The sequence below is a fragment of the Vibrio chagasii genome (assembly GCF_024347355.1).
Classification (GTDB): Bacteria; Pseudomonadota; Gammaproteobacteria; order Enterobacterales; family Vibrionaceae; genus Vibrio; species Vibrio chagasii.
On sequence record NZ_AP025466.1, the window covers coordinates 57672 to 173014 of the forward strand.

Below are 115343 nucleotides of genomic sequence, written 5' to 3' on the forward strand. Positions count from 1 at the left end.
CTGCGATTGCAAACCCGAAAGGCTGGGCGTTTATGATTTCTCTACTGCCTCCTTTTATCAACAGCAGTAAAGACTTAGCACCGCAGTTGTTCATTCTCGTGTCGATTATTCTTGTTTCTGAGTTTGTTTGTATGACTCTGTACGCGACAGGCGGTAAGAGCCTTAAGCACATGCTCGGTAAGGCTGATAACGTGAAGTTGATGAATCGTATTGCTGGCACATTAATGATGGGTGTTGGTGTGTGGTTGTTTGTGAGTTAATTCTACTGCAACGACAACGAGCAGAGAGATTCTACTACTCAATCGCTCCACCTTTTCGAGGATGACGAGAGCTTGGGGGGATGATGAGTTTTGAGGCTCGGATTCTTACGTAAACCGAAGATTGAACACAATAGAAAAGAGCGATAGGGCATTTGGCCTTATCGCTCTTTTTGTATTACCTAGATAACTAACGCTGCATTGCGTTGTTTGCTAAACCGCGATCTCACCACCGTCTTCACGGCGAATAACGACAGTAGATGCTCGTGGACGGACGTTACCTTGAGTTTGAGCCGTTGCATCGTCTGATGATGGCCAGTTCGCAGGGTGTTGAATGTTCACAAACAGTGATTTGAAGTCAGGGCTGATGGTAAAGCCTGTTACTTCACAACCGTTTGGCCCCACAAAGAAGCGCTTTAGCTGTGCTTGATTTTTTGCATCAATTACCGCGCTGTTGCCTTGGTCATCCGTTAACTGAGATGGAACTACTGCAAGCATTTGGTCATTGGTATAGCCCGTTACTTCGTCTGCACCGTTATCCGTTTGAATCCATAGGATGCCACGCGCATCAAACGCTAAGCCATCAGGGCTCGCAAATTGGTTCATGTCTGTTAGACCTGAGCGGTTGATAGACTTATCTTCCACAGCAGGAGAACCGAATACAAAGATATCCCAATCGAATTCGCCCGCCGTTTTACCTTCATCCCAGCGGATAACATGACCAAACTTGTTGTTTACACGAGGGTTCGCTGAGTTCGCTTCTTTACGCTTGTTGTTGTTTGTTAGCGTTAGGTAAGCGGTACCTGTCATTGGGTCAACAGAGCACCATTCAGGGCGATCCATTGGTGTTGCACCTACAAGGTCGGCAGCGCCTGCTGTATTGACGATAAGTGCCGCTTGTGAATCAAACGTATCACCTAGCTTGCCACCGTTTGTTGTTTTGCTGTTTAGTGTTAATGGTAACCACGTACCTGAACCATCGTCGTTGAACTTAGCTACGTAAAGCGTGCCTTTGTCCATGTACTTGTCGCCGGCGTTTAGGCGGTTGCTTGGCTCAGCGTCACGTGGGTCCCATTTCGCTTCAGAAACAAATTTGTATAGGTATTCGAAACGAGAGTCGTGACCCGAGTAGAATACGATTGGTTCGCCTTCGGTTAACTTACCAAACGTACAACCTTCATGACGGAAGCTACCTAGAGCGGTACGCTTCTTCGCTCGTGAGTTTGCAGTGTACGGGTCGATCTCAACAATGTAACCGTGACCGTGTGCTTCGTTACGGTAATCGTCCATTGGAGAATCAGCTGTTGGAGTTACATCAAAGCGTGCAAACTCATCTAAACGCTCTTGTTTGTCACCAGAAAGCGTGTCCCAACCGTAACGTGTTTTATCTGTCGCGATACCGATACGCTCTTGAGCAGGTGTAGTTGTCCCTTTATTGACGAAGTAACCCGGCCAGTTTTCTTCACAAGTGAGGTAAGTGCCCCAAGGTGTGTAGCCGTTACCACAGTTGTTCAATGTACCACGAGCTTGGCTGCCGTCTTGTGAGAATTTCGTTTTGGTAAACTCACTGTGAGCGACAGGGCCAGATAGGTCCATTACAGTGGCGCCAGTATAGCGGCGGTTAAGTGGGTCGTTATCGACCATTACCCACTGGTTGCCCTCAAGCTTAACGCGAACAACACTCACGCCGTGCGCATTGATCTCTTTGCGTACTTCATCAATGTTAGGGCGAGCGCCTTCATTGTATGTCGGGCCATTAGCGTGAAGTGCTTTTTGGTCAATGTATTCGTGGTTGATCACCAACAAACCATCATTGCTGTTGCCATCCAACGGGAAGAAGTGCATGCCATCGTGGTGCATTCCCAGTGCGTTAGCTTGGTCTTGTGCATTGTTGGTGCCGTCTTTTAGCCAAGGATTGCCTTGCTTATTGAGTGGAGTACCCCAAGGAACTAATACTTGTGCAGTGTATCCTTTAGGCACAACCACGCTGTTTGTTAATGAGCCTTTAACGGATTCAAATGCTAGCGTCGCAGTACTTTTTTGTGCGCCCGTAGCTTGCATAGTTGCCGCGTTAGCTGTGCTGTGACCACCTAAACCGAATGCACCAAAGGCGGTCATTGCACTGATGCCTAAGCCGCCTTTTAATACGTTTCTTCTTGAAAGGTTTGCTTCTAGAACCTCTTCAAAGGGTTTGTTGTTACTCTTGTTAAAACGAGTGCTATCAAATGTTTCCTTGCTCATCGCAACTGCTTCCTATTGGTTGACTTTATTATTTGTTATTTATGACTTACAAAATTACTAACTAATTGGTTAATAAGTTGGGTAAATTTGTGACCAATCGTGAAGCAGTTAAGTGACAGATTTTTTTGGTTTTTATTAAGCTTTTGTTTCTGTAGCACGATTTTTGTCTCAAGGCTTTTTATGCAAGACAAAACACTTGGGGATTGGGTTAGAACTGTGTATAAATGCTTAATCAAATGAAAAGAGAGACAGTTATGAAATTAGATAAAATCGAAAACAAAAATCGTCGCCTACGCAAAAAGCTATACCTAGGTGAATTCGCGATTCTGGGTTTTGAAGTAAGCTGCAAGACATCGATTGCTGATTTTGACCAATACGATGTGTTCATTGACGAGTTCATCGATTTCATCGACAGCATCGGCTTATGCTTTGGTGGCGGTGGCCTTGAGCTGTTTGAAGGTTTCTTATGTTCTATCGAGCGTTACCGTTCTGTAACTGAAGCAGAGCAACTGCAAGTTGCACAATGGCTTGAAGCGCGTGCTGAAGTAACAAAAGTTGAAATTAGCGAGCTTATTGACGCAAACTACGCGTTCTAAATTGATGTTTTACTGTTAGCTTCACTTAGAGGCCTACACGGCTTTTAGAACGAGCAACAATACACTCAAACAGAGGCCGAATCGGTAAATCGATTCGGCCTTTTTGCGTTTTGACTTAGAACCGGATTCGAAGCGGGTGAGGGTCGTGATTCAAAATGAGGTGGAGCAGGAAGCGCCGAATGGTTAATTGGGAATAGGAACCAAGATCGCGCAGTCTATACTGATGTTGCATCACAGTGTGTTAGAAACAACAAAGGCAGAGAACTCATTTCAGCAAAGCTTTTACTTGCCGTCGATATAGTTCTTTCTGCCTTTGGTATTCGCTAGGCTGCTTTTGAATTGCAGCCTGCTAAAGATTAAGCGAGGTTACGCGTCTTTGTTCTCTTCGTTGCCTTCATTTACTTTTGCGTAGAAGTGAAGCAACTCAGTTAATTCTTTAACCCAACCAAAGGCATCTTTTGGTGCGTTCTTTAAGATCTTCTCTACTTTCTCGCAGTGTACTTCAATCGCAATAGCTTCTTCTAAGTTGAAAGATATTGAGTAGAAGTGCCAAAGCAGTAGGCGAGTCATGCGTTCGATGTTTTGCTGTGAGTTATCTGATTCAGAGAACGCTAGGTTTACTTCACCAAGTGCAATTGCTGTCATTCGTAGCATTGCATCGAACTTCGCTGATTGCATGCGTTCTTCGCTAGTCACTTCTTCTTGTTCGAATGTGAATAGCTCTGTCATTGCGTCTTCAGGAACAAGGCGATGGATCATTCTTAAACTAAATTCTTCTAGTTCATGACGAGGCATGGTGATTAAACAATTTAAGGTGTAGTCGCGTTGCATGGTGTTCTCTTGATTCAGCAAAAAGGTCGGACAGTTTAATGGAGAAGCGAGCTTAGAAAAAGCAGATTTTAGATAAGCCTACCTTTGTAGGCTTATCTAGATGCCGCATACCTGAAAACTAGCGGAAATGGTGAATATAAACAGCGCTACGCTTTACTATGACTGGGCGGCTGATATTGCATGGATTGGTCGTTTCTCATAAAGATATTGCTCGCGACCAAGCTACCAATACAAATAGAACCAAGGGCAAGCCAGGTCATCGCATCTGGGATCTCGTTGAACAATGGAATCGCCAATAGTGTCGCAACGGCAGGTGTCGCACTGCCAAACGCAGCAGAACGCTCAGCCCCTAAGGTATTAACCGCATATAGGTAAGTGAATGCGGCAATTAAACCCGCTCCGACACCTTGTACTGCTGAATGAATGGCAAGCTCTGCAAAAGGCCATTGAGCGAAAGGTACATCCATTAAGTGACTAGGGAGTGTTCCTGTCAGGATAAGAAGGGCTAATAACAAAGTAGAGCAGAGAGAGATAAAGCCCGCACTGACCAAAGCATTTAAGTTGGCAACGCGAGCTGAGATAGTGAAGGTTGCCCACATTAAGCTCCCGCACAGGAACAGTAAGTGGCCTTTGGTGTGCTCAAAATTGAAGCTACTCAAACTGCTCCCCAAGAACAACACAATACCAAGTAACACCAAAGCTAGGCCAACGATTCGGTGGCGGCTAAGTGGTTGCTTGAAAAAGAGCACCGCAATCCCGGTTACAAACAGAGGTAGCGTGCCGGGCACTAAAGCACTTCCGTGAGAAACTGGAACGAATTGCATCGCTGTGCCAGCAACCAGCAAATAAGGCAGGCCACTGCCGATGAACATACCTGCTAAGTAACGGTTAGGCACTGCTGTAATGGTATTACGCGCTTTCCACACCAAAGGTAATAAGACCAAGGCAGGAATAAGAAAGCGTGTGATTGCTATGTCTGCGGGCGTTAAAGCTGAATTCGCACCGCCTTTAAGAGAAAGGAAAAAGCTTGCCCAGATGAGCAGAGTGACGGTAATTGATAGATAGCCAAGATTCATAATAAACAATGAAAGTGAATGATGATTCATTATGAGGGAGAGCACCTGCCTTAAGTTGGCAAGTTTGGTTCTAACTTGATCTATCATTGAGGATTTCTGCTAACATTCCTTGGATTATTAACAAATTTAACTAATGGGTGGCTTTTGCTATGGACAGGATTGATAGGCATCTTCTCGAGTTGCTACAAAAGGACGGTAGATTGACCACGGCTGAGTTAGCGGATGAAGTCGGCTTATCCCCTTCACCTTGCGCGAGACGCATCAAAAGGCTAGAAGAAAAGGGCATTATCGACGGATATCGCGTGAGTTTATCGCGAGAGAAAGTTGGTGTGGCGATGAGTGTGTTTGTTGAGGTGAGCCTGAACAACCACCAAGAAGTGTCGATTGATAAGTTCGAAGGCGCGATTGTCGAGATGGAGGAGGTCATCAGCTGCCATGTTGTGTCTGGCGCTTATGATTATTTACTAGAGGTGGTTAGCCCGAACTTAATGGCTTATGAAGCATTTACTAGAAAACTTCAGCGGCTATCTAACGTCAAAGACATCCATACTCACCTAGCGATAAGGCAAGTAAAAGGTAATGCGCCGCTTCCGGTGTATACCGACTAACCCGATGGAAAGCTAGGTTGTTATTGGGAAGAGTGAGCTGAAAACGAAATGATTTGCTCCTTGGTTAACAAAGCGAAGATGACTGAAGATCTTTCACAAGATGCCAAACTCAAGGCAATAAAAAACGGAGCACCTAGTGAAAGGTACTCCGTATATGATAGGTGCAAAACTTAGTGATACTTAAAGTTAGAGATTGAACAATCTCCAGTTTGTGCATTAATTCTGAATGAAAAAGCATGTGAATGATAATCCACACCGTCATTCCAGATTGTTTCTCCAAATATCTTACATAGCTCTAATTCACTTACTGAACCGAACTCTTCCATGTGTTTAGCTACAGATAAAAGCTTAGCTCTTATCTCTGCAGTCCATTCCGTGTTACTCAAGCAGTTGAAAGCCATAGTTTTTTGCATATTACCTAGCCAAAATGTTTCTTGTTATTAAGTTATATGAAGATTCATGATAACAATTTTTTTGCGTTTGTAAATCTATTTTGTGATGAATCTCTCACATAATTACTTGCATTGGTTGGAAATTGAACTTTGTTGTTGATAGTTAACACATTATATTTACAATTTATTGATAAAGCTTTGATTAAGGCTGGGTTGAATACATTTTCATCAGACGCAGCTGATTTTGCAGGTAAATCTAGCGAAGCGGTTCGTTTGACTGAACGCTTTCGCGTTCATTTAATTGGCGTGCAGCATCGATCATTGTGGCTTCCTGACGATACCTAAACGATAGTTGCCTGAACTTTTCACCCAGCACGCTAATGTCTTGCGAGAGAGACTGTGAGCTCTTCACATGTGACAGTGCGCTTGCTGATTGACGAGCAAGTTTTGCTTTATCGCATTGTTGAGCCATTGCTTCCCATAGTTGAGCAAGAGAACGAGCGCCTTCTAGCTCGGTCGATACTACATAGGACTGTTTAAGAAGAACTTCGGATATATCGTAAGCGGTATTCATGTGGCTGTTGAGCTGTGTATTAAATCTTTGTTCATACTTTGCCCAAAGTTCAATGATTTGCTCTCCTGTGAAATGTTTAGACAGTAGGGTCTGTGACTCATAGGTTGAGAGAACTTGATTGAACTCTTTTGTGTATTGGTTATAACGGGTTTCAAAGGCGAGCTGACGAGCTAGCAGCGTTTGCCAACTCTCACTGTTACATTCACTGGCTATTACCACACTGGCACTCAAAGAGACGTTTGTGATCAGAACCTTAACCCAAAAACTCATGACCTTCCTCTACTTACGATGTTCTCAACATAGAGTATAGATGAGCTGATGCATGAGTTGATGTACACTGCAAATTCACTTCAAACGGATAAGCTGGTGGATTGAATGAAAAAAGCGCTGATCGCTTTACTTGTATTGTTAATTTTGGGTGGAGGAGGCGCAGCGTACTACTTCTTCATTATGAAGAAAGATCCTACGCCACCAGAAAAAGTTGAAGAGCCCGTTGCTGAAACTATTGAGCAACCTATATCTGAATTAAAGCCTGTTATGGAACTACAACCTGAGCCAGAGCAGACAGAGTTTTATGTGTTAGATAGAAAGCTCGAAGTGGTAGAACAGCCTGAGATTGATGGCTTGATAACGGACTACCTCTACAAAGGGGAAAAGGTAGAAGTACTTGAGAAACAGGGCGATTGGGCACGTATTTCCGATTACATTGTTCTGAAAGAAGGTGGCCCGCAAACAGCAGAGTGGGTTTCCATGTCTGGCTTATCGAATGATGAAGTGGTCGTTTCTGATAAGGAAAACAAAGAGATATTAGACTCTTACTTAGTTAAGTCCGACGATCTTAAGCTGTACCAAGAGAAATTTCGCAACTCAGTTGCTAAGTTGATGTCTGAAGGTGAGTGCGAACCCAGTGACTTTGAAGAGTTAGGCGGTTGGGTAAAATCGGTTCGGTATAGCGATCGCGATGTTTACTTTATCTACTGCGGTGGCTTGTCTCTTGAAAACAAAATTTATCTTGATGTAAATACCAATGAAATATTTACAGATTAAGAGAAAATCAAGTATTACTATTGAGAATGTAACCGTCGCTAGACTATAAGTTATCAATTAATTATTAAAGCCCACTCTGTAATGGAGTGGGCTTTTTCTTATTTATGAAATGAAGATTCAATCATTTTACCCTTAAAATCATATTGCTCGCTTTATAGAATAAATAAGATAGATTTATTAATAACAAATAATACTTTTACTAATATTTTGGTCTTCAATAGATTCTGTTTTTAATATTGCATTCTTATTGAAACAAGATTCGGATTAGGGTTTTCTCTTTTATTTACAGTGATTTATCATTTTTCCTGATATAAGTGAAATTAAAAATATTATTTAAAATCATATGCTTGTGTAGGTTTTACATGTATTTAACATTTCACGGTTTTTGTGAAGCTAGTCAGATTTTTAGACATCAGTAGGAATTATTTTCTGTTTGTAATAATAATTTTTGATTTTGATATGTAGTGTTTAATTAAAGCAACGCGAAAGTTTAATTATCGAATAATACATTATTTTATTAACATTATTGTTATTTAATTGCTTATAAGGGATGGAACCATTAATGAAAAAACTTGCTTTAATTACAGGGTCAAAGGGCGGTATCGGATCGGCTATATCATCTAAGTTGGTCGCTGACGGATATCGTGTGATTGCGACTTATTTTACTGGAAATTATCAGTGTGCACTGGAGTGGTTCAACGAGAAACAGTTTACTGAAGATCAAGTGAGATTGTTTGAATTGGATGTCACCAACACAGAAGAGTGCGCATTGAGCTTGAGCAAGTTGTTAGAGGAAGAGGGAACCGTTGATGTTCTCGTTAATAACGCTGGCATCACCCGTGATAGCGTATTTAAAAAGATGAACGCCGAAGCGTGGAAAGAGGTTATCGAAACGAACTTAAACAGCCTGTTCAACGTGACTCAACCGCTGTTCGCACCTATGTGTGAGAAAGGAAACTGCCGCGTTATCAATATCTCGTCAGTGAATGGCCTTAAAGGGCAATTTGGACAAACTAACTACTCGGCAGCTAAAGCGGGAATGATTGGTTTCTCGAAAGCCTTGGCTGCAGAAGGCGCTCGCAGTGGCGTAACAGTGAACGTGATTGCCCCTGGCTACACTGCAACGCCAATGGTTGAGCAAATGAAGCCTGAAGTATTGGATTCAATCAAGAACCAAATCCCAATGAAACGTTTAGCAACGCCTGTGGAAATTGCCGAAGCGGTTGGTTTCCTAGCCAGTGAATCTGGTGCATACATTACAGGCGAGACTTTGTCTGTAAATGGCGGTTTGTACATGCACTAATGGCGAAACTGACAGGAATTGAATAATGGAAAAAGTATTTATTGTTGCAGCGAAACGAACACCAATCGGTTCATTTACGGGTTCATTGAAAAACGTTAGCGCGGGTGAATTAGCTGGCGTCGCAATTAAAGGGGCTCTGGATTCAGTAGATCTTCCCCTAGATGTCATTGATGAAGTGATCGTCGGTAATGTGATTTCAGCAGGGCAAGGCATGGGTGTTGCACGTCAGGCTTCTATCTACGCAGGGCTGCCTGAAGAGACTCCAGCCTATGGTGTCAACATGATCTGCGGTAGTGGTATGAAATCAGTCATGGACGCTGCAGCTCATATTAAAGCTCAAGATGCAGAAATCGTGGTTGCTGCGGGTGTGGAAGTGATGTCTCAAATCCCTTTCGTGGTTCCGCCAAGTATTCGTAACGGACACAAGATGGGCGACATTTCGATGAAAGATCTGCTTGTTGGCGATGGTCTGACGGATGCGTTCAATCATTACCACATGGGTGTGACAGCAGAGAACATTGCGAATGCATTGAATATCTCGCGTCTTGCTCAAGACAACTACGCGCTAGAAAGCCAACAAAAAACGGTAGCTGCAATTGAAGCAGGTAAGTTTGCTGAGCAAATTGTGCCTGTTGAAGTGAAACAGCGCAGACAGACCGTCACCTTTGATACCGATGAATATCCGAAAGCGGATGCAACGTTCGAAGGTTTGCAAAAGCTTCGTCCTGCATTCGACCGTGAAGGTACTGTAACGGCGGGCAACGCTTCAGGTATCAATGACGGTGCGAGTGCAATCATCTTGGCATCAGAGAGTGCTGTATCTAAATACGGCCTGACACCACTGGTCGAGCTAACAAGCTACGCACAGTCTGGATTAGACCCAAAGATCATGGGCTTAGGTCCAGTAGAGGCCGTGTCTAAAGCGCTGGATAAAGCGGATTTAACACTCGAACAAGTTGATCTGTTTGAATTAAACGAAGCGTTTGCGGCGCAAGCGCTTGGCGTGATGTATCAGCTTTCTGAGCAGCACGATCTGCCATTAGACGCTTTTAAACCAAAAGTGAATGTTAACGGCGGCGCGATTGCCCTAGGTCATCCTCTAGGAGCGTCAGGCAACCGAATCATTGTTTCACTCATCCACGAAATGCTTGAGCAAAAGACCAGTTTTGGCGTTGCTTCACTCTGCGTCGGTGGGGGAATGGGAACCGCTATTCTGCTTAAGGGTATTGAAGGTTAACGCCGGATGTATCGTTGGCAAGCTAAACAATTTATCGCTGCAGTCTACAAGGTGCGTTAGCAAACCATCGCACCTTAACTGAAACGATATCAGTACCAATTTACTACACTATGTATTTATCAGGAGTTACTTATGTACACGGATATTTTTAAAACAATTACTGACCAAACTGAAAAGCAATTTGAACCGTACTTTAAGTTCAACAAGTTAGTTGCGAAGAACGTTCAAACAATGACAGAATTGCAAATGAATGCGATGAAGACTTATACGGACATGGGTCTTGCTCAAATGAAAGCGGTAAGTGAGATTAAAGATGTGAACAGCCTTACTGCATTCAACAGCCAACAGCTAGCAGCATTGACTCAACTGTCTCAACAGATGATGAGTGATAGCGCAAAGCTGCAAGCGGTAGCGAAAGAATTCAAAGAAGACGTTGAAACACTAACAACTGAAAACTTGAAAACAGTTACACCAGCATAAATTCAATCGCTATCGAGTTAGCGCAGTGTTTACTGTGAGGCTCGGTGGCGATTTTCCGATTATTGGAGTCATGTTATGTTTCAACACTTCTTTTCGGACTACCTTGTTAAACTTCAACAAACAAACCAGCAATGGTGGGACAACTTTGAACAAAACAAGGAAGCCGCGCAATCTCCCTTAAACCAAGCGATGCAAGAATTGAATTTTGATGATGCATCGAAAATCTTTGAGCAAGCCGCTAACCAACCCGCTGCACTCCTCCAGTTACAATCCCAATGGTGGGAGCAACAACTTAAGATCTGGCAAAATGCTGCATTGATGGGTAACACAGAGAGTGTAATCACTGAAGATCGCAGTGATAAACGCTTTATTGATGAAGCGTGGAAAAACGACCCATTTTATAGCTTTATCAAACAATCCTATTTGTTGTTTAGCAAAAGCTATATCGACACAATAAACTCAATTGACGGCATTGATGAGAAAACCAAAGAGCGTGTTGCGTTCTTCTCACGTCAAGCGATCAACGCACTTTCTCCAAGCAACTTTATTGCGACAAACCCAGAGTTGATGAAATTAACGCTTGAGCGAAATGGCGAAAACCTGATCGATGGGCTTGAGCAATTGCAGGCTGATGTTGAAGCAAGCGCTGATATCCTCAAGATCCGTATGACCAACAATAATGCATTCCGGTTGGGAGGCGATGTTGCCAATACAGAGGGGGATGTTGTTTTTCAAAGTGAATTGTTTGAACTGATTCAATACTACCCGAAAACACCTAAGGTCAATGCTACGCCATTGCTGATCGTACCGCCGTTTATTAATAAGTATTACATTCTCGATCTTCGTGAGAAGAACTCGATGGTTCGCTGGTTGCTTGAACAAGGGCACAGTGTGTTCATGATGTCTTGGCGCAATCCCGGTGAAGCACAGAAAGAGTTAGAGTTTGGTGACTATGTGACTGAAGGTGTCGCGAAAGCTGTGACCGCAATCGAAGACATTACTGGGAAAGAGCAGATCAACGCTGCAGGTTACTGTATTGGCGGTACTGTATTGGCTTCAACAGTCGCTTACTATGCCGCTAAAAGAATGAAGAAACGCATTAAAACCGCTACCTTTTTTACGACTTTATTAGACTTCTCTCAGCCGGGTGAAGTGGGCGCTTATATCAATGAAACGATCATCAACGCCATAGAAAAACAGAACGAAGCCAAAGGCTTTATGGATGGTAGGTCATTGAGTGTGACGTTCAGTCTGCTTCGTGAAAACAGCTTATATTGGAACTACTACATTGATAATTACCTAAAAGGCAGCAGTCCAATGGAGTTTGACCTGCTCTATTGGAACAGTGATAGCACCAATGTAGCTTCTAAGTGTCATAACTTCCTGCTACGAGATCTGTACCTTGAAAACAAACTGGTGCAAGACAAAGGCGTGAAAGTGGGCGGTGTCTGGATTGACCTGAATAAGATAAAAATACCTAGTTACTTCATCTCTACTAAGGAAGACCACATTGCACTTTGGCAAGGGACTTACCGCGGCGCACTGAACACGGGTGGCAACAAGACGTTTGTGCTGGGCGAGTCTGGACATATCGCAGGTATTGTTAACCATCCAGACAAACAAAAGTATGGATTTTGGCTTAACGACAACTTGGATGATTCTGCTGATGAGTGGCTATCAAATGCAACTCACAATGAAGGTTCTTGGTGGACACACTGGAATCAATGGTTACAGGGCTTTGAAGCGGGTGAAAGGGTTGAACCGTTCAATCAAGGTTCAGAGTTGTATCCTGTGATTGGTAAGGCGCCAGGTAATTACGTAAAACAGGTCCTTCCAATTGTTAATAAAGCTAAGAGCGATACAGAAGTCACTGAGAAAGGCGCCCAACCACGCGACGCTTAGTGTTCGTATGGATACTTTACAACAATAAAACAGAACCGCAGGTAATAAAAAAGCCACTGAATTCAGTGGCTTTTTAACTTTAACTCTTCTCTAAGGTATCAAAAGTAGGAGAAAAGATGATTCGATTCTTAATCGATTTCTTTGTCTTTACCCATAGATAAAATCCAAAGAGATACGGCTGCAACACCTACGAAGCCGGTAAGAATGATAAATGGCATAGCACTGTAACCTAGGATATGCCAAATCACGCTTTCTAAAGTACTCATTCAATTGCTCCTTATTGCCAGCCTTCAACACCGTGCATGTCTGGTAGTTTATGTGCGATACCTTTGTGGCAGTCTACACATGTCTTCTCACCAGAAGCCAGCGCTGTTGAGTGTTGTTTCGCACTACGAGGGCTCTGTTCAGAGAAATCCATGTAATCGAACTGGTGACAGTTACGGCACTCAAGCGAATCGTTCTTCTTCAATCGAGCCCATTCTCGTTCCGCTAAGTGATGACGGCGCTCTTTGAATTTCTCAGGCGTGTCAATCGTCTTAGCAATAAAGTGAGCGTACAGCTCTTTTGATGCTTGAACCTTACGAACAATTTTATCAGTCCATTCATGTGGTACGTGACAGTCTGAACAGATTGCACGAACACCAGAACGGTTTGAGTAGTGAATTGTCTCTTGGATCTCTTCAACGATAGGTGCGTGACAGCCAGAACAGAATTCTTCTGTGTTGGTTGCTTCCATACCTGTGTTAAATGCACCCCAGAACAAAAGACCGCCAGAGAACCCCAAGAAAAGTACAAGGCCAACGGCTGCTTTACTGGGAGTTGTCAGTCTTTCCCAAAACGCTTTTAGTAATTTCATATAATCGCCTCTCTACAATACGGCTAAGATTAGCGTAGTGAGTCAACAGGTTTGAATTCGTTCTCTACTAATGGTTTCGCACTAGCTTGTGGAACGTGACACTGCAGACAGAAGTAACGACGAGGTGAAACGTCAGCAAGTACTGCATCTTCACGGTTCATGTAGTGGGTAACACTAATTTTTGTTGCACCCATCTCTTTCGCATTTTTCCAGCTATGGCAAGACAGACATTTGTTCGCGTTTAGAGACACTTCGTAGCTACGGATATTGTGTGGTATCAATGGTGGTTGGTATACGTAATCGCTTTCAAGTACTTGGTCGCGAGGGTACTTTTTGAAGTCGTCTGCTGCACGCGTTGCTTCAAGCTCACTTGCACCACGTAAAGACTCTACGCCACCAATGCCGCCAGGGTTATCCAGCTCAGCTTGAGCCACGCCAGCTAACAAAAGACCGGCTGATAGTAGGGCAGTAATCAGTTTTTTCATGTTAATTTCTCCGCCTAAAGGCTAATTCTTTGAGAGGACTACTTTCTCTAAATGGTGAAAAAGTAGCCGCAACATTAATGCTTAAGATCGTTTCTCTAAGCCTAGGGCTTAAGCAACTTTAGTGATCTTAACTGGACACTTCTTGTAGTCCGTCTGTTTAGACAGAGGATCCGTTGCATCCAAGATCAACTTGTTGATCAGAATTCTTGCATCAAAGAACGGTACGAATACCAAGCCTTGTGGTGGACGGTTACGGCCGCGAGTTTCAACACGTACACGAACTTCACCACGTTTGTTTTCGATAAGAACTTCATCACCACGGCGTAGGCCACGAGCTTTAGCATCAGCAGGGTGCATGTAACACAGTGCATCTGGCACAGCTTTGTAAAGTTCTGGCACACGACGAGTCATAGTACCGGTGTGCCAGTGCTCAAGAACACGGCCTGTACATAGCCACATATCGTACTCTTCGTTTGGCACTTCTGGGGGCGCTTCGTACGGAGCATTGATGATCAGTGCTTTACCGTCTGGTTTACCGTAGAAGTCCCAGCCAGAGCCTGCTTTCGCATATGGATCTGAACCTTCTTTAAAGCGCCATTGAGTTTCTTTTCCATCAACAACAGGCCAGCGTAGACCACGTACTTGGTGGTAGCGATCGTACGGCGCTAAATCATGACCGTGGCCGCGACCGAAGGTTGCGTATTCTTCGAATAAGCCTTTCTGTACGTAGAAACCTTGTGCTTGTGCGTCGTCGTTGAGCTCTTGAGCTTCAGAGAGAGGGAAAGCATCAACATTGCCGTTTTTGTAAAGCACGTCGTACATGGTTTTGCCACGTAGTTCAGGTACTTTAGCTAGAAGCTCTTCGCCCCAAACTTCTTCGATAGTGAAGCGCTTAGAGAACTCCATGATTTGCCACAGGTCAGACTTAGCTTCACCTACAGTTTTCACTTGTTGGTACCAAGCTTGTGTTCGACGCTCTGCGTTACCGTAAGCACCTTCTTTCTCAATCCACATTGCTGTTGGAAGGATAAGGTCAGCGGCTTGCGCTGTTGCTGTTGGGTACGGGTCAGAACATACGATGAAGTTGTCTGGGTGACGGTAACCAGGTAGACGTTCAGTGTTGATGTTTGGACCTGCTTGCATGTTGTTGTTACACATTACCCAGTAAGCGTTGATAGTACCGTCTTTCAGTGCGCGGTCTTGAGCAACAGCGTGTTTGCCTGGCTTAGGTGGGATAGTACCTTCCGGAAGTTTCCAGATTTCCTCTGCAATCTTACGGTGTTTAGGATTCGCAACTACCATATCTGCCGGTAGACGGTGAGAGAACGTACCTACTTCTCGAGCTGTTCCACAAGCAGATGGTTGGCCAGTTAGTGAGAATGGGCTGTTACCTGGAGTAGAAATCTTACCTGTTAGAAGGTGGATGTTGTACACAAGGCTGTTCATCCATACACCACGAGTATGTTGGTTCATACCCATTGTCCATAGAGACATTACTTTGATGTTTGGATCCGCGTATTGCTTAGCAAGCTTAATCAGGTTCTCTTCAGATACGCCTGACATTTCAGATGCTTTCTCTACTGTGTACTCTGCAACTGCTGCTTTGTATTCTTCGAAAGTGATTGTAGTCATTGCACCTGAGTTAGGGTTTGCTGCTGCTTTCTGCAGTGGATCGTCATCACGAAGGCCGTAACCGATGTCAGTTGTTGCCTGTTTGAAGTGCGTGTGCTTGTTCACGAAGTCCCAGTTAACCGCATCGTTTTGAATGATGTAGTTTGCAATGAAGTTTGCAATCGCAAGGTCAGACTGAGGGTTGAAGATGTAACCAGTGTCTGCAAGCTCAAAAGAACGGTGGTAGTAAGTAGACAGTACGTTTACTTGAACGTGTGGGTGGCTTAGACGACGGTCTGTAATACGAGTCCATAGTACTGGGTGCATTTCTGCCATGTTTGAACCCCACAGTACAAATGCGTCTGCGTGTTCGAAGTCATCGTAACAACCCATTGGCTCATCGATACCGAAGGTACGCATGAATGCACCTACCGCAGAAGCCATACAGTGACGAGCGTTTGGATCGATGTTGTTTGAACGGAAACCCGCTTTCATCATCTTAACGGCTGCGTAGCCTTCCATTACTGTCCACTGACCAGAACCGAATATACCAACACCTGTTGGACCGTTCTTCTTAAGAGATGCTTTCCATTTCTCAGCCATCACGTCGAACGCTTTGTCCCAAGATACTGGCGCGAAATCACCATCTTTATGGAACTCACCATCTTTCATACGAAGAAGAGGTTGCTCAAGACGGTCTTTACCGTACATAATTTTCGAAAGGAAGTAGCCTTTGATACAATTAAGGCCTTTGTTTACAGGTGCTTCTGGGTCGCCTTGAGTCGCAACCACTTTGCCGTTTTGAGTACCTACTAGTACCGAACAGCCCGTACCACAAAAACGACAAGGCGCTTTATCCCACGTGATTTTTGTTTGATCTGAGCTAGCAATCAGGTTGGTTGCTGTTGCTGGTAGTGTTACACCTGCAACGGCTGCCGCTGATGCAGCTGCGTTTGCTTTCACAAACGCACGTCTTGTCATTTTCATACTTCACCCTCGAGTTGAGAATTGTTGCTTCCAGTTTCTAAATCCGTTTCGTCTAGTCCAGTCTCGATTTGGTGATAAACCAAAGCTGTACCTAAAACGTTCTTAATGTTGTTTATTGCTTCGATGGTGTCCGTTACAAAACCTTGGTTTTCGGTTTCTAGGACCACGATGATTTTGCCTTCAGGGCTATCTCCGTAGATTTCAGCGTTATCGAATTGCTCGATCTCTGCTTTGATCTCATTGAGATGCTCTGGGCTCACATGCACGACTAAACTTGATATATGCACTTCATTTAGTGCCATAAATTGCTCTCGTTATTTTTATTTATGCATTACTCACAAAAATAGCTGAGGTAGGGCAAACTGCTACGCAGGCTCCACAACCGCTACACTCATCTAACTCGATTTTTGGTAGAGCAACACTGCCTGCTCTGAGTTGAAATTGAATGGCCATAGGTTCACACATGTCACCACAGCTTCGGCATTCAACATTTTGCTGTGCTAAACACTTATCAGAGATTTGTGCTTTAGCTTGCCAAGGCTCTCCTTGCTTTGGCTTAAAAATGGGTTCGGGACAAACATCTGCACATTGATAGCAGAACGTACATTCATCAATTGAAAAATCGACAGTAGGAAATCCACCGTCGCCTACAATGATTACCTTAGTCTCACAACTCTCGATGCATTTTCCGCATCGAGTGCAATCATCTACAAAGCTCTCTAGGTTATGAATCCAAGGCAAACGAATTTGGCTTGAATCGACTTTATGCCTAGAAAACAGACGACGTTTTGACAGGTCTACCACTAAAAACCCCTAGATGTTGCTACGATGTTGTAATTGTCGGTCATTATTTCATTAATATCTTGTAATTTGTCATCACAAGTAGTGTAGATTTAGAAACAATTGTATAAATACCCCCTAAGGGCTAATTGGGGGTATATATTGTCATAGATCAATAAATTACGAGGCGAGTGATCACATATTGAATGGAGCTATGATTTTTGATGTGTGACAATACGAGCCTAATAGCAAGTCATTTATCAATAGGAAGTCACCTTTGCTTATAAAACCAGTCTCATCTGTTACGAGTACAATAGCTAAGTCATTACTCTCTATACTGCTGTTGTCGGTTGCTACTACTGGCTTTGCTATCTTTACTCTAGCTTCAAGCTTGAACGATGCTGAGGCCGTCAACGTAGCCGGCTCGATGCGTATGCAAAGCTATCGTTTAGCCCATGATATTCAAATAGAATCTGTTGATTTCGATTCTCATATCCGTGAGTTTGAAAGTTCACTTTATTCGCCTTCGATGACTAAATTGGTGAGTTGGGATGTACCGACGGATATCACAGAAGACTACTATCTAATTATTGGCCGTTGGCATGAATTGAAACGCGTTCTGAATAGTGAAGACCGTAAACACTATCTCGTGTTGGTTGAAAATTTCGTAACTGAGATCGATGGATTTGTTTTTAAACTGCAAGAATTCTCAGAAGACAAATTGATTAAACTGGCGTGGGCTGGTGGTATCGGTTTGGGCGGGATCCTCGTCATATCTCTTTTGGTTGTTCATTTCGTACGTAAACAAGTTGTTAAACCACTGCATGCGCTTGTTGGTGCAAGCCAAAGGATCAAAAACAGTGACTTCGAGGTCGAACTCAAGGTAACGAGTAACAACGAGATGGGTATTTTGACCAAAACCTTCAACTCGATGGCGAAAGACTTGGGTGTGCTTTATCGAAACCTAGAAGATGTGGTCGATGCGAAAACAATAGAACTACAGAATGCAAACCAATCGCTACAGGCGCTGTATTACTCTTCACAAGAGCTGACAGTCACGCGTATCGCACCTGAAAACTTTAGAGCGATATTGCAGCACCTCGTAAGCTTAGAGGGCATCGAATCTTTGCGATTAGAGATCGTCGACAATTCAGGCCGACCATTGATTATGGATGAAGGCTACGATCCATACCGAGATTATGAAAAATTTGAAATGAAGTTGGACGATAACGAGCTCATTCTCGGTTATCTATATTGCTCGTATCACCATGGTCACTCGACAAAAGCGTTGATTGAGAGCTTTATTCAACTACTCTCAAGAGCCATCTATTATAATCGTGCTCAAAAGAAGGCTGAGCAGCTTATTATTATGGAAGAGCGTGCAACCATTGCCCGAGAGCTCCATGATTCGTTAGCTCAATCACTGTCGTATTTAAAAATCCAAGTGACGTTGCTTAAACGTGTCATCGGTAAACTGCCTGAACAGCAGCATCGTGAGCAATCTGAACAAATTGCATCGGAAATCGGCAATGGCTTAGCAGAAGCCTATACTCAATTAAGAGAACTTCTCACTACATTTAGGTTATCCATCAAAGAGGGTAACTTTGGAGATGCTTTAAGCACTATGCTTGAAGAGCTCAGCGAAAGAACGGATGCAAAGATTAAACTTAATAATAATCTTTCATCTATTGAACTTGATGCACATAGTCAGGTTCACTTGCTTCAATTGATTCGTGAAGCAACAATAAATGCAATAAAACACGCCAATGCCGACTTGATAGATGTATGCTGTATCGATGAGGACGGTGAAGTATTAGTCGTGGTTAAAGATAACGGAGATGGCTTTGACTTAAGTAGTTCGAAAATGAACCACTATGGGATGAGCATTATGCAGGAGCGTGCGGCAAGACTGAATGGCGACTTAACGATTGAAGCGGCGCAAGGTGAAGGCTGTACAGTCATATTGAAATATAAAAGTTTGAAGGAAGTTAAAGTTGACGGTTTGTAAAGTAATGCTGGTTGATGATCATCCATTAATGCGTAGAGGCATAAGCCAATTACTGAGCTTTGAAGACGAATTTGAAGTGATTGCTGAAGCAAATAATGGTATAGAAGCTGTTGCGCTTGCTCATGAAGAAGAACCTGATTTGATCTTGCTTGATCTGAACATGAAGGGTATGTCTGGCTTAGATACATTGAAAGCGCTTCGTACTGACGGTTCTAGTGCTAACATCGTTATTCTAACAGTATCTGATAGCCCAGCAGACATTGAAGCGATCGTAAAAGCGGGTGCTGATGGCTACTTATTGAAAGACACTGAGCCTGATGAGCTTATTGAGTTGCTTAAGCAAGCACACGGTGGCGACAAGGCATACAGCAGCGTGGTTGCTCGTTACCTAAACGACGCGGGTAGCCGCAACGACATCTTCGACCAGTTAACCGAACGTGAAATGCAGATCTTGCAAGAAGTTGCTAAAGGTTACCGTAATAAGCAAATCGCCGATCATCTGTTTATTTCTGAATCGACAGTTAAGGTACATATGAAGAGCTTGCTGAAAAAGCTGCAAGTACCTTCTCGTACAGCAGCAACCGTTCTTTACCTAGAACGTTACGGAGAAATGAAGTAGGGCTTGTTCCTTTGAAATAACACTATTTCAAGCCGTACTGTTCAAGTCAACTCTCAATAGCTTTGAAAGTGTTGCAGAGGAATATTAAAAAAGGCGCTGAACTTATTAAGTTCAGCGCCTTTTGTTTGGGCATTATATAGCTGTATAACTATTAAAGACTTAAGCAGCCATTGGTACTAGAACAAGTGTACCGAAGATAACAGTGATAAGGCCGCAGATGACTGGTACAGATGTACGTTTTACTACTTCAAATGGGCTGATTTTACCCATGCCTGAAGTTGCTACCACTACGCCAGATACTGGAGAGATCGTACGACCTAGGTTTGATGCTTGAAGCATTGGGATAATAAGGAAAGCTGGGTTTAGGCCCATCTTCGCAGCCAGTGAAGGCGCAAGCTCAACGAATGCATAGAAAGGTGCGTTACCGGAACCTGTCGCAATGGCCGCAGCAACCGTTAGGCCTGTAAGGATCAGCATTAGTGCGATGCCGCCAGCACCTGCTGCTTCAGCAAGACCGATTAGGTTATCAATCGCACCGATAGACATTAGGCCTTGAGCAAATACACCAGCCGCAACTAACAGCATTACAACGCCTTTAAATGCGTCCGCCATACCTTGGTAACAAGAATCTAGATCTTTTAGCGTCTTTTCACCGTCGAATTTCTTCACAACGTAATCAACAAGTGCACCAACAAAAATTGAACCCACTACGATAGTGTAGATGTCTAACTTAAGACCCGGAATAGTACGGCCATTGAATAGGAAAACACCGATAATAGGTAGGAACGGAAGCGCCGCATAGAAAGCAGGCGCTGTTGTTTCAATCTCAGAAACATCAACTTTTTCCATTGGCGTGTTTTCTTTCTTATCTAGGTACTTGTTCCAGAAAAAAGCTGCAGCTGCCATTACGATAATTGCGCAGATTGACACCGGTAGCACCGTTTGAACCGCAAACACATCTAAGTCTAGCCCTGATTTTTCTGCAGCGATGACCACGTCACCAGATGTTGGAGAAAGAATGATTGCTGCTGGAGATGCACATACTGCAACCGCTGCAGGGCGAGAAATACCCATCGCTGTCATCATTGGGAATAGGGTAGCCATCAACAACACGCCAAGGCCAGTAGCAGAGCTCACCGCCAAAGACATCAGACACGCCACGATGTAAGCAGCAACAAGAAGCGCGTATGGAGATTTGATAACAGATAGTGGTTTAGAAAACTGTTTCACAACAACATTGTTTGCGCCAATGTGAGTCATGTAAGAAGCGAAACCACATAGAAGCATGATCTGCATACCTAGGCCGCCGCCACGGTATTGAAGCATGTACTTAACGAATTCTAATGAGTCGGTAATCATGTTACCTGTTGAAGCGATCTTAGCTGGTAAGACTGTGTGACCAATAAGGCCGGTAATAAGAAGAAGAGCAAGGCCGGCAGTTAACAAAACTCCGGCTGCTTTATAGCCTTTTACAATAAAGTAACCTACAGCGATGGTAACCACTAATCCGATCAAGAGTTCTAACATCGAAATCTCCACAAAGTTTAAAAAATACAAGAAACTGTTTCAGAATATGACAATGAATGTACCGAAAACTGTACTTTGGCACGAGGCATAGTTGAGGTTGATATGATCTAAGACAAACATTTTCTTCGATGTTAATTCTGGTTATAAATCATGAATAACTGCTGTTGTTTAGATGTTAATAAACAAATATTATCGATCGCTAAAATATTACTTGGATCACCTTTGTGTAGTTTTGCTGCATATGGTGACTTCCATTTATAAATAATTTGGATTCACAAGTTGTGCTGGGTAATTAATGAGAAGGTGTATTTTGACATTGAGTAGATTGAAGAAAGCTCGACGTCAGAAATGAGGCTACAAGGATTGTTTAGTTAGAGAGTGATGATATCTAATGATGTACAACTCAGGTTCCGAATTAGAATAGGCTGGCAGATCAACACACATTACTTTCTTGCAGAAATGTATCATGCCACGCTGAGTTACTTAAATTCGCTATGGAAGCTCAAAGGTTTTCCTGAATTATCGATGATGAACTTGCGTCCCTTATATTCGTAATGCGTTACGTTATAAAGTTTTTAAATGTGAACTCGTCGGTTTCTTTTTTACAAGAGGTAAAGTGCTTCCCTGTTAGTCTTTCAGCTAAGATATTTCGATCTAAGTAAGAAAATAGATACTGGGATAACAAGGCTACAACAATAAATACCCCAACCAACGTCAGCATGTTACTGTTCTTTTTCGTAGGAGTTGTGGTTTCTCGTGTTGCTTCTTCTATCGGAACCGCTTCTAGTGTTTGTTGGACCCTGTAAATAATTCTGTGTAACTGCTCTTGGTTACAAGTATTCAGTTAATCGATCTTCGAACATAATCATAAAACGGTTTAGCGCTTGCTTCCAGTGATGAATTGGCATTGTCCACCTCTTGGAAGCATCCATAATCGCCAGGTACACCACCTTTTTGGCGGATTCATCTGTCGGGAACAGCTTACGTTTCTTGGTCGCTTTCCTGATGACGCTATTTAGTGATTCTATCGCATTGGTCGTGTAGATAGCTCTGCGGATATCTTGAGGATAGCTGAACAGAGTGTTGAGGTTATCCCAATGAGCCGTCCACGAGCGGCTGATTTGAGGGTACTTTTCATCCCATTTATCACCAAAGTGCTCTAGCGCCAACAGAGCTTCATCTTCAGTCGTAGCTTGATAGATTTCCTTTAAGTCTGCGGTAATAGTCTTGTAATCTTTCCACGGAACGTATTTCATTGAGTTTCGTACCATGTGTACGATACAGAGCTGGATTTGAGTTTTTGGATAAACGGCATTGATGGCATCAGGAAAGCCCTTGAGGCCATCAACACAAGCGATGAGGATATCATTTACACCACGATTTTGAAGTTCGGTAAGTACACTGAGCCAGAACTTCGCCCCTTCAGTTTCGGACATCCACATCCCAAGAAGTTCTTTCTGACCTTCCATATTGACACCGAGAGCAAGGTAAATGGCTTTGTTGATGACTTGCTTATTTTGGCGCACCTTCACAACAATGCAGTCTAGGTAAACGACGGGATAAACCGAATCAAGAGGGCGGGCTTGCCACTCAACAACTTGTTCTAAAACAGCATCAGTGACTTTAGATATTAGACTGGCGGAGATATCAGCATCGTACATTTCTTTGAAGGTTGCGACGATTTCTCGGGTAGTCATTCCTTTGGCATACAAGCTTAAGATCTTGTCGTCCATCGATTGGAATCGAGTTTGATGCTTACGAACGAGCTTGGGTTCAAAGGACGCGTCACGGTCACGAGGGATTTCTAGTTGGATCTCACCATCGTCAGTAATTAGGCGTTTAGATGAGTAGCCATTTCGACTGTTACTATCGTTGGTCGGTGAGTGTTTTTCGTAGCCAAGGTGATCATCAAGTTCAGCATTTAAAGCTGTCTCAACCGTCACCTTGGTTAACATTTTCCTGAAGTCATCAAGATCCGAAGGAGTCTTAATTGACTTAGCGGCTTCGCGAGCGAAGGCTTCTAAAGCTTTCTTATCCATATTGCTTATCCTTAGCCATGACTGGCTTAATTATAAGCAGATACACAATTTAAATTACAGGCTCGGTTGCCCCGCAGAAACCTGTTCAACATTGATTACGACACTCGACTCAGGCAATACATTGAAAGAGTCCTGAGCACATTTAAGAACACAGCTACACACATATTCTCGATATAGGATATTACTCTCAGGTATGGGTAGGTTTTCTAGTTTTACCTCACCTTGGCACAGAACCTTTCTCTCTTTAGGGATGACATTATCCTTATTCACCTGAATATTGATCTCTAACAGGTGACCATTTTTATAAGTATTAAAGTTATGGTTGATCAGCTTTGTGTCGACTACAGAGGCGTTGATAGGATTCTGTTGTGCTTCTGAAAGAGCGGTCAGTTTGGCTTCGCTATCGTTATTCAGAACACCCTTTGAAAGCTGGTTCTTCTTTGCCCAGTAACTGTAATTCTGTACCCAATGCACGAACTCAGTCTTGTAATCTTCAATATCTTGTTCTGCTGCACGTTCAACGTTCTTAGTGAGAGCATGCAGCTTTGATTTATTCCCCAATAACATATCCAACCAATTAGGTTTGTAATCATCGAGCGCTTCCATGGCTTTGACTTTATGGTCGAAGCGAACCGTTGGCATTGCAGGTGCGGGCTCCATAGCCATCGACTCCCAATTCACTTTTGGCGTCGGAATGGTATGAACAGATTGGATTAAGTGCAGGTGTTGATTGAACATGGCCACTTCACTGACCGCGTCCTCAAGTTGTTTGGTATTCATCTACATTCCTGTCGACGGTTATTTTTGTCATTTGCCGATCATTTTATGGTCAAAGGTCGCGAACAGTATTTAAATGAATGTGATTGATCTTTCGTGAGGTTGCTTGATATCGGTTTAGGAATATTTGTCTGTAGTGAGGTTTGTTTTTGAAGACGACAGGTGAAAACAGTACAGAGAGGAAGGTGCTGAATCCACTCGGAAAAGCGAAACTCAACAGAAAGAACGAAGCCCTGCTTTAGTAGCAGGGCTTGTTGATGAATCAGTAGTAAACCGCGTATCAGGCTATATGTGTCATTCGATTGATAACAAATGACTCGATACATCCCTCAGTCGCCGTAACGTAGTCTGCGATATGCTGACTTTCTAGATGCTTTTCAAGCAGAGCCTCTGACTCCCAATTCTCATGAAACACAAAGTGCGCCGGGTTGCTGTTGTCTTGATGGAGGTCGTAGTTGATACAGCCTTCTTCAGCGCGGGTTTTATCGATCAGTTTGATCATCTCTGATTTTACAAACTCAATCTTCTCTTCTTTACAGACGATTGTCGCAATAATAGTTAGCGTAGTCATTGTGAATTCCTAGGGCAATAAATCTGTTGGTCCGGATAATATAAGTACTTATGAATCAGAGACAAAGGATCGAGGCATGCAATGACTATGGTTATTGGTGTCCATAATTCTTTTGGCGATGACTAGACTATTGGTGAGTTACGCCGATAAAAATGCCCGACAATAAGCCGGGCATCTTAAAGTAAAAGAATTAGTTACTGAAATCAGCCTTTACCCAGATCATTCGGTGATCAGAGGATACGTCCTTGCCGTTACCATAGTCACCAATTCGTGAGTCATTGAATAGCTTACGCCCTTCTTCATAAGAAGCTGACCAGTAAACACCAGAGTCAACGATGTTAAGTGTTGCTGAAGGCAGTGCGTAATCGACCGCAAGACCAAATGTCGAAGTGATACGGTTTGGCTGTGGGTGAGGCAATGAATTATCGACCGCATGTTCAGCTGCACCATAACTAGTAGGGTATAGACTGCCGTTGGTGACTTTTTGATTAACTAATGAGTCGTTGTGTAAGCTTTGCATAACAGAGCTTATGCCATCGCCATCTGCTGGATCTAGGTTTTGGTCACCCATCATAACAAAGTGTTTGCCTTGCTCTAATCCACCAGTTTTTCCAGAATCATCATAGATGTACGATTTGTTTTGGATGTATTGGTGCCAGAAATCGACTTCTGCTGCGTTTTGCTCGATGTTCTTACCCACATCAAAAGCCGGAGGAGTAGGGTGAGACATCAGTAAGTGAATGGTTTCAGTCCCGTTTTTAGTTGGAATTAGGATTGGCGCATCAACGTGGTTTTTTGATGATAAACGAACTTTTTCCCACTCTTCAGCTGAATACCATTCATCGCCGCAAACCATACCTGTTGGAAATTCACTCGGGTCATCACATGCAGTGATGGTAGGGATCGTTGAGCCTTCTAAGTCCTTCCATTTGAATTTTTGGAATGTGCGAGTGTTTGCCGTGTCGATTTCATATTTAGACATTAAAGCAAAAGCGTATTGGCCGTGATATAAGCCAAAGCCCCACGCATCTCCTGGCAATGTGCCCGGGTTGCCGTCGTTGTCTAAGTCAAAGCCAAATTCATTCAATAAGCCCGTGTTGGTAGCGTAACTTTCAAAGTAAGGGTATGAAATTGGCTCTAGGTTCGCATCACTGCCCGCACCGTCAAGGCTTTGTGCAACCGAAAGGTAGTTTTTTTGGAAGCCTTCTAGTGCTGACTTGTCCGTTCCAGTACCGTCATGGTTAAATTCGGCCATCATCAGAACATCAGGTCGATTCTTTTGAATCACGGCTGCTACGTTGCGGATTTGAATCACTTTTGCTGCCGTCTCTTTGTCAGCAGCACTAATTGTATTGTTCAGATAGTCAGATACAAGTACTGCTTGAGCGCTTGGTTCAATCTGCATTTCCGTTACAAGATCTTGGAACGTGGCACGATCAAAAGACAGGTTATAAGTAGCGATCTTTACTTCTTCAGGTTGAACGTAATCGGTATCGCTGCTGCAACCAATCAAAAGCGCAGAAGAGATGGCAAACGCGATAGATGTTTTTAACAATTTCATAAAATGGATCCGCTAGTTGCTTGAAAGGTTTTTTTGGACGCGCATGGTATGAGACGAGGGTTAAGTTGTAAGTGATAATGATCACGCTAAGCGGCGCGATAATACATGGTATTGCATCAAAAATGTGACAAATGGAACCAGTGTTTATGATTTTAAGAAAAGCTTTAAATTCAGATATTTAATTAGACCTGTAAATTAAAAAAGCCCTCATGCTTTGCATGAGGGCCTTCGAATAAGAACCAAACAGTATTGTTACAGGTGTGTTAAGCGCGCTCCTTTAATTTAAGCGTACTGCTCCACCGTCATCGCCCAATTTTTCTTTTGCTGTTCGAAGTTCATTTTGATCTGCTGGTAACGGACTTTAAGAAGTGAGTGTTCGTACTTTTTAACGACATCGTCACGCTTGCTTTCTAGCAGTTGCTTTTTAACGGCGTAGTACTCGTTCATATTGGAGACGAGAGAGTCAAACTCTGCCTGCAGTTTTTCTGCAATCTGAATGTTATCTGCACGATGCATGATCTTCTGCTGCGTGCGTTTTAATAGCATTGCCGCTTCGGCTTTTTCAATGCGTGCTTGTGGTGTTTTCTTAAGTTTACTCGCCAGCCCCATCAACGAAGCACTTTTAATCAGCCATTTCGTTGGATCATATTGCCACCAGTAAATGCCGTTACGGTAGTCGTTCTCAAAGATATGGTGGAAGTTGTGGTAGCCTTCGCCAAAAGTAAGTAAGGCAAGTACACCATTATCGCGTGCTGTGTTCTTGTCGGTAAAAGGTTGGCTGCCCCAGATGTGCGCAAGAGAGTTAATGAAGAATGTGGTGTGGTGGTTAAGTACCAAACGAACCGCACCTACGATTAACAGCATGCCAATCACATCGCCATAAATCAGGCCCAATGCGATAGGCACGCCAAAGTTCATGATGAGCGCAAGGAGAATGTAGTGTTTGTGCTGCCACATTACGATCTTGTCTTTCTTCAAGTCGCGACAGTTCTCGTGATCTTTATAGATAGACGTGTTGTAGTTGCGAATCATCCAGCCTATATGTGAGTACCAAAAGCCACGTTTTGCAGAGTAGGGGTCTTTGTCGTTGTTATCGACATGCTTGTGATGAATACGGTGGTCAGAAGACCAATGAAGAGCACTGTTTTGTAAGGCAAAGGCACCGCCCAAAGCAAACAGGAATCTGAGGCTCGAATGCGCTTCAAAGGCTTTGTGTGACCATAAGCGGTGGTAGCCAGTCGTGATTGAAAGGTTACAGAAGCTAAAACAGATCGCTAGCCATACCCAATGTTCCATTCCATAGCCAAAAAAGTAGCCGTAAACGGGAGCCGCAACAACAGCAAGCAGCATACTAAACGAGAATACAAAGATATTGAGCCAGATTAACGGTGGCTTTTTTGTTGATGGTTTGTCGGCACTATTCATTAGCAATTTTCCATTGAGCTTACATCTGTGCGCTAGAATATCAGCGTACACGTGTAAGTCAATATTGAAAGTGTAAACGTGTATTAGTATGTTTTACTTAAATATTGTATAAAGGTAGTGTGAAATGTAGTAGCAAGTCATAAATGGAAGTACTAAGGGCTAATAAATGGAAATTAAGGTAGCTGAATATAAAGATTATGAGCGGATTGCCCAATTACACGCGGATAGCTGGAAGCTATATTACCGTGGCATTCTTGCTGATGATTACCTAGAACATGAGGTTTTGGAGGACAGGTCTGTTATTTGGCAGACACGTTTGATTAATCCTCCTTTTAATCAACATGTTCTATTACTTGAGGAAGGCGGTTTACTGGTTGGTTTTGTCTGCGCATTTGGCAATCATAACTTTGAACGCGGGACGTTCATCGATGCATTGCATGTAGACAGTAACTACCGAGGCCGTGGCTTAGGCAAGCGTTTGTTGTCTGAACTGTCTCAACGATTACAACAATACTATTCTGATTCAGGGCTTTACCTAGAGGTGATGTCTGAAAATCATCAAGCTATTGCATTTTATGAAGCGATTGGTGGAAAACAAGAATTGGAGCAGGTGTGGAACGCGCCATGCGGAAGTCAAGTTAACGAGAAAGTAATCTCTTGGGCTTCTCCCGTTGACCTCGAGCAGAGAACCAAAAGCGCTGCGTTTTCGTAATTGTCACGCTCTGATGCGTTTTTGTTCATCATGACGTAATTTTGTGACTGAGAATACAATTAATGCCCCAAGCATGCAGATGTTTGGGGCTTTTTCGTTTCGCTTGCAATAGAAAAGGGCGTCGGTAAAAAGTTAATTAGACCAAGATGTACGGTTTCGGCCGTTTTTCTTTGAAATATAGAGTGCTTGATCGGCGTCATCGATGAGTTGCTCTACCGAGCCTAGTGCTTGAGGTGAATGTTTAACGCCAATTGAAATTGTGACTTCTAAACGAAGGCGAGAGGGACACTCTAGCAGCGAATCTACGAGTGATTGAATTGAATCTTCAGTCCCGTTTTGTACCAAAATCAGAAACTCTTCTCCTCCATATCGAAAACAGTTACTGCCCAGTGGTAGTTTTTTCTGAATTTCGATGGCCAATTCTTTAATGACCAGATCGCCCATCTGGTGCCCGTAGGTATCATTAATGGTTTTGAAATGGTCAATGTCGATCATAATCGATGTGATGGATAAGTCGCGATCAATGCTCGGTTCGATGACTTGATGTAAGTAGAGTCGATTATAGCAGCCGGTGAGCGCGTCTTTATAGGAAAGCGCTTCAAACATATTCGACTGTTTACGTAATTGTATCGCTTGTTTTCGAAGTTGCTCCGATTGTGCAAAGCGTTTGTGAACTTCTAAATCACGTCTAATACAGGCCGCTGAAATCAAAATATAAGCGGACACATAAATAGAAATGGTTTCGACTTCATGAGTAGGTTCTGCAGCATACAGCAAAGGAGATAATCCGATTAGGTAGGCGGCAAAAATAAATGAAAGTGTTGTGATGCTGTATTTGGCCGATAATCTAGAAAACGTACCTATGTAGATCATCACGAGGACGATACCACCTTGGTAATCGAAATTTCCTAGGTCAATCGCGAGCCGCCCAACGTAGACTAGAAACAGCGAGCTAATGACAAGAAAGGTACTTTCAACGAACTCTAAAACGTTAGGCTTGTGCTTGATGCAATACCGAGCAACAACCATCATCATCAAGAACAGTACGATGCGAAAGGCTATTGGTGTAATGCACTCTGTACCGAAGTGAACATAGTCCGAGACAATAAAAGCACAGAATATTGAGATCGGGATGTAGATGAAATTTATGTACGGCAGATAAATTTCATTGTCGAAATAGGTTTTAAATCGTTGATTTTTGAACCCGATGTAAGAGCGCATTGAGAAACTAGCCGAAATTGATACACAATAATTTGCGTAGTATGTCACAGTCTTGATGATTGTAAACGAGCATTTCTATAGATTTGTCAGTATGTTAGCTAGATCAACAAAGGAGGGGCACGATATTCACGTCCTACATGAAATAGAACGTGAATATGTTTAGAGGGATATATGAGAGTGATTAATCGCTATTAACGCTTGTTCTTCAAGTAACGCTTACGACGTTCTTCTTTTTTCTTAGCTTGTTGCTCGGCTTTTAGTGCTGCGGCTTCTTCAACTTCGATCAGCTCTTTTGTGATCATTTCTGGTAGCTCTAGAGTTACCTTACCTAAAGTGCCGTTACGCAGCTCGTGAAGTAAGATTTCAGAACACTTATGAAGGTCGATATGACCACCAGCACGAAGAGCTCCACGCTTACGACCGATCGCTTCCATCAACTCGATGTCAGAATCTGGCAGCTCTTCAATTTGGTAACGCTCTTGCAGTAGGTGAGGGTACTGCTTCGCAAGATACTCCACGGTGTAGAATGCTACTTCATCGTATTCCATAGCTGTGTCTTTTACTGCACCTGTAGCCGCTAGACGGAAACCACTGTGTGGGTTTTCTACTTTAGGCCAAAGGATTCCAGGGGTATCTGAAAGGATCACGCCGTTTTGTAGGTTAATACGCTGTTGACGACGAGTTACCGCGGGTTGGTTACCTGTCACTGCGATTGTACGTCCTGCTAGGCAGTTGATGATGGTTGATTTACCCACATTTGGGATACCCATGATCATAGTACGAATGTTCTTACCAATCTCTTCACGGTGTGGCGCAAGCTTACGAACCAGTTCCATGATGTGATTTACTTCTTCTTTAACGCTGGTGGTAATTGCAATAGCCTTTACACCTTGCTCTTTTTCGAAATGCTCAATCCAACGTTCAGTTAACTCAGGATCGGCAAGGTCACGCTTGTTCAGTACTTTTACACAAGGCTTATCGCCGCGCAGTGAGGAGATCATTGGGTTTTCACTACTGAACGGAATACGCGCATCCAGTACTTCGATGATCACATCAACTTGTGGGATAACTTCTTCGATTTCTTTGCGGGCTTTATGCATGTGACCCGGAAACCATTGAATAGACATAGAGATAAACCTTGATAAATATAGTTGCTGCACATTGTAAGGGTTCGATAGGGCGTGTAAAGCCATATCTATAAAGGGACGATAAAGATCGGTCTTTAATGGTCCTCTAACATGATTTTAGCTGAAGTTTAGGGAGTATAGAGAAGGACTAAGGTGGGTAGTTGAGAGCATTTTAACCAATGACTTGTTAGCTATAGCTTTTTTGCGTCGGGATTGATGACTTAACAGTATTGGTATTGGCAAACAGAATAAGCGTGGCGACCTGTTAAATTTTGCTTGGACTGATAGCAGTTCTAAGGCTCAGATAATTATTAGAGCACATGTGTTCATTTTAATAGCACGTGATGTATCAAGCACAACAGTTGTTAGAAGGTGGGGAAGTGCCGAATCCGAAGGTCTTATCCTAAAGACACTACCCCAATTTTATTACTCAATGAACCTTTCGTTAACCTTCTGCTTACAGCTTGAGGTTGCTTTACTTTCAATCATTTATCTTAATATGTAAATACATAAATATATTTTTACTATTAATAGGGTGATTGCCGTTCCTTTTATAAGTTTTTGATGGTTTTATCACTAAATTTAAGTGATATTTTTATTGGCATTTTTATTATTAGCGGCGAAACATAAAATCTCAGCGAGAATAAAAATACATGAAAATATCTAAGGCTTTGCCGTTCGTATTAATGAGCGCGCTTTTGTCGAATACTTCTTTTGCACAAGACGTTAATCACTCGTCGGTTGTTCAAACGGTGTTTTATGACCAAGTGGATCCTCAATACCATGACTCCCTATACCTATTTCAGTTGGTTCTTTCGAAGAATTGCTTAACTTACCGTTCGGAAGAGAGTCCTTGTAAGGATTATCTGAAAGAAAAATACGATTCGGTTTCTTCGGATTGGTATCAAGAGCAAGAGCCAATTAAGAAACAATATCTTAATGTCAAGCTCGAGATGATTAGTAATACTAATATCGTTCTTGCCGATGTTCATCATGGAGATCAGGGTTATGTTAGCCCTATTATCGCAGACACGCAGTCCATTATGGACGCTCGTATTAACCCTGAACTACAAACAATCATTCGCCGAGAGCTGGATGAAAACAGCAGTAAAACAGGGCTAGATTTTGTCGGTGCAAAACAACAATTGTTCGTTCAGTATGATAATGAAGCAAAGCGCTTTCATGATGCTGAAATTGAGCAAATAGATTTCTCGTCACCAAAGCCAACAAAAGCAGAGAAAATCCATTATCAAGAGCTACTGTTTATACAAAAATATCTTTCAGAAAAGTTATCGATGACTACTGCTGAAAGGGAGTTAGACAAGCTTTTAAAGGATGTAATTCGAGACATAGTTAGGTGTGCGGAGTGTACCACTACCCCGATAGTTAAAACTTGGAACAACTCGTACGTAGCCTACAAAGAGGTAAGTCTTTCGGAGGTGATGTTGTTTGGGCTTGAGACGGTTCCTACGGGTAACTCAGAGGTTCTATATCCAACTGAGTATTTTTCACCGGGTGAACAGGGTGTTTCAGTTATTGAATTTCTTTCCAACCTCCGCTCTTTTATTATGCAGAATGAATCTAATTTGTTTGTTTCAAAAGACCAAGTAAATAATGATTTAAAACCAGCGGGTATCGATCCAATCTCTTGGGAAGTGATGAAGAAGAGCGTGTCGGATGTTAATTTGAACTCTGAAATTTGGAAAAAGGCGATGGTTCCTAACATTCGTCGTTTGTTTAACTCATTAGTCAAAATTACTACAGGGCCTACAGGGGCGACTTTTGTAAACTCTGCCTCTCAGGCAATGAATAAGGCTGTTACAACGAACTTTAAGCTGGCCAATATTGGGAAAACATTCAATTTAGCGAGTGCTGTGAATGCGGTTGTAAAACACATACCTAAAGTGGTCGAGGGGGAGTCAGAGCGTCATTTATGTAATAGTGACGAGATTGAAGGTAGTGGTTTTACCAATGGCATTACGCTTGAAGAGCTGTGTGTGTATGTTCCTAATTTCCGTAGTCAATCCTTCCCTATTACAGTAGGTTCGTTACTTGATCAAAGTGAAGGTTCTGCGATTGTTGAAGACCCAAGTGGCGGGAATACTGCGATGACGACGCTTTATCAAATCCTTCCGTCTATTATTAACCCTTGGGAGTGGATTTTTAATGGCTTACAAGCGATAAGTGGTGTGGACTTAAGGGTGTATGGCCAAGACATCATGGGCTATCGTGTGACTCTAGTGCACGATAGTGGTGCTATCGTGTATAGAAATATTATGTTTGCAAAGCAAGAATTAGTCCTCTCAAAAGACCAGCTATTTGATGCCGATGTTAGTCATTACACAATGAAAGTGTACAGCAACTTGAATAATAACGAAGTTGCGAGCTTCGCTCTAAGTCAAAGTATGTTTGACCGCGGTTATGGTGGCGTAGTCAAAGGCAATAAATTCTATTTTGTTGAAGAGATTTTTGATAACCAAAAGCAAGAATATGTCAATAATGGTCGCGCAATTAAAGTATGTGGTTTACCGCCGCAAAACAGAAATGATGACGAGTTCCTTTATGAGTGTTTAGAGGATAGATTTTACCCTCGTATTATTCCTGATTACTATATGGACAACATGCGTGTAGTACCTAAACCGGAATAAGTATTAACTGACTGATGGTAAAAAAATGCCACACGATATTGCGTGGCATTTTACGATTCGTTAAGGGTTGATTATGGTATTAGACTGTCAGCGCTTTTTGTAATTCATTTAAGAGTCGAGAAATGTCTTCAGAACTAATGTCACGGTGAGTAACAAAGCGCACAGGGTTACCTGGTGACACAGTAATGCCTTTTTCACCTAACTCCCGTGCGATGCGGTTGATATCAACAGTCTCGTCTAACTTAGCGAACACGATGTTCGTTTGAATGAAATCAGGGTTAACCGAGAAGCCCTCAAGCTTACTTAGGCCAATCGCTAGGTTTTTCGCGTTCTCGTGGTCAGCTTTAAGTTGAGTAACGTTCTCAGTCAGCGCCATTTTACCTGCAGCAGCAAGGATGCCTGCTTGACGCATGCCGCCACCGACCATTTTACGTAGTCGACGCGCTTTAGCTATGTACTCTTTACTACCCAGTAGCAGAGAGCCAATCGGCGCACCTAAGCCTTTTGATAAACAAATCGTCATCGAATCGAAGTGTTGTGCGATCTCTTTAATGTGAACGTCTAACGCGACTGCCGCATTGTATACGCGTGCGCCGTCTAAGTGCATTTGCAAACCGTGTTGGTTTACGAACTCGCGAGCTTCCGCTAGGTAAGACATTGGCAGTACTTTGCCATTAATCGTGTTTTCTAGACTCAAAAGCTTAGTGCGGGCGAAGTGGCTGTCATCAGGCTTAATAGCAGCAGCAAGCTTTTTGAAATCAAGAGTGCCATCTGGGTTGTTTTCGATTGGTTGAGGTTGAATCGAACCCAGTACCGCAGCGCCGCCAGCTTCGTATTTGTAGTTGTGCGCTTGTTGGCCACAAAGGTATTCATCACCACGTTCACAGTGTGCCATTAGGCCGAGTAGGTTGGCTTGCGTGCCTGAAGAGGTGAACATAGCGGCTTCAAAGCCTGTTTCGTTGGCTGCCCACTGCTCAAGTTCATTTACTGTTGGGTCGTCACCATATACATCATCACCGACTTCTGCGTTTGCCATTACATCGCGCATTGCTTGTGAGGGTTTAGTTACGGTATCAGAACGAAAGTCCATGTTTCTCTCCTAGAGTATTATAGGTAGCCGCAGAGTTGGGCTTTACTTAAACAAGCGATAGTTTTTGTATCGGTGATTTGATCGTGTCGTATTTTGTCGTGCAGTTCTTCTAAGCTCAGCTCGATCACTTCTATGACTTCATCTTCGTCACATTCAAAACGGGTAGTGAGGCTAAGGTCTTTTGCGACGAATAGGTGCTGTATCTCATCACAGAAGCCAGCGAGTGGGGTAACTTGCCCCAGACTTTGGAATGACTCTGCGCTATAACCGGTTTCTTCTTCTAGTTCACGTTGAGCACACTCAAGTGGTGTTTCATTGACTTCCATCGTGCCTGCGGGCAGTTCTAAAAGCCACTTTTTGAGTGAAGGGCGAAACTGGTTGATCAGAATGACTTTTCCAGAAGACGTAATAGGAAGAATAACGGCGGCACCTGGGTGGTTAATTGTTGTATGTTTTACCACGACGTTTGTTGGGAGCGTCACGTTCTCTTCTATGAGAGATATACTTTTCCATTGATGGATAACTTTATTCATGCAGTCTGGCCACATTCCTTGCCAATTTTTCGTATTCGAAAGACGTGCTCCACCATAACGCCTATGGTGTCGAAAATAAAAGAAAATTTAGGCATAGTTTTGAATTAAATTTCACTCCATTCGTGACTCTACTCTCAAATTTGCAATCTATGATTACACCGAAATTACGGACGTAACCATCTGATATAAATGCAACTCAATAATAAAATACACTTGTAACAAAGTGCTAACAAATGTATAAAAACAAATCTACACTCTTTATTGTCCAAAGATTTTCGGAGTAATGCATGACCCCTTCTATTTCTTCACATGCTGACAAGGCGCTACTCTCTGAAAGAATTAACAAATTAGCGCATGCTCTGTCTGATGGTGTCTATGAAAGAGAAGATACCATTAAGCTCTGTTTACTGGCTGCTTTGGCTGGTGAAAGTGTTTTCCTACTGGGCCCTCCAGGCATTGCAAAAAGTCTTATCGCTAAACGGCTAATCCAAGCTTTCGATAACAGCAGTTATTTTGAATATTTGATGACACGCTTTTCTACGCCTGAAGAGGTGTTTGGTCCTTTAAGTATCCAAGAATTAAAAGACAATGGTCGCTACGTAAGGCTGACTGAAGGTTATTTACCAACGGCTCAAGTGGTTTTCCTTGATGAAATCTGGAAAGCTGGCCCTGCGATCCTTAATACACTCCTTACCGTTGTGAACGAAAAAACGTTCAAGAATGGTAGCGATATTGAACGCGTACCAATGCGCTTATTGGTGTCAGCATCTAATGAACTTCCAGATGAAGACAGCGGCCTAGAAGCTCTTTATGACCGCATGCTTGTGCGCGTGTTTGTAAACCGAATCCAGAACAAACAAAACTTCAAATCGATGCTAACTGCGGGTACTTCTCAAGAAGCTGAGATCCCGAAGGGTTTGGCGATTACTGATATTGAATATCACCAGTGGCAAAAAGAACTCGATAAGCTTGAACTGACGGACAACGCGTTCAACAAGCTGTATCAGTTGAAAACCATGCTAGAAGAGACGGTTAAGCAGCAGGGTTCAACTTCTGAGTCTGATTTGTATGTTTCAGATAGACGTTGGAAGAAAGCTGTGAAACTGCTGAAGGCGAGTGCGTTCTTCAGTGGTCGTGACAGCGTCAACCCGCTCGATATTCTTTTACTGCAAGATTGCTTGTGGCACAGCCCTGAATCACGAGATGTGGTTCGTAGTGTAGTTAAAGACTTTGCGTTGAACCGAGCTTTCGATCAACAAGAGTCTAAAGCTCAAATTGAAATGTCACGTGAAGAGCTTGAAGATATCCAAGACGAAGTTGAAGCAACACTTTCTGTTTCGCTCTCTATGGAAACAACCAGCGGCCTTCTACGTAAAGACGTTTACCACAACGATATTAAAAATGCGAAGACGTACAGCGTCGGCAGTGCTTACAACTTAGTGAAGTTAGTTCTGCTGCAAAGCAACATGTCAGTGTCAGAATCAGAGAAAGGTGATAGCCGCTGGGTTTACGTAGCGAAAGATGACTTCGACCGTGTGCTTAAAGAAGGGCACGGAGATATTTACGGTTACGTAAACGAAAATAAGAATCTGTGTCGATTGAAGTTGGATCTTGATGCATCGAACCAACTAGTGATTAAAGACATCGCGAATCGCTCGGTATTAGTGAGTGTGGTGACAACTGATGGTTTGGACCAAGAGCTTTACAGTAAATGGTTGAGTGGTGCTGAACGAGCACTTGAGCAATTAAACGAAGCTGAATTCAAGCTGAAACGCGTGCGCACCGATTTCCACGATGCGCTTCCTCATAACTATATTGACCCAGAGCTACCAAAAGCGATGGAGTCAAGTTTGCAAGCGGTAACACAAGAGCTTGAGACTGCGAAAGTGAAGAGCAGCAAGATTGCTCAGCGTCTTAAATTTATGAGTCAGTACTTTGAGTAGAGGGGGCAAGTATGTTAGGAGCAGACGGTTTAAACCTTGCTTTAATGGTTGCTGACTCAGGCATCATTGATACGGCGATGAATGATCTCATCGCCCGTTCTCAAGTGATGATGGCTGCCGAGAATAAAGGGGTTAAAACGTCGGTTAAAAACCACTTAGTGAAATGGCGCGGCAAAGTAAAAAAACGTGTCACTAAGGTGTGTGAGACCGACCGATTCCAAGAAGAAATCGCACTTTACCAAGAAGTAATTCACTGGGATGAGCCCCAGTTTTTTGATGAGATTGATAGTGTCATCAAAAAATTGGAGTGGCACTCAGCGTTTTACCTACAAGCTAGACGCCTGATGGAAAACAACAAGGGTGTTTACAATGCGATGTTCCCGCACTACTTCTGTGATCAGTGGTATCAGTCGTTGTCAGATGCCATCAAGCAAGCTCAAGTAACAGAGTTGGAAACCAGCAAAGAGAAAGTTTTAGCGGATCTCTACCAACGCATGGAAACCATGAAAAACATGGATAAAGTGACGGAATCTGGTGATGAGGGAAGCGTAGGACGTTTGTGGGATATGGCTTCTGCTAAGTTGAGTAAAACAGACTTAACGGTAATGAAGCGTCACGCAGAGTTTTTAAATAAACACAAAGGTCTGCAAGAGATAGCAGAGAAGCTAGGCCGCATGGCGGGCATGGAAGACGATCCCTCGTTACATAAGGCTCCTGTAGAAGAACTACAGATGGTAGAAGAGAAAAGCGATGAAGCCGTTGATGATATCGTCGGGATTCATGAAAGCGATGATCTCAACAAGATGCTGCCAAACGAGACTATGTTCTTGGCGTACCCAGAGCTCGAAGTTATCTTCTACAAGCACTTGGCGGATAAACGCTTACTGAGCTATCGCTCCAAAGGTAAGTCTCGTACGTTGCGTAAAGTTAAGGCACAAAAGCCAGATAGTAAACACGTTGATATCGAGAAGGGGCCGTTTATTGTTTGTGTCGACGCCTCTGGCTCTATGAGCGGCTTTCCTGAGCAATCCGCTAAAGCAATGGCCTATGCGCTAATGCAAATCGCTTTGGCGGAAGAAAGGGACTGTTACGTGATCCTTTTCTCTTCAGAACAGATTACTTACGAGCTAACAAGGCAAGATGGCTTACGTGAAGCGAGCGACTTCTTGAGTTACTCATTCCACGGAGGCACAGATTTGGAACCTGTATTGATGAAGTCGATCGACTTAATGACAGGTGACAAATACAAGAATGCCGATTTAATCGTGCTGTCTGACTTTATTGCTCCTAAGCAGTCTGATGAGATGATCGCTCAGGTTGAAAAGCTGAAGGAACATAAAAACCGTTTCCACGCAGTGAGCCTTTCTAAGTACGGCAACCCTCAATTGATGAGCATGTTTGATCATTGTTGGGCATATCACCCGAGCTTGGTTGGCCGCTTTATGAAGAAGTGGTAGATCGCGAATCATTAATGTAAACCATTTTGCTGTGTGTTTTTTAGCTGAAAAGATCGAACAAGCAGCAATTTGATTTAAATGTCAGCAAACAGAATTTAAATTCACTTTTTTGTTTGACTATCTCTCCTTAATCCGTAAAGTAGGCACCCGAACACAGCGGAGTGGCTTACTTAGTCCCTAACGTGTTGAAATAAAAAGGCGCCTTGGCAGAGTGGCTATGCAGCGGATTGCAAATCCGTGGACCTCGGTTCGACTCCGGGAGGCGCCTCCATTCTTTCTCTTAGTTTGATAATTTAAGAGATAATAGGAATGAAAATGCGATACTAGCTCAGTTGGTAGAGCGCAACCTTGCCAAGGTTGAGGTCATCGGTTCGAACCCGATGTATCGCTCCAAATTTTATAATGTTGATTCATATTGACATTAAGATGGTGTTTTACTTTTCAGTAATCGGCATCGCAATAAAGAATTGCGTGCCCTGGTGGTGGAATTGGTAGACACAAGGGATTTAAAATCCCTCGACGTTCGCGTTGTGCCGGTTCAAGTCCGGCCCGGGGCACCATCTATTTGGTTGTAACCTTTTGGGGTAGCAATCAAAAGAGTTGTTCTCTTAAAACACTATTGAAGGCGCCTTGGCAGAGTGGCTATGCAGCGGATTGCAAATCCGTGGACCTCGGTTCGACTCCGGGAGGCGCCTCCATTATTCAGAAAAACCAGTCCTAGTGGCTGGTTTTTTCGTATCTGGCGTCTTATTTTTTATCTGCTTATCTGCTTATCTGCTTATCTGCTTATCTGCTTATCTGCTTATCTGCTCTGTTTGAGCACTCTGCTTTTACTTTTCCTTTGTTTTCTACAACTCGCTTTTGTTTGCGGCTAAATAATCTTTATCGTTGATAAACCAGTAAATAAATCAAAGTCACAATTAAACATAATGCTCAATTTGTTTCATGGTTTTTTGGGATAACCCTAATAAAAACATGAGTATGGGTGATAGGATTTCTCTTTATATTTCTTTAATTGTTCTATAAGAGGTTCTTAATATGCAATTTAGTCTAAAGAGGAAAATGGTTTTCTCTGTAGTTTTGGCGATTGCTTTTACATCCGCAATTCTTCTTTTTATGGGTTATAAGACGTTTCAAAGTAACAGCTGGCAGGCTATAGAGAGTGAAAGTCGTAACACGCTGAACGCCCATGCAAAAGGGATCAGTGATTGGTTTTACGACAAGAAACAAGCCGTACATGGTCTTCAACAACAAGTTCAACTTAACCCTTCATTAGATATTGTCCCGCACTTACGTCAAACCCTTGTATCTGGTGGCTTTGGATTGAGTTATTACGGCAATAAAGACGGGGAGATGTTCCGTCATGATCCTTCTCTCAATAAAGCAGGGTACGACCCAAGAGTTCGTGGTTGGTATAAAGAGACGTTAGCGCAAAACAAAGCCGTCACAACCAAGCCGTATGTAAGCGTTACGATGCAGGCGCTCGTGGTTACACTGACCGATCCGGTCACCGAGAACGGATCCATTATTGGTGTCGTTGCTTCGAACCTCGCCTTGGACAAGCTGATTAAAGACGTATTAGCTATCCAGGTTCCAGGAAATGGTCGAGCGACCCTTATAGACAAACAAGGCACGGTTGTCGCTCACCAAAACGAAGACTTTATTCTTAAGCAGGTGAATGACATCGCTCCAGAGCTGAGTGTTGCTGGTTTAAACAGTGCAGCGCAGAATCTAACGACGATCTTTACCCAAGTTGATGGTCACGAACGAGTGATCATGGCGGAGCCAATCAGTGGTACAGATTGGTTACTTGTGATTGAGATGGATAAAGATGTCTTGGAACAACCTCTGTTCGACATGTTGGTCAGTCAGATCACTACAGGCTTGATTGTTTTGATTGTGATGGCTGCAGCGACGTCTTGGTTTGTTGCTCGCCAGCTGGTGGAGCTAGGACGAGTGAGCGAAGCTCTCGCAGATATCGCAGAGGGTGAAGGTGACTTAACGCAACGCCTTCAAGTATCCAGCAAAGATGAAGTTGGTCAGTTGGCCGATAAGTTCAATGTGTTTGTCGATCGACTGCATGGAATGATGACCAACGTTACTCAAGTATCCACAGCAATGAACAATGGTGCTGAGCATGCTAATGAGAGTGCCCTTAAGCGCAGTGATAGCGTAAGCCGACAGCAAGATGAAATTACGATGGTAGCTACTGCGGTAACTGAAATGGCGACTGCGACGGCTGAGATCGCTTCTAACGCAGACAATACAGCGAAAAGTGCTAGTCATTCGGTTGAATTAAGCGAACAAGGCTTTCAGCAGATGGCCAAAAGCCAATCATCAATCAATGAGCTTGCTACTGAACTGACGAGTGCTGTATCTATTATCAGCGAGCTAGAAGAGCATGGGCAACAAATTGCGTCTATCTTAGCGACGATACGTGAGATCGCTGAACAAACTAACCTACTGGCACTAAATGCTGCGATTGAAGCGGCGAGGGCTGGTGAACAAGGTCGTGGCTTTGCCGTTGTAGCGGATGAGGTTCGAGTATTGTCTCAGCGTACTCACGCATCAACTGAAGAAATTGAAGACAAGATCAAGCGTTTGCAGCAGGCAACGAATAGTGCGGTTAAAGTGATGACTCAAAGTCACGATATGGCAGAGACAAGTGTGCATGATGTTGATATGGCGGGAGAGAGCTTGGCTCAAATCCGAGAAGCGATTCAAGTGATCAGTGATATGGCGACTCAAATTGCTTCTGCTGCGGAAGAGCAGTCACTGGTTACTGCTGAAATTAATGCTAATACTGAATCTGTTCGTGAATTGAGTGACGTTATGGCACTTGATGCAACGGATGCGGTTTCTCAGGCGGATCAGCTCAGCAATTTAGCAAGTGATTTGAAACAAGAGTTGTCTCGATTCAAGCTTTAACAATCAAAGCGCAATACAGATAGATTAGTAAATACCAGAGCACAGACTGCTAGCAGTTTGTGCTCTTTCTTTGTGGTGCTAAGGCGAGTTTCAATGCTGATCAAAGAAGTCTTTATTACGTATGTATTTACTCATCAAGTGGTAAGAGAAAGGCCTAATCAACCAGCTAAAAATAGAACGTCCAAGGCGAATAAACGTTGGGGTGTTCTCATAGATTCTGCCGTTGTAGAGCCAAAGTACCTTTCCGACATGCCAATAAAGTAAAGGTACGGGCGGCATGAAGGTCACAATGTCGATGTCACAACAGATACGATAGGTTTTTTTGCGAAGGCGATAGCGCTTCTTAAAGCTCCAATCACCAATCGCTGGTTGTCCAAAGGTCACGATTCGCTTAATGCAGCCTGGGTATTTCTTGTCAAAATAATCCGCAAAGACACAACCAATGGCGCCGCCGGAGGAGTGCCCAGTAATCGCAATCCTTTTCCCTTGCTCCAATAACGGTACAAGAACCATTTCTAATCGCTCAACCACGCTTAAACCTAACTTGTCTTCGTTGCGGCTTGGCTGGCTCTCTTGAAACATCAGGTGATAAAATCCCGCGTGAACACGATAGTTGAGTCCAATCCTTTTGCAGCTTCTTGTCCAAAGAGCAAAGTTAAGCAGCCAGTCTGATACACTGTGTGACCCTTTAATAACCACAACCACTTCATCTTTGTCACTACTCCAAAGCACCCGAATCATCGTTTTACCAAACTGGTTCTTTATGACGCGCTGTCCATTAGGATCGAAACCATAGCGAGTTTGCTTAAAAACTCTAGGGTAGGCGAGGTTACAAAGAACGGCATAGCGCTCGTACTGGTATCGTTTTAGTGGTTTCACGGATTTAAACTTTAATAAGAGTTACTTAAAACTCTAGTCGTTGAATGTGAAAAGCACATGAAAACGCGAATTGAACGCTGTAATAAGACTAAAAGAGCAGGAGATAGCTGTAGCTCGAACTGCTCATTCAGAGTTGAACACACTATTGAACTTTATAGGTAAGTATAAGAACCATACAAGCTGGGCTAAATTTATTCTTTGGAGAGCGATAATTAATCACTTGAATTAAAAGATAAAATTTATTGTTGACGAATTTTTTCCATCCGTTAAAGTACACCTCGTTCTCACGGCTTAGGTCGCTGAGAGATGGTGTTTTACTTTTCAGTAATCAGCATCGCAAGATTGCGTTGCCCTGGTGGTGGAATTGGTAGACACAAGGGATTTAAAATCCCTCGGCGTTCGCGCTGTGCCGGTTCAAGTCCGGCCCGGGGCACCATCTATCTTGCTTCTACTTTTGAGTAGAGTGATGAACAAAGAGTTGTTCTCTTAAATCACTATAAAGGCGCCTTGGCAGAGTGGCTATGCAGCGGATTGCAAATCCGTGGACCTCGGTTCGACTCCGGGAGGCGCCTCCATTCTCTCTTTCATTTTAGAAAGCTGATGAATGAAAATGCGATACTAGCTCAGTTGGTAGAGCGCAACCTTGCCAAGGTTGAGGTCATCGGTTCGAACCCGATGTATCGCTCCAAATTTTGTAATGTTGATTCATTTCGACATTAAGATGGTGTTTTACTTTTCAGTAATCGGCATCGCAATAAAGAATTGCGTGCCCTGGTGGTGGAATTGGTAGACACAAGGGATTTAAAATCCCTCGGCGTTCGCGCTGTGCCGGTTCAAGTCCGGCCCGGGGCACCATCTATCTTGCTTCTACTTTTGAGTAGAGTGATGAACAAAGAGTTGTTCTCTTAAATCACTATAAAGGCGCCTTGGCAGAGTGGCTATGCAGCGGATTGCAAATCCGTGGACCTCGGTTCGACTCCGGGAGGCGCCTCCACTATTCAAAGTAAAAAGGCCAGCAGATATGCTGGCCTTTTTACTATCTGAAATTCCATTTCTTCCCGATTTACTAATTTCTAACGCCGTCCATTTATTGAACTTCACTTCTGGGTAGATGACTCTATGCTGTTCGCTCTGTTTTACGGATTTCTACGTTATCAAGGCACTTTGTTATACAGGTTGAATAAGTTGAACTAAACGTATTTCTGAGAAAGTTGTTTGAAGAAAACTGCTAGTAGCTCTGCAAGACAACCCAAATTAATCGAGTGTGCGATTTGTAAATGGAATTGATGGGTAGGGGAGTGGGACGACTGTGTTTGTGGTTATCCAGTTCTTCACATTTATACACAGTTGCTCATGAACCTGTAACGCTTTCATGAGTTATTACACTTCTCATGACTGCAAATGAAAATGATTGTCATTTACTTGCGTTGTTGCTAGTCTATTGTGAAATATTACAACAAGCATGCTTGTGTGTGAAATTGCCTATAAAACGCCTCTAAATTTTATCAAACCTATGGTTATTCGTTTGCTATGGCTTAAAGTTAGCCACTTCTACCTCTTTTGTTCTACCCCTTTTGGGTAGTTCGATTTCGTAATTGATTTACATCATATTTTCATTTTCTTTCATAATTCATTATTCGCTTAGTTAAGAAATATACAACCTTCAGGAATTCTTATGAGCAAGATGAAGCTAGTCGTAATCGGTAACGGGATGGTAGGCCATCGCTATATCGAAGATTTAGTCGAGAAGACAGACGTTGCTAACATGGACATCACAGTCTTCTCTGAAGAGCCTCGCGTAGCCTATGATCGTGTACACCTTTCTTCTTATTTTTCACACCATACTGCGGACGAACTTTCTTTAGTTAAAGAAGGTTTCTACGAGAAACACGGCATCAACATGCTGATCGGTGAGCGTGCTATTAACGTTAACCGTGAAAAGAAAACAGTTTACTCAAGCACTGGTCGTGAAATTCAATACGACAAGCTAATCCTTGCTACAGGTTCATACCCATTCGTTCCGCCAATCAAAGGTAACGAAGGTAAAGACTGTTTCGTTTACCGCACAATCGAAGATTTGAAAGCTATCGAAGCAACCGCTAAGAATTCTAAATCTGGTGTGGTTGTTGGTGGTGGTTTGCTTGGTCTTGAAGCAGCAGGCGCACTAAAAGCTCTTGGCGTAACTACGCACGTTGTTGAGTTTGCTCCAAAGCTAATGGCTGAGCAGCTTGACCAAGCGGGTGGTAACCAACTTCGTCAAAAAATCGAACGTATGGGCGTAAACGTACATACAAGCAAGAACACGCTTGAGATTGCTCCTGAAGGCACTGAAGCTCGTAACGTGATGCGCTTTGCAGACGGTACTGAGTTAGAAACAGATTTCATCGTATTCTCTGCAGGTATCCGCCCTCAAGACAAACTTGCTCGTCAAATGGGGCTGGGTATTGCGCCTCGTGGCGGTATCGAGATTAACGATCACTGTCAAACAACAGATAAAGACATCTACGCGATCGGTGAGTGTGCGTCATGGAACCAAACGTTCTACGGCCTAGTTGCTCCTGGTTACAAGATGGCGACAGTTGCAGTTGACCACATTGTTGGTAACGAAAGCACGTTCGAAGGTGCTGACATGTCTGCGAAGCTTAAGCTTCTAGGTGTGAAAGTAGGTTCTATCGGTGATGCAAACGGTCGTACTCCTGGTTGTAAGAGCTACGTTTACCAAAACGAAGAGCAAGAAGTTTACAAGCGTCTAATCGTTTCTGAAGATAACAAGAAGCTGCTTGGTGCAGTAATGGTTGGTGACACGTCTGATTACGGCGATCTTCTACAGCTTATGCTTAACGAAATCGATCTGCCAGAACACCCAGATGCGTTGATTCTTCCTGCACACGCTGGGGCTGAAAAGCCAACACTTGGCGCAGACTCTCTTCCTGAATCTGCAGTTATCTGTTCTTGTTTCGATGTAACGAAAGGCAAGATCGCTCAAGCGGTTGCTGAAGGTCATCACACCATCGGTGATATCAAAGCAGTAACGGGGGCTGGCACTGGTTGTGGTGGTTGTATTCCACTAGTGACTTCAGTACTTAATGCTGAACTTGCTAAAGCAGGGGTAGAAGTTAAGAACGATGTGTGTGAGCACTTTGCTTACTCTCGCCAAGAGCTTTTCCACCTAATTCGCATCGAAGAAATCAAAACGTTCGATGAGCTACTAGAGAAATACGGTAAAGGCTACGGCTGTGAAGTATGTAAGCCTCTAGCGGGTTCTATCCTTGCTTCATGCTGGGGTGAACACATCCTTAAGCCTGAGCTAGTGAAACTGCACGATACCAACGATAACTTCCTAGGTAACATGCAAAAAGACGGTACTTACTCTGTTATCCCTCGTATGGCGGGTGGTGAAGTAACGCCTCAAGCGCTAAGCGTTCTGGCTGATGTTGCCGCTGAATATAACCTTTACACTAAGATCACTGGTGCACAACGTATCGGCCTGTTCGGTGCTCAAAAAGATGACTTACCAGCAATCTGGAAAAAGTTAATCGCTGCAGGTTACGAAACGGGTCAAGCTTACGCAAAAGCACTTCGTATGGCTAAGACATGTGTTGGTTCTACTTGGTGTCGTTACGGCGTTCAAGATTCAGTTGGCTTAGGCGTGATGATCGAGAACCGCTACAAAGGCATCCGTACTCCTCATAAGATGAAGTTTGGTGTGTCTGGCTGTACTCGTGAGTGTGCTGAAGCTCAAGGTAAAGATTTAGGTATCATCGCAACTGATGCAGGTTGGAATATGTACGTGTGTGGTAACGGTGGTATGAAGCCTCGTCACGCAGACCTACTAGCAAGCGACCTAGATCAAGAAACGCTGATCAAGTACATCGACCGCTTCATGATGTTCTACATCCGTACGGCTGCTCCGCTACAACGTACTTCGGTATGGATGGATAACCTAGAAGGTGGTGTGGATTACCTACGTGAAGTCATCATCGACAATAAGCTTGGTATTAACGACCAACTTGAAGCTGACATCGCTGGCCTTGTTGACAACTTTGCTTGTGAGTGGACAGACACTATCAACGATGAAGCTCAACTTAAGCGCTTCGCTCACTTCATCAACGCTGATGACCGTGATGAAAACGTTGTGTTTGTTGATGACGGTCGTGAACAACACCGTCCAGCGACATTCACAGAGAAACACCCTGAAGCGAAGGGCGATATCCTTCATGTTGAACTGGTTTAATTGGGAGACGACATCATGGCATTTACCAAAGTTTGTAAGATCGAAGACATTATCCCAGGTACAGGTGTTTGTGCATTGGTTGCTGGTGAGCAAGTGGCTGTCTTCCGCCCAACTAAGGCTGAAGAAGTATTCGCGATTAGTAATACAGACCCTTACTTTCAATCCAACGTGTTATCACGTGGCTTGATTGTTGAGCACAAAGAAGAGCTTTGGGTGGCAAGCCCACTTAAAAAGCAACGCTTTAACCTAGCAACAGGTGTGTGCATGGAAGACGAGAACTTCAACGTGAAAGCGTACAAAGCTCGTGTTACCAAAGGTGCTGTAGAAATCTCTGCTTAATATTTGGATAAGTAAGATTTGATAGTTCAAGGGTTCTAGTTCTCGATATTGCCTTAACTCGGCAACTAGAGCCTTTTCCTATCCAATTTTAACTTTTAATTTTACTTTTTTAAGGACAACATTATGTCTCCTGATTACAAACCAGCTGAATTCGTTCAAACGATGATCGATGTGGGTGAAGCGAAAACTAAAACAAGTACTCGCGATCTTCTGATTCGAAGCACAATGGCTGGTATCATCCTTTCTCTAGCGGTTGTTGTTGCTATTACAGCAATGGTACAAACAGGCATTGGCCTTGTTGGCGCACTCGTGTTCCCAGTTGGTTTCGTTATTCTAAGTGTTATGGGTTACGACCTAGTAACTGGCGTTTTCGGCCTTGCTCCTTTAGCTAAATTCGACAACCGCCCAGGCATTACTTGGGGCCGTATCCTACGTTGTTGGGGTATTGTTGGTCTTGGTAACCTTATCGGTTCTCTGATTGTAGCTTTCCTAGTTGCCGTGTCATTAACAGGTAATTTCTCTCTAGAGCCAAACGCTGTTGCTCAAAAATTCATTGCTGTTTCTACAGGCCGTAGCTTAGGTTTTGAAAACATGGGCATGGACGGATGGATCACGTGTTTCGTACGCGGTATCTTCTGTAACCTAATGGTATGTCTAGGTGTGATTGGTAACATGACAGCGCGTACTGTGTCTGGCCGTGTAGCAATGATGTGGTTCCCAATCTTCATCTTCTTCGCACTAGTATTTGAGCACACAGTAGTCAACATGTTCCTATTCCCACTGGGTATGATTCTTGGCGCTGACTTCGGTATTGCGACATGGTTGAACTTCAACCTTATCCCAACAATCCTAGGTAACATCGTTGGTGGTCTACTACTGACGTGTGTTCCTCTATATCTAACTCACGCTAAAACAGCTCCTTCTCTAGGCGCTAAGTAATTCTGAATACGGTGAAACGTAATTTAGTATGAGATTGAAAGCCCCAACGAAATGTTTGGGGCTTTTTTAGTTCGAATGCCTTAAGCATCATCAGTTGATTATTATTGGTATCAAATACCTGCAATAGATCGTTTTGTTATAATTACTTCTATCTTCGTTAGTATTTAAACTGAATATTTATATCAACACCTGATAGTCTAAGGGTTAAGGATTTGGATAAGTCATCATGAATACAGTGACTTATCACATAGATTGAAGCTTGAGATAAAACAAGCAAACCTTCGGAGCACAGCATGTCAGAAGTATCGTCATCGAATGTTAAAGAAGTAAACAAAGGATTTGTTTCATTGGTAGGTGCAGGTCCAGGCGACCCAGGCTTACTTACACTAAAAGCAGCACGAGTGATTCAACAAGCAGACGTGTTGGTATATGACCGCTTGGTATCAAAAGATATCTTAGCGATGGCTAACCCAGAAGCAGAAATGCTGTATGTGGGTAAAAAGCTTGATCATCACTGCGTACCGCAAGATCAGATCAACCAATTATTGGTCACCAAAGCGCAGGAGAATAAGCATGTAGTACGCCTAAAAGGTGGTGACTCGTTTATCTTTGGTCGCGGTGGTGAAGAGTGTGAAACTCTGGCTGAGAATGCTGTGAGATTTGAAGTCATTCCTGGTATTACATCAGCCGCTGGTGCTACGGCTTATGCGGGGATACCACTGACTCACCGTGACCACGCGCAAAGCGTCCAGTTTATTACCGGTCACTTAAAGAAAGATGGCGAAGATATCGATTGGCAATCTCTTGCTCAACATAATCACACGATCGTGTTTTACATGGGCTTAAAAGAGAGCCCAAATATTCAGAAAAACTTGCTTGATAATGGTATGCGAGCAGACATGCCTGTAGCGATTATCGAAAACGGTACGCGCCAAGAACAGAAGGTGTATCGTGGTGGATTGAGTGACTTAGCGAGCCTTGCAAGCGTTGCGAAAAGCCCAGCTTTGATTGTTGTCGGTAGTGTGGCTCAACTGCATGAGAAACTTGATTGGTTTAACAAGTAATCAAGTCACGTTTTATCGATTTGTATAGAGTTAAATACTGCAGCGGCTACTTTGTCGCTGCATTTCTTGTTGGCGCATTGGCATTTCATCGATGATGTTGGTGATTTTCTGCCAGTCCGTCTTACCATTCCATCTGTGCTTCTCTTTTCCGTCTTTACCAATTAATACTGCAGTGTGAGAGCCTTTGGGAATCTCATAAATGCTAGTTACTGCTTCTAAGTTAAACTCTTCCTCAAGCCAAGTAGGGACGGTGTATCCGCTTTCTGCTATCACCATGATGACAACATCTCTTTCGTCTAGCTGGCAGTTATTGATCAACACTTCATTAAGAAACTCTTTTACCACCGAGTCTTCCTCTGGTGCGAAGTAAATGACGCTGCGATGAGGCAGTGGTTGAGAATGGGAGTAAGCTGGATAAGCAAACACCGAATGAGTGGAGAGGCTAAAAATCAACACGATGCTAACAGTTATTAGCTTGAGCAAAGTTAACCAACAACTGGAAGAAGCTAAAGCGACCATTGCGGTGTTGTCGAAGCTTACGTGCGATTTGTGTTTTTGTCGGTGTAGCATAGCCAACCTCCCTTAAGTAGCCTGTTAGCTTTACTTGTATCTCTAATCGATAGCCCTTGTGTGGTGGTCACCAACGTCAAAGACGATCGTCCAGTTTGATAGACACCTATTAAGCATAGTTAGGATTACGTTAAACATGCTTAGATTTACGTTAACCATAACCAACAGGTTCATTTTTATTGGATAAAGCGACTCGCATTTTAGGGTTGAATAGAATAGGGTATACCGAAAATCTAAAGGTATGAATTTATGGAAAACATAGCTATTTTGGTCGATGTCCAAAACGTTTACTACACAACACGAGACAAATATCGTTCTAACTTTGATTACAACCAATTTTGGTATGTTGCTACGGAAGGTCGTCATGTTGTCGCAGCTCATGCGTACGCCATTTCTAGTCAAGATCCCAAGCAGCGTCAGTTCCACCATATTCTTCGCGGTGTGGGCTTTGATGTGAAATTGAAGCCATTTATTCAGCGTCGTGATGGCAGTGCAAAAGGAGACTGGGATGTGGGTATTGCCCTAGATGCCATTGAACTAGCAGAGAACGTTGATACGATCGTTCTAGTCTCTGGAGACGGGGACTTTGAGATTCTTGTGGAAAGAATAAAACAGCGCTTTGGCAAAAAAGTGGAAGTGTATGGTGTACCTGGGCTTACTGCTCAAAACCTTATCGATTCTGCCTCAAAATTTGTACCGATTGAAAAAGATTTCCTTCTATAACGGGAAACGCGCACTTTATAATTGAAAACAATAATAACGATAATTAGAATGAAAACTATTATTATTTATTGGTTTGTATGATGTCGCGCGTTTTAGTTGTTGATGATGATATTCAGTTGTGTGAATTATTGGGTGAAGTTTTAGAAAATGAGGGGTATCACGTTGATACCGTTCATTGTGGCGAGGCTGCACTAGAGTTTATCCAATCCAATCCTGTTGATTTAGTGTTGCTTGATGTGATGCTGCCTAACCTCAGCGGCATCCAAGTCGCAAGGCGCATCTGTCAGCGCTTCGCTACGCCTATCTTGATGTTAACGGCACTCAATGATGATGCATCGATGCTCGATGGTTATCAAGCAGGGGCCGATCAATACATCGCTAAACCTTTCAATGTTCCTGAGCTACTGACTCGTATCAAGGTTATCTTACGTCGAGTTGGATTTGAGCGTCAGAGGCAGTCTCTAGCTTCATCTAACCACGGTTTGTGTGAACAGATTTCCCGTTTACCCCTCACGGGCACAGAAAAAGATCTGCTTGATTATCTGATCAAGAACGACGGCATTGTTGTTTCCAAGTCAGATCTGCAAATACATGTGTTAAAGAAAGAGTTGTGTCCCTTTGATCGCAATCTAGACATGCACATCAGCAATATCCGCCGAAAATTGGTGCAGGCGGGTCTGTCGAAACAGCACATTAAAACCGTTCGTGGTAAAGGCTATAGTTACCTAGAGTCGGTTGGAGCATGAGTTCCACACTAATACGTTGCCCGGATTTCATCGCTAAGCGTAAAGACGGGTTAACCTTTCAGCTGTTCAGCTATCTGACAGTGATTCTTGTGAGTATTTTGATCTTACAAGGTGTGGCGGAAAGAGCGTTGATGAAGGCGCTCCTTAAGGTGCCAGAATCCGTCAAAGAAGAGATGCTCGACCTCGCTTATCAAGCCAATGTGTTGATCGAGGAAGGTGACATGGATGAACTCGCTGATTGGGGTAACGCCCAACGGTATTATTTGTTCGTTATTGACGAGAATAACCGCCCAATTACACACCGACACATGCATCCACACTTCGAATTTAAATTGAAGTTTCTGCGTACCTTAGATCACCAACTGAGTGACCGTGTGAGTAAGCCTATTTTTGGTTTGCCATTGGATAACGGCAGTACGTTGGTTATTCAACTTCCTCATCAGTTTCACCCTGCAAAATCCTTTGCGCCGTATTCCTACATGTTGAAAGCCGTGATCGCTTTAGTCGTATTGTCGCTGTTCTCAATCATTATGGCTAAAAGTCTGCAACAACCCCTCGACCGTTTAAGAGAGGCCAGCAGAAGATTAGCAGAAGGCGACTTCACGGTGAGTGTTGTCTCTGAATTAGATTCAACGACACGTGAATTTAACGAGCTTGCTCATGATTTTGATCACATGACATTTGAGATTAAATCTTTAGCCGAAAAGCAGCGCCGCTTGATACGAGATGTCTCTCACGAGCTCAGAACACCTTTAGCAAGGCAAAACCTCGCTCTGCATTTATTGCGTAGCAAGGTAGATGATAAGGGCGCTGGGCTGCTCGATCGTATGGAAAGTGAAACCGAAGAGATGAATAAGCTAGTGGGCGAGATCCTCGAGTTTAGCCGCTTAGAAACCTCTCGTTACGATTCCAAGCTTAGCTTGATGCAGTTAGAACAATATTGCTCAATGCTTATTGCGCAAATGCAAAACGATTTGAAACCTAATCAAACCTTAGTTGGAGATTTAGAAACACCAACGTCTATGGTCAATATAGATGAGCGGTTGCTTTTGAGAGTGATAGGGAATTTGGTTGGCAATGCAATTAAGTATGCAGGTGAGCATGCTCATATTTCGGTAACGACGTATGAAATGACTATTGACCAACGTTACAGTGTCATTTCTGTAGAAGATGATGGAGAAGGCATCCCTGATAACAAAATTGCAGGTATCTTTGACCCGTTTACTCGTATTGAATCAGCAAGAGACAAGCAGTCTGGTGGCTACGGTCTGGGCCTTGCCATCGTGAAAGAGGCAATGGTTGTGATGAATGGTCATGTCACGGCGGAGAATAGAGAAAGTGGGGGACTCAGAGTGAATCTTATGTTCCCAATTAGTGAGTCAGTTAATTAATTTTACCGCTCTGGTTATATTCCGCGGATGGTACTTCTTTAAATCCATAAAAAACGCCACAGCAAATGCTGTGGCGTTTTTTGTGTTTATAGCTAAAGCGTAGCCATTAATTACGCTTTAGCTTGAAGCAAGGCTGTTAGGTTACGCTTCTTGGCGTGATAGCTTAACTTCTTCTTCTTTCTCACCTGCTGCAGGGTCGTTGAAGCGAGACTCATCAAGAGCGCCTTCAGACTTAGCAACGATGATAGATACGGCACTATCACCTGTGATGTTTACAGCGGTACGGATCATGTCTAGAAGACGGTCAACACCCATGATTAGAGCGATACCTTCAAGCGGTAGACCGACTTGGTTCAATACCATCGCTAGCATAACCAGACCAACACCAGGAACACCTGCAGTACCTACAGACGCCAATGTCGCTGTTAGGATAACCATTAGGTAATCGCCCATAGTAAGGTCGATGTTGTATGCTTGTGCGATAAACGCAGTCGCAACACCTTGCATGATTGCAGTACCGTCCATGTTCACTGTTGCACCTAGTGGTACAGTGAATGAAGCAACTTTGTTGTCTACACCCATACGGTTCTTAGCTGTTTCCATTGTTACAGGAATCGTTGCGTTCGAAGATGCTGTTGAGAATGCAAACATGATTGCATCTTCCATTTTGCGTAGGAACGTAATAGGGCTAAGGCCAGTGAATCCTTTAAGCATCGCGCTGTAAGTCACCAAACCGTGTAGTAGTAGAGTTCCTGCAAGCACTAAGAAGTATTCTGCTAGGTTCCAAATTGCCCCCAAGCCTAAACCAGAGAACAGTTTCGCCATCAAGAAGAACACGCCGTAAGGAGCAAGGTTCATCAGTAGAGCAACAAGCTTCATGATAACTTCGTTTAGGTCTGCAAATACAGTAGCAATGCGCTCACCCGGTTTACCAGCAGCACTAATTGCGATACCAAATAACACAGCAAACACGATTACTTGTAGTGTCTTGCCCTCAGCCATCGCCTGAATAGGGTTGGTTGGGAACATATCGATGATTACTTGACCAAGAGAAGGGGCATCCGCTGATTTAAAAGAGCTCGCAGCAGTCAGATCCGCACCAGCACCAGGTTGGAACAGGTTACCGATCGTCAATGCTAGAGTGATAGCAACGGCTGTAGTACCGATATAAAGTGCAAGCGTTTTTCCACCCATACGGCCAAGAGTTGATAAGTCTTTCAGGGAACTTGTACCGCACACTAGTGAAACGAAGACTAGAGGGACAACAAGCATTTTTAAACTGGCGACAAAAATTTGTCCACCTACTTCAAAGAGTCCGTTAACGATGTAGTTGTTAACAAATCCACTTTCTGCAAAAAGGGATTGAATGGCAAATCCCGTTAATATACCTACGACCATACCAAGAATTACACGGCCAGTCAGAGACATAGGTTTTTTGGTATTCATTTAGAACACTCCTTATTATTTATAACTTTGATACCTTTTCAAAGTGAGCAGGAGATTAGCAGTCGGTTGATCAAATCGAAAAACAAAAAATGAGTTTGGAATTATAGATGTGATCAAAATCACTGATAATTGTGTAAATTAAACAAATTCAAATAAAATAATTCACCGTTGTTTAACATTTATCGAGGCTTTTATACATAAAAATGCGGAATCAAAGCTAATAAATAAGAGAAGATAAATTTTTTATCGTTTTTGGATTGTTAGATTGAGTGAGTAAATAACGCTGTTTCAAAATTTTTGATTGTCGAGATAAGGACAAGACAAGAATCACTTCTAAGTATCTGTATTAAAGCAGGTTCTGTTACATCTAATGAATAACGCTTACCAAGGCCTTTACAAAACTTTACGAATGCAAAGAATGTAAATTTAATGCAAATGGTAATAGTTATCACTTATATTCTCTCGCGAAAAGATTCAATGGTACCGGCAACGGTTCAGCGAGCACATCAAATAATTAACCATAGTGCTCGTACAAAAAGAATAAAAGCGGAGTAAAGGACATGTTTTCAAAGAGCCCATTGGCTTTAGTGATCGGCGCAGTATTAGCTTCACCAGCAGTATTGGCAGAAACAGCAAAAACAGACGAGCACATGGTTGTTGAAGGTCGTGACAAAGGTTACAAAGCCGATACGAACACAACAGCAATGCGTATGGAGGCGACTCAATTAGAGACTCCGGGACAAGTTTCAGTCATCGATGAGCAAATCATCGATGAACAACGTGCAACAACCCTAGGTGACGTTCTTAAGAATGACGCGAGTGTAAGTGCAGGTGGTACAAGCCGTAACCGTGAGCGTTTCTCATTACGTGGTTTCTCGGTAGAAAGCTCTTCGGGCTTCCTTAAAAATGGCCAGCAACATTGGTCTCACTACCGCCAACCAATCGAACTGCTAGAGCGAGTTGAAGTACTAAAGGGACCTTCTGGTCTTCTTTACGGTATTTCTGCACCAGGTGGCTTGATTAACATGGTAAGCAAGAAGCCTACTTATGATACACAAGTAAGCTTAAGCCAAGACATCGGCTCGAATGATCACTCTCGTACGACTGTTGACGTACGTGGCGCATTGAACGATGCGGAAACGCTACGTGGTCGCGCGATTCTATCCAAAGAAAGCTACGGCTCTTGGAGAACTTACGGTGACGGTACTGAACCACAGACTGAGCGTTTTGTTGGTGGTGTATTCGTTGATTACGATGTCACTGAAGACGTTACGGTTTCTGTTCATTACGACAAAACTAACGACGAAGGTAGCGTAGATTCTGGCGCTTTATACACACTAGACGGCAACCGAGTGGGTAGCGACAAGCACATCTGGGATGCACAGTGGTCACAGATCGAGAATGATGTTGAGAACGTTGGTTTTGATATTGCTGCTAACCTGACTGAAACATGGTCTTTAAAAACAGGTTTCAACTACCAAGATTTCGAACGTATCGATATGGAAAGCTACCCAAGCTTTTCAAACATGAACCCCGACGGTACGGGTACCGTGACTCAAGGTGGCAACTACCGTCATGACAAATGGCGTTTCAGAACAGCTTACGTCGATCTAACAACAACCGCTGATCTTGCTGGCACAGAGCACCAACTATTGTTTGGCGCTAACTGGCTAGGCTACAGCTATTACCGTGGTATGGATCGCTTCAGCAGCGGTGAGTACGCACCAGATGCAACAGTACCAGCACCGTCAGTGGGTCCTACATCGCTAGGTAAGATGAGTACTTACGATACTTGGGGTTTCTACATTCAAGATCTGATTACTATTAATGACGAATGGCAAGTTCTTGCGGGTGCTCGTTTCGACCGTAAAGTAAGTGATGGCGTTGCAGAAGAAAACGTTGCACCTAAGCTTGGCGTGATTTATCACCCAGCATCAAACGGTAGTATCTACGCTTCTTACTCAGAAAGTTTCGAACCACAAGGTGTTGTTTCTAGCGGAAGCCGTAACTACACCAACGATGGCGAACTTCTTGACGCAGCAACGGGTGTTTCTTATGAAGTCGGTACTAAGTGGGAACTGATGGACGAACGTCTATTCGTTTCTGGTGCGGTATTCGATATCACCCAAGAAAACATCTCAATGGATGTAGAAGACACTTCATCAGGCGATTGGACGAAGACACAAGGTGGCGAACAAGTTCACCGTGGTGCTGAGCTAGCCGCACAAGGCTTTATTTCAGAGCGCTTCTCAATGTCTGGTTCTGCGATGTACCTAGATGCGGAAATCACTAACCATGAAACATACGCAGGTAACCGCCCAGTAGACGTTCCTGAGTTCGCAGCAAGCGTTTGGTCTACTTACGCAGCAACAAATGAAGTTGATGTGAATCTAGGTCTTATCTATGAAGGTTCTCGTTACGGCGACAGTGCTAACACATTCAAAAAAGACGGCTACGCTCGTGTCGATATGGGCGCAGCATACACCCTTAAGTATGATGACTCACTCGACTTTGTTGCTCGTCTAACAGTAGAAAACGTATTTGATAAAGAATACCTAGCGGGTGGCGGTTCAACTTCTTCAAAACATCAATTTGCAGAAGATGTAGTAATCGGCGAAGGCCGCAACTACATGGCGACTTTACAGGTAAAATACTAATTTGTTAGTAGGGTACTATTGGTAGCTTAAATGCTAAGGGGGAAGTTTCGGCTTTCCCCTTTCGTGATTCTACTATTTAGTAAAAATATCCCTAGTAATGCGAGTGACTTTTAATGATAATGAGACTGCTTATCAATAAAATTCATTTAAACTTCTTCTATAGTAAATGACTACAATTATGAATCTTTTAAAATCTAGCCTAGCGCTTGCCATCAGTTTGGTTGCAACGTCTTCTATGGCCAATAGCTTGGATCAAGCTCAATCAATTCAAAACAAGACCAATAACGCATCGGCTTCAAGCCAAAAAGTTATTGATAAAAGCTCCCAAGCAACTCTAATGCTGCAAGCTGAAATTGAGCGTCTTCAAGAAGAAGTTAAAAACCTAGAAATCTATCATGATCACCTAGCTGCTCTGGTTGAAAGCCAAAATCAAGAAGCTGATAGTATTGAAGGGCAGATCGAAGAAATTAAATACACGCGCCAAGGTGTGGTGCCTTTGATGTATCAAATGATCGATGGCCTGCAACAGCTGGTAGAAAAAGACGTACCGATTAAGAAAGAGCAGCGTCTAGAGAGAGTTGAAAAGCTTCAAGCAATGATGACTCGTGCAGACGTAAGTGATGCTGAGAAATATCGTCGTATTCTAGAGGCGTACCAAATTGAGATGGACTACGGCATTAAGCTTGGTTCATACCAAGGTCGCGTAGAACTGGCGAGCGATAAAACGATTGAAGCAGATGTACTTCACTTAGGACGTATCTCTTTAGTTGCTCGTAACTTAAATGGCAGCCAGTACTGGGCTTGGAATCAAACAGCTGCTCAATGGCAAGAAGTTGATTCTTCGTTGAAGTCTGAGCTCGATAAAGCGTACGATATTGCTAGCCAACAAGCGGCTCCAAGCTTGATTACTTTACCTGTTTCTTTAACTGTTGCGGAGGTTAAGTAATGAACTTAAAGCCATTAGCAGCATTGCTTTGCATCACGTCTATTTCCTTTTCTGCTTTCTCTGCTTCTGATTCAACGGCTCAGTTAGTGAACAAAGCGAAGTCAGAAAATCGCACTCAAGCTTCTCACAATGTAGTTCGTGAAGCTGGCTTTAAAAAGACTGAACAAGAACTGAAAGCAATCAAAGCACAACTTGAAGCGAAACGTACATCGGTTCAAAACGCAACAGACGTTCTTACTAAAACGTTTAGCGATAACGAAAATAAGCTGGCTCGTTTAGAAGAGAAGCTGCGCTTAGAAACAGGTAGCCTTGGTGAGCTGTTTGGTGTGGTTCGTCAAAACGCGAAAGAACTGGGCGCAGAGCTTAGCTCAACAGTAAACAGCGTTGATCGCGCTGAGCACACAGCGACCGTTGAACAAATTATCGATGCGAAATCATTACCATCAATGCCTCAGCTTTCTGGCTTGTGGATGAGTATGGTAGAGCAGATTCAAGCGAGCTCTGAGCTTAGCAAATCTCAAATTGCTTTCATTAATGGTGAAGGTAATACACAAAATGTTGATGCTTATCGCTTAGGCTCGATTGGCCTAGTGACAGATCAAGGTTACGTTAGCTGGAACACTCAGCGTGAAGACGCAATCGCATACCGTAAACAGCCAGATAATGGTCCAACGCTAACATCACTTTCTTCACTGGCAAATGGTGAAGTAGCAAATGTTGTTGTCGATCCTTCACGTGGATTCATGTTGGAGCAGTTGGCGCTAACACCTAACCTATCTGATCGCCTTCAAGCGGGTGGTGTAGTTGGTAAAGTGATTCTTGGCCTACTGGCTATTGGTTTAATTATCGCCTTAGTGCGTGGCGTGTCTCTATCGATTGCTCGTCAGAAAATTCGTGCGCAGCTTAAGAACCCTGAGCAAGCGGGTGACAACCCATTAGGTCGCGTTCTTGTCGTGTACAACAAAGAGCAAAACCAAACGGTTGAAGCGTTAGAGTTACGTCTTTTAGAAGCGGTTGTTGATGAGCAGACTCACCTAGAGAAAGGTCTATCAATGCTTAAGCTATTGGCAGCGCTAGCACCAATGTTAGGTCTTCTAGGTACAGTAACGGGTATGATCGAAACGTTCCAAGTGATCACACAGTTTGGCAATGGCGATCCGAAAGTGATGGCGGGCGGTATTTCGATGGCGCTTGTAACAACCGTACTTGGTCTTGTTGCTGCAATGCCTCTTCTATTGGCACACAACATTCTTAGCACTCAAGCAGAAAACATTCGTAATATTCTTGAGAAGCAAGGTATTGGTCTTGTTGCGGAGCAGGCGGAAAAAACGGTTGAATCAAAAGCTGTGGTTTCACCAGTTGGGACTGCTGCGTAATGGATATTTTGTCGGGTTCTCTATTACCAGCGAGTTGGTTAACGAGTGACTGGCTGCTGTCTTTATCAAGCTTTATGGAGCAGGGCGGTTTCGTCTTGTGGTGGCTAGCGGCTGTTGTCCTAGTGTATTGGGTGCTTGTGGTAGAGCGCGTGTTATATCTCGCGTTCTACTTTCCAAAGCAGCGCCAAGCTTGGATTACTAAGTGGCATGAAAGAGAAGAGCACTCTTCTTGGCATGCCAAAGCCATTCGTGAAGGTTGGTTAGGGCAAGCTAGTATTTTACTTAACCAGAACTTGAATTTTATTAAGCTGTTAGTCGCTATTTGTCCGATGTTGGGTTTGTTAGGTACTGTCACCGGTATGATCTCTGTTTTTGATGTGATGGCGACTCAAGGTAGCAGTGACCCTAAATTGATGGCTTCAGGTATATCGTTGGCAACACTGCCAACCATGGCGGGTATGGTTGCTGCATTAGCGGGCATGTTTGTTCATGCTCGTTTAGCGAAAGTGTGTAACCGCTTAGAATTGAAATTAGAAAAATCTTTAAGGAGTCAACGATGAGACTCGGTCGACGTCATTCTAAAAACGAAGAGGCTCAAATAGACCTTACTTCGATGCTTGATATTGTATTTATCATGCTTATTTTCTTTATTGTGACCAGTTCATTTGTTCGTGAATCAGGGGTGGAAGTTAATCGCCCACAAGCGTCTAACGTAGTCAGCCAAAAGGATGCGGGCATCTTTGTTGCGATTACTTCTGCGAATGACATCTTCATCGATAAACGCGTTGTTGATGTTGAACGTGTCCAAGCGACGTTAGAGCACTTGTTGCTAGAACAACCTGATGCTTCTTTGGTTATTCAAGCGGATGAACACGCTTACAACGGTACGGTTGTTAAAGTGATGGACGCTGCGAAAGGTGCGGGTGTTAAAAACATTGCGCTTGCTGCTGAAAAGCGATGATCTTGGAGGATCTTCATAAATGATTCGCCTATTTCTTGCTTTACCGCTAGCGGGCGCATTGGGCTTAGCTCTGTTTTCTTTTATGGCTTGGATGGTCGATAATGGTCACCAACGTTCACCTGATGATAGCGAGACGTTGAGTTTCAACATGGTAATGGTGGAACAAGAACAAGAAGTCCAAAGAAGACAACGTGCAGTCCCTGAAAAACCAGAAATGCCAGAGCCGCCACCGGAAGCGCAAACGTCTCAGTCACAAGCTGAAGTTACGCCTCTGAACTCGATGTCTTCACTGCCGTCGTTAGATTTGAATACATCGATTGATGGCCTAGCGATTAACGCTCCGACATTTTCTGATTTTGGGTCAAACCAACAGGCAATGCCTCTGTATCGAGTTGAACCTCGTTACCCAGCGAAAGCGCTTAAGCGCGGGGCTGAAGGCTTTGTTACATTGAGTTTTACTATCGATGAAACAGGCCGACCGATGGATATTCAAGTCACGGATGCAAACCCGCGTCGTATGTTCGAGCGTGAAGCGATACGTGCTATGAAAAAATACAAGTATCAGCCTAAGGTTGTTGATGGTAAAGCGACCCCTCAATTTGGACAAACATTTACCTTTGAATTCAAGTTGGCAAAATGATGAAACAGATATGGATATTAGTGGGCTTGTTGTTAATGCCCCTTACAACACAGGCACAAGAGCTAACCCAATATACTGCTATTCGTGTTCAAAAGGCTCATAAGCTTGCTCAAGATGAACAGGTTAAACAGGCCATTGACCTACTTGCAGGCTTGGAGCTATCTAAAGGCTATGACAAAGCGTACGTAGCTCGTATGCTGGGTGTGTTTTACTGGCAAGATGGCAAAACCGATAAGGCAATTAAGCAGCTTACTTACGCCGTAGACACTAATTTGCTGGTCGATGAACAAGCTTGGGTTACGAAGCGTATGCTTGCTGATCTCTTATTAAACGATCAGCAGTTCAAAAACGCGCTTCCACATTACTATGAGTTAGTTAAAACAGCGCCAGAGGCAGAAAAGAAAGACGTGCTTTGGATGCGAATTGCACAAGCGGAATACCAAATCGAAAACTGGTCAAAAGTACTGGTTGCTATTGGTAATCGTAACAAGTTCAATGCAAAACCAGAACTGTCGCCTCTATCGCTAAAACTGGGTGCGCAACTACAGTTAAAGCAGTGGAAGCAATCTATTCCAACACTGGAAAGCCTAATTGAACTTCAACCAGAAAAAGACAACTGGTGGCGTCAGCTTGTGGGCATTCAGTTAAGACTAGAGCGCAACCGTGATGCATTGAACACGTTAGCGTTGGCAGATCTTCAAGGTGTGGAGCTGAAAAACTCAGACCGCAGACTATTGGCTCAGCTTTATGCTAAACGAGGCATTCCAGAGCGCGCTGCTCAAGAGATCGCAAAGCTAGATGATGCGAACAGCGATGTTCAACTTCTGGCTGAGCAAGCAACTTACTGGCAGTTGGCGAAAGAGTGGGACAGTGCTATTGAAGTGTGGACGTTAGCGTCTAAAAAAGACACGCAATATCATTGGAACGTGGCTCAGTTACTGGTGCAGCAAGGTTACTACGATCGTGCTCTGGTTGTTTTGGATAAAGTGAAAGACAAGAACAAGCAAGCTGATGTTGCTTTAGCGAAAGTACGTTCATGGTACAAGCTAAAGAATCTTGATAATGCTCTTGCTCAAGCGAAACGCGCGAACAACATTGAGCCTTCTTCTGAAGCAAAAGGTTGGATTAAATATCTGACTCAGCTAAGAACAGTGAGTGATAACGGCAACGTTTAACTGCTAATAGCACAACAGAAGACAAGAGAAAGTTATATTGAGAAAAGGGTGTCATTTGATGGGTCAAATGACACCCTTTTTAATTTTTGGCGGCTATAGTTCTTTAATCTTTGGCGGCTATAGTTCTTTAATCTTTGTCTTTCCAGTGTGTCGATTAAGGCTCGCACATCGTGCCGCTGGACGTAGCACTTTGAATTACGCCACTGGTATCAGCGACCCAATTAATGGTGCAGTCACGATAAGGGTTTTTGAAGGCGTGTACTGTATAACCATTATCTAACGGCTTCTTGGTTTCAATCCAAGCATAGTTTCGAGACGCCCAAAAACTGATAGGGCGTGACCGTTCGGTGAGATAACGTTCTTGTACATCGGTTATGTCTGAACCGATGTATTGTTGAATATGTTCTTCCGTGCTGGTTATTTGGCTGGTACACGCCGTTGCTAGCACAGCTAAAGCCAAAACAATAATACGCATTTCAAATCCTTTTAAGCTTCATTAGCTATCATCAAACCAGTGATCAAATAGTCCCAACTTTCAATCCTTAAAGCCACAACTGTTACCTTAAATCCATCTCAATCAAGCATGTTGAGATTGAGGTTTTTTGAGCTTTGACCTGTTATCGATAAGCTCTGATAGAACGAATCAAATCTCTTAAGTACACGTTAGTAAGAATATGCATATAGTTCGATGACTTCCCATGTAATGTTATGTAAATTTCCTTACGCCGCTCAGCAAACGTAAACAATGTAAATTGAATGCCAATACGAATGATTATCAACTAAATTGTCGCCATAAAATTTATAGGTATTGGTTTGTATGTCGTTAAAAAGTAGGGCGGTTCAGTCATGGGCTCGTCGACTGCATGTTTATATTTCTATGGCGCTTCTGTTCGTGGTTCTTTTTTTCTCAGTGACAGGTATAACCCTGAACCGACCTGAGTTATTTGAATCAAGCCAACCCAATATCCAACGCTCTACGCTAACGCTTCCTACAAGTTTATTTACGGTCCAAGACGGACGTTTAAAAGCTGACGAGACAGCCTTTGAAACGTTTCTGTTTGAAGAAGCCAATCTGTCTGGTGTTCCTTCAGGCTTGGACATCTACGCAGAGATTGAAGACGGTGAGTTGCTCATCGGTGAAGTGTCTATGGACTTCAAAGGACCAGGCTACAACGCTTCCGTGTTTGTTGACGTCACGTCTGAATTTGTAGAAGTCGAAACTACGAATTACGGCGTTATCGCATTGTTGAACGATCTACATAAAGGTCGTAACAGCGGTGAAGTATGGAAATGGTTTATCGATATCACTGCGCTACTGATGATCTTCTTTGTGCTTACCGGCGTGTGCTTACTGTTACCTAAGAAAAAGACGCTTAATACCTCCATCAAATGGACGATGTTTGGGTCTGCAATCTCACTTGTTATCTATTTTGTCGCCGTGCCTTAACGCTTGATTCGATTGATGAATCGGATTGAAGAACGAACTTAAGGTTAAACGGATTTAAAAGGTTGTTAAACATGAAAAAAATGAACTGGAGCAAGGCGCTTCTTGCTTTATCTCTTTTGCCAAGCCTAGGTATGGCACAAGCGATTCCTGATACGGCAAAACTTGATGTCAGCTTTGAGCTTCCAAAGATTGATACGTCTATGTATGCACGTCCTTATGTGGCGGTGTGGGTAGAGAACAGCGAACGAAAGTCAGTGAAAACCATCGAGCTTTGGGTCGGTAAAGATGAATGGCTTAAAGATCTGCGTAGCTGGTGGAGAAAGGTTGGCCGTTACGATCGTGAACTGGTTGATGCTGTAACGTCTGCAACGCGTCCTGCTGGTCAGTACCGTTTCGTTTGGGATGGCAAGAGCGACAGCGGTGAAACGTTAGAACAAGGTGAGTACACGGTTCATATCGAAGTGGTTCGCGAACACGGTGGCCGTAACTACCTTCGTCAAAAAGTATCACTCACAGATTCAAACGCATCTTACGAATTAAAAGCAACGGAAGAGACGGGTGAAATCACCCTGAACTACATCGCTAAATAGTAACTGCGAACAGCAACTAGTAAGTACGAACTAAAACCAAGCTGAACAGAATAGACAGTGGTCATCGTAGGCTCAGATAGAGCGACACGGCTAACAATTATAAATAATGGAATTGAACATGATGAAACAAACAAAAATTAAAGCACTTGCTCTAGCAGGTGTGATGGCATTTGGCTTAGCAGCAACGACAACAGCACAAGCTCACCCACGTTGGATTCTGCCATCTCACTTCACTGTATCTAAAGAAGGTGGTGATTGGCTAACGTTCGACGTTACTGCGTCTCACGGTACGTTTGTTTTTGATAAGCCTGCAGGCAGCGAAAATGCTCATGTCATCATGCCTGATGGCCGCAGCGAGCGTCCTAACTTTGTGATTCGTGGCAAGCGTCGTTCAATCTTCGACTTCTATTTTGAAGAAGAAGGTACACACAAAGTGGCAATCAACAACTATCCGTCTTACTACACACAGTACAAAGCGGGCCGTCGCGACACCATGAAGTGGATTAAAGCAAACAAAGCAGAGCGTGATTCAGTACTACCAGAAAAAGCACGTGACGTGGTAACACAAATCAGCTTCACTCGTGCAGAAAGCTACATCACGGTAGGTAAGCCAACGGATTCAGTGTTCAAAATTGAAGGCAAGCTACTTGAGATGAAGCCAGTGACTCACCCTTCAGACATCGTTGAAGGAGAACCAGTAACATTCCAATTCTTCTACAACGGTGAGATCCAGAAAGACGTGAAAGCGGAGATTACTCGTGAAGGTACGCTTTACCGCAACCACCAAGAGCAGATTGATGTGGTGAGTGATGAGAACGGTGAAATCACGTTTACTCCAGACGTAGCGGGTCGTTACGTAATGAAAGCGAACTACAAAGGTGAGTTGATTGACAACCCACTGGCAGACAAAGCAAGCGCGAACGTTCACCTAACGTTCGAAGCACTGCTTCAATAGTCTGTGATATCGGGCCTTAATCCCTGATTAAGAACCAAAAAACTTAAGGGCTCATTTGAGCCCTTTATCGCTCAGTTTACTTCTGAGTATTTGCACTGTGGCTAGGGTACGAACCATGACAATAAAAACAAAACTTAACGCTTTAATGACTCCTTGCTTAGCACTGGGACTTGGTTTCGCTGCATTACCTGCGCAAGCACACTTTCCACTGATGAGCTGCTGGCTTGAAGGCAAAACCGTTGCTTGTGAAGCGGGTTATTCGGATGGCAGCAAAGCGATTGATTACGCGGTTGAGATGTACGATTACGAAGACAACTTGATCGCAAAAGAGATGACAGATAAGCGCTCTATTGTTGAGTTTTCACACCCAGACACCGAGTTCTACCTTGTGTTTGATTCGGGCCACGAGTTTCCTGTCGAAGTTGATGTTGTAGAGATCAGCGAAAAATGATGATTCAAAGCGTACGTGCTGACACGGGCGGCAGAGAGGGCAAATGGGTAGGGCTGATCATTGTGTTCATCCTTTGCTTTGCAACCGTCGCGATCCCATTTCATCAGGCAGAATCCCACGTTAAAGCAGTGCTTGATCATCAAATTCTTGTGACTGATGTTGAACAAGAAAACTTGGCGATGCTATCAGAGTTGCGTTTGGCTCACGAAGAAATTCGTGATCTGCGCATGGACTCAGACGGTGAATGGCCGAGTGTTGCATCACTTAAAGATGAATGGGTTGCCCCGTTTGTAGAAGATCAGAGTTGGAAGCGCAAAGGCTCTCATGCTTGGGTGCTGGACGAGCGTGGTTATTATTTTTCCACACCAAATGAACTTGGCTTTGCGGATTCTTTTATTCTGAACGCGAACAGCGTTTCTCCTGAAATCTGGATTTTCTTTGGTGGTATAGCAAAACAGCCTAGTGCTTTTGACGAGCACACACTTGAATCTGAAGGCTGGAAAATGGTTGTGAATGAATCAGAAGTTGAACAGCATCATGCAAGCGATGCTCACTAATAATAAGAGATTTACTATGCGAATTATGACCCTGTTCATGTCGTTATTATCGGTGTTCATGGCACCTCATGCATTAGCAAAAGAATACACGCTCGACAGTAACAAACTGACGATTGGTATCACGCTTCAACCTTACTACAGCTATGTGAAAGCCGTAGTCGGCGACAAAGTGAACATTCTTCCTTTGGTTGATGCTGGTTTTAACCCCCATAACTACTTACCACAACCGAACGACCTGAAGCGATTGAGTCAGATGGATGCAATCGTTGTAAACGGAATTGGACATGACGACTTCGCGCTTAAAGTCATTGCAGCAGCGCAACGTGATGATTTGGTTGTGATCGAGGCAAATAAAGAAGTGCCTTTACTTCCGGCTCTTGGTCAATCTGTTGGTCAAGGTGCTGTTAACCCGCACACCTTTGTTGGGCTTTCGACAACAATTCAAAAGGTTTACACCATTGCCAGTGAAGTTTCTAAACTCGACCGAGACAACGCTGCGTTTTATCGCAAGAATGCGCGTAAGTACGCAAAGCAATTTCGTTTCATGAAGCGTGATGCGATGTTGTCATTAGGTGAGTTAGATACATCAGGCATGAAAGTGGCGACGACACACAATGCTTACGGTTACATTCTTCAAGAGTTTGGTGTTGATGTTGCGGCGGTAATCGAGCCAGCACACGGTGTTGAGCCAAGTGCTAGCCAGCTGCAAGAGACGATCGAGAAGATCCGCGCGTCGGGTATTGATGTTCTGTTCTACGAATTAAACATGCCAAACCGTTTTGTTGACACGATTGAAGCGGAAACAGGCGTTCAGCTTTACCGTTTTTCTCACATGACGCATGGTGAATATGAGGACGATAAAGTAGAAGTTGAGATGAAGAAGAACCTAGAAACGTTAATCGAAGCAATGAAATTTGCAGCGGCGAACCAAGCTAAAAGCGGGAACGCATAATGCTAGGTCCATCAATCTCAATCAATAAACTGGGTCTACAGTACGATAATAATGTGATTCTTGATGATATCTCGCTAGAACTTAAAGCGGGCGAGTGTCATGTAATCATGGGACCAAACGGTGGCGGCAAGACTTCTTTACTGCGATCTGTACTTAGACTGACGCCTTTCTCTGGAGCGATCAACATTCATTGGCCAGAAAAGCCAAGTATTGGTTACGTGCCTCAAAAAGCGACCTTCGAGTCGAGCTTACCTTTGACGGTCATGGACTTTGTTCTGCTAAATAAGACGCGAATCCCTCTGTTTTGGCGTCGTAAATCAAAGCAGTTAGATCTTGCTCTCGCGCAGTTAGATCGCGTAGGTATGGCGACTCGTAGCGACCGCCGTATGGGACAGTTGTCTGGTGGTGAGCAGCAACGTGTTTTGTTTGCTCAAGCGTTATTGGATAACCCGAGCTTACTGGTATTAGATGAACCTACGACGGGTATGGACGAGCAGGGCGTTCGCTATTTGGAATCGCTGATTCGTGAATGTGTTGATGAAGGCCGAACGATTCTAGCGGTTCACCACGATGTTACTGCGGTACGTCGACTTGAAGCGAACGTGCATGTCGTTAACCGATTCTTAGTAGATAGTGGCCCACATGAGCAAGTACTCCATCCAACGAAGATCGAAAGCCTATTCCAACACTACAGTAGTGGCTCAGTAGTGACTGAATCGAAGGAGGTTGCGTAATGGATTGGTTACGACAACTTGCCATTAGTGGGGTGGAAGCGGGCTTGTTATCTGAAAGCTTCATGTATGCCTTCATGGTCAACGCTTTGGTGGCAGCCTTATTGCTTGGCCCTCTGCTAGGTGGTCTTGGTACTTTGGTGATTGCAAAGCGTCTAGCTTTCTTTTCTGAAGCTGTCGGACACGCCGCGTTAACCGGTATCGCAATCGGTGTTCTACTTGGTGAACCACCAGAAAACCCAATTATTGGACTGTTTAGCTTTTGTATGATCTTCGCGTTGCTTCTGCACTTTGTAAGAAACAGAACCAACGTTCCATACGATACCTTGGTTGGTGTGTTCCTTGCGCTGGCGTTGGCAGTGGGTGCAGCGTTACTGATGTACGTAGCTCGTAAGATCAATATTCACATGCTTGAGAACGTATTATTTGGTTCGATTCTTACGGTAACGGATCAGGACTTAGCGATTCTCGCAGGCAGTTGCGCGATCATCATTTTGCTTTTGATACCGACATTCAACCGTATCCTGCTTACCTGTATCAGCCCTGATATTGCGAAGGTTCGCGGTTACAACACTAGTTTCTACGACTACCTGTTTGTCATGATGATCACCTTAGTCACGATTGCTGCCGTGAAGATCGTAGGTGCAGTTCTAGTGGGTGCGTTATTGCTGATTCCAGGTGCGACAGCTCGACTACTAACTAAACGCATGGGTAGCTTTGTGTTGTTATCAGCTCTGCTCGCGACCATTGCTTGTCTGGTTGGTACGGTGTTACCAATGGAACTTAAGTTGCCAGTTCCGTCAGGTGCTTCAATCATCATTGTTTCTGCAACGTTTTTCCTTGCAGCAACGCTATACCGAATTGTAAGAAAGGCGTAATCATGACTTCTTTAATGAATCGTATCGCTAGCTCAGTAAAAGCAGCGGCTCAAGTGAGTGTGCTGGGTAGTGTGTTAACGGCTGGTTCAGTGATGTCACTGAACGTGAATGCAGAGGATATCCTGACCAGTACACCTGTGACTTATGCATTAGCGACAGAGCTAACTAAAGGCACTGACATCACGACCGAGTATCTGCCACCAAAGCGCTATGGTATTGATCGTCTGCCGAATTGGTTTGGTACCAAGGGGGCAAGCAAAGTGCTTAAGTCTGGCGAAAAGGCGACCGTTGCTCTAACACTGTCATCGATCTGGCAAGCCGATCCTACATTCGTATACGCAAGGCAAGGTAATATCCGCTTGGTTGAGGTCGATGCGGCTCAAGCGATTACGCCTCGAGCACAAGGTGTTGCAGCACTTACGTTATCGAATGGCGAAGTGTCTAAGTATGCTTGGTTAAATCCAACCAACTTAACGCGCATGGCTGCGATTGTGGCTGATGACTTTAAGTTATTGTGGCCAGAGCAGGCTGAAGCTATTGATAGTAATCTGCAGCGCGTGATGTTGGATGTTCGTGAACTGATTAACAAGCAACAAGCTGTATTGCTTGATAACGAAGTGGACTCAGTACTCTTGCTTTCGGAAAGCTTGGAAGATTTTGCATCTGGTAGCCAACTGTATGTTGAAGACCGCATGTTTAAAGCAGAGCTTGAATGGACAGAGCAGGACAAAGCGAAACTTAAAGCGATGTTTTCGGAAGATGATGCACTATGGCTTGTTACAGCGAAAAAGCCGAGCAACTTGATTAAGTCTCTAGTACCTAATGAGCGTATTCTAGTGGTGGACTCAGTCGATCGTTGGGGTAGAGCAGGAATCAGTGCTCAAGCACCATTCTCTCGTTGGGAAGTAAAGCTATTCAAAGGCTAATCAACGAGATTCAATACATCAGGATCAAAAAAGCAGCCAAAATAGAGGCTGCTTTTTTTGTACTTACCTTTTAGCAAAGGAGCCTGGTAAGAATGCACAGTGAGCGCTTAACCTTACTCTGCAGCTTTAGTTTCTTCAGCTTCAACAGTTGCTTCGACAGCACCTTCCGCTTGCGCTGCTTGAGCCTGCTCTTCTGCTTTCATCTTTGCGCGTTCAGCTTTAGGAATGTAGCGAGGCTTATTACTTGTATGCAGTTTAGAATTCGCTTTTTTCTGCTTCTTTTTTAGAATTTGATTAATTTTTTTCTTACGGTTCATTGCTGCATAGCCTTGTATTTAGTTTAGGCGGTGGAGGATAATCATTTTAGCTCTAGAACTCAATATTTACATGGTATTCAGCAAGGAAATATCGTCATGCAGGCAGTCGAAACCGCTCGTTTAAGATTAAGAATGATTACAACTGAGGATGCTGAATTTATCCAAAGGTTATATAGCTCAGAAGACTTCTTGCGTTATATCGGAGACAAAGAGATAACCAACACGGCGAAAGCTGAAGAGTATATCGAGAACAACATCCTTAAGATGCATCAAGAGAAGGGTGTCTCTTTGTTGATGGTAGAACTGAAAGCAACCTCAACGCCAATTGGAGTTTGCGGATTAATTAAGAGGGACAGTTTAGAGTCGCATGATCTTGGTTACGGCTTTGCTCCGGAGTTTTACGGTCAAGGTTTTGCGAAAGAAGCGGGAGAAGCAATAATTGAACAAGCTAAGCAGAATGCTGATATCGATCATTTAGTTGCTATCACTACCTCTGATAACATTCGAAGCATCGCACTACTGACTAAACTTGGCTTTGCGTTCGAGCGGGTTGAAGACGTGATAAGTGAAAGCGTAAATTTCAACCTGTATAGCCTCTCTCTGGGTAATTAATCATGTTCCAACATAACAATATTCTACAAGGCGAACTTGCGACGGAGTACAAAACCGTTATCGCGATGGTGCACATATACTGCAAAGATCACCACGGTGAAGTTCGTCAGAATAACGCGTTATGTGAAGAGTGTGAGCAGCTGTTACGTTATGCGGAAACGAGGCTTGATAGATGCCCTTATGGTGAAGCACAACCAACCTGCAATAAGTGTCCGATTCATTGCTATAAACCTGACCCGAAAGAGCAGATGCGTTTGGTGATGCCCTATACAGGGCCACGAATGTTGCTTAAGCATCCTATTTTAGCGATTCGACATTTGATTCATGAGAAACGGAAAGTGCCAGAAAAGCCGTTACCGAACGTATCTAATCGCTATATCCGAATGAATAAGAAGTAGCGGGTACACTAAAGGCTATTCTTCCAGAAACAAAAAAGGTCTGATTTCTCAGACCTTTTCTGTTTTGAGCGACATCTTGTTCAAATAGTTGATTACTTCAAAAGCTTAAGCAGCTTGTGGTTCTTCATAAGTAACCGTCAGGTTGTTGATCCAACGGCGACTCAAGTAACGGTGCGAGCAGATAGACAGCTTCACAACTTCTTCAACTAACATCAGGCCATAGATGTACTTGAAGTCCCATTCCGCGACAAATGCGCCGTAAACACAAACTGGAATGCCGACCATCCACATCGCGATGAAGTCCATACGCAGGCAAAATGCATTATCACCAGCACGAATGATACCGTTAATGATAACCATGTTTAGCATACGAATTACAACCGCAAAGCACATGATCATCATCGCTGGTGAAGCGAGTGGGTATAAAGCGTCTGTGGTTAGGTTTAGCCATGATAGAACATGCTCTTTCCCCATGAACAGCATCAAGCCTACAATTGCCCCAAAACCTACAACGGCTTTGATGAAGGTGAGGCCCATACTCATTGCATCATCTAACTCATCTCGACCTAATGAATGGCCAAGCAACACTGAACACGCAACAGAGATGCCAAAGAACACCTAGTAACATAATGACTCAAACGGAGCGAGCATTGAGAAAACAGCTAGCTCTGTCGTACCCATGTGACCAAAGATCATCTGGTAAGCCATGGTACCCATTGCCCATAAAACAGCATTCATGGTCAGTGGCAGGGCAATACGACGGTAAGATAACCACAATGACGGGCGATGTGGCGAGCTCGGTGTCGTTAATAGCCAGTGGTTGCGCATACGCATGTAGCCGTACATCAAACTCACTTGAATTAATCGCGCTAGAGTCGTTGCTAATGCTGCTCCTGCAACACCCATCGCTGGAATTCCGAAAGCACCCTGTATAAGGATGAAGTTAAGTGCGATATTGAGTGCAATCGTCACCGCACCAAGCAGAAGTGGTGTGACGGTGTCACCTGATGAGCGCATGCTTGCTTCAACTACAACCACAATATGGGTCAGAAGCAGAACAGGGAAGCCATACCAAAGGTAAGTCGCACCAAGCTCAATGACGGTTTGATCGCTGGTTTGCAACATCATCAAAAACTGTGAACCAAGAGTGATGATTGCCGTTACAGGTAGCAGAACTTTTAAACCAAATACCATTGCGATAGAAGACACGGTTCGTGCACTTTTACGGTCGTTTTTTCCCCAATATTGCGCTACCAATGTTCCGTTTGCTGAGGCCAACCCTGCCATAATCATAATAGCGACGAAGTGCCATTTTGATGCAATTCCCACAGCCGCTGCTGCTTCCATACCAAAATCGCTGACCATTAACACGTCAGCAAGGGCTAAAATAGCAACCAAAGCACTTTGCAAAGCAACAGGCAAACCAAGTTTGATAATGCGAGGTAATATGCTCTCTGGCTTGTTATTTATAGATGAGTTAGGGTTGATGTTAGTTGTCATAAGCTCTCCGATTTATGGCAGAACTATAGTGATTTGAGTGAAGTAACAACATGTTTAAAAAACAACAAAACCTGTGCAAATCCGTCATTGATAATATGAAGCCAAAATTAACGTGGCAAGATGACGTGTTTCTTGCAGAACAATGTAAAGAACGTTTTTTGACCGTTGAAGATATCCCAGAGATGAGAAGCTGCGGTGTTTACATGGGGGGAATGGCAAAGCTGCATGACGCGTATTGGGTGGAACGCGAATCGGTGAATGTTCATACGTTGATTTTTACTCAAGAAGGGGGAGGAATATTAACAACGGCGACATCAGTACAAGCAATTACGCCTTATACACTTGTGGTTCTTCCTGCTGAAACGCCATTTCGATTTGAACTCGATCCTCAATACAACTATTGGAAAATGGCGTGGATGCTGACGCCTGATACGCCACAGTGGCAGCATATCGCGAGTTTAGGGCAGAGTATTGTCCCTTTCGGAGAGTGTGAGCAAATCTGGTCACTGATGAATTTGGTTCACTTTGAAATTGGCGGCAGAGCGAGTTATCGAAAACTACTGATGAGTGAAATCATTCGCACGTTAACAGGGTTTGAACCTAAATCGACCGGTACGACGGCGCGTGTTCAGGCTCTATACAATGAAATCGAAAGTAGTCTGCATCTATCTTGGACGGTTGCAGGGATGGCAGAGCGAGTGTTTATTAGTGAAGAGCAATTAAACCGAGTGACGAAGTCGCTATTCAATGTGTCTCCGCGAAGCAAATTGATCCAGTTGAGAATGGATAAAGCAACCAGTTTGCTAAAGCAACAAGATTGGTCAGTATCTATGATTGCTAATCGTCTCGGTTATAAAGACCCTTATAATTTTTCTCACCGTTTTAAGAAACATTTTGGCTTATCACCTAGTCAATATCGTAAGAATTATCGGCTCACAAGCTAACTATTTGATCTGAAATATAAAGTAAAATGTAGGGTAGTATGAGGGCCCATTTAGGTCTTAACCCGCCTTAAAATATGATATAAAACAGTGTTCATTTGTGATGTCTTATAACCAATAAATGCAGTAGATCTACTGTATTTTTCAAGATTGGTGTTATGTAGCTTTCCCTTACTTTTATGACCATACCTAGTTAAATCGATATGGTTGATACACAAAATAAGAGGTAAGTAATGCCACATGATGTAACGGATATGCCGGATTTCACTACTGAACAAAAAATCGTTGTGAACAGTAGGGAAGTGAATACTAAAACCAAACTGGTTAGAAAGGAAGACAATGGTTCAATTGTAGGCACCTTGTCTGAGCCACACCGTAAGGTACTTTTTTATCTTTATCAGAACAAAGGCGTAGTTGTTAGCAAGAATATTCTTAAGCGTGTTGGGTGGCCTGGGAAATCGGTAACATCCGCGTCAGTTCTGGTTGCAATCTATGAAATCCGCCGAATGATAGACTGTAAATGTCTATACACTATACTAAATGAAGGCTATTTGTTAGAGCCGAGACCTTGTTGTTGATATTCTGTTCATATTCTAATAATAAAAATTTAATCTTTTTACCGTATACGCTGCTTTCATTATCTTCGATTTTAAGCGTCCATTTATAAGCGACGTTATTAAACACATCTCTTAATAAAGTTGTGTCGTTGGTTGCTCTGTTAGGGAATATTATATGAATACGGACTCTTCCCCTGTAATTGAAGGTAAATGTGAAGAACATAATGAAGTTTTGGAAGTAAACGGTAAGGTTATTGAGCTGAACACAAAACTCATACGCAATATTGAGAATGGTTATATCGTTGGAACGATGCCATTAGCTTACAGAAAAATGATTCTTTTTATGAATCGTCATCGTGGACAACTATTCAGTGTCCCCCAGCTAAAAAATATCGGTTGGGAAGGTGAGACTGTCACTAACTCTTCGGTGATTGTCGCTATCTCAGAGATACGCTCTATTCTTGGTGACGGACTGATCCTAACGATCACCGGCGAAGGTTATGTTTTCCAACCTTAGTGTGTCTTCTCAGTATCGCGTACAAAAAAGGGCGCTTCCTTCAGACATACCGTCTTTGGTGAAGAGCCCTCAGTGTATCGTTCAATCTTACAAGATTAAAGCCAATTACTCGCCTGCAATCTGTAGGTGAGAGCGCTTTAGGCTAGCAATCAACATGTAGATCGTTGTCGCTAATAGAGACGCAAACAGGTAAGTGAATAAGCCTGCTTGTGAATCCATGAAGCTGTCTGCCACGATTGGACCCGCAACTGAACCGATGCTGTAGCAAAGCAGCATGATTTGAGTCACTGACACCAAGTAGCTTGGATCTAAGTTACGGCAGCCCAAGTTGATCGCGATTGGGTAAAGCGCAAACGTCGCCATGCCTAGCACGAACAGGCTCATGCCTAGTACGTAGAAGTCATGATTGATCGTTAGTACGCCAATGCTTGCCACACCGAGTAGGCAGAACAAAGCCATTAACAACACTTGACCTACATGGTGAGATAACCAAGTCACCATCGGCTGCACAGCCATGCCACCCATAATCACTAGAGCCATCAAACCACCAATGTCTTCGTGCGCAATGTTACGCTGAGCAAGCTCTACTGGCATCAAACCGTAAATTGCACCCAGTGTAAGTCCTGAAACGATGCAGCCAATTAAAGCGCTGTGGCTTAACTTGCTGACCTGTTTTAGAGACAAAGATTGAGCATCATGAATCTGTGGTGGTGTCGCTTGTCCGTACATCAGCACAATGATCGCACCAAATAGTAGAGTGAACATCGCGATAAAAGGTACGCCGCCAGTAATACCTAGGTAACCAATGCCTAGCTGACCAACTGCAGAACCGCCGTACAAAGAACACATGTAAATCGCTAGGCGTTTAGCTCGTTGTGATTCGTCACCGCTCATAAGCCATGATTCAACGATTACGAAAATGCCCGCTACCGCAACACCAGCCACAAAACGAGCCAATAGCCATACCGCTTGATGTGGAATCAATGGCAACACAAGGATCGTTGCGATGAAGACACTCAGTGCCACTACAAATGCGTCTTTATGGCCAATACGAGCAATCGCACGCTCAATCAATAACGTACCCGCTAGAAGACCTGCATAAAAGGCACTCGCCAACCAACTCGATAGATTACTGTCTAGGCCATATTCAGACAGCATTAATGGCAAAGAGCTCATTAAGTAGCCTGAAGCGATCGCGTAGAAAGACAGTGCAATAACTGGAACGGTTATGCGAGTTGTTGGTTGGATGTTGTCCAATGCAGGAGCCTCCGATAGTGAAAGAAACGGTGAATTTTCCGCGACTATGGGGGAGAAACTGAATTGGGTAAAACGAATAAAAATGGTCGTTAAGATAAAAGAAATTTATCGACCAACTAAACTAAAATACGATTGTGATATTTGGTGGTTTGACGAGGTTTTATGTGGTCATAAAGCCGTTAAACCCTTGTTCATTGGCTATTTAATTGAGAGAGTCAAAACAAATTTAATTGTATCGTTGAAATTTAATTTGAAGTGCAGTTTACGATAAGAGCGCGTCTTTTCGGTATTGACGTGGTGAGGTTCCACTCCATTTACGAAATGCGTGACGGAAGTTGGCGCTCTCGGAAAAACCAACACGCTCAGAAATCTCTTCAATGCTCATTTTTGTCGACGAAAGATAGTGTCTCGAAAGATGGAAACGAACGTGATCGAGAATCTTCTGGTAACTCGTATCGGCCGCTTTAAGATGGCGACGCAGTGTGCGGGAAGACATCCCCAGTTCTGAAGAGATAGATTCTATCGATGGGTAACTTCCTGGACTCTCAAGCAGCATTTGAGAGACTTTCTCTTTTAGGCTGGTGGAGGCGCTTACTTTTGCCAACATGTCATCACACGACTTGAGACACATTTGTAATGTGATGGTATTAGCTGTGGGCAGAGGAGAGTACAAGCTGGTCGCATCAAATTGCCATTCAAGGCGGTCACTATTAAATTCAACAGGGCAACGGAAAACCTCGGTATAAAGGTCACCGTACTCTGGCTTGGGATAAGGGAAGCGGATCACTTGTGATGGAAAGGGCTGTTGCAGCACTTCTTCACACAGGCTTTGGATCGCCGCAAACCAATACTCGCAACAAAATGGCAGCACAGAGTCTAAGTCAATCAGTTGTTCTGCGCGAAAGTACCCAACGTTATCCTCTACAGACATGGTCTTTCTCAGCACGGGGCCGGCAAGTTGCAAATATTTAAATCCGATCAGCAAAGCATCTAATAGCGTTTCGCTACTGAACACCGCATAGCCCAACACTCCAAAGTCGCTAAATCGGGCCTGCTGACCAACCCGTAAACCTAATCCGCCTTCATCCGTATTCGCTAATGCGTTACTGAACACCGCCAACTTTTGCGCCAAAGTAATGTGAGTATCTGGCGTATTGAGCTGAAGATCATCAATATTACTGCCTTCCAACAACGCTTCGATACTGAGAGCCGGTGACATGTAACGATGTAGTAGTTGAAGGTCAAGAATACCGAATGCTTGCATATCGGGTTCGTAGACTGCGGTGTATTCCATAGGGTGCCTCTTGTTGAATATCGTCATCTTAACCGAACTTTTAACATTTGCGCCTGTTGCTTGTTCTCACTTTCCCAAGCTTGTTCAAACTTTTGCTTTATGTGTGCAAGGTTTTACAAGGTCTGATTGAGCCATGTCCGAATATCACCGGTTTTTGTCTTTTTGAAACCTGTTCGAGATGTTATCAAAATGTTGTAATTTGATGAGTTGCACTTTGGAGCGTCTCAAACATTTTGCTCAACACCTACTGTTTTGCTCAATAAATACTTTTACCTACATGACACGCCAATGTGCAGGCTCTGATAGCAATAAAGACAACACTTATTACAACGATTAAAACGTCTAAGGCGAATGTGACCGCTAGGTCTAGCCAAATAAGGAGATCATGGATGCACAATCTTGCTGTTAACTTGGAACGTAGCGCTTCGCTGTTTCCAACTAAAGCCGCTCTGCGTATGGGCACGGATGAAGTCAGCTTCGCTCAGTTGGAACAACTTGCTGGTAAGGTCGCGGCAAATCTAAAGCGACTTGGATTAAATAAAGGGGATAAGGTTGCACTGTCTTGTCCTAATGTGACTTATTTCCCCATTGCCTATTACGGCATTCTAAAAGCAGGCTGCGTTGTCGTCCCTTTAAATGTGTTGTTTAAGACGAGAGAAATTGCTTATCACTTGAATGACTCCGACGCGAAGGCCTACATTTGTTTTGAGGGCAGTGAAGAGCTACCCATTGGGCGCTATGGATTACAAGGTTTTGCACAGGCCGATAACTGCGAACACTTCGTGTCTATGCCAATACCAAACGGCGCAACTTTCATGCTGTTAGAAAACCATGATCATCAAGAAACGATTGCAGATTGGTTGGCACAACCTTTGGATTCATTTGAGTCTGTAGCGTGTCATGGTGATGATACCGCGGTAATTCTATATACCTCCGGTACAACAGGCCAGCCAAAGGGCGCTGAGCTTTCACACACCAACATGCAAACCAATGCCATGTCGTCACAGTATCTAATGCGGTTGGAATACAGTGATACCACAATGGCAACACTTCCTCTGTTCCATAGTTTTGGTCAAACCGTAATGATGAACGCGAGTGTGTTGACGGGTTCAACTATGGTCTTGATTCCACTCTTCGAACCATCATTAGTGATTGAACAGATCATTAGCCACAAAGTAAGCGTGTTTGCTGGCGTTCCTACCATGTATATCGCACTGCTCAGAGCGGGAGAAGAATCTCCTGATGCTTCTGAAAAAACAAGCAAGCGTTCTGAGCAGGTTAAGCATAGCTTGAGGTTAGGCGTGTCTGGAGGGGCGTCTATGCCACTTGAGGTGATTCGCCAGTTTGAGTCGCGCTTTGAACTGCCAGTATTGGAAGGGTACGGGCTCTCTGAAACAGCGCCAGTCGCGACCTTTAATCACATTGATGGTGATCGACTATCTGGTAGTGTCGGCCAACCGCTATGTGGTCATCTTATCAAAATTACTGATGTGCAAGGCAACTCGGTCGCAATGGGAGAGTTGGGTGAAGTGTGCATTAAGAGCCCAAGTGTCATGAAAGGCTATTATCAACGACCAGAAGCAACCTCAGAGGCAATCAGAGATGGCTGGTTTTTAACGGGTGATATCGGGCGTGTGGATGAGCACGGCAATTTGTTTATTGTTGATCGTGTGAAGGACATGATTATCCGTGGTGGTTACAACGTTTACCCGAGAGAGATCGAAGAAGTGTTGATGTGTCACCCGGATGTCGAAATGGTGGCTGTGGTTGGTGAACATCATGAGCAGTTGGGGGAAGAGATTCATGCCCATGTTGTGCTACACGAGCATACACAGTGTGACAGCAAAGCGTTAATGGCATGGTGTCGAGAACAACTGGCCGATTACAAATACCCTCGTAAAGTATTCATTCGTAGCGCGTTACCCATGACGGCAACAGGAAAAATCTTAAAGCGAGAGCTACATCCTTTAGAAGTTGCGGAGACAATCAATGGATAACTATGACTTTATTATTGTAGGCGGCGGCTCAGCTGGGTGTGTGATGGCTTCTCGATTGTCAGAAGACCCAAATACTACCGTTTGCTTGCTCGAGGCTGGTGGCAAAGACACGAGCCCCTTTATTCATACTCCAGTTGGCGTTGTGGCGATGATGCCGACCAAGCTCAATAACTGGGCTTTTGAGACGGTTGAGCAACCGGGCTTAAGTGGGCGTAAAGGTTATCAGCCAAGAGGTAAGACGCTAGGCGGGTCGAGTTCTATTAACGCCATGATGTACGCGCGTGGACATCGCTATGACTATGACACTTGGGAAGGTTTAGGTAATGCTGGATGGGGCTATGAGTCGTGCCTGCCTTACTTTAAGAAAGCTGAAAACAACGAAGTGCACAAAGATGAGTACCATGGTCAAGGAGGTCCCTTGAATGTGGCAAACCTTAGATCACCGAGCCCAATGTTGGAGCGCTACTTGTTCGCGTGCGAATCGATCGGTGTACCGCGAAATGAAGACATCAACGGAGCCGCTCAGTTTGGTGCCATGCCGACTCAGGTAACTCAGTTAAATGGTGAACGATGCAGTGCAGCCAAAGCCTATTTGACGCCAAACCTATCGCGTCCCAACCTAACTGTCGTAACTAAAGCGACGACTCATAAAGTCTTGTTTGAAGGTAAGAAAGCGGTTGGAGTTGAATACGTTTCTAACGGTAATCGCTATCAGATTCGATGTAACAAGGAAGTCATTTTATCTGCAGGGGCTTTCGGATCTCCTCAACTGTTGTTGCTGTCAGGTGTGGGTGCTAAAGACGAGTTGGCGGAACATAGTATCGAGCAACTCCATGAGCTGCCAGGAGTTGGAAAGAACCTGCAAGATCATATTGATTTGGTGCACTCTTATAAGTGCAGCGAAAAGCGAGAAACCTTCGGTATTTCGTTGCAAATGGCCGCTGAAATGACCAAAGCATTACCTCTGTGGCACAAAGAGCGCCGTGGGAAAATGAGCAGCAACTTTGCGGAAGGCATTGGCTTTCTTTGTTCTGATGATCATATCGCAGTGCCGGATTTGGAGTTTGTATTTGTCGTTGCTGTAGTGGATGACCACGCGAGAAAAATCCATACTAGTCATGGCTTTACCTCACATGTCACCTTGCTGAGGCCAAAAAGCCATGGCACCGTGACACTCAATAGCTCTGATCCTTACGATCCACCAAAGATCGACCCTGCGTTCTTCAGTCATCCTGATGACATGGAAATCATGATTAAAGGGTGGAAGAAGCAATATCAGATGCTAGAAAGCGAAGCGTTCGATGATATTCGTGGTGACGCTTTCTATCCGGTTGATGCCAATGATGACAAGGCGATTGAACAAGATATCCGCAATCGTTCAGATACCCAGTACCACCCTGTAGGAACCTGTAAAATGGGCACTGCCGATGATGTACTGGCAGTAGTGGACAAAGATTTGAAAGTTCATGGGATGGAGAGTTTACGAGTCATTGATGCTTCGATTATGCCGACACTCGTGGGAGCGAATACCAACGCGCCAACTATCATGATCGCAGAGAAGATTGCTGACCAGATCAAAGAGCAATATGGTTTGAGTGAACAAAGCGACTTGAATCAGAAGAGTGATTTGAACAAGCATGAAGCAGGCGAGAAAGCAGAACACGAATTGAGTGTTTAGAATACAATTACGATAAATTGTTGTCTTAATATAGGTTATGAAGCCTTATTTGTTAAGGGCTCATAACCTATTTTTGTTTGCCGGTTAATGAATGATCTTAGGCAAACTTATTTAGCCAAAGCTTGATTAAGCCATTGATCAAATTGACCTTTTGGTAAGGCACCGTTGATCGTATCAACACGCTGACCGTTCTTGAATACCATCACCGTTGGGATGCTTCTGATTTGATACATAGCCGCCAGTTGCTGTTGAGCTTCGGTATCGATTTTAACAAATCGAACATCGCCATCGCGCTCTTTAGCGACATCGCTAAATACAGGTGCGAAACCTACACATGGGTTGCACCATGTCGCCCAAAAATCGACAACGACAGGTTGTGAACTGTTCAAAATCGATTGGAAGTTCAGTGATGTACCTTCGATTGGTGCACCGTCTAGAAGTGCATTTTTGCACTTACCACAAGTAGGGCTTTCTGAAATTCTTTCTGAAGGAACTCGGTTTACGCCACCGCAAGAAGGGCAACGAGTGTTGAATGTAGACATAACTTTCTCTTTTTTATTGCATCTCCGTGGCTAACGCGATTTACGAATCACGTACGGAACGCTTATACTGTTTAAAACATGAATACGATACTTAAATAAAAACAAACAATAAACAGGTAAATGATGACAAAATTTTACGCCGAAATTACGGGCTGGGGAAAGTGTCTGCCACCAGCCGTGCTGTCCAATGATGATTTAAGCACATTCATTGATACGTCTGACGAGTGGATTCGTACTCGAACTGGTATCGAAAACCGTCGTATCAGTCATGTAAATACCTCTGAGCTAGCGACCGTTGCTGCTCAACACGCAATGGCGTGTGCTGGCCTAACGGCTGAAGACATCGATCTAGTTATCGTTGCGACGTGTAGCCCAGATTCTCTTATTCCTAACACTGCATCGAAAGTTCAACAGAACTTAGGTATCAAGAGCGCAGCAGCTTTTGACCTTAATGCAGCGTGTACGGGCTTCATCTACGGTGTTGAAACTGCAACTCGATTGATTCAGGCGGGCAATTACCGCAACGCTATCGTTGTCGGTGCAGAGCGTCTTTCATTCTTCATTGACTGGACCAAGCGTGATACTGCGGTTCTATTCGGTGATGGTGCGGGTGCAGTCGTACTTTCTCGCACTGAAGAGCAAGTTGGTCTCCAAGAAGCGCAAATCGGCTGTGATGCTGAAGGCCGAGACATTCTAGCAGTGCCTAAGTTCGGTTCTTCTATGGACCGTTTTGCGGCTGATAATGGTTACTGGGATTTTGATTTCGTAGGTAAAGAGATCTTCAAACGTGCGGTTAAAGGCATGGGTGCAGCAGCACACACGGTATTGGGCCGTACTGGAATCTCAACAGACAACATCGATGTTGTGATTCCACACCAAGCAAATATCCGAATCATTCAAACTCTGTGTGATATGGCGGGCATTGAGCGTGAGAAAGCGTTTGTGAACATTCAAAACTACGGCAACACGTCGGCAGCGACCGTGCCAATTGCACTATGTGAATCACTAGAGCAAGGTTTTGTTAAGCCTAATTCAAATATCCTGGTTGCAGCATTTGGTGCTGGTTTAACTTGGGGTGCAGGCCACATTAAATGGGGTAGCCGTGTTGAGCCGTTAGGTCAATCAGATGCCAAGCTGCCAGAAGTGGATCAATCAGCATTAGAACTATTAAAGAAGGCCATTTTACACTGTAAAACGCGCCCGAACTCAGAAAGCGAGTAGCCGTTATGGTGCAAGTTCGTCTAATGGATAAAGCCGACCTTGATGGGGCGGCTTTAGTTCACCAAGCTACTTTGTTCGACAACAAAACTCGATGGGTTGGTTACAATGTAACTTGAATGCTGCGCCACGCTTTCTTAACTTTGTTGCAGAAAGTGAAGGTGAGATTGTTGGTTACATTATATGGGTTCAAAAGAGCGGGTTTAGGCCTGAAGCTGTTTTAGAGTTGGAGCAACTTGCTGTGTTACCGAGTGCGCAAGGGCAAGGGTTGGGTAAAAAGCTGATTTAGGCCTGAAGCTGTTTTAGAGTTGGAGCAACTTGCTGTGTTACCGAGTGCGCAAGGGCAAGGGTTGGGTAAAAAGCTGATTCTAGATTCTTTGCCGCTAGTGAAGCAGAAACTTGCAGAGCAAGACTCGACACTAAAACATTTATTAGTGACCACCAGGGCGGACAACTTTGCACAAAAGCTGTATCAATCTACATTGGGTGCAGAAGTCGAAACCACGATTTCAAATCTGTACTCTGCGGATGAAGTGCTTATGATAGCTCGCAATGTCGGTGAGCGAATCGAATCGCTGAGTTCTTAGAACTTATTATAATTATCAGTAAATGTTCAATAAGGGGCTTCTAGAGTCCCTTTTGTTATTTCTTAGGAAGTGTTTTGAAGAAAGTTTTAGCAATTGGCTACGTTTGGCCAGAACCGAATTCATCGGCGGCTGGCAGCCATATGATGTCACTTTTACGCCTGTTTAAGCGACAAGGCTGGTCTGTTGAATTCGCAACGCCTGCTCAAGAGACCGAGCATATGATTGATCTCTCTGAAGAGGGTATCACGAGCCAATCTATTGAACTGAATTGCGATAGCTTTGATCAGTACATCGAACAGCTACAACCTGATGTTGTCATGTTTGACCGTTTTATGATGGAAGAACAATTTGGTTGGCGTGTTGAGAAGGTATGCCCTAATGCCTTTAAGCTATTGGATACTGAAGATTTACAGTTCCTACGTAATGCTCGACATGAAGCTGTTAAAAAAGAGACAGATCTGACGAAAGAGCATCTTTACAGTGATCTGGCCAAGCGTGAAATTGCCGCGATTCTGCGCTGTGATCTTTCGTTGATCATTTCAAGCTACGAGATGGAGCTGCTCCAATCTGAGTTCAATATCGATCCAAAACTTCTACATCATCTACCTTTCATGGTTGATCTTAATACTTTGCCTGAACGCACGAAAAGTTATGAAGAACGTAAGCATTTCATGACGATAGGTAATTTTAGGCATGCGCCTAACTGGGATGCTGTGCTTCAGCTACAGAAGATTTGGCCAAAGATTCGTAAGCAGTTGCCTGACACTGAACTTCATATTTATGGATCTTATCCTCCGCCAAAAGCAACCGCTTTGCACAATCCTAAAACCGGTTTCCATATCAAAGGTTGGGCGAAAGATGCTCAAGAAGTTATGGAAGAGGCACGTGTATGTGTTGCGCCATTACGTTTTGGTGCGGGCATTAAAGGTAAGTTGCTTGACGCGATGAAGCTACAAACCCCGAATGTGACCAGCGAGATCGGCAGTGAAGGCATGCTACCGCAAGGTGAACTGCAATGGCCGGGTGCGGTGGCTGATGATATCGATGAGTTTGTGACTGCAGCAGTTGAGCTTTATCGCGATGAAGAAAAGTGGCTTGAAGCCCAAAGTCAGTGTCACTCTATTCTTGAAGCGCATTACGAGCAAGATAAGTTAGGCAATCAACTGATCGAACGAATAACTGCGTTGGTTTCTGAGCTTGATTCGCATCGATTAGATAATTTCTTCGGTTCAATGCTCAAGCACCACACCATGGCAAGCACCAAGTACATGTCACAGTGGATAGCTGAAAAGAACAAGACTAAGTAGCTGATACAGCTCAAATGAAATCAAAAGCCCTTAGGTTAACGCCTAAGGGCTTTTTGTTTGTTGGGAGCTCACAGCTAGCTAAATGACAAGGAACCGATTGTGGGTATAGATGGGATAACTTACATTAGCATTGACTAATTTATACTTATTAGTAAACTCTAATTTACTGTGATTGAGAGTTATTATGTTTGTGGATAGGAGTGGTCTGTGTTGAGTTTGATTCCTTGGGATGCGTTTTTCGGCGGCATGCTGTTGGGCATGTCGGCCATTGTGTTAATGCTCGGGATTGGTCGAGTCGCTGGTATTAGTGGAATTGTCAGTCGATTATTGCCAGTTCGTGCTAGCAACAAAGAAAGTAAAAGCGTGGATACAGACAAAACTGAAAAGCAATGGCGCATCGCATTTGTTGTTGGAATGGTCGTAAGTGGTTGGTTGTTGATTCCTACCGGTTACCAACTCCCACAACTGGAAGAGATGAATCTCGTAGTGGTAGTTATCGCAGGTCTGTTAGTTGGCTTTGGCACTAAAACAGCGAATGGTTGTACAAGCGGACATGGCATTGTGGGCATGGCGCGCTTATCTAAGCGTTCAATTATCGCGACCTGTGTATTCATGGGTGTCGCAATGGCTACTGTGCTTGTTAAGAGCCCAATGGGGTTGGGGGCATAATGAAAAACTCTTCATTTACTATCGTTGTTGGTTTGTTTGCTGGAGTCTTGTTTGGCTCGGGTATGATCATTTCAGGCATGGTCGATCCTAACAAGGTACTCGGCTTCTTAGACATTACAGGTGATTGGGACATAAGTCTGGCATTCGTAATGGGCGGTGCACTGATGGTGTTTGCGCCGTTTTATCATCTAGTCATTAAAAAGCGCGATAAAGCGATCAATGGTGAGCGATTAGATAGCCGCAATAATCCGTTAATCGACATAAAGCTGATTGTGGGTTCTACAGCGTTTGGCTTAGGTTGGGGGCTTGCTGGCTTTTGTCCTGGTCCTGCGGTGACGAGTCTTAGTGGCGGTAACCCAACCGTATGGGTATTTATGGTCAGCATGCTGGTGGGAATGTGGCTTGCAGGTCGAACGAATAAAACCTGTTAGGGTAAACCTATCGTGTGTCTAATTGGCTTGATATAAGTATTTGAGAGGTCGACTCGCTTTTGAGTAAAAAGCCAGTCAGCCTCTTTTTAGATCTATCTATTGTTTGATGGTCGTTGATACTGGGCAATGGTCGCTGAGTTTGTAGTCCAGCACATCTTGCGTTTCAAATACCTGTTGTTTAGCCGGAGCTGCATTCAATGATTCGCTCACCACAATATGATCAATAACAGAGCGGAACTGATGCGTGCGATGGTTGTTGCGGTTAGAGCGTACTTTGCAGTCTGCGCGTGTCTTTCGTGTCGCTAACTGCGCATCAGTATATTGTGTTAACTCTTTCCACATCCAATCTCGTGAGTAAGCGAGGTTATGGTTAAAGTCGCCAAGAATGGCGTAGTCTTCGTTATTGCGCTCTCTCTGCTTTATCCATTTATTCAATTGCTGAGCTTGCTCTTTTAAGCGTGAGCAGTCTCGGTTGGACTTATAAGCGCCGCTGCAGCCCGCTTTTAAATGTACCGATAGCATATGAATGGGTTTAGTCTCTGTTTCTATAACGATATAGCTGGCAAACCTAAGCTTGCTGTTAGAACTCGATTCCAGAGGAAAGTCAGCGTGGTTGGTGAGGGTTACCCCTTTACGAACGGCAAACCCAGTGTATTGGTTCACTTCTTTAAATTGGCGGTTACTGTTTTCTGGTAATGCTCGGTTAGACATCAATATCTTGTATTGATCACCAGCCACACGCTGAATGGCATTTATGTCATCGACTTCTTGAAACGCAACCACATCGGCGTTTAAGGATTGAAAGTATTCTTCAAGTTTGTCGAAATCAGCTTGATCACGTTTGTCAGAAAACTTATTCACAGCCTCGTTGGTTGATAACCATTCGATATTCCAACTGGATATGGTTAAAGGTTCAGCAAATGCTTGGCTACTGAGTAAGCAACCTAACATTATCCAGTTTTGAAGTCGTTTCATGCCAAATATCCCTAACTTTGTCTGCCAATATTGATGAGCCTTTATCCTACAACACTTACCAAAAATTCAACTCTTTTTAGCAGGTTTTTTATTGATCCAAATCAATACTCAAGTTTGGTGGTTCTCGTTAAATACGCCACAATATCTAGTGTTAGTTTAACGGTAAATCGCTCTATATAGTGTGTTTGTGGATAAGTCTGTGAATACCTCAAGAGTAAGGAGAAGTGGTGAAATCAATCGTAATCAAGCGTGATGGCTCAAGAGCTCCATTCAGTAGAGATCGCATCCAGGCTGCAGTGGAAGCAGCATCAGACAAAACCGATAAGGAAATTGCTATTTATGCATTGAATGTGGCATTAGCAGTTGAGTTGAAGCTCGAAGACTACGATGAAGTTCATATCTCTGAAATTCAAACCATGGTCGAGAATGAGCTGATGCAGGGACCATATAAGTCTTTAGCACGCGCATACATCGAATATCGTCATGATCGCGATATCGCACGTGAAAAGCAAAGCGCTTTAACTCGTGAGATCGAAGGTTTGATCGAAGAAAGCAATGTTGATCTAATCAATGAAAATGCGAACAAAGATGGCAAAGTTATCCCAACTCAGCGTGACCTGTTGGCGGGTATCGTGGCTAAACACTATGCGAAAACTCACATTTTGCCACGTGATATCGTACATGCTCACGAATGTGGTGATATTCACTACCACGATCTAGACTACGCACCGTTCTTCCCGATGTTTAACTGTATGCTTATCGACTTGAAAGGCATGTTAACGCATGGCTTCAAGATGGGTAACGCAGAAATCGATACGCCTAAGTCTATCTCTACCGCAACGGCAGTAACCGCGCAGATCATCGCACAAGTGGCGAGCCATATTTACGGCGGTACAACGATCAACCGTATCGACGAGGTTTTAGAACCTTACGTGATGGCAAGTTACGAGAAGCATTTATCGTTAGCGAAAGAGTGGGACATTCATAGCCCAGAAGCGTTTGCTATCTCTCGTACTGAAAAAGAGTGTTACGACGCATTCCAATCTCTTGAATACGAAGTAAACACCTTGCACACAGCTAATGGTCAAACACCATTCGTGACGTTTGGTTTTGGTTTAGGTGAAAGCTGGGGCTCGAAACTGATTCAGCAATCAATCTTGAAAAACCGCATTGCAGGTTTGGGTAAGAACCGCAAAACAGCCGTGTTCCCTAAACTGGTATTTGCAATCAAAGATGGCTTGAACCACCAGCCACAAGATCCAAACTACGATATCAAGCAACTGGCACTTGAGTGTGCGTCTAAGCGCATGTACCCAGACATTCTTAACTACGACAAAGTAGTAGAAGTGACAGGGTCATTCAAAACACCTATGGGCTGCCGTAGCTTCTTGAATACATACGAAGAAAACGGCGAGCTTATCCATGAAGGCCGTAACAACTTAGGTGTTGTGAGCTTGAACTTGCCACGTATTGCGATCAACGCAAAACAAGATATGGCTAAGTTTTACGAGTTGCTTGATGAAAAACTGAAGCTTGCTCGTCGCGCATTGGAAACTCGTATCTCTCGTCTAGAAAACGTGAAAGCGCGTGTTGCTCCAATCCTATATATGGAAGGTGCATGTGGTGTTCGCTTGAAAGCAGATGACTCTATTGCTGATATCTTTAAGAACGGCCGTGCATCTGTTTCTCTTGGTTACATTGGTATCCACGAAGCAATGACTGCTTTATACGGTACTGACGTTCACTTGTACGACGATGGCGAAATGCGTGCTAAAGCGCTTGAGCTGGTGGAGTACATGAAGTGTGAAGTGGAATCTTGGACCAAAGAGACAGGTTACGCGTTCAGCCTATACGGCACACCAAGTGAAAACCTATGTAGCCGCTTCTGCAGCATCGATACCAAAGAGTTTGGTGTGATTGATGGTGTAACAGACCGTGGTTACTACACAAACAGCTTCCACTTAGATGTGCAGAAGAAAGTGAACCCATACGACAAGATCGATTTCGAGATGCCTTATCCTGAAATTTCTAGCGGTGGTTTCATCTGTTACGGCGAATTCCCTAACATGCAGAAGAACATCGAAGCATTAGAAAACGTATGGGATTACAGCTACACACGTGTTCCTTACTACGGCACCAACACACCGATTGATGAGTGTTACGAGTGTGGTTACAACGGTGAGTTTGACTGTACAAGCAAGGGCTTTACGTGTCCTAAGTGTGGCAACTATGACTCAACCAAAGTATCGGTAACACGTCGTGTTTGTGGTTACCTTGGTAGTCCAGACGCACGCCCATTTAACTTCGGTAAGCAAGAAGAAGTTAAACGCCGCGTGAAGCATCTTTAATAAGCCCTAAGATCAATAGCTAGCTTATTTAGAAGAGCTACGTTTCTAAGAAATAAGATTGGTATCGGCGCTATGTCGATACCAATTCATTTGTTTCACTTCTCGCTATTTTTCGAGTTAAACCACTAAGCCATCACGAGTGCTCAATACTGCCTTATGAATTATCATCAATATCACCCAATCGACGTTGTAAATGGCCCCGGAACACGCTGCACCTTGTTCGTATCGGGTTGTGTGCACCAGTGCCGTGGGTGTTATAACCAGTCGACGCAAAGGTTGGATTCTGGGCATTTGTTCACTCAAGAATTACAAGACCACATTATTGCCGATCTGAATGACCCGCGAATCAAACGTCGTGGCTTGTCGCTTTCTGGTGGTGATCCTCTGCATCCTGCGAATGTGTCTGAAGTGCTTAAGCTTGTTCAGCGTGTAAAAGCTGAATGCGAAGGCAAAGATATCTGGATGTGGACGGGCTACGAGCTAGACGAACTCGATGAAAAGCAGAAGCAAGTGCTGGAATATGTCGATACTTTGATTGATGGTCGCTTTGAGCAAGATAAAGCGGATCCGATGTTGGATTGGCGTGGCAGTTCAAACCAAATTATCCATCGATTCACTGATATCTAAGGCTGTCGTCACTTCGTATTTTTGTAAAACGAAAAAGGGAATCATGGTTAGCGCAATGCAATCAATCAGCCCTTAGGTGTGAGTTCTTTTCGTTTGTTCTAGTGGTTCAAATAAATATTAAGTGGCTAGTTGGTTAGGCTCTTCTATGAGGTTGTTTATCCATTTCTTAGAATGAATTCGCTGGCTAGTTAACGCGATCTTCGCCAGCTCCTCCAGTAACACAATCATCAACACCCATTCTAAAGACCAGCCAAGCACCAAAGCGGTGAAGTAGGCGAGGGGGATGCCAATCGCCCACTGGCCGAATATGTCGATAAAGATGCTGTAGTTGATGTCCCCACCACTCTTTAAAACACCTCCGATGCCAACCATGTTGAACACTCTCAATATCATCCCTGCCGCCATCACCAAGGCTACGTTGACCGCTGTATCTTTGAGTTCTAGGTGCGTTAAATCGATTAATTGAATAATGGCAGGCTTGGCGATAAAACACAGCAGTGCCAATAGTGTCGCAAGCGCACAGCTTACAAATACATAGCCCCAAGCGGTGTTTTCAACACGTTGATAGTTCTTAGCACCAATCTCATTACCAAGGATGATCGAAGCAGCGACGGCAAAACCTAAGAAGGCTGAAATTAAGATACTTTCCACTGGAGATAGCAGTGAGATGATCGCAAGTTCACCAACCCCGATCTGACCTACAATAACGTTGTAAATCAGTATTCCACCAGCCCATGCCGTGTCGTGAATCAGCATAGGAATCGCAATCTTGAAGTACTTCTTTCTGTGCTTAGGTAATATTGCATCACGCCAACTCTCAATCGTAGGGAATAGATGCGCGTAATGTTTTCTCGCCATAACAAGCAATGCAATCGTCTGAAAGAATCGAGAAGCCGTGGTGCCAATCGCTGCGCCAACCACGCCTAGTTCTGGAAAGCCAAATAGTCCGAAGATCAGCAGAGCATTGAGAATCGCATTGACGATGATTGCCCAAATACTGATATTGGTGGGCAATTTGGCTTCACCAACCGATCGCAGTGCGCTTTCTAGCGGCACAACGATTGCCGTACCAATAAGGCTGGCTCCTGTTATCCAAAGGTAATCCGTTGCCAAGCGGATGTAATCAGGGTCTGAGGCCACCACAGACACGACTGATTCAGGAGCTAATGTGTAAATCAAAATAAAAGGGATGATGGCAAAGATAGACAAGGCCCAAGATTGCGACAAGACACGTCGAATCCCATTGAAATCGCCCGCACCAAAATATTGCGAAGCTAGCACACTGACTGCACCGCTGATTCCCGATACCATGATTAGGTTAAAGAAGAAGATACGGTTGCCAACACCAACTGCTGCGGTTGCCGCATAACCAAGCTGATTGACCATGAAAATATCGACTACGCCGAGCAATGAAAACAACATGGTTTGCAGAGACACAGGTAAACCGATGTGCAGTAACTTTTGCCAAAAATCTTTGTCTAAATGACGATATGTCGAGAGCATCGCATTTCCCCTGTCGTGAATATGCGAGAAGTGTATCGGCATTTGTTTTAGCTGTATTGTTCAGGTTAATCACAAACTTTTGCCAAACTATCTACTTTTATGTGTTGGCCAATTGAATGAGTTAACAGTGGTATGAGTGATAAACAAGAACGTTACGACATCTCTGAAAAAACGCATCAAGAGTTTGTCGATCAAAGCCATGTATTGGCATTTGAAGAGCTGGGTATCGTTCAATGTGGGACAGCATCGTGCCGCGATTTCTTTTCTGTTTATCGAAAGAACCAACAAAAACATATGCTTCTGTACACCGTAAGAGGCAAAGGGTGCCTCGAAAGTGAAGGGTGTCTATATATTCTAGAGCCGGGGTCGTGCATTACTGTGCCAGCAGGCGTTGAGAACGGTTTTGGTATTGAAGAAGAAACATGGCAGATAGCGTGGATCTTCCTATCGCATGATAAGCAATGGGAGAATGTCGTTACTGATGAGGTGAGTTACACGTTATCTCCAGCTGCAGAAGTCGTCTCATCTTGCATACATACGTTGCTAAGAAGTATTGCTTTGCCAATTGATTTAGGTGGAGCGATTGCCAATCACAGTGTGGCTCAAATCGAGTTCATGATTAACGCGCCGGTTCCGCAGCAACAATCAAGAAATTTGATTCGTTTGAGACGAGTGTTCGACGGCGTTCAAAAGCAGCTTCACAAAGAGTGGAACGTGCATGAACTGGCAAGCCTGTTTCCGTGTTCAGAACCGCATTTTCATCGCTTATGCCAGCGTTACTATTCGCATGGTCCTATGACACACATCATGCGAATGAGGATGGAGTACGCGGCTCGTTTGTTGAAATCCAGCGATTGGTCCATTCAACACATTGGCGAGATAGTTGGGTATCCGAACGCCGCCAATTTTAGTACTCGATTTAAAGCGTGGTCGGGAATGACACCAAGGCAATTCAAACGTGGTGTCCACAATGAGCACTGAATCGATGCAGGTAGGCTTTAACTGGTAAAAGTACAAATGGTTGTTTGAAATTTACGCTAAATATCGACGTAAAATGACCAAGCTCTGATTACTTATGGTAACTAAGCGCTTCTATTAAAAAATGTTTCTGATTTGACTACGATAATGTTAACGTGAAGTACATTACTTGAATTTCAAAGGGCTGTGACTTTCATGTTTTCACATCTACCAAAACCAACTTTAGATCCAATTCTATCTCTTTCTGTTGCTTACCGCGGCGATACTCGTACTGATAAAGTCGACTTAGGTATTGGCGTTTACAAAAATGACCAAGGCGAAACACCGATCATGAAAGCCGTCTCTATGGCTCAAGATATCGTTGTTGAAACGCAGAAAACCAAAGCTTACGTTGGCCTAGCGGGCTGTGAAGAGTTCAACCAAAGCATGATTGATCTCCTGCTTAAAGGGACTTCTGCAACGGATCGCGTTGCTGCGATTCAAACACCAGGTGCAAGTGGTGCACTGCGTATGTTGGGTGACTTAATGAAAGTTTCTCAACCAGACACCACAGTTTGGATCTCAAACCCAAGCTATGTGAACCACAAACCTGTAATGGAAGCGGCAGGCTTAAAAGTTCGATACTACAATTACTTCAGTCCTGAAACGAAGCAAGTTGATACTGCAAGAATGTTGGATGACCTTTCAAAAGCGGGTCCATCAGATGTGGTATTACTGCACGGTTGCTGTCATAACCCAACGGGTGCGGATATCGACTTTGAAGCGTGGCAGGAAATTACCAAACTATCACAGAAAAATGGCTTCTTGCCGTTTGTTGATATTGCTTACCAAGGCTTTGGTGACGGGCTAGAAGAAGATGCGAAAGGTCTTCAGCATATGGCGAACAACGTGGAAGAAATGTTGATTACCACCTCTTGCTCAAAGAACTTCGGTTTGTACCGAGAAAGAACGGGCGCGGCGATTGTGATTGGTAAGAATAGCGAACACGTTGGCAACGCAAAAGGTAAGCTACTGACGCTTGCTCGCTCAACTTACACGATGCCGCCAGATCACGGTGCGGCTTTGGTGAAAACAATTCTTCAGAATCAAGAGCTAACAACGATTTGGAAGCAAGAGTTGAGTGAAATGCAGCAACGTTTGTTAAATCTGCGCCAAAGTTTATGTGATGAATTGCGAAATACTTATAACACGTCACAATTTGATTTCATTGAAAGCCATAAAGGTATGTTTACTGTACTAGGCTTTAAAGAAACTCAAATGAATCAATTACGTGAAGAATATGGCATCTACGGTGTTGGTGATGGACGCATCAATATTGCAGGCCTTTCTGAATCCCACATTCCTTACGTAGCAAAAGCGATAGCCAACGTATCAAAATAGGAGGTGACTGAATGTATAATTGGAAAGCGATTATAATCCTAATGTTTAGTGGCGGTCTGTTTGCTTGTTCAACTACGACTCAAGCGCCAGTTGAACCAGAGCAAAAGCCTCAGGTCGAACAACCAGTAGTTGATGACTCTTCTAAGCCTGACGCAACTGAAGGCGACAAAGTAACGGAACCTACTGAGAAGCCAGAAGAAGTAAAACCAGCTGAACCAGAAGCAAAGCCAAAACCTGAAGAAAAGCCGGTAGCGAAACCTACAACAACCAGTGATGGTAAATTGATTCTTGGTGAAGAAGAGTGGGTATTTGTTCCAGGTTTGAAAGAAGCGTTTAAAGCACGTGTCGATACTGGTGCGACAACGTCTTCAATCAGTGCGGTTGATATCGTCGATTTTGAGCGTGATGGCAAAGATTGGGTTAAATTCAAGATTGAACATGATGGCATCACAACAGAAGAGATCAGCCTACCTGTAGAGCGTTGGGTGAAGATCAAACAATCTAGCGCTGAAGGCACACAACGTCGTGCCGTGGTTGTTGCTTCTATCCAAATTGGTGACCTAAAAGACAAAACTGAATTTACACTTGCAGATCGAACGCATCTTTCTTTCCCACTTCTTTTGGGAAGAAGCTTCTTTAGAGATGTTGCGGTTGTCGATGTAAGCCAGAAGTACGTTCAGAAGAAAGTGACTAAATAGACTTAGCTTGTGTTGATTCAGACTTGTTCTGAGACTTTCTCTTTTGGAAAATTGAATCCCTGCTAATTGAATTAGCGGGGATTTTTTCGTATTACGGTCTAAAATCTTAGTAAATATCGTTAATTCGGCTCTGTTCGTCATCAGGTTACTGTTTAGCCTCGACAACGTGATCCAGATCTCTATATAATCCGCGCTTCGTTTTTGTTTAATCCATACTTTCGTAGTCCTTATTTAGGTTTATTCAGTGACCTAATAATGATCTATCCAGTACACGCTTAGGAATTACTTCTTTGATATCTACCGCGAACATCACAATGCAATTTGGCGCAGAGCCTTTGTTTGAGAACATCTCCGCTAAATTTGGTAACGGCAATCGCTATGGTTTGATCGGCGCCAATGGTTGCGGCAAATCGACGTTCATGAAAATCCTAAGTGGCGCATTAACGCCAAGCTCGGGCAACGTTTCAATCACTCCAGGAGAAAAACTGGGCGTATTGAGCCAAGATCAGTTTGCTTTTGAGCAGCACAGCGTAATCGACGTTGTGATCATGGGCGACAGAAAGTTATGGGAAGTAAAACAAGAGCGTGACCGTATTTACTCTTTGCCTGAAATGAGCGAAAAAGACGGTATGAAAGTAGCAGAGCTTGAAAGCGAGTTCGCTGAAATGGATGGCTATACAGCGGAAAGTCGTGCTGGCGATATTCTTATCCAAGCGGGTATTGAAGAAGAGCTTCATTTTGGCCTGATGCAGCAAGTGGCTCCAGGTTGGAAACTGCGTGTGCTTTTGGCGCAAGCATTGTTTGCGAACCCAGATATTTTGTTACTTGATGAACCGACCAACAACTTGGACATTCACACCATCAACTGGCTTGCTGAAGAGCTAAACCAGCGTAAATGTACAATGATCATCATTTCGCACGATAGACACTTCCTGAACTCGGTATGTACGCACATGGCGGACATCGATTACGGTGAACTTCGTATCTACCCAGGTAACTACGAGTACTTCCTAGAAGCATCGGGTTTACGTCGTGAACAACTTCTGGCTTCTAATGCGAAGAAAACGGCAGAAATAAACGAACTGCAAGACTTCGTAAACCGTTTTGGTGCCAATGCATCAAAAGCGAAGCAAGCGAGTTCTCGTGCCAAGAAGATGGAAAAGATCACCCTTGATGAAGTGAAGTCTTCGAGCCGTATGAGCCCATCGATTAACTTCGGCGAAGGTAAAAAGCTGCATCGTCAAGCGCTTGAGCTTCAAGAGCTAGGCCACGGTTTCGAAGGCGAGACGCTATTTGCTGGTGGTAATTTGTTACTTGAGGCGGGTACGCGCCTTGCAGTTATCGGTGAGAACGGCGTAGGTAAAACCACTTTACTACGCTGTCTAGTTGGTGAATTGGAGCAAAACCAAGGTATCGTAAAATGGTCTGAAAACGCATCAGTCGGCTACTGCTCGCAAGATAGCAGTGCAGACTTTGACAACGACTTGAGCATATTCGATTGGATTTCACAGTGGCGTACAGCGAAGCACGATGACTTAATGGTACGTGGCATTCTAGGTCGTCTGCTGTTTACTGCTGATGATGCAAACAAGAAAGCACGTAACTGTTCTGGTGGTGAGAAGAACCGTCTGTTATTTGGTAAGCTAATGATGCAAGACATCAATGTTCTTGTGATGGACGAACCAACGAACCACATGGATATGGAAGCGATCCAAGCGCTAAATGATGCGCTGAAGGTTTATCCAGGTACGCTTATTTTTGTGAGTCACGACCGTGAGTTTGTATCTTCACTGGCAACACACATCATTGATGTGAAAGACCAGCAATTAGTGAGTTTCCAAGGTACTTATGAAGAGTACCTAGATCATCAGAAAAAGATGCTGATGGTTAACCTGTAACTATCACTATGCAAGACTGATTGAGGTAGGTGAACTGACACTAATGGTTCTTCACCAGGAGAAAATAAAGCCCCCGTGCACCGTTGTGTTCGGGGGCTTTTTGTTGGCTTCTGGCCAACAATCTTGTTAGTACTTGAACAACTGAACTTGGGTATTCAACTGTTGGGCGATGCCACGTAATTCTTCTGAAAGGTGACGCGAGTTATCGGCTTCCGTCGACATCTTGTCTGACACATCATTAACTAATTGGATGTTTTTGCTTACTTCGCCAGTCACGGTTCTTTGCTCAGATGCCGCATTCGAGATGTGTGACGCCATATCAGAGATCTGCTGGATCGATGTTGCGATCTCTTCAAGCGCTGTGGTGGCATTGTTCGCATCATCAACACTAGATTGAGCTAAGTCTTGGCTACGCTGCATTGATTCAACGGCACTAACACTGTTTTTCTGCAGAGTCTCAATCATTTCACGAATCTCATCAGTAGAGCTGTGAGTGCGTTGAGATAGCACGCGTACTTCATCTGCAACCACTGCGAAACCACGACCTTGTTCACCAGCACGTGCCGCTTCAATCGCTGCATTAAGTGCAAGTAGGTTAGTTTGCTCTGCGATGTCTGAAATTGTTGAAAGGATCGTGTTAATGTCTAGGGCATTCTTTTCAAGCTCTTGAATGATGCCCGATGCATTTTCTACCTGTTGTGCAAGGTTAGTGATTGAATCTTGATTACGAATAATCACACGCTTGCCTTGCTCACAGTTTTCAGTCGAACTGATCGCTGAATCTGCTGTCATCTGTGCGTTGTTTGCCATTTCCTCAGCTGTTGCCGACATCTCGTGAACTGCGGTTGCGATTTGCGAGATCTCATGCAGTTGAACTGTTAGGCCATCGCTCGTTTGGCGAGCAACATTGGTACTGACTTCAGATTGCTCGTTCAATTGGCTAGAAGAGTCTGCGATATCACGGACAATCTCTTGTAGCTTAGCGATGAACGCATTCACGTGATGAGCCAGTGTGCCAATTTCGTCCTTGCTGTTGACGGTAATACGTTGGGTTAAATCACCATCGCCTTTAGATAATGCTTTCATTTCTGAACTTAACGTTGTTAGGGGTGCGAGTGCTTTCTTAATGACAAACATTGCCACAAATGCAATAACGGCAAGCTGAATCAGGCCAAAGATGGCCGATTGGCGAAGCAACGAGCGGTAAGAAGCAAAAGATTGGGATTTATCGATAACTACAGTGAAGTACCAGTCGGTATGAGGAACTTTTTTCGCTGAAAGTAGAGACGCCGCGCCGTCGATGCTCATCTCCTCAAAACCCGGATCTTGAGATAGCGATTTGATCTTATTCGCAGAGAGGTTTTGTGGGACGTTAGCAACTGATTTAAGCGTAAAGTCACGGTCTCTGTGGGCAACAATTTTACCATTTCCATCGACAAGGAATGCGTAAACGCCTAGTTGCTCAATGCTTACAACGTCGTTAATCAACGTATTTAGGTTAAGATCTGCACCAATAACACCTGAATACCCGTTGGTATTGAAAGGGCTGGCAATGGTCACGACAAGATCATTGGTTGCCACATCGACGTAGGGTTCTGTCACTACTGTTTTGCCTGTAGACATTGGCACTTTGTACCAGTCGCGAGTGCGGGGGTCATAACCTTCGGGTACGGGCAGATCGACACCTTGTAGGAAACGGCCGTCAGAAAGTCCAGCATACGCAATTTGGAATCGACCTGCGTTAGTACTTTGGGTGAAATAGCTTTTTGGATCGTCCGTGTATTTGAACGCGTCTTTCGCTGCATTTACAACGTTAATACGACCTTCTATCCACTTTTCAATTCCAGAAACATTGGCCTCGGTAAGCGTGGTCGAATACTGTTGGATAGAACGGTAAGTTTCGTTCAACAGTTGCTTGCCAGTGATATAAGTTTGAATCATCGTCATGGCGAAGATAATGACAACAAACATCAATGTTAGTTTGTTCTTAATAGAAATACTGCTTACACCCATTAAGGTACTCCATATTCAGCAAAATTTTCGCAAATAGTATCGGTATGCCATACCGCAATGAGGATGTTTTATCAATTGGCATTTATTAATAATTTAATTGTATAAAAGGAACTAGAGCGGATGTGGTTGGATGGCCCAAATCAAGAATAGAACGCAGCGTGTCGTGAAGCTGTTTGTATAAAACTGATGGTAAAAGATGAGAACGAAAAAAGGCTAACAGGTAAAGAACCCATTAGCCTTAAAATCATGCTGTAAATGAATAATCAATAAGAATTAGCCACTTACATTAGGGGGTATAGTGAGCTTAGAAGCCGAATCGAGCAGACATTAACAGCTGATGTCCGTATGTACCGTTATTGCGCATATCTAGACCAACAGACAGTTGTTCTGTTGAATGGAAACGGGCACCAATACCCACGATTGAGCGAGTATCATCATTGTCGATCAGTTGACCAAGGCGAGCGTTAACTTCAACGTTTGCCATTAACCACGCTCTTAAGCCTAGGTTAATTTCAGTCTTGATGTGGTTGTCGTCATTGCGCTCAATGTTGTGAAGTAGCATTTGGCCAGTCACATCAGCAAATTGACTAATTGGACCGTTAAAACCCATACCGACAGCAGCATCCCAATCGCTTTCAAATTCTGAATCGATGCGAGCTACAAAGTGTGAGTTCTGAGTAAACATGGTTGTGACTTCACCACCGAAAGTACTAGGGCTGGTACCCATGCGCAGCTCGAATGTGTTGTAGTTAAAGTTGTTTGCAGACGCAGAGAATGAACACAGTGCAGCTAGTCCTAAAAGGACAGTCTTGTTAGTGCAACCTAGCATGGTGACTCCATATAAATGTATTTTGCGGCAGTATAATACAAAAAAGCCTGCAATATGCAGGCCAATTTATTTGAAGGCGTTAGTTTTATATTTGTCGGTTATAGAATTTGGATGTGGTCAACCTCGATTTCCGGTGTTTTGCCACCTTCGTATTCACCGAAGATACGTACTTTGGTATCTGCTGTTAACGGTTGTGCTAGACGGATATCGTCGTCCAGTTCAATTTGAATTTCGCTCTGGCCGTCAGAGAAGATGAAGGTATCGTTCTTAAGCTGGCGAACAATCTTGCCGTCTACAATTGCGTCTTGCTCAGAAAACATGCTTGTGTCTGCAAGTAGTGTCGCGACAGAAACGGTTTCAATAGGTCCTGTGTAAGCAATAGAGCTCTCGTGCTTATTGTCTTTGTGGTCACCAGCCATTGCGAAAGTTGGAGCAAGGATAATAGTGGTTGCGATAGCTAATACAGTTTTTTTCATGGTGAACCCCTTAATGTTGTTTGTTAGTTGAAACGTTTTGTTTCGATGAGGCTATTAAACAACACTCGGTTTGAATCTAGAGTGAGTAACACATTCATTTTCCATTCATTTTATTGAGCATCTCGTCGTCAATGACGTTAAGATGGTGCAAGAGAAGTATTGCCTGCGGGCTGAGAAATTAAGGATTTAAGTACGAATGCGAGCACCATTAAACGCCCTTATGGTTCAAGGTACCACATCAGATGCCGGAAAAAGTGTATTGGTGGCAGGTTTATGCCGTGTTTTGGCCAGGAAGGGAATTAAGGTGGCACCATTCAAGCCACAGAATATGGCTTTGAACAGTGCAGTGACTGAAGACGGTGGCGAAATCGGCCGCGCTCAAGCTGTTCAGGCTCAAGCATGTAATATCGAACCTTCGGTTCACATGAACCCTGTATTGCTTAAACCCAACTCAGACACCGGTGCTCAAGTGATTCTACAAGGCCGTGCATTAAGTAATATGGATGCTACTGGCTACCATGATTACAAGAAAGTTGCGATGAATACGGTTATTGATTCATTTGATCGACTTTTAGAAGAATTTGATAGCGTGATGATTGAAGGTGCCGGAAGCCCAGCTGAAATTAACCTTCGTGAGAATGACATCGCGAACATGGGATTCGCTGAAAAGGCAGATATCCCAGTGATTATTGTGGCTGATATTGACCGTGGTGGTGTATTTGCGCACCTGTATGGCACATTAGCTCTGTTATCTGAATCTGAACAAGCTCGTGTAAAAGGGTTTGTGATTAACCGTTTTAGAGGCGATATCGCGTTGCTTCAGTCGGGCCTTGATTGGCTAGAAGAGAAAACGGGCAAGCCTGTAATAGGTGTGTTGCCATATCTGCATGGCTTTAATTTGGAAGCTGAAGATGCCATTACCTCCGCTCAAGAATCCGATGGAGAGGCTAAGCTAAAAGTCGTGGTACCTGTTCTAACACGAATCAGCAACCATACGGACTTTGACGCGTTGAGACTTAATCCTTCGATTGATCTTCGTTACGTCGGTAAAGGTGAGCGTTTGAACAACGCTGATTTGATCATCTTACCGGGTACTAAGTCAGTAAGAGCCGATTTGGATTATTTGAAGCAGCAAGGTTGGGACAAAGACATTCAGCGTCACCTGCGTTTAGGTGGCAAAGTGATGGGCATATGTGGTGGTTATCAGATGCTCGGTAATCTTATCCACGATTCTGATGGCGTTGAAGGCGAGCCGGGAAGCAGTGAAGGGTTAGGGTACCTTGATGCTGAAACCACGTTAACGCAACAGAAAACGTTAACGAACGTGCTTGGGAATTTAAGCCTAAATGGAAAGTCAGCACCAGTAAAAGGGTATGAAATTCACGTAGGTAGGACTGATGTCAATGAAATGGTATTACCGGTTCAGTTAGAATCTGGCAACCTTGATGGCGCGATAAACTCAGATAACTCGATATTTGGTACCTACTTGCACGGTGTATTGGATAACAGCGATGCGTTATCCCTGATTTGTGAATGGGCAGGTGCTAATGAAGTAGCAGCGATTGACCACGAACAACTGAAAGAGTTGGGTATTAATCGAATTGCCGATGCCATCGAAGACCACTTAAATCTTGACCTGCTTTGGCCTGAGCTGAAACAAACTGGCCAAGAAATTAAAAGAACAACAGATAAGTGAGAGCAATGAAAAATCTAGTCACTCTTCTAGCGGTAGCGTTAACCACCTCATTGAGTTCTGCTCATGCTTTGGCTGCCGAGAAACTCCGTGTCTATGCGGCATCGTCTATGACTAATGCAGTGAATCTGTTAGTTGAAGAGTTTGAGAAAAACCATTCTGTTGACGTGATTCCTGTCTATGCCAGCACATCTTCATTAGTACGACAGATCGAAAGAGGTGCACCAGCAGACATCTTTATCTCGGCAAATGAAAAATGGATGACTCATCTTGTCGATCGAAACTATGTTTCTAGTGACAATGTCACAAATCTTTGTGAGAACGAGCTTGTGCTAATTTCTCCAAAGGAAGATTCAATTTCATTTGATATTTCAAAAGGTGATCAGTGGTCTAAACTTCTTGATAATGAAAGGCTTGCGGTTGGCAACACCATGTCGGTTCCTGCGGGCATCTATGCAAAAGAAGCATTAGAATCGCTCGGTGTTTGGGATAATGTGAGCAGTCGATTGGCACCAAGTAACAATGTTCGTATGGCTCTGGCTTTAGTTGAACGCAGTGAAGCTAAACTCGGAATTGTTTACAAAACGGATGCGCTGTTATCCAAGGAAGTGAGTCTTGTTTCGACGTTCCCGGCAGATTTGCATACACCAATACGTTACCCTGTAGCGAAACTGAGTGACCAAGTGGTTGCTCAGGAGTTCTATACTTTCCTTAGTAGCGAGCAAGCGAAGGACATTTTGAACAGTTTTGGTTTTGAAGTGCGTTAAATGATGTACCTATCGGAATACGAATACCAAGCTTTAATGCTTAGCTTGAAAGTGGCTGGATTTGCCATCCTATGGCTGATCCCAATCGGGATTGGCCTCGCGTGGCTGCTTGCTAAAAAGCAGTTTGTGGGAAAAAGCATTCTAGAGAGTATTGTTCACCTACCTTTGGTGTTGCCTCCCGTGGTGATTGGCTATTTGTTGCTGGTGATGATGGGTAGACAAGGCATTATCGGCTCTTGGCTGAATGAGGTGTTTGGTATCGTATTCAGCTTTAGTTGGAAAGGCGCGGCATTAGCCTGTGTCGTAGTTGCACTGCCATTAATGGTTCGTTCAATTCGTTTAAGCTTAGAAACGGTCGATAGTAAATTGGAAGAGGCGGCCGCCACATTAGGTGCTTCACCAGTCAGAGTATTCTTTACTATCACCTTGCCTTTAATGATCCCTGGGATCATTACGGGAACCATGCTTTCATTTGCGCGAAGCCTTGGTGAGTTTGGTGCTACGATCAGCTTTGTATCCAATATCCCGGGTGAAACTCAAACCATTCCACTGGCTATGTACACGTTTATTGAAACCCCAGGTACTGAAATGGAAGCCGCACGCCTGTGTGCGATTTCTATTGTGATAGCGCTGGGTTCATTGATGTTGTCTGAATGGTTAAACAGGAAGTCGGCACAACGCTTGGGAGGTAACGCATGAGTGCTTTGATCCTCCAATACCAACAGCAGCTTGGTGAAACCTTCTTCGATATCGACTTAGAACTGCCAAGCCGTGGTATCACGGCGATCTTTGGTCGCTCTGGTGCGGGTAAAACCTCTTTAATCAATGCCATTAGTGGCCTTAAACAGCCAGACAAAGGTTTGATCAGTGTATCGGGGACAACCTTGTTCGACAGTGTACAAGGGATTAACTTGCCAACGCATAAGCGCAATGTGGGCTATGTATTCCAAGAGTCAAGGCTGTTCCCTCATATGAAGGTATCGGTGAATCTTAAATACGGTGTTAAAGGCACAGATAAAGCGCACTTTGATCAGATCGTGTCGCTGCTTTCATTAAACTCGTTGCTAGATCGTTATCCGGCTCGTTTATCTGGCGGAGAGAAGCAGCGTGTGGCGATTGGCCGAGCTCTGTTATCTAGGCCAAGCATTTTGTTGATGGATGAGCCATTGGCATCTCTTGATTTACCTAGAAAGCGTGAAGTGATGCCGTTTCTGGAGAACTTATCCGAGACCGTACAAATCCCGATTATTTACGTCACTCACAGCCTTAACGAAATCTTACGATTGGCGAATCACTTGGTCATCATTGACCAAGGTAAGGTAGTGTCGTCTGGTGTGACCGAACAGGTATGGGCGTCACGTGCGATGCAGCCTTGGCAGTCTTTCTCAGAGCAAAGCTCACTGTTTGAAGCGAAACTGGCAGAGCACAACGACGATTACGCTTTGTCTCGTTTAATGCTCGGAAAGTCTACGTCTTTGTGGGTTCAGAAAGTGTCGAGTGAGATTGGGGCTACCGTAAGGCTTCAGGTCAGGACAAATGATGTCTCAATCACGCTAGAGGAGCCAAAAGGCACTTCAATCCGTAACATTCTTCCTGTGTCGATTAAAAGCGTAGAGACGCATCAACAAGGGAGCAATAAGCAGAGTGTGGCGGTTGAGTTGGAATTGGAGTCTGGCTGTTATCTATGGGCAACCATTACTTCTTGGGCATTGGATGAGCTTGACCTTAAAGTCGGCCAGCAAGTATTTGCCCAGATTAAGGGCGTGAGTGTAGCTCAAAGAGACATTGCCGTTACTCATTAAAAGTTAACGCGACTTGCCTGCTTTGGAGTTCTTGTTTGAAGTTATTGGTTTTAGATTAGGTAAAACTCGATCTTGATTCCATGAATGGGAACATGCGTCATTTTTATACGGTATAAGCTTCGGTTTTGAGCCACACTGTATCAGTGCAAAGTCATATTATTTGCACAGCGCAAGAGCGGCATGAAGTATTGATGAGTCGCAGATAAGCGACCAATAGAAAAAGCAGTGGGTATAAAAAAGCCGCTTGTTTAAAGCAACAGGCGGCTTAGTATCAGTATCACTGTTTGCGTTCAACCTAATTTAAGGTTGAGCAACGGCTTATTTAGTGAAAACTTCTTTAAAATCACGCTTCAAGATAGCATCACGACGAGCTTTCTTGATTTGTTTAACCATGTCTTTTACACAGTTGTGTAGAACTTGGTCTAGTAGTTGAGCGCGGTACTCTTCTTTTTCTTCGTCAGTCATGCCTTCTGGAAGTTTAAGAGTAGGGAACTCTTCCATCACGTTAACACCAGCGAAAGCTTGGCTAACCGTGATTAGAGCGTGGAACTGCTCGAAGTTGTCCAAAACATTTTGTGCGCTTGCTGGCAGGCTGTCCCAAGCTTCGCGTACTGCTTCTTCAGACACTTCATGAATAGAAGTAACCATAAAGTGCATCTCTTTTGGCACTTCATCAAATTCGATAACTTGGCGAAGTTCAGGAGAGATTGTGGTTAAATCGATTTCTTGTTGCTCTGTGTTTGTAGCGTCTGACATAGTATTTCTCTTTAAAAAGAAACAATGCTAAAAAGATCTGTAAAAAAGTCAATATAATATAGAGATTAGGGCATGATTTAAGCCCAAAAATGAGCTACGTTGAATATTCAACACTCGATAAAGGTGATGCGATGATAGAAAAGGGATCTTCGATGCGCATATTGCTGGTTGACGATGTTCAGCTAGACAGAATGCAACTTGCTATTCGACTAAAACAATTAGGTCATATTGTTGAAGCTGTCGGCAGCGGTAAAGAAGCCCTGAACGTTTATTCTGGTTTTGATCCAGAGCTCGTCTTGCTTGATATTAGTATGCCTGAAATGGATGGCTTTGAAGTAGCGAACGAGATCCGTGAACGATTTCCTGAATGGGTACCTATTATCTTTCTGAGCGGTCACGAAGAGCCTGAGATGATAGCCAAGGCCATTGATGCGGGTGGTGACGACTATTTGATCAAGCCGGTAAATAAAGTCGTACTCAATTCTAAACTGATTGCCATGCAGCGAATCGCCTACATGAGGCGTGAGCTGAAGCAAAGTACCGCCAAGTTAGAAGAGCTCAACATCCTCCTACAACAGCAAGCCAATGAAGATGGCCTCACCAAATTGTACAACCGTCGATATATGGATACTAAGCTTGAAGAGAGCATTGCGTGGCACGGAAGACGTAATATATCCATGACGGTGATTCTACTCGATGTAGACTTCTTTAAGCCTTACAACGATAATTACGGGCACATTCAAGGAGATAAGTGCTTACAAGGCCTTGCTAATACCCTAAAGGTACTGTTTGTAAGAGCTGGAGAGTTTGTCGGCCGTTATGGCGGTGAAGAGTTTGTGCTTATCTTGAGTGATACCGACAGTGATGCTGCAGAACAGCAGGCGATTCGTATCAAAGAAGCGCTTTATGATATGAACTATGCACATGAGTATTCTACGATTTCAGATAGAGTGACAGCGTCACAAGGGGTGTTGTCGTTTGTGCCGAATGGCGATGAGTCTTTAGCCTCCATCTATGAGAAGGTCGACCAAGCGCTGTATCAAGCAAAACAAAGCGGTAGAAACACCTATATCCAGCGCAACATTTTAGAGCACACACGATAGCCGTTGAGCTCTTTTAGTAATTTGAATTTATAATCCTAGTAGCGTTTGAACTAGGAAGTGTTTTAAGTGATAAACGACATGCCACAATCAAAGTCATTTTCTATGGCTAATTCGCGTTGGACACTGATTGTCCCTGCGCTTTGTTTGATTACCTCACCTACGGTTTCAGCCAACGCTTTGTCAGATGCATTTCGCAAGGAGCTAGAGCAGCGTTTTGCGACCAGTGTATTACTCAACGATACCGATGTTTTTACTTTTGGTATTAATAACTTCGATCCAAATGAAGTTTTTAGTTTAGACAATGAAGATGTTGGCTCGAATGATTCGGTAAGTCGCCGTCAAAACATCACATCTCTCAGTCTTCCTTATACCTTTGAGCTGCCCAACTACATTGAAGACAACCATCAAGAGATAACGTTGCGCTTATCAGCATTGCGTATCGAGAACGACGTTGAATATGCAGCGACGATAAAAAGCGATTATCAAAAAGAGTCTGTGGTTTCTGGTTACGTCGAGTTTGCTAATGTCTCTCAATTAAATGAGTACTGGAGCTTTCATTCAGGTATTGGTAATCATATCTCTTATTATCGCAACGACTTTGAATACCGCTCGTCACTACTTGAGCCTATTCAGGACCAATTGGATGGACTTTATTACAACACAGATGCGTGGGCATATATCATAGAGCCAAAAATTAAGCTGATTTTTGAAGATAAAAATCCCTGGGGGAGATACAAACTGAGTACCAGTTGGCACTATTTTAATGGTGTTGGTTGGGGAGAAGCTAACAACGGCGATGTAGGGAACCCGGAAGGTTGGTATATCGCTAACGAAGCTAAGATCTTCTACGATCTCGTGCGTTGGGATAAAAACATTACATCGATGTATTCGAGCATTAGAAGAATTGATATCGGTGGGGACAGCGTGGAGTCGATGGGGACGACCTCGTATTATGAGGGCAGTGTAGGTTGGTTGCTGAACCCCAACTTATTCAATGAATGGGTTGATAATGTAGGCATCGGTTTTACGATCAACTACGGGAGTAGCTTAAAAGGTGGTAGCCTCGTTCTGTTCTTCAACCAAGACTAGTTGCTTGCTGTTTAAAGCGAACTGCATTTAGCACCAAATATCTAATTAACCAAAGAATCATAGCCAAGCACGTATAGAGCTTGGCTTTTGTTTTTTAGCTATGAATACAGAGTTTGTTGCGGCCCGTCTTTTTGGCTTTGTACAATGCTTGATCGGCAAGCTTCAATACTTCTTCAGGGTGCTTGGTGGTTGTACTGTCTGCCAATCCAATACTCACTGACACATTGACAATTTCAGATGCTTGACCATTTTTACCACGCTTTTTGATGCCTTCATCATGATCATCAGGTCGCTCTTTTGTGTTACGAATTGTCATATCGTAGTCGTGCACTTGTGAAACAAGCGATTCCAGGTGTTCTTTGACTTGCTCGGTATGTTTACCTTTGAAGATGATCGTGAATTCCTCTCCACCATAACGATAAGCTCGAGCGCCACCTGTCGTCTCTTTTAAGATGCTCGCCACTAATTTCAACACGTCATCGCCAATGTCGTGCCCGTACGTGTCATTGAACTTCTTAAAGTGGTCGATATCGACCATCGCCATTGAATACTTGCGCCCTAGATGCTTCATATCGACTTCTAAGGCGTGACGCCCTGGAATGTTTGTTAGTTGGTCATTAAATGCCATATCGTGGCTAGCAGACATCACATAAACAATGATTAAAGTGCCTGACAAAGAAAACATCGTGCTCGATATGTACTGAACATCGAAAAAGATAAAGGTACTCGACGCCAGCAGGATCGCACTATACACAACCACATCGATTGAACGGTTGTAGACCAGAACCAAAATCGAAGTTAAACCCAATAAACACAGACTATATAAGACTAAAACGAAAGGCAGTTTAGAAAAGTCTCTGACGGTGAAGAGGATGCCTTCGCTCCATGATTCAAAACCTCCGGCATGAAAATGAGAAACGATAAGTTGCGCCCACACCACAAATAACACCAATACCAGAGCATACAAGAACATTGACTTAGAATTCACGCCCGTATCTGGGAAGGCGTACACAAGTAGGCAGGTGACAGGCACTAATGCCGCGAGTAGAGAGAGCTCTAATAGTGTCGTTCCGGTATTTAATGGGGTTTGCAAACGAACTTGGATTACAAAATAGGCGACAAGCATGGTCACTGACACCATGGCCATGCGCCCTTGCCTGAATGTATGGCATAGCAATACCGCAACGCTTAATAGAATATACGGAAGGTTGCTAGCAAACCCTAAGTTTGAATCCGTCACCAGAATGACGTTGTTCATACCTGCAAGTAAAATTGCTAGAAGGAGTAAAGGGAAGCAAAATCGAAACATGCTCGACGTTACAAAAGAAGATGCCATTTATGTGGTGAGCCTAACTATAATGATGATCTTATTAATTAATACTATACGTAGGATACGGTTAAACAAGCGATTGCCAAGCATTTTGCTTAAACGAGAGTGAAAACATAGTCATAGGTCGCTATTGGTGCAACCGCTTTTATATGTATTCAGGTTGCTATTAACTACAGAACGAACTACACAGTATATATGAGAAATTAATTAGTCGTTATAGATACTTAACAAAACCTATGTGGTTAATACTTAAGGGGCATATTCGATTTTAAAACGGTTTAATATTTGTTTTAAAATTGACCGACATAATGCTTTAACAGCCAAAACCAACCAGGTTGGCATGACGTCTAAGGCAAGGTTGAAGATTAGATCTTACATAGAGCTACAAACGGAGGTGTAGTATGCAAATTAGTGTGGATGTACATAACTATATGGAGACGCTGGTGGGCCATGTATTGTCTACCGAAGAATACGTGTCTAGTTATACAAACGAGCAGTTGGCTGATCTCGCATGTTTAGCATTAGGTCAGTTAAAACCTATCTATATTCGCTTTGATATCGATTTCCTTTCGGCCTTACCAGAAGATAAATTGGTTCTGTACAAAAGGAATAGTGAGATCGCGGTCAAAAATGCAGAAAGTATGATTATTGACGACAGACGACGCGATCGTAAGGACAATGTGCCCGTGATCTTTAGTCAACACAATTTTGATGATGACGTAGAATTGCAATGGTATGAAAAGCCATTGTTGAACCGTAAACAGTCATGATAGGTTAGTATCAGTAACGTCATTTAAGGAGTAAAAAACGTGGGATTCTTTTCTAGATTATTTGGTGGCAAAGAAAAAACCGAACAAAAAGTAGAGATTGAGCCAGTCGAATATAAAGGGTTCAATATCTATCAAGATGCCATTGCTGAATCTGGTCAATACCGTGTTGCCGGGCGTATCGAGAAAGAAATTGATGGTGAGATTAAAAGTCATCGTTTTATTCGTTCAGATGTTGTTTCAAACAAAGAAGACGCCAACGAATTGATGCTCAAAAAGTCGCAAATGTTCATCGACCAAATGGGCGATAGCATATTTAGCTAACCAATTAGGGTTAGATTTGATGCTAGTCATAATTTAGAGAGCTTTCAGTGTATATGCTGAAAGCTCTTTTTAGTTTTAGGGACAAAGAGCAGCTAGTCGGTTGTTATTAAAAGGATTATTGGCAAGTGGTTTGACCTCTTTATTCGAGAGGGGCATCATTTATCTAAATTAAGTGCTCAAATTCCATCCAAATCGTTATAAGTAATAACTTTTCCTGTTCTTTGAACAAAACGCTTGAAGTATTAGTTGTCGTTAGATACAAACGAATAAGTCATTGTACCAATTGTTAAAGTATCGCTATGCAAATTGGTGTAGCCAAGTGCGCTTACGATCTCTTTAATTTGCCTTTGGTAAGAATAATAATCACAAATTGATACACAAGGAGTCTAATTTGTTGATAGGTGTACCAAGAGAAACGCTCGCTGGTGAAACGCGAGTCGCTGCATCGCCGAAATCGGTCGAACAGCTTCTAAAGTTAGGGTTTGAAGTTTGTGTTGAATCACAAGCAGGTGCGCTAGCAAGTTTTGAAGATTCAGCTTACGAACAAGCTGGTGCAAAAGTTGTAAGCGCAGATGAAGCTTGGAAATCCGATATTATCTTTAAAGTTAACGCTCCAATCGTTGATGATACTAAGAATGAAATCGACCTACTTAAAGATGGCGCAACATTGGTCAGCTTTGTTTGGCCGGCTCAAAACCCGGAATTAATGGAGCAGCTCTCAAGCCGTAATATTAATGTTATGGCAATGGACTCTGTGCCTCGTATTTCAAGAGCTCAAGCGCTCGATGCACTAAGTTCTATGGCCAATATCGCGGGTTATCGTGCTGTTGTTGAAGCGGCGCATGAATTTGGTCGATTCTTCACGGGTCAAATTACAGCGGCAGGTAAAGTTCCACCAGCGAAAGTATTGGTTGCTGGTGCGGGTGTTGCTGGCTTGGCGGCAATTGGTGCAGCTGGTAGTTTAGGTGCCATTGTTCGTTCATTCGATGTTCGTCCTGAAGTTAAAGAGCAAGTGGAGTCGATGGGCGCTGAGTTCTTGGAAGTGGATTTTCAGGAAGATACAGGCGCTGGTGATGGCTACGCAAAAGAGATGTCTGACGCGTTCAACAAGAAAGCGGAAGAGCTTTACGCGGTTCAAGCAAAAGACGTTGATATCATTATTACTACAGCACTGATTCCGGGTCGTCCTGCGCCTAAACTTATCACCAAAGAGATGGTCGATAGCATGAGCCCAGGCAGCGTAATTGTGGACCTTGCGGCAGCAAATGGTGGGAACTGTGAATACACGGTTGCGGATCAAGTGATCACAACAGAGAATGGTGTGAAGGTTGTCGGTTACACCGATATGGTTGGTCGTCTACCTACTCAGTCTTCCCAACTGTACGCGACTAACCTAGTGAACTTACTGAAACTACTTTGCAAAGAGAAAGACGGTAACATCAATATCGACTTTGAAGATGTTGTACTTCGTGGCGTCACAGTCGTTAAAGAGGGCGAAGTCACTTGGCCAGCTCCACCAATTCAAGTTTCTGCTCAACCTCAACAGGCTAAGCCAAAAGCAACGAAACCTGAGCAAAAAGTTGAAGAGCCTACTTCGCCAGTTAAAAAAGCGGCAGGCATGGCCATTGCGGTTGGTGCATTCGCTTGGATAGCTTCGGTGGCTCCTGCTGCGTTCTTATCTCACTTTACCGTTTTTGTTCTCGCTTGTGTGGTGGGTTATTACGTAGTTTGGAATGTTAGCCATTCTCTTCATACGCCTTTGATGTCTGTAACGAACGCGATTTCAGGGATCATTGTGGTGGGTGCGCTATTACAGATTGGACAGGGAAGCGGCGTCGTGACTTTCCTGTCGTTTATTGCCGTTTTAATTGCAAGTATCAATATCTTTGGTGGCTTTACCGTGACCAAACGTATGCTTGAAATGTTCCGTAAAGACTAAGGAGTAACAGATGTCTGAAGGATTAGTACAAGCAGCTTATATTGTTGCTGCTGTATTCTTTATTATGAGTTTGGCTGGACTATCGAAGCAGGAATCTGCACGTGCAGGTAACTATTACGGTATTACGGGTATGGCAATCGCGTTGATCGCGACGATCTTTGGCCCTCACTCTGCGGGTATTGTGTGGATCATCATTGCAATGGTGATCGGTGGTGGTATTGGTATCCACTACGCAAGAAAAGTAGAAATGACCGAAATGCCAGAGCTGGTGGCAATTCTGCACAGCTTCGTAGGTATGGCAGCGGTACTTGTGGGTTACAACAGCTACATCGATCCACCGGCGGCTGTGTCACTTAACCCTGCTGATATTCATGCAGAGCACGTTATCCACCTAGTGGAAGTGTTCCTTGGCGTATTTATCGGTGCTGTGACGTTCACAGGTTCGATTGTTGCGTTTGGTAAGCTTCGCGGCGTTATCTCTTCGTCTGCACTGAACATTCCTCACAAGCACAAATGGAACCTAGCGGCTATCGTGGTTTCAACATTACTTATGATCATGTTCGTTAAAGCAGATGGCAGCATGTTCGCACTGATGGTGATGACACTTATCGCGTTCGCATTCGGATACCACTTAGTGGCGTCGATCGGCGGTGCAGATATGCCAGTGGTTGTTTCTATGTTGAACTCGTACTCTGGTTGGGCTGCTGCGGCGGCAGGTTTCATGCTTGCAAACGACCTGCTTATCGTAACTGGTGCACTGGTTGGTTCGTCGGGTGCGATTCTGTCTTACATCATGTGTAAAGCAATGAACCGCTCGTTCATTAGTGTTATTGCTGGTGGTTTTGGTCAGGAAGTACAAGTGTCTGAAGGCGATGAAGATCAAGGTGAACACCGTGAAACTTCAGCGGAAGACGTGGCTGACATGCTTAAGAACTCTAAGTCAGTAATCATTACTCCTGGATACGGCATGGCAGTAGCTCAAGCTCAGTACCCAGTGCATGAAATTACTGAAAAGTTGCGTGCACAAGGCGTAAACGTTCGCTTTGGTATCCACCCAGTAGCCGGTAGGTTACCGGGTCACATGAATGTACTGCTTGCTGAAGCAAAAGTCCCTTACGATATCGTTCTTGAAATGGACGAGATCAATGATGACTTTGACGAGACAGATACTGTATTGGTTATTGGTGCGAATGACACCGTAAACCCAGCAGCTCTGGAAGATCCAAACAGCCCAATCGCTGGCATGCCAGTGCTTGAAGTTTGGAACGCTCAAAACGTTATCGTGTTCAAGCGTTCTATGAACACGGGTTACGCAGGCGTACAAAACCCTTTGTTCTTTAAAGACAATACACAGATGCTGTTTGGCGATGCTAAACAAAGCTGTCTTGGTATTCTAGAGCACCTATAGAGGTCGGTTCTAGAAACAAAAGTAAGGAGCTCAATTGAGCTCCTTTTTTGTGCCCACAGAGTGCGGGGAAATAGTGCGAATGTGAGAGAACATGAGCGCACTAATTGCTTCCCATAGCGACGATGAAATGGCTTAGCTCTAATGCGTTAGACTAGTACATCCGCTCGCTTTGAGCGCAATCAAGTCAATTTAATGACAGTTAGTCGTCATTCTTGCTGTTTTTCATGCGGTTAAAATTTATCTTTGAAAGCGAATGGTATATATTTGTTTGATCTATATGAATTTGCGCTGGTTTGTGATCATCAAAAGAACATTTACTCTTCTTATCGCTACGTTATCAGTATCAGTAAACGCGTTTGCTGATTCTTTGCCTGAGCGTATCGATAATTTCACCAAACTATTTGATCATGAAACGGCAATCGAATCTTATGATATTCGATTGCTTCAGGCTGATTATCCGACACGTTTGATCACGCCTTCTTCAATGCTGCCGCAAACAGCAGAGTACCCATTAAAAGATATTCAACGCTTATACCAGTTATCAAAAACCTGTAGCGGTAAGTTGCCGTTAAGCCCATTAATAACGGAGCCTTTGGTGTTTACACGTGCGATGTGTAAAGGCACTAAGCTATCTGACCGTTGGTTTAGCCGTAGCGGTCTGATTCACCCAGGTGGTGGCTCTTATGCAGCACGTTACGTTGAGAAATACCCAGAAAAGTTCGATGCGCTAAAACGCTTTATGCACATCCAAGAGCGTCCAAATACTGAACAGGATGAACTGCTATCTCGTTTGCAGCAGATGGACAATGAAGCCATTACCGCGCTTCTGGCTGGCGCAAGCATGTTTGTTGAACTTGATGAAATGTGGGTCAAACGGGGCGACAGATATTACCTATACAAAGAGTCTGACTGGCATGAAAATGCGACGTTAGCAGGGTTGTCGTTCAGCTTATCTTCAGAAGGTAAGAGCTGTTTCGTCCAACGTGGTAATGTGTGTTGGGAAATTGAAGATCACTCTGAACTGCTTCAGGTCGCAATGTTCATCTTGGTGATTGCCAACATCATGCTTGTGCTAGGTTGGGCGATATACCGTTGGAACAGTAAGAAACAGGAATTGAAGAGTCGTATGTTGGTTCTTCAGATCTTAACGCACGAACTGAGAACGCCGATTGCGAGTTTGTCATTGACTGTTGAAGGGTTCAGGCGAGAGTTCGAACACTTACCTGAATCGGTATATGATGAATTCCGTCGACTGTGTGAAGATACACGTCGTTTAAGACAGCTAGCAGAGGCAAGTAAAGACTACTTACAGTCAGACAATCAACCACTTGCAACAGAGTGGGTACCAAGTGTACAAGAGTGGTTAGAGTACAAAGTTGAAGAAGATTTCGCTCCTGGAATCGAGCTACGAATCAACCAAGATATTGCTGCGAAAGTGAACGTATATTGGTTAGGAACCTGTATCGATAACCTGATCAGGAACGCTGTTAAATACGGTGTCGCACCAGTGATACTAGAACTGAATACTTCTGACAAGAAGCTGACATTCAAAGTTATAGATAATGGAGACTTGTCCCGCAAAGACTGGGGGCAACTAAGAAAGCCATTCGTTAGTAAGAGTGGACTAGGTTTAGGTCTGACGATAGTAGAATCTATGGTTGGAAAAATGGGCGGTCACATGACGTTAATCGGCCCCCCGACAACATTTATTTTGGAGATACCTTGTGAAACAGACATTGCTTCTCGTTGAAGATGATAAGAATTTAGCTGATGGCCTATTAGTTAGCCTAGAGCAAGCTGGGTATGAATGTTTACATGCTGAACTGATCTCTGAAGTTGAAGGCTATTGGGAACAAGCGGATCTAGTTATTCTAGACCGTCAACTTCCTGATGGTGACTCAGTAGACTCACTTCCAAGCTGGAAGAAAAAGAAAGATATTCCTGTAATCTTGCTGACTGCACTGGTTACGGTAAAAGACAAAGTAGCGGGCCTAGATTCAGGCGCTAACGACTACCTAACGAAGCCATTCGCAGAAGCAGAGTTGTTTGCTCGTATCCGTGCTCAACTTCGCCTACCAGATGCTGAAGAGCAAGACGCGTCAAAAGTTATCGCTCAAAACCTTGTTATCGACAAGGCAACACGTGAAGTGTTTTTTAATGAGCAAGAAGTCACGTTAACACGTACTGAGTTTGATCTTCTGCTGTTCTTGGCAAGCAATCTTGGCCGCGTATTTACACGCGACGAACTGCTTGACCACGTTTGGGGTTACAACCACTTCCCAACAACACGTACAGTAGACACGCACGTTCTTCAGTTAAGACAGAAACTGCCAGGTCTAGAGATTGAAACGCTACGTGGCGTTGGCTACAAGATGAAAGCGTAATGAAAAAAGCTTTACTTCCACTATTAATACTGTCGAGCGTGGTTAACACCGCGTACGCCACAGATTGGTTTAAGAGCAGCGATGCTCTCACTCAAGTGCATAAACATTTGTTGGATAATGATCTACCGCAGATGTTTGATTCTCTAGTGGAAGTTTGGCAAATCAATGTTTCTCAATCTCGAGAAGAGCACCTCAATGAACTGTTCGACCAAGCGTTGAACAAAGATTGTGGTAAAACCCTCACTAAGAAAACGCTACCGGACTGGATTAGCTCGGTTGTTGTTAAGAGACACATCATCCAAAGCCCAGGTCGAGACACATTTCGGGTTTCAATTGATGTCGAATCTGAACAAGAAATCCAAAACATCACCTTCGAAAAGTGGGTAGATAAAGTCGTTTCTTCCGATAGCGAGTTCACCAAAGAAAGCGAAGTGGTTAACAACGCCTCGGTCAGTTTGTACCGCAAGCGCTATAACTTAGCGTCACAGCTCGATTCTGGCTTGTATCGCCTGAACGTAAAGGGCGAAGGGGGTAACTCTTGGAGTACATGGATCATTTTGGGTGAAGTTGCCATGCGTCAGCAAGTACGCTGGGCTTCAAAAGATACGTGGCGAATAGATAAGAAAGACCTGCTTAACCCATACTGTCCGCTTCCTAAGCTAGAAATCGGTTTGTACGATTATGTCAACGAGCGCTATGAACAAGTGTGGGGTAAGAGCTATGAATCGGATTACCCGATGAACCTGACAGGCGAAGATCTGCCCAATGACCGTTATGTTCTGGCGGTTTCTATGGTGCATTCGCGTTGGCAAGGTGACATAGCGATAGAACAAGCACAAACTATCAGTAAAACTTATGATATTTCTAGCGAAGAAGAGTTAAAGTAATTTAAAATTGTGCCGTTAACTATGTAAGGGATCTAACAAAGATAAACGGCATGAAAAAAACTACTAAACTACTCGCAGCGTCAATTGCATTCGCCAGTCTTCCTATTTCAGCAGCAAACTACGCCATTGAAGCGCGTGGTGATGCAATGGGTGGTGTTGGTGTTGTTTCTGCAAACTTCCTAACCGCTCCATTCTATAACCCAGCATTGGTTGCCATTTACCGTCGCAATGATGATATGGGTATGATTACACCTAGCTTTGGTGGTAATTATAATGATCCTAACGATATGAAATCGAATATCGATAGTGTCATTGACGCTTCAAATACTGCAGACTTAGATGCCGCTCTTAACAAACTTGATGGTAACCAGGCGAACGTAGAGCTTGGTGGTGTTGTGGCGTTCGCGCTACCTAACCAATTTGTTGCTGCAAACCTATTTGCTAAAGCCTACACAGAATCTTTTGCGACACCTGATGTTTACACAACCGGTTCCGATACGGACAAAGTTGAGTTGTCTACTGTTG

At 43.7% G+C, this 115343-nt stretch carries 104 protein-coding genes, 9 tRNA genes and 4 pseudogenes (2 of these 117 cut by a window edge); 80 read left to right on the plus strand and 37 right to left on the minus strand.

Features of this window, described 5'->3' with window-relative positions; all coding sequences use genetic code 11:
- Positions 1-260: the final stretch of a LysE family translocator gene (locus OCV52_RS16120; RefSeq protein WP_137408331.1), read on the plus strand. The gene continues 361 nt to the left of window position 1, outside the view; 260 of the gene's 621 nt are visible here — the last part of the coding sequence; its start codon lies off the left edge, out of view; the stop codon is at positions 258-260.
- A 210-nt stretch (positions 261-470) separates the two neighbouring features.
- On the opposite strand, the gene OCV52_RS16125 is transcribed toward OCV52_RS16120, so the two are convergent.
- On the minus strand, positions 471-2498 hold the full coding sequence (locus tag OCV52_RS16125; RefSeq protein ID WP_137408332.1) for a PhoX family protein: 2028 nt from the start codon (positions 2496-2498) through the stop codon (positions 471-473).
- Positions 2499-2752: 254 nt separating this feature from the next.
- On the opposite strand from OCV52_RS16125, the gene OCV52_RS16130 reads away from it, so the two are divergent.
- Together OCV52_RS16130 and OCV52_RS16135 are read left to right on the plus strand one after the other, a co-directional pair.
- Positions 2753-3094 (plus strand): YggL 50S ribosome-binding family protein, encoded by a 342-nt coding sequence (locus OCV52_RS16130; protein ID WP_137408333.1) that lies wholly within the window; start codon positions 2753-2755, stop codon positions 3092-3094.
- A 115-nt stretch (positions 3095-3209) separates the two neighbouring features.
- A pseudogene (locus OCV52_RS16135) lies at positions 3210-3395 on the plus strand (sensor histidine kinase); the annotation flags it as partial.
- 65 nt (positions 3396-3460) lie between these two features.
- Here the strand turns inward: OCV52_RS16135 and OCV52_RS16140 are convergent.
- Both OCV52_RS16140 and OCV52_RS16145 read right to left on the minus strand, forming a co-directional pair.
- Positions 3461-3925: an exoribonuclease R gene (locus tag OCV52_RS16140; RefSeq protein ID WP_137408334.1), complete on the minus strand. Its 465-nt coding sequence runs from the start codon at positions 3923-3925 to the stop codon at positions 3461-3463.
- A gap of 146 nt (positions 3926-4071) precedes the next feature.
- Entirely contained in the window at positions 4072-5001 is a 930-nt protein-coding gene (locus OCV52_RS16145; protein ID WP_102423586.1) for a DMT family transporter, read from the minus strand.
- A 149-nt stretch (positions 5002-5150) separates the two neighbouring features.
- On the opposite strand from OCV52_RS16145, the gene OCV52_RS16150 reads away from it, so the two are divergent.
- Positions 5151-5609: an Lrp/AsnC family transcriptional regulator gene (locus OCV52_RS16150; protein WP_102423585.1), complete on the plus strand. Its 459-nt coding sequence runs from the start codon at positions 5151-5153 to the stop codon at positions 5607-5609.
- A gap of 170 nt (positions 5610-5779) precedes the next feature.
- On the opposite strand, the gene OCV52_RS16155 is transcribed toward OCV52_RS16150, so the two are convergent.
- Entirely contained in the window at positions 5780-6022 is a 243-nt protein-coding gene (locus tag OCV52_RS16155; protein WP_004740110.1) for a hypothetical protein, read from the minus strand.
- 235 nt (positions 6023-6257) lie between these two features.
- The gene (locus tag OCV52_RS16160; protein ID WP_102423584.1) at positions 6258-6845 is read right to left on the minus strand and encodes a hypothetical protein; all 588 of its coding nucleotides are present in this window, start codon (positions 6843-6845) and stop codon (positions 6258-6260) included.
- A 105-nt stretch (positions 6846-6950) separates the two neighbouring features.
- Here OCV52_RS16160 and OCV52_RS16165 point away from each other — a divergent pair, with 105 nt between their 5' ends.
- The 5 genes from OCV52_RS16165 to phaC all read left to right on the plus strand — a co-directional run bounded on the left by OCV52_RS16165 (position 6951) and on the right by phaC (position 12544).
- Complete coding sequence (locus tag OCV52_RS16165) at positions 6951-7622, plus strand: SH3 domain-containing protein (protein ID WP_137408335.1); 672 nt, start codon at positions 6951-6953, stop codon at positions 7620-7622.
- Between the two features lie 562 nt (positions 7623-8184).
- A complete protein-coding gene (locus OCV52_RS16170) occupies positions 8185-8925 on the plus strand; it encodes an SDR family oxidoreductase (protein ID WP_004740113.1) in 741 nt (246 codons plus the stop codon).
- Positions 8926-8950: 25 nt separating this feature from the next.
- Complete coding sequence (locus tag OCV52_RS16175; RefSeq protein WP_137408336.1) at positions 8951-10162, plus strand: acetyl-CoA C-acetyltransferase; 1212 nt, start codon at positions 8951-8953, stop codon at positions 10160-10162.
- Positions 10163-10294: 132 nt separating this feature from the next.
- Entirely contained in the window at positions 10295-10642 is a 348-nt protein-coding gene (locus OCV52_RS16180) for a phasin family protein (RefSeq protein WP_004740115.1), read from the plus strand.
- 75 nt (positions 10643-10717) lie between these two features.
- Complete coding sequence (gene phaC, locus OCV52_RS16185; protein ID WP_137408337.1) at positions 10718-12544, plus strand: class I poly(R)-hydroxyalkanoic acid synthase; 1827 nt, start codon at positions 10718-10720, stop codon at positions 12542-12544.
- A 128-nt stretch (positions 12545-12672) separates the two neighbouring features.
- Here phaC and OCV52_RS16190 read toward each other — a convergent pair whose 3' ends face one another.
- The 6 genes from OCV52_RS16190 to napF all read right to left on the minus strand — a co-directional run bounded on the left by OCV52_RS16190 (position 12673) and on the right by napF (position 17287).
- Complete coding sequence (locus OCV52_RS16190) at positions 12673-12810, minus strand: TIGR02808 family protein (protein ID WP_105023556.1); 138 nt, start codon at positions 12808-12810, stop codon at positions 12673-12675.
- Positions 12811-12821: 11 nt separating this feature from the next.
- Entirely contained in the window at positions 12822-13400 is a 579-nt protein-coding gene (locus tag OCV52_RS16195) for a NapC/NirT family cytochrome c (RefSeq protein ID WP_137408338.1), read from the minus strand.
- Between the two features lie 29 nt (positions 13401-13429).
- Positions 13430-13885 (minus strand): nitrate reductase cytochrome c-type subunit, encoded by a 456-nt coding sequence (locus OCV52_RS16200; protein ID WP_004740119.1) that lies wholly within the window; start codon positions 13883-13885, stop codon positions 13430-13432.
- 108 nt (positions 13886-13993) lie between these two features.
- A complete protein-coding gene (gene napA / locus OCV52_RS16205) occupies positions 13994-16483 on the minus strand; it encodes a periplasmic nitrate reductase subunit alpha (RefSeq protein WP_137408339.1) in 2490 nt (829 codons plus the stop codon).
- The gene (locus OCV52_RS16210; RefSeq protein WP_008219286.1) at positions 16480-16785 is read right to left on the minus strand and encodes a chaperone NapD; all 306 of its coding nucleotides are present in this window, start codon (positions 16783-16785) and stop codon (positions 16480-16482) included. Before OCV52_RS16210 ends, napA begins: the two co-directional genes overlap by 4 nt.
- Positions 16786-16807: 22 nt before the next feature.
- The gene (napF, locus tag OCV52_RS16215) at positions 16808-17287 is read right to left on the minus strand and encodes a ferredoxin-type protein NapF (RefSeq protein WP_137408340.1); all 480 of its coding nucleotides are present in this window, start codon (positions 17285-17287) and stop codon (positions 16808-16810) included.
- A 253-nt stretch (positions 17288-17540) separates the two neighbouring features.
- Between napF and narQ the strand changes: the two genes are divergently transcribed.
- Together narQ and OCV52_RS16225 are read left to right on the plus strand one after the other, a co-directional pair.
- Positions 17541-19271 (plus strand): nitrate/nitrite two-component system sensor histidine kinase NarQ, encoded by a 1731-nt coding sequence (narQ, locus tag OCV52_RS16220; protein ID WP_137408341.1) that lies wholly within the window; start codon positions 17541-17543, stop codon positions 19269-19271.
- Positions 19258-19890, plus strand: coding sequence for a response regulator (locus OCV52_RS16225; RefSeq protein ID WP_004740124.1), 633 nt, complete (start codon positions 19258-19260; stop codon positions 19888-19890). The genes narQ and OCV52_RS16225 overlap by 14 nt, the downstream gene beginning before the upstream one ends.
- A 159-nt stretch (positions 19891-20049) precedes the next feature.
- Here OCV52_RS16225 and dcuC read toward each other — a convergent pair whose 3' ends face one another.
- The 6 genes and pseudogenes from dcuC to OCV52_RS16255 form a co-directional block, all read right to left on the minus strand.
- Complete coding sequence (gene dcuC, locus OCV52_RS16230; RefSeq protein ID WP_004740125.1) at positions 20050-21417, minus strand: anaerobic C4-dicarboxylate transporter DcuC; 1368 nt, start codon at positions 21415-21417, stop codon at positions 20050-20052.
- An 830-nt stretch (positions 21418-22247) separates the two neighbouring features.
- Complete coding sequence (locus tag OCV52_RS16235; RefSeq protein ID WP_137409203.1) at positions 22248-23456, minus strand: IS256 family transposase; 1209 nt, start codon at positions 23454-23456, stop codon at positions 22248-22250.
- Between the two features lie 60 nt (positions 23457-23516).
- A pseudogene (locus OCV52_RS16240) lies at positions 23517-24236 on the minus strand (hypothetical protein); the annotation flags it as partial.
- A 277-nt stretch (positions 24237-24513) separates the two neighbouring features.
- Positions 24514-24804, minus strand: coding sequence for a putative quinol monooxygenase (locus tag OCV52_RS16245; protein WP_004740132.1), 291 nt, complete (start codon positions 24802-24804; stop codon positions 24514-24516).
- Positions 24805-24994: 190 nt separating this feature from the next.
- Positions 24995-26365 carry an endonuclease/exonuclease/phosphatase family protein gene (locus OCV52_RS16250; protein ID WP_137407446.1) on the minus strand — a complete coding sequence of 457 codons (1371 nt, stop codon included), beginning with the start codon at positions 26363-26365 and terminating at the stop codon, positions 24995-24997.
- A 282-nt stretch (positions 26366-26647) separates the two neighbouring features.
- Positions 26648-27790 (minus strand): acyl-CoA desaturase, encoded by a 1143-nt coding sequence (locus tag OCV52_RS16255; RefSeq protein WP_137407445.1) that lies wholly within the window; start codon positions 27788-27790, stop codon positions 26648-26650.
- Between the two features lie 166 nt (positions 27791-27956).
- Here OCV52_RS16255 and OCV52_RS16260 point away from each other — a divergent pair, with 166 nt between their 5' ends.
- Positions 27957-28502 (plus strand): GNAT family N-acetyltransferase, encoded by a 546-nt coding sequence (locus tag OCV52_RS16260; protein ID WP_061030872.1) that lies wholly within the window; start codon positions 27957-27959, stop codon positions 28500-28502.
- Between the two features lie 132 nt (positions 28503-28634).
- On the opposite strand, the gene OCV52_RS16265 is transcribed toward OCV52_RS16260, so the two are convergent.
- Both OCV52_RS16265 and ylqF read right to left on the minus strand, forming a co-directional pair.
- Positions 28635-29660, minus strand: coding sequence for a GGDEF domain-containing protein (locus tag OCV52_RS16265; RefSeq protein ID WP_170222441.1), 1026 nt, complete (start codon positions 29658-29660; stop codon positions 28635-28637).
- A gap of 254 nt (positions 29661-29914) precedes the next feature.
- On the minus strand, positions 29915-30850 hold the full coding sequence (ylqF, locus tag OCV52_RS16270) for a ribosome biogenesis GTPase YlqF (protein ID WP_137407443.1): 936 nt from the start codon (positions 30848-30850) through the stop codon (positions 29915-29917).
- 653 nt (positions 30851-31503) lie between these two features.
- Here ylqF and OCV52_RS16275 point away from each other — a divergent pair.
- The gene (locus OCV52_RS16275) at positions 31504-33498 is read left to right on the plus strand and encodes a hypothetical protein (RefSeq protein ID WP_240700674.1); all 1995 of its coding nucleotides are present in this window, start codon (positions 31504-31506) and stop codon (positions 33496-33498) included.
- A gap of 79 nt (positions 33499-33577) precedes the next feature.
- Here OCV52_RS16275 and ltaE read toward each other — a convergent pair whose 3' ends face one another.
- Entirely contained in the window at positions 33578-34588 is a 1011-nt protein-coding gene (ltaE, locus tag OCV52_RS16280; RefSeq protein WP_137407442.1) for a low-specificity L-threonine aldolase, read from the minus strand.
- Positions 34589-34605: 17 nt separating this feature from the next.
- A complete protein-coding gene (locus OCV52_RS16285; RefSeq protein ID WP_137407441.1) occupies positions 34606-35121 on the minus strand; it encodes an NUDIX hydrolase in 516 nt (171 codons plus the stop codon).
- A gap of 287 nt (positions 35122-35408) precedes the next feature.
- Between OCV52_RS16285 and OCV52_RS16290 the strand changes: the two genes are divergently transcribed.
- The 7 genes from OCV52_RS16290 to OCV52_RS16320 all read left to right on the plus strand — a co-directional run bounded on the left by OCV52_RS16290 (position 35409) and on the right by OCV52_RS16320 (position 41449).
- A complete protein-coding gene (locus OCV52_RS16290) occupies positions 35409-37064 on the plus strand; it encodes an ATPase RavA domain-containing protein (protein ID WP_137407440.1) in 1656 nt (551 codons plus the stop codon).
- Between the two features lie 11 nt (positions 37065-37075).
- Positions 37076-38521: an ATPase RavA stimulator ViaA gene (viaA, locus tag OCV52_RS16295; RefSeq protein ID WP_004740142.1), complete on the plus strand. Its 1446-nt coding sequence runs from the start codon at positions 37076-37078 to the stop codon at positions 38519-38521.
- A gap of 197 nt (positions 38522-38718) precedes the next feature.
- Positions 38719-38792: transfer RNA gene (locus tag OCV52_RS16300), tRNA-Cys, on the plus strand.
- 46 nt (positions 38793-38838) lie between these two features.
- A tRNA-Gly gene (locus OCV52_RS16305) sits at positions 38839-38914 on the plus strand.
- 80 nt (positions 38915-38994) lie between these two features.
- Positions 38995-39081: transfer RNA gene (locus OCV52_RS16310), tRNA-Leu, on the plus strand.
- A gap of 64 nt (positions 39082-39145) precedes the next feature.
- A tRNA-Cys gene (locus OCV52_RS16315) sits at positions 39146-39219 on the plus strand.
- A gap of 340 nt (positions 39220-39559) precedes the next feature.
- A complete protein-coding gene (locus OCV52_RS16320; RefSeq protein ID WP_449369305.1) occupies positions 39560-41449 on the plus strand; it encodes a methyl-accepting chemotaxis protein in 1890 nt (629 codons plus the stop codon).
- A gap of 90 nt (positions 41450-41539) precedes the next feature.
- On the opposite strand, the gene OCV52_RS16325 is transcribed toward OCV52_RS16320, so the two are convergent.
- Entirely contained in the window at positions 41540-42328 is a 789-nt protein-coding gene (locus OCV52_RS16325) for a lipase family protein (protein ID WP_137407439.1), read from the minus strand.
- Positions 42329-42677: 349 nt separating this feature from the next.
- Between OCV52_RS16325 and OCV52_RS16330 the strand changes: the two genes are divergently transcribed.
- From OCV52_RS16330 to cobA, 9 genes are all read left to right on the plus strand, one after another.
- Positions 42678-42764 (plus strand) — tRNA-Leu (locus OCV52_RS16330).
- A gap of 65 nt (positions 42765-42829) precedes the next feature.
- Positions 42830-42903 (plus strand) — tRNA-Cys (locus tag OCV52_RS16335).
- A 37-nt stretch (positions 42904-42940) separates the two neighbouring features.
- A tRNA-Gly gene (locus OCV52_RS16340) sits at positions 42941-43016 on the plus strand.
- Positions 43017-43096: 80 nt separating this feature from the next.
- Positions 43097-43183, plus strand: a tRNA-Leu gene (locus OCV52_RS16345).
- A 65-nt stretch (positions 43184-43248) separates the two neighbouring features.
- A tRNA-Cys gene (locus tag OCV52_RS16350) sits at positions 43249-43322 on the plus strand.
- 681 nt (positions 43323-44003) lie between these two features.
- Positions 44004-46562, plus strand: coding sequence for a nitrite reductase large subunit NirB (gene nirB / locus OCV52_RS16355; RefSeq protein ID WP_137407438.1), 2559 nt, complete (start codon positions 44004-44006; stop codon positions 46560-46562).
- Positions 46563-46577: 15 nt separating this feature from the next.
- Positions 46578-46901, plus strand: coding sequence for a nitrite reductase small subunit NirD (gene nirD / locus OCV52_RS16360; protein WP_048608192.1), 324 nt, complete (start codon positions 46578-46580; stop codon positions 46899-46901).
- Between the two features lie 123 nt (positions 46902-47024).
- A complete protein-coding gene (locus tag OCV52_RS16365; RefSeq protein WP_137407437.1) occupies positions 47025-47840 on the plus strand; it encodes a formate/nitrite transporter family protein in 816 nt (271 codons plus the stop codon).
- 293 nt (positions 47841-48133) lie between these two features.
- Positions 48134-48904 (plus strand): uroporphyrinogen-III C-methyltransferase, encoded by a 771-nt coding sequence (gene cobA, locus OCV52_RS16370; protein WP_137407436.1) that lies wholly within the window; start codon positions 48134-48136, stop codon positions 48902-48904.
- A 30-nt stretch (positions 48905-48934) separates the two neighbouring features.
- Here the strand turns inward: cobA and OCV52_RS16375 are convergent, their stop codons facing one another.
- Positions 48935-49423, minus strand: a complete 489-nt coding sequence (locus OCV52_RS16375) for a DUF4174 domain-containing protein (protein WP_390903409.1) — start codon at positions 49421-49423, stop codon at positions 48935-48937.
- A gap of 300 nt (positions 49424-49723) precedes the next feature.
- On the opposite strand from OCV52_RS16375, the gene OCV52_RS16380 reads away from it, so the two are divergent.
- From OCV52_RS16380 to OCV52_RS16390, 3 genes are all read left to right on the plus strand, one after another.
- On the plus strand, positions 49724-50197 hold the full coding sequence (locus tag OCV52_RS16380) for a LabA-like NYN domain-containing protein (RefSeq protein ID WP_061030885.1): 474 nt from the start codon (positions 49724-49726) through the stop codon (positions 50195-50197).
- Between the two features lie 80 nt (positions 50198-50277).
- Positions 50278-50943 (plus strand): response regulator transcription factor, encoded by a 666-nt coding sequence (locus OCV52_RS16385; protein WP_032498470.1) that lies wholly within the window; start codon positions 50278-50280, stop codon positions 50941-50943.
- A complete protein-coding gene (locus OCV52_RS16390) occupies positions 50940-52334 on the plus strand; it encodes a sensor histidine kinase (protein ID WP_137407434.1) in 1395 nt (464 codons plus the stop codon). Before OCV52_RS16385 ends, OCV52_RS16390 begins: the two co-directional genes overlap by 4 nt.
- 141 nt (positions 52335-52475) lie before the next feature.
- Here the strand turns inward: OCV52_RS16390 and OCV52_RS16395 are convergent, their stop codons facing one another.
- Positions 52476-53780: a dicarboxylate/amino acid:cation symporter gene (locus OCV52_RS16395; RefSeq protein WP_137407433.1), complete on the minus strand. Its 1305-nt coding sequence runs from the start codon at positions 53778-53780 to the stop codon at positions 52476-52478.
- A gap of 560 nt (positions 53781-54340) precedes the next feature.
- On the opposite strand from OCV52_RS16395, the gene OCV52_RS16400 reads away from it, so the two are divergent.
- The 7 genes from OCV52_RS16400 to OCV52_RS16430 all read left to right on the plus strand — a co-directional run bounded on the left by OCV52_RS16400 (position 54341) and on the right by OCV52_RS16430 (position 61535).
- Positions 54341-56437 carry a TonB-dependent siderophore receptor gene (locus OCV52_RS16400; RefSeq protein ID WP_137407432.1) on the plus strand — a complete coding sequence of 699 codons (2097 nt, stop codon included), beginning with the start codon at positions 54341-54343 and terminating at the stop codon, positions 56435-56437.
- Positions 56438-56615: 178 nt separating this feature from the next.
- Positions 56616-57383 (plus strand): DUF3450 domain-containing protein, encoded by a 768-nt coding sequence (locus tag OCV52_RS16405; protein ID WP_137407431.1) that lies wholly within the window; start codon positions 56616-56618, stop codon positions 57381-57383.
- Entirely contained in the window at positions 57383-58759 is a 1377-nt protein-coding gene (locus tag OCV52_RS16410) for a MotA/TolQ/ExbB proton channel family protein (RefSeq protein WP_137407430.1), read from the plus strand. Before OCV52_RS16405 ends, OCV52_RS16410 begins: the two co-directional genes overlap by 1 nt.
- Positions 58759-59319, plus strand: coding sequence for a MotA/TolQ/ExbB proton channel family protein (locus OCV52_RS16415; protein WP_019822786.1), 561 nt, complete (start codon positions 58759-58761; stop codon positions 59317-59319). Before OCV52_RS16410 ends, OCV52_RS16415 begins: the two co-directional genes overlap by 1 nt.
- Complete coding sequence (locus OCV52_RS16420; protein WP_004731145.1) at positions 59316-59720, plus strand: ExbD/TolR family protein; 405 nt, start codon at positions 59316-59318, stop codon at positions 59718-59720. Before OCV52_RS16415 ends, OCV52_RS16420 begins: the two co-directional genes overlap by 4 nt.
- Positions 59721-59739: 19 nt before the next feature.
- Entirely contained in the window at positions 59740-60360 is a 621-nt protein-coding gene (locus OCV52_RS16425; RefSeq protein ID WP_137407429.1) for an energy transducer TonB, read from the plus strand.
- On the plus strand, positions 60357-61535 hold the full coding sequence (locus OCV52_RS16430) for a tetratricopeptide repeat protein (RefSeq protein WP_137407428.1): 1179 nt from the start codon (positions 60357-60359) through the stop codon (positions 61533-61535). Before OCV52_RS16425 ends, OCV52_RS16430 begins: the two co-directional genes overlap by 4 nt.
- Positions 61536-61689: 154 nt before the next feature.
- On the opposite strand, the gene OCV52_RS16435 is transcribed toward OCV52_RS16430, so the two are convergent.
- Positions 61690-62010: a hypothetical protein gene (locus OCV52_RS16435; protein WP_137407427.1), complete on the minus strand. Its 321-nt coding sequence runs from the start codon at positions 62008-62010 to the stop codon at positions 61690-61692.
- A 342-nt stretch (positions 62011-62352) separates the two neighbouring features.
- Here OCV52_RS16435 and OCV52_RS16440 point away from each other — a divergent pair, with 342 nt between their 5' ends.
- From OCV52_RS16440 to OCV52_RS16480, 9 genes are all read left to right on the plus strand, one after another.
- Complete coding sequence (locus OCV52_RS16440) at positions 62353-62982, plus strand: PepSY-associated TM helix domain-containing protein (protein ID WP_137407426.1); 630 nt, start codon at positions 62353-62355, stop codon at positions 62980-62982.
- A gap of 71 nt (positions 62983-63053) precedes the next feature.
- Entirely contained in the window at positions 63054-63572 is a 519-nt protein-coding gene (locus OCV52_RS16445) for a DUF2271 domain-containing protein (RefSeq protein WP_102425150.1), read from the plus strand.
- 118 nt (positions 63573-63690) lie between these two features.
- Complete coding sequence (locus OCV52_RS16450) at positions 63691-64527, plus strand: DUF4198 domain-containing protein (RefSeq protein WP_137407425.1); 837 nt, start codon at positions 63691-63693, stop codon at positions 64525-64527.
- A 115-nt stretch (positions 64528-64642) separates the two neighbouring features.
- Positions 64643-64978: a hypothetical protein gene (locus tag OCV52_RS16455; RefSeq protein ID WP_137407424.1), complete on the plus strand. Its 336-nt coding sequence runs from the start codon at positions 64643-64645 to the stop codon at positions 64976-64978.
- Positions 64975-65535: a DUF6162 family protein gene (locus OCV52_RS16460; protein ID WP_137407423.1), complete on the plus strand. Its 561-nt coding sequence runs from the start codon at positions 64975-64977 to the stop codon at positions 65533-65535. Before OCV52_RS16455 ends, OCV52_RS16460 begins: the two co-directional genes overlap by 4 nt.
- A gap of 16 nt (positions 65536-65551) precedes the next feature.
- Positions 65552-66487, plus strand: a complete 936-nt coding sequence (locus OCV52_RS16465; RefSeq protein WP_137407422.1) for a metal ABC transporter solute-binding protein, Zn/Mn family — start codon at positions 65552-65554, stop codon at positions 66485-66487.
- The gene (locus tag OCV52_RS16470; protein WP_137407421.1) at positions 66487-67221 is read left to right on the plus strand and encodes a metal ABC transporter ATP-binding protein; all 735 of its coding nucleotides are present in this window, start codon (positions 66487-66489) and stop codon (positions 67219-67221) included. The genes OCV52_RS16465 and OCV52_RS16470 overlap by 1 nt, the downstream gene beginning before the upstream one ends.
- On the plus strand, positions 67221-68096 hold the full coding sequence (locus OCV52_RS16475) for a metal ABC transporter permease (protein ID WP_004739197.1): 876 nt from the start codon (positions 67221-67223) through the stop codon (positions 68094-68096). The genes OCV52_RS16470 and OCV52_RS16475 overlap by 1 nt, the downstream gene beginning before the upstream one ends.
- Before the next feature lie 2 nt (positions 68097-68098).
- Positions 68099-69022: a metal ABC transporter substrate-binding protein gene (locus OCV52_RS16480; protein WP_137407420.1), complete on the plus strand. Its 924-nt coding sequence runs from the start codon at positions 68099-68101 to the stop codon at positions 69020-69022.
- A gap of 113 nt (positions 69023-69135) precedes the next feature.
- Here the strand turns inward: OCV52_RS16480 and OCV52_RS16485 are convergent, their stop codons facing one another.
- Positions 69136-69339: a DUF2986 domain-containing protein gene (locus tag OCV52_RS16485; protein ID WP_137407419.1), complete on the minus strand. Its 204-nt coding sequence runs from the start codon at positions 69337-69339 to the stop codon at positions 69136-69138.
- 96 nt (positions 69340-69435) lie between these two features.
- On the opposite strand from OCV52_RS16485, the gene OCV52_RS16490 reads away from it, so the two are divergent.
- Both OCV52_RS16490 and OCV52_RS16495 read left to right on the plus strand, forming a co-directional pair.
- Positions 69436-69951 carry a GNAT family N-acetyltransferase gene (locus OCV52_RS16490; protein ID WP_137407418.1) on the plus strand — a complete coding sequence of 172 codons (516 nt, stop codon included), beginning with the start codon at positions 69436-69438 and terminating at the stop codon, positions 69949-69951.
- 2 nt (positions 69952-69953) lie between these two features.
- Positions 69954-70349, plus strand: a complete 396-nt coding sequence (locus OCV52_RS16495; protein WP_137407417.1) for a nitrous oxide-stimulated promoter family protein — start codon at positions 69954-69956, stop codon at positions 70347-70349.
- A 105-nt stretch (positions 70350-70454) separates the two neighbouring features.
- On the opposite strand, the pseudogene OCV52_RS16500 reads toward OCV52_RS16495, so the two are convergent.
- Positions 70455-71849, minus strand: a pseudogene (locus OCV52_RS16500) (MATE family efflux transporter).
- A 50-nt stretch (positions 71850-71899) separates the two neighbouring features.
- Between OCV52_RS16500 and OCV52_RS16505 the strand changes: the two are divergent.
- The 3 genes from OCV52_RS16505 to OCV52_RS16515 all read left to right on the plus strand — a co-directional run bounded on the left by OCV52_RS16505 (position 71900) and on the right by OCV52_RS16515 (position 73864).
- A complete protein-coding gene (locus OCV52_RS16505; protein ID WP_137407416.1) occupies positions 71900-72793 on the plus strand; it encodes a helix-turn-helix transcriptional regulator in 894 nt (297 codons plus the stop codon).
- A gap of 251 nt (positions 72794-73044) precedes the next feature.
- Entirely contained in the window at positions 73045-73368 is a 324-nt protein-coding gene (locus tag OCV52_RS16510; RefSeq protein ID WP_390903410.1) for a winged helix-turn-helix domain-containing protein, read from the plus strand.
- 154 nt (positions 73369-73522) lie between these two features.
- Entirely contained in the window at positions 73523-73864 is a 342-nt protein-coding gene (locus tag OCV52_RS16515; protein ID WP_137407414.1) for a winged helix-turn-helix domain-containing protein, read from the plus strand.
- A 105-nt stretch (positions 73865-73969) separates the two neighbouring features.
- On the opposite strand, the gene OCV52_RS16520 is transcribed toward OCV52_RS16515, so the two are convergent.
- Positions 73970-75121, minus strand: coding sequence for an MFS transporter (locus OCV52_RS16520; protein ID WP_137407413.1), 1152 nt, complete (start codon positions 75119-75121; stop codon positions 73970-73972).
- A 262-nt stretch (positions 75122-75383) separates the two neighbouring features.
- Positions 75384-76415: an AraC family transcriptional regulator gene (locus OCV52_RS16525; RefSeq protein ID WP_137407411.1), complete on the minus strand. Its 1032-nt coding sequence runs from the start codon at positions 76413-76415 to the stop codon at positions 75384-75386.
- A 389-nt stretch (positions 76416-76804) separates the two neighbouring features.
- On the opposite strand from OCV52_RS16525, the gene OCV52_RS16530 reads away from it, so the two are divergent.
- Entirely contained in the window at positions 76805-78412 is a 1608-nt protein-coding gene (locus OCV52_RS16530; RefSeq protein WP_137407410.1) for a long-chain-fatty-acid--CoA ligase, read from the plus strand.
- Complete coding sequence (locus tag OCV52_RS16535; protein ID WP_137407409.1) at positions 78405-80090, plus strand: GMC family oxidoreductase; 1686 nt, start codon at positions 78405-78407, stop codon at positions 80088-80090. The genes OCV52_RS16530 and OCV52_RS16535 overlap by 8 nt, the downstream gene beginning before the upstream one ends.
- 107 nt (positions 80091-80197) lie before the next feature.
- On the opposite strand, the gene trxC is transcribed toward OCV52_RS16535, so the two are convergent.
- Positions 80198-80632, minus strand: coding sequence for a thioredoxin TrxC (gene trxC, locus OCV52_RS16540; RefSeq protein ID WP_102425327.1), 435 nt, complete (start codon positions 80630-80632; stop codon positions 80198-80200).
- Positions 80633-80755: 123 nt separating this feature from the next.
- Here trxC and OCV52_RS16545 point away from each other — a divergent pair, with 123 nt between their 5' ends.
- From OCV52_RS16545 to OCV52_RS16565, 5 genes and pseudogenes are all read left to right on the plus strand, one after another.
- Positions 80756-81853 carry a ketoacyl-ACP synthase III gene (locus tag OCV52_RS16545; protein ID WP_137407449.1) on the plus strand — a complete coding sequence of 366 codons (1098 nt, stop codon included), beginning with the start codon at positions 80756-80758 and terminating at the stop codon, positions 81851-81853.
- Positions 81854-81876: 23 nt separating this feature from the next.
- Positions 81877-82437: pseudogene (locus tag OCV52_RS16550) on the plus strand (GNAT family N-acetyltransferase).
- A 74-nt stretch (positions 82438-82511) separates the two neighbouring features.
- Positions 82512-83744, plus strand: a complete 1233-nt coding sequence (locus tag OCV52_RS16555; protein WP_137407406.1) for a glycosyltransferase — start codon at positions 82512-82514, stop codon at positions 83742-83744.
- A gap of 207 nt (positions 83745-83951) precedes the next feature.
- Positions 83952-84413 (plus strand): YeeE/YedE family protein, encoded by a 462-nt coding sequence (locus OCV52_RS16560; protein WP_137407405.1) that lies wholly within the window; start codon positions 83952-83954, stop codon positions 84411-84413.
- Complete coding sequence (locus OCV52_RS16565; RefSeq protein ID WP_137407404.1) at positions 84413-84844, plus strand: YeeE/YedE family protein; 432 nt, start codon at positions 84413-84415, stop codon at positions 84842-84844. Before OCV52_RS16560 ends, OCV52_RS16565 begins: the two co-directional genes overlap by 1 nt.
- Positions 84845-84940: 96 nt before the next feature.
- Here the strand turns inward: OCV52_RS16565 and OCV52_RS16570 are convergent, their stop codons facing one another.
- On the minus strand, positions 84941-85819 hold the full coding sequence (locus OCV52_RS16570) for an endonuclease/exonuclease/phosphatase family protein (protein ID WP_137407403.1): 879 nt from the start codon (positions 85817-85819) through the stop codon (positions 84941-84943).
- Between the two features lie 227 nt (positions 85820-86046).
- Here OCV52_RS16570 and nrdD point away from each other — a divergent pair, with 227 nt between their 5' ends.
- Together nrdD and nrdG are read left to right on the plus strand one after the other, a co-directional pair.
- Complete coding sequence (gene nrdD / locus OCV52_RS16575; RefSeq protein ID WP_137407402.1) at positions 86047-88167, plus strand: anaerobic ribonucleoside-triphosphate reductase; 2121 nt, start codon at positions 86047-86049, stop codon at positions 88165-88167.
- Between the two features lie 156 nt (positions 88168-88323).
- Positions 88324-88794, plus strand: a complete 471-nt coding sequence (gene nrdG, locus OCV52_RS16580; protein WP_012600613.1) for an anaerobic ribonucleoside-triphosphate reductase-activating protein — start codon at positions 88324-88326, stop codon at positions 88792-88794.
- Positions 88795-88911: 117 nt separating this feature from the next.
- On the opposite strand, the gene OCV52_RS16585 is transcribed toward nrdG, so the two are convergent.
- Positions 88912-90339: an MATE family efflux transporter gene (locus tag OCV52_RS16585; RefSeq protein ID WP_137407401.1), complete on the minus strand. Its 1428-nt coding sequence runs from the start codon at positions 90337-90339 to the stop codon at positions 88912-88914.
- A 90-nt stretch (positions 90340-90429) separates the two neighbouring features.
- On the opposite strand from OCV52_RS16585, the gene OCV52_RS16590 reads away from it, so the two are divergent.
- The 4 genes from OCV52_RS16590 to OCV52_RS16605 all read left to right on the plus strand — a co-directional run bounded on the left by OCV52_RS16590 (position 90430) and on the right by OCV52_RS16605 (position 95251).
- Positions 90430-91278: an AraC family transcriptional regulator gene (locus tag OCV52_RS16590; protein ID WP_137407400.1), complete on the plus strand. Its 849-nt coding sequence runs from the start codon at positions 90430-90432 to the stop codon at positions 91276-91278.
- Positions 91279-91470: 192 nt separating this feature from the next.
- Positions 91471-92655: an amino acid aminotransferase gene (locus OCV52_RS16595; protein ID WP_137407399.1), complete on the plus strand. Its 1185-nt coding sequence runs from the start codon at positions 91471-91473 to the stop codon at positions 92653-92655.
- Between the two features lie 11 nt (positions 92656-92666).
- On the plus strand, positions 92667-93353 hold the full coding sequence (locus OCV52_RS16600; RefSeq protein ID WP_137407398.1) for a putative ATP-dependent zinc protease: 687 nt from the start codon (positions 92667-92669) through the stop codon (positions 93351-93353).
- Between the two features lie 290 nt (positions 93354-93643).
- The gene (locus tag OCV52_RS16605; RefSeq protein WP_137407397.1) at positions 93644-95251 is read left to right on the plus strand and encodes an ABC-F family ATPase; all 1608 of its coding nucleotides are present in this window, start codon (positions 93644-93646) and stop codon (positions 95249-95251) included.
- Positions 95252-95377: 126 nt separating this feature from the next.
- On the opposite strand, the gene OCV52_RS16610 is transcribed toward OCV52_RS16605, so the two are convergent.
- The 3 genes from OCV52_RS16610 to OCV52_RS16620 all read right to left on the minus strand — a co-directional run bounded on the left by OCV52_RS16610 (position 95378) and on the right by OCV52_RS16620 (position 98569).
- Entirely contained in the window at positions 95378-97264 is a 1887-nt protein-coding gene (locus OCV52_RS16610; RefSeq protein ID WP_137407396.1) for a methyl-accepting chemotaxis protein, read from the minus strand.
- A gap of 304 nt (positions 97265-97568) precedes the next feature.
- Positions 97569-98093, minus strand: a complete 525-nt coding sequence (locus OCV52_RS16615) for a hypothetical protein (protein ID WP_061030923.1) — start codon at positions 98091-98093, stop codon at positions 97569-97571.
- Between the two features lie 98 nt (positions 98094-98191).
- The gene (locus OCV52_RS16620) at positions 98192-98569 is read right to left on the minus strand and encodes a YgiW/YdeI family stress tolerance OB fold protein (RefSeq protein ID WP_137407395.1); all 378 of its coding nucleotides are present in this window, start codon (positions 98567-98569) and stop codon (positions 98192-98194) included.
- 196 nt (positions 98570-98765) lie between these two features.
- Between OCV52_RS16620 and OCV52_RS16625 the strand changes: the two genes are divergently transcribed.
- Genes OCV52_RS16625 through modC form a run of 4 tightly spaced genes read left to right on the plus strand, consistent with a single transcriptional unit; the run spans position 98766 to position 102831 of the window.
- Positions 98766-100265: a cobyric acid synthase gene (locus OCV52_RS16625; RefSeq protein ID WP_137407394.1), complete on the plus strand. Its 1500-nt coding sequence runs from the start codon at positions 98766-98768 to the stop codon at positions 100263-100265.
- A gap of 5 nt (positions 100266-100270) precedes the next feature.
- Positions 100271-101029, plus strand: coding sequence for a molybdate ABC transporter substrate-binding protein (gene modA, locus OCV52_RS16630; RefSeq protein WP_137407393.1), 759 nt, complete (start codon positions 100271-100273; stop codon positions 101027-101029).
- Positions 101030-101728, plus strand: coding sequence for a molybdate ABC transporter permease subunit (gene modB, locus OCV52_RS16635; protein WP_137407392.1), 699 nt, complete (start codon positions 101030-101032; stop codon positions 101726-101728).
- Positions 101725-102831: a molybdenum ABC transporter ATP-binding protein ModC gene (modC, locus tag OCV52_RS16640; RefSeq protein ID WP_137407391.1), complete on the plus strand. Its 1107-nt coding sequence runs from the start codon at positions 101725-101727 to the stop codon at positions 102829-102831. Before modB ends, modC begins: the two co-directional genes overlap by 4 nt.
- A 318-nt stretch (positions 102832-103149) precedes the next feature.
- On the opposite strand, the gene OCV52_RS16645 is transcribed toward modC, so the two are convergent.
- A complete protein-coding gene (locus tag OCV52_RS16645; protein WP_008224132.1) occupies positions 103150-103587 on the minus strand; it encodes a DUF3069 domain-containing protein in 438 nt (145 codons plus the stop codon).
- 131 nt (positions 103588-103718) lie between these two features.
- Here OCV52_RS16645 and OCV52_RS16650 point away from each other — a divergent pair, with 131 nt between their 5' ends.
- On the plus strand, positions 103719-104690 hold the full coding sequence (locus OCV52_RS16650; RefSeq protein ID WP_198778267.1) for a diguanylate cyclase: 972 nt from the start codon (positions 103719-103721) through the stop codon (positions 104688-104690).
- A 78-nt stretch (positions 104691-104768) separates the two neighbouring features.
- On the plus strand, positions 104769-105779 hold the full coding sequence (locus OCV52_RS16655; RefSeq protein ID WP_137407390.1) for a Solitary outer membrane autotransporter beta-barrel domain: 1011 nt from the start codon (positions 104769-104771) through the stop codon (positions 105777-105779).
- A 94-nt stretch (positions 105780-105873) separates the two neighbouring features.
- Here the strand turns inward: OCV52_RS16655 and OCV52_RS16660 are convergent, their stop codons facing one another.
- Positions 105874-107115, minus strand: coding sequence for a GGDEF domain-containing protein (locus tag OCV52_RS16660; RefSeq protein WP_137407389.1), 1242 nt, complete (start codon positions 107113-107115; stop codon positions 105874-105876).
- 395 nt (positions 107116-107510) lie between these two features.
- Here OCV52_RS16660 and OCV52_RS16665 point away from each other — a divergent pair, with 395 nt between their 5' ends.
- The 8 genes from OCV52_RS16665 to OCV52_RS16700 all read left to right on the plus strand — a co-directional run.
- Positions 107511-107879: a late competence development ComFB family protein gene (locus tag OCV52_RS16665; RefSeq protein ID WP_008224142.1), complete on the plus strand. Its 369-nt coding sequence runs from the start codon at positions 107511-107513 to the stop codon at positions 107877-107879.
- A 39-nt stretch (positions 107880-107918) separates the two neighbouring features.
- Positions 107919-108200 (plus strand): HlyU family transcriptional regulator, encoded by a 282-nt coding sequence (locus tag OCV52_RS16670; RefSeq protein WP_008224143.1) that lies wholly within the window; start codon positions 107919-107921, stop codon positions 108198-108200.
- 391 nt (positions 108201-108591) lie between these two features.
- Positions 108592-110139 carry a Re/Si-specific NAD(P)(+) transhydrogenase subunit alpha gene (gene pntA, locus OCV52_RS16675; RefSeq protein ID WP_137407388.1) on the plus strand — a complete coding sequence of 516 codons (1548 nt, stop codon included), beginning with the start codon at positions 108592-108594 and terminating at the stop codon, positions 110137-110139.
- 10 nt (positions 110140-110149) lie between these two features.
- The gene (pntB, locus tag OCV52_RS16680; protein ID WP_061030932.1) at positions 110150-111547 is read left to right on the plus strand and encodes a Re/Si-specific NAD(P)(+) transhydrogenase subunit beta; all 1398 of its coding nucleotides are present in this window, start codon (positions 110150-110152) and stop codon (positions 111545-111547) included.
- Positions 111548-111824: 277 nt separating this feature from the next.
- Positions 111825-113297, plus strand: coding sequence for a sensor histidine kinase VxrA (gene vxrA, locus OCV52_RS16685; protein ID WP_137407447.1), 1473 nt, complete (start codon positions 111825-111827; stop codon positions 113295-113297).
- Positions 113272-113931 (plus strand): response regulator transcription factor VxrB, encoded by a 660-nt coding sequence (gene vxrB / locus OCV52_RS16690; protein WP_061030933.1) that lies wholly within the window; start codon positions 113272-113274, stop codon positions 113929-113931. Before vxrA ends, vxrB begins: the two co-directional genes overlap by 26 nt.
- Positions 113931-114818 carry a DUF2861 family protein gene (locus OCV52_RS16695; protein WP_137407387.1) on the plus strand — a complete coding sequence of 296 codons (888 nt, stop codon included), beginning with the start codon at positions 113931-113933 and terminating at the stop codon, positions 114816-114818. Before vxrB ends, OCV52_RS16695 begins: the two co-directional genes overlap by 1 nt.
- Positions 114819-114868: 50 nt before the next feature.
- Positions 114869-115343: the start of a conjugal transfer protein TraF gene (locus tag OCV52_RS16700; RefSeq protein ID WP_137407386.1), read on the plus strand. 674 nt of this gene lie beyond the right edge of the window; the window shows 475 of its 1149 coding nt (coding positions 1-475); the start codon lies at positions 114869-114871; its stop codon lies beyond the right edge, outside the window.

Bases quoted from the DNA above. Each gene is read 5' to 3' on its own strand.
- OCV52_RS16470 (WP_137407421.1), top strand. From the start codon at position 66,487: ATGCTAGGTCCATCAATCTCAATCAATAAACTGGGTCTACAGTACGAT.
- OCV52_RS16590 (WP_137407400.1), top strand. From the start codon at position 90,430: ATGAGTGATAAACAAGAACGTTACGACATCTCTGAAAAAACGCATCAA.
- OCV52_RS16210 (WP_008219286.1), bottom strand. From the start codon at position 16,785: ATGGCACTAAATGAAGTGCATATATCAAGTTTAGTCGTGCATGTGAGC.
- OCV52_RS16440 (WP_137407426.1), top strand. From the start codon at position 62,353: ATGTCGTTAAAAAGTAGGGCGGTTCAGTCATGGGCTCGTCGACTGCAT.
- OCV52_RS16150 (WP_102423585.1), top strand. From the start codon at position 5,151: ATGGACAGGATTGATAGGCATCTTCTCGAGTTGCTACAAAAGGACGGT.
- OCV52_RS16260 (WP_061030872.1), top strand. From the start codon at position 27,957: ATGGAAATTAAGGTAGCTGAATATAAAGATTATGAGCGGATTGCCCAA.
- OCV52_RS16405 (WP_137407431.1), top strand. From the start codon at position 56,616: ATGAATCTTTTAAAATCTAGCCTAGCGCTTGCCATCAGTTTGGTTGCA.
- OCV52_RS16455 (WP_137407424.1), top strand. From the start codon at position 64,643: ATGACAATAAAAACAAAACTTAACGCTTTAATGACTCCTTGCTTAGCA.
- OCV52_RS16245 (WP_004740132.1), bottom strand. From the start codon at position 24,804: ATGACTACGCTAACTATTATTGCGACAATCGTCTGTAAAGAAGAGAAG.
- OCV52_RS16535 (WP_137407409.1), top strand. From the start codon at position 78,405: ATGGATAACTATGACTTTATTATTGTAGGCGGCGGCTCAGCTGGGTGT.
- OCV52_RS16660 (WP_137407389.1), bottom strand. From the start codon at position 107,115: ATGGCATCTTCTTTTGTAACGTCGAGCATGTTTCGATTTTGCTTCCCT.
- OCV52_RS16380 (WP_061030885.1), top strand. From the start codon at position 49,724: ATGGAAAACATAGCTATTTTGGTCGATGTCCAAAACGTTTACTACACA.
- OCV52_RS16320 (WP_449369305.1), top strand. From the start codon at position 39,560: ATGCAATTTAGTCTAAAGAGGAAAATGGTTTTCTCTGTAGTTTTGGCG.
- OCV52_RS16505 (WP_137407416.1), top strand. From the start codon at position 71,900: ATGTTTAAAAAACAACAAAACCTGTGCAAATCCGTCATTGATAATATG.
- OCV52_RS16515 (WP_137407414.1), top strand. From the start codon at position 73,523: ATGAATACGGACTCTTCCCCTGTAATTGAAGGTAAATGTGAAGAACAT.
- dcuC (WP_004740125.1), bottom strand. From the start codon at position 21,417: ATGTTAGAACTCTTGATCGGATTAGTGGTTACCATCGCTGTAGGTTAC.
- OCV52_RS16175 (WP_137408336.1), top strand. From the start codon at position 8,951: ATGGAAAAAGTATTTATTGTTGCAGCGAAACGAACACCAATCGGTTCA.
- pntB (WP_061030932.1), top strand. From the start codon at position 110,150: ATGTCTGAAGGATTAGTACAAGCAGCTTATATTGTTGCTGCTGTATTC.
- OCV52_RS16190 (WP_105023556.1), bottom strand. From the start codon at position 12,810: ATGAGTACTTTAGAAAGCGTGATTTGGCATATCCTAGGTTACAGTGCT.
- OCV52_RS16485 (WP_137407419.1), bottom strand. From the start codon at position 69,339: ATGAACCGTAAGAAAAAAATTAATCAAATTCTAAAAAAGAAGCAGAAA.
- OCV52_RS16250 (WP_137407446.1), bottom strand. From the start codon at position 26,365: ATGAAATTGTTAAAAACATCTATCGCGTTTGCCATCTCTTCTGCGCTT.
- OCV52_RS16410 (WP_137407430.1), top strand. From the start codon at position 57,383: ATGAACTTAAAGCCATTAGCAGCATTGCTTTGCATCACGTCTATTTCC.
- OCV52_RS16570 (WP_137407403.1), bottom strand. From the start codon at position 85,819: ATGAAACGACTTCAAAACTGGATAATGTTAGGTTGCTTACTCAGTAGC.
- phaC (WP_137408337.1), top strand. From the start codon at position 10,718: ATGTTTCAACACTTCTTTTCGGACTACCTTGTTAAACTTCAACAAACA.
- OCV52_RS16585 (WP_137407401.1), bottom strand. From the start codon at position 90,339: ATGCCGATACACTTCTCGCATATTCACGACAGGGGAAATGCGATGCTC.
- modA (WP_137407393.1), top strand. From the start codon at position 100,271: ATGAAAAATCTAGTCACTCTTCTAGCGGTAGCGTTAACCACCTCATTG.
- OCV52_RS16460 (WP_137407423.1), top strand. From the start codon at position 64,975: ATGATGATTCAAAGCGTACGTGCTGACACGGGCGGCAGAGAGGGCAAA.
- OCV52_RS16465 (WP_137407422.1), top strand. From the start codon at position 65,552: ATGCGAATTATGACCCTGTTCATGTCGTTATTATCGGTGTTCATGGCA.
- OCV52_RS16490 (WP_137407418.1), top strand. From the start codon at position 69,436: ATGCAGGCAGTCGAAACCGCTCGTTTAAGATTAAGAATGATTACAACT.
- OCV52_RS16170 (WP_004740113.1), top strand. From the start codon at position 8,185: ATGAAAAAACTTGCTTTAATTACAGGGTCAAAGGGCGGTATCGGATCG.
- OCV52_RS16285 (WP_137407441.1), bottom strand. From the start codon at position 35,121: ATGAATAAAGTTATCCATCAATGGAAAAGTATATCTCTCATAGAAGAG.
- OCV52_RS16155 (WP_004740110.1), bottom strand. From the start codon at position 6,022: ATGCAAAAAACTATGGCTTTCAACTGCTTGAGTAACACGGAATGGACT.
- OCV52_RS16620 (WP_137407395.1), bottom strand. From the start codon at position 98,569: ATGAAAAAAACTGTATTAGCTATCGCAACCACTATTATCCTTGCTCCA.
- cobA (WP_137407436.1), top strand. From the start codon at position 48,134: ATGTCAGAAGTATCGTCATCGAATGTTAAAGAAGTAAACAAAGGATTT.
- OCV52_RS16420 (WP_004731145.1), top strand. From the start codon at position 59,316: ATGAGACTCGGTCGACGTCATTCTAAAAACGAAGAGGCTCAAATAGAC.
- OCV52_RS16475 (WP_004739197.1), top strand. From the start codon at position 67,221: ATGGATTGGTTACGACAACTTGCCATTAGTGGGGTGGAAGCGGGCTTG.
- viaA (WP_004740142.1), top strand. From the start codon at position 37,076: ATGTTAGGAGCAGACGGTTTAAACCTTGCTTTAATGGTTGCTGACTCA.
- OCV52_RS16255 (WP_137407445.1), bottom strand. From the start codon at position 27,790: ATGAATAGTGCCGACAAACCATCAACAAAAAAGCCACCGTTAATCTGG.
- OCV52_RS16610 (WP_137407396.1), bottom strand. From the start codon at position 97,264: ATGGGTGTAAGCAGTATTTCTATTAAGAACAAACTAACATTGATGTTT.
- OCV52_RS16125 (WP_137408332.1), bottom strand. From the start codon at position 2,498: ATGAGCAAGGAAACATTTGATAGCACTCGTTTTAACAAGAGTAACAAC.
- OCV52_RS16510 (WP_390903410.1), top strand. From the start codon at position 73,045: ATGCCGGATTTCACTACTGAACAAAAAATCGTTGTGAACAGTAGGGAA.
- OCV52_RS16130 (WP_137408333.1), top strand. From the start codon at position 2,753: ATGAAATTAGATAAAATCGAAAACAAAAATCGTCGCCTACGCAAAAAG.
- OCV52_RS16415 (WP_019822786.1), top strand. From the start codon at position 58,759: ATGGATATTTTGTCGGGTTCTCTATTACCAGCGAGTTGGTTAACGAGT.
- ylqF (WP_137407443.1), bottom strand. From the start codon at position 30,850: ATGTCTATTCAATGGTTTCCGGGTCACATGCATAAAGCCCGCAAAGAA.
- napA (WP_137408339.1), bottom strand. From the start codon at position 16,483: ATGAAAATGACAAGACGTGCGTTTGTGAAAGCAAACGCAGCTGCATCA.
- OCV52_RS16530 (WP_137407410.1), top strand. From the start codon at position 76,805: ATGCACAATCTTGCTGTTAACTTGGAACGTAGCGCTTCGCTGTTTCCA.
- OCV52_RS16545 (WP_137407449.1), top strand. From the start codon at position 80,756: ATGACAAAATTTTACGCCGAAATTACGGGCTGGGGAAAGTGTCTGCCA.
- OCV52_RS16655 (WP_137407390.1), top strand. From the start codon at position 104,769: ATGCCACAATCAAAGTCATTTTCTATGGCTAATTCGCGTTGGACACTG.
- OCV52_RS16235 (WP_137409203.1), bottom strand. From the start codon at position 23,456: ATGGATAAGAAAGCTTTAGAAGCCTTCGCTCGCGAAGCCGCTAAGTCA.
- nrdG (WP_012600613.1), top strand. From the start codon at position 88,324: ATGAATTATCATCAATATCACCCAATCGACGTTGTAAATGGCCCCGGA.
- OCV52_RS16160 (WP_102423584.1), bottom strand. From the start codon at position 6,845: ATGAGTTTTTGGGTTAAGGTTCTGATCACAAACGTCTCTTTGAGTGCC.
- OCV52_RS16290 (WP_137407440.1), top strand. From the start codon at position 35,409: ATGACCCCTTCTATTTCTTCACATGCTGACAAGGCGCTACTCTCTGAA.
- OCV52_RS16445 (WP_102425150.1), top strand. From the start codon at position 63,054: ATGAAAAAAATGAACTGGAGCAAGGCGCTTCTTGCTTTATCTCTTTTG.
- OCV52_RS16525 (WP_137407411.1), bottom strand. From the start codon at position 76,415: ATGGAATACACCGCAGTCTACGAACCCGATATGCAAGCATTCGGTATT.
- OCV52_RS16165 (WP_137408335.1), top strand. From the start codon at position 6,951: ATGAAAAAAGCGCTGATCGCTTTACTTGTATTGTTAATTTTGGGTGGA.
- OCV52_RS16275 (WP_240700674.1), top strand. From the start codon at position 31,504: ATGAAAATATCTAAGGCTTTGCCGTTCGTATTAATGAGCGCGCTTTTG.
- OCV52_RS16600 (WP_137407398.1), top strand. From the start codon at position 92,667: ATGTATAATTGGAAAGCGATTATAATCCTAATGTTTAGTGGCGGTCTG.
- OCV52_RS16495 (WP_137407417.1), top strand. From the start codon at position 69,954: ATGTTCCAACATAACAATATTCTACAAGGCGAACTTGCGACGGAGTAC.
- OCV52_RS16140 (WP_137408334.1), bottom strand. From the start codon at position 3,925: ATGCAACGCGACTACACCTTAAATTGTTTAATCACCATGCCTCGTCAT.
- OCV52_RS16365 (WP_137407437.1), top strand. From the start codon at position 47,025: ATGTCTCCTGATTACAAACCAGCTGAATTCGTTCAAACGATGATCGAT.
- OCV52_RS16395 (WP_137407433.1), bottom strand. From the start codon at position 53,780: ATGAATACCAAAAAACCTATGTCTCTGACTGGCCGTGTAATTCTTGGT.
- OCV52_RS16385 (WP_032498470.1), top strand. From the start codon at position 50,278: ATGTCGCGCGTTTTAGTTGTTGATGATGATATTCAGTTGTGTGAATTA.
- OCV52_RS16565 (WP_137407404.1), top strand. From the start codon at position 84,413: ATGAAAAACTCTTCATTTACTATCGTTGTTGGTTTGTTTGCTGGAGTC.
- OCV52_RS16145 (WP_102423586.1), bottom strand. From the start codon at position 5,001: ATGAATCTTGGCTATCTATCAATTACCGTCACTCTGCTCATCTGGGCA.
- OCV52_RS16450 (WP_137407425.1), top strand. From the start codon at position 63,691: ATGATGAAACAAACAAAAATTAAAGCACTTGCTCTAGCAGGTGTGATG.
- OCV52_RS16480 (WP_137407420.1), top strand. From the start codon at position 68,099: ATGACTTCTTTAATGAATCGTATCGCTAGCTCAGTAAAAGCAGCGGCT.
- vxrA (WP_137407447.1), top strand. From the start codon at position 111,825: ATGAATTTGCGCTGGTTTGTGATCATCAAAAGAACATTTACTCTTCTT.
- nirB (WP_137407438.1), top strand. From the start codon at position 44,004: ATGAGCAAGATGAAGCTAGTCGTAATCGGTAACGGGATGGTAGGCCAT.
- OCV52_RS16430 (WP_137407428.1), top strand. From the start codon at position 60,357: ATGATGAAACAGATATGGATATTAGTGGGCTTGTTGTTAATGCCCCTT.
- OCV52_RS16375 (WP_390903409.1), bottom strand. From the start codon at position 49,423: ATGGTCGCTTTAGCTTCTTCCAGTTGTTGGTTAACTTTGCTCAAGCTA.
- modB (WP_137407392.1), top strand. From the start codon at position 101,030: ATGATGTACCTATCGGAATACGAATACCAAGCTTTAATGCTTAGCTTG.
- OCV52_RS16625 (WP_137407394.1), top strand. From the start codon at position 98,766: ATGCGAGCACCATTAAACGCCCTTATGGTTCAAGGTACCACATCAGAT.
- OCV52_RS16595 (WP_137407399.1), top strand. From the start codon at position 91,471: ATGTTTTCACATCTACCAAAACCAACTTTAGATCCAATTCTATCTCTT.
- OCV52_RS16695 (WP_137407387.1), top strand. From the start codon at position 113,931: ATGAAAAAAGCTTTACTTCCACTATTAATACTGTCGAGCGTGGTTAAC.
- modC (WP_137407391.1), top strand. From the start codon at position 101,725: ATGAGTGCTTTGATCCTCCAATACCAACAGCAGCTTGGTGAAACCTTC.
- OCV52_RS16665 (WP_008224142.1), top strand. From the start codon at position 107,511: ATGCAAATTAGTGTGGATGTACATAACTATATGGAGACGCTGGTGGGC.
- OCV52_RS16390 (WP_137407434.1), top strand. From the start codon at position 50,940: ATGAGTTCCACACTAATACGTTGCCCGGATTTCATCGCTAAGCGTAAA.
- nirD (WP_048608192.1), top strand. From the start codon at position 46,578: ATGGCATTTACCAAAGTTTGTAAGATCGAAGACATTATCCCAGGTACA.
- OCV52_RS16435 (WP_137407427.1), bottom strand. From the start codon at position 62,010: ATGCGTATTATTGTTTTGGCTTTAGCTGTGCTAGCAACGGCGTGTACC.
- OCV52_RS16200 (WP_004740119.1), bottom strand. From the start codon at position 13,885: ATGAAAAAACTGATTACTGCCCTACTATCAGCCGGTCTTTTGTTAGCT.
- OCV52_RS16650 (WP_198778267.1), top strand. From the start codon at position 103,719: ATGATAGAAAAGGGATCTTCGATGCGCATATTGCTGGTTGACGATGTT.
- OCV52_RS16645 (WP_008224132.1), bottom strand. From the start codon at position 103,587: ATGTCAGACGCTACAAACACAGAGCAACAAGAAATCGATTTAACCACA.
- OCV52_RS16400 (WP_137407432.1), top strand. From the start codon at position 54,341: ATGTTTTCAAAGAGCCCATTGGCTTTAGTGATCGGCGCAGTATTAGCT.
- OCV52_RS16180 (WP_004740115.1), top strand. From the start codon at position 10,295: ATGTACACGGATATTTTTAAAACAATTACTGACCAAACTGAAAAGCAA.
- trxC (WP_102425327.1), bottom strand. From the start codon at position 80,632: ATGTCTACATTCAACACTCGTTGCCCTTCTTGCGGTGGCGTAAACCGA.
- OCV52_RS16195 (WP_137408338.1), bottom strand. From the start codon at position 13,400: ATGAAATTACTAAAAGCGTTTTGGGAAAGACTGACAACTCCCAGTAAA.
- OCV52_RS16615 (WP_061030923.1), bottom strand. From the start codon at position 98,093: ATGCTAGGTTGCACTAACAAGACTGTCCTTTTAGGACTAGCTGCACTG.
- ltaE (WP_137407442.1), bottom strand. From the start codon at position 34,588: ATGGACTTTCGTTCTGATACCGTAACTAAACCCTCACAAGCAATGCGC.
- OCV52_RS16425 (WP_137407429.1), top strand. From the start codon at position 59,740: ATGATTCGCCTATTTCTTGCTTTACCGCTAGCGGGCGCATTGGGCTTA.